This is a genomic window from Acidovorax sp. GW835-FHT14G06 (assembly GCF_058793595.1).
Genome location: NZ_JBXAGA010000007.1, coordinates 225340 through 340682 on the forward strand (window position 1 = coordinate 225340; position 115343 = coordinate 340682).

Genomic DNA, 115343 nt, shown 5'->3' on the forward strand with positions numbered 1-115343 from the left:
ATGAGCACCGGCTCCACATAGCGGCCCAGGTTCACGATGCTGCTGTAGGCCGAGATCATTTCCTTGAGCGTGACCGGGCTGGTGCCCAGCGCGAGGGACGGAACCTCCTCCAGCTTTGACTGCCGCACCCCCAGGGCGCGGGCCACTTCGGCCACTCGGGCCGGGCCCACCTGCTGCATCACCTGCGCGGTGATGGTGTTCTTGGACAGCGCCAGACCATCGGCCAGCGTCATGGGCTGATCGCTGGGTGGCCCACCATCGGTGGGGCGCCACACGCGCCCGCCGCCCAGCGGTATTTCCACTGCAGAGTCCATCAACGTGTCTTCTGGCGTGGCCCCATTGGCAAACGCGGCGCCGTACACGAACGGCTTGAAAGTGGAGCCCGGCTGGCGCCGCGCAGCCTGCACATGGTCAAACGGGTCTTGCGCAAAATCGCGGCTGCCCACCCAGGCCAGCACATGGCCGGTGACCGGGTCTTGCGCCAGAAAGCCGGCCTGCACACGTGTCTTTTCGGCGCGCAGCTTGGCCATGAAGGAGGCGTCATCCATCAGCGCTTTCAGCGCGTCGTCGGGGGTGTCGCCCTTGTCCACGGCTGCGCGGTATTCGGCGCTCTCACGCACCAGGGTCTGCACCAGCTCGTTCTTGGGGCCCCAGCCGTTGCGCTGCGTCCAGGCGGTGTCTGCCACGCCTTGCAATTGCCGGCCCTGCCGTGCCACCGCCTGGTTGGCATAGGCCTGCAAGCGCGAGTCGATGGTGGTGCGGATCACCAGGCCGTCCGAATACAGGCTGTAGCCCTTGCTGTCGGCCCAGTCGATGAGCTGCTTGCGCAGCTGGATCGCAAAGTGTGGCGCCGGGCCCATGACCTCGGTCTGGCGTTCGAAGTTGATGCGCAGCGGGCGCTTTTGCAGGGTCTCGAACTGCTTGGCATCGAGCTTGCCGCGCTTGACCATCTGCGACAGCACCGTGTTGCGGCGGGCCTGCGCGCGCTCGGGGTTGAGCACCGGGTTGTAGTAGGCCGTGCCCTTGAGCATGCCGATCAACGTGGCGCTTTCCAGCACATTGAGCTTGTCGGCCGACTTGTCGAAATAGGTGCGCGCGGCCATCTCGATGCCGTAGGCGTTGTACAGAAACGGCACGGTGTTGAGATAGGTCTCCAGGATCTCGTCCTTGGAATACGACGCCTCGATCTTGAGCGCGGTGATCGCCTCCTTGAGCTTGCGCGTCAAGGTGCGCGAGCGGCCGATTTCCTCCGGGAACAGGTTGCGTGCCAGCTGCTGGGTGATGGTGGAGCCGCCCTGCGGGTCGCCGCGCAGCGTCAGCACCACTGACGACGCCGTGCGCCGCCAGTCCAGCCCGAAGTGCTTGTAAAAGCGGTGGTCCTCGGTCGCAATCAGCGCGTCCACCACGTTGGGCGAAATCTGGTTCAGCTCCACCCATTCGCGGTTGGCCCAGCGGTATTCGGCCAGCAGCTTGCCGTCAGCCGACATGAGCTGCGCGGGCAGCTCGCTCTTGGCCTTGCGGATGTCGCTGATGCCGGGGGTAAAAGGCACCAGCGCCAGCGTGAACACCAGCAGCGCAGCGGGCACCACCACCGCCGTCCACAGCAGCAGGCGCCGCACGGGCCGGGGAACCCAGGCCAACAGGCCCGCCATGCGGGCCCGGAAAGAAAGCAGCCACTTGTGCATCAATGAATCGCCGGGAGATAAGAGGTCGCTTCAGACCCGCTCCGCCAGGGGCAGGTCATGAAGGAGTCGGAAAGAGAACACAAAAGGAGAATCGGGCATGGTGCACCGTGCCCCGTCAGACACCCTGACCTGACAACAGTTCCAGCATGCCGGCTTCGTCCAGCACGGGCACGCCCAGTTCTTGGGCCTTGGCGAGCTTGCTGCCGGCTTCTTCACCCGCCACCACGTAGCTGGTCTTTTTGCTGACGGAGCCCGCCACTTTGGCGCCAGCGGCCTCCAGCAGGTCTTTGGCGGCGTCTCGGCTCAGGGTCGGCAGGGTGCCGGTGAGCACCACGGTCTTGCCCGCCAGGATCTGCGGGGCACGCTCGGCCACCGGGCCTTCGGGCCAGGTCACGCCGCAGGCGCGCAGTTGCTCGACCACCTCGCGGTTGTGCGGCTGCTGGAAGAAGGTGTGCAGGCTCTGTGCCACCACGGGGCCCACATCATTCACCTCCAGCAACTGTTCCACGCTGGCGCCCATGATGGCGTCCAGCGTGCCAAAGTGCCGCGCCAGGTCTTTGGCCGTGGCCTCGCCCACATGGCGCAGCCCCAGGCCAAACAGAAAACGCGGCAAGGTGGTCTGCTTGGACTTTTCCAGCGCGGCCAGCACGTTCTGGGCTGACTTCTCTGCCATGCGCTCCAGGGCGATGAGCGATGTGAGGCCCAGTCGGTACAGGTCGGGCAGTGTCCGGATCACGTTGGCATCTACCAACTGGTCCACCAGCTTGTCGCCCAGGCCCTCGATGTCCATGGCGCGGCGCGCGGCAAAGTGCAGGATGGCCTCCTTGCGCTGCGCGGCACAGAACAGGCCGCCCGTGCAGCGGTGGTTGGCCTCGCCCTTCTCGCGCACCACCGCGCTGCCACACACGGGGCAGGCCTTGGGCATCTGAAAATTAGGTACATAGCCCGTGCGGTTGCCCGGCATCACGCCTACCACTTCGGGGATCACATCGCCCGCACGGCGCACGATGACGGTGTCGCCCACGCGCACGCCCTTCTTGCGGATCTCGAACAGGTTGTGCAGCGTGGCGTTGGTGACGGTGACGCCGCCCACAAACACCGGCGCCAGACGCGCCACAGGCGTGATCTTGCCGGTGCGGCCCACCTGGACGTCAATGCCTTCGATCTTGGTGGCCATCTCCTGCGCGGGGTACTTGTGCGCCACGGCCCAGCGCGGCTCGCGGGTCTTGAAGCCCAGGTCGCGCTGCAGCTGCAGGGAGTTGACCTTGTAGACCACCCCGTCAATGTCGTACGGCAGCGCATCGCGGCTGGCACCCACCTGCTGGTGAAATGCTACCAATTCAGTAGCGCCCACCGCAATTTGTACCTGCGCTGCCACCGGAAAACCCCAGGATTTCAACGTCTGCAGCATCTCGAAATGCGTGCGGAACACGGGCCCACCCTCGGCAGGCGGCGTGATGGCGCCCAGGCCGTAGGCAAAAAAGCTCAGCGGTCGCTGGGCGGTGATGTTGGAGTCGAGCTGGCGCACCGCCCCTGCGGCTGCGTTGCGCGGATTCACAAAGGTTTTGCCACCCTGCTCCCGCTGGCGCTCATTCAGCGCGTCAAAGTCGGCGCGGCGCATGTAGACCTCGCCGCGCACTTCGAGCAGCGCGGGCACGCCCTCGGGCAGAGTCAGCGGAATCTGCCGGATGGTGCGGATGTTGTGCGTCACGTCCTCGCCCACCTCGCCATCACCGCGCGTGGCGGCCTGCACCAGGCGGCCGTTTTCGTAGCGCAGGCTCATGGCCAGGCCGTCAAACTTGGGCTCGGCCACGTATTCGATCGCGGGGTCGGCGTCGGTCAGGCCCAGCTCGCGCCGCACGCGCGCATCAAACGCCTGGGCACCCGTGGCTTCGGTGTCGGTTTCGGTGTGGATGCTCAGCATGGGCACCGTGTGGCGCACGGAGGCCAGGCCCTCCATCACCGCACCAATCACACGCTGCGTGGGCGAGTCGGGGGTGACCAGGTCGGGGTGCGCGGCCTCCAGCGCCTGCAGCTCGCGGAACACGCGGTCGTATTCGGCGTCAGGCACGGTGGGCTCGTCGAGCACGTAGTACTGGTGCGCCCACTGGTTGAGCTGGTCGCGCAGTGCTTTGATTTTGATAGCTGGTTGCGCTTGATCCGCGGGCACAGCGGCCGAAAAAAGGTCCAAACTCTCGGTCATGACCGCACCAGCGCTCAGCTGAAAAGGCGCCGCGCCAGGACAGAGCCCGCCGACAGATCCCGCCCATCGAGCTGGTCATACAGCAGCTCCAGATCCGCAGCGATCGGGTCCATGGCCATCGCGGGCAGCGGCGTACCATTCTGGTCGCACAACACGCCGTCCATGGCCTGGCACAGGGCGGCGGCTACGTCGCGCAGGCGGGCAAAGGGCTGCTCGGTGCGGTGAACCTGGGCCACGTCCAGGCTCAGGGTGATGTCGCGAATCGCGGACTGGTCCGGGTCTTCGGCCAGCGCGGCCTGGGTGTCGTAGCCCAGGGTGAGCAAGGGCGGCAGGCCGGGGGTACTGGCGGGCAGCACCAGGCGACCAGGCATGGCACCGGGCACGAAACCCAGGCGCGCGGCGTTCTGCTGCACATAGCCAGGGCTCCAGGCGGCCTGGCGGGCGCGCAGCATGAACATGAGCTGGGCGTCGTGGTCGCTGGCGAACTGGTCGAGCTCGCGGGCGCGGGCCACCTCCTGCAGCATGTCCGGGAAGTCGGGCGCGGCGTTGATGGTGTCGGCAAAGGCCTGGGCCTTGACGACGAATTCGGAATACTCGATCTCGTTGAGCGCGCCCATGCGGTTGGCCAATTGCACACCGGCCTGGAACGACTGGTAGCGCTGACCGGGTGCGGGCGTTTCCCACTGCTGGGTGGCTTCGTTCAGGCCTTCGATGGCAAAGGGCTTGCTGCCCGCGCGGCGTGTGGGCGGCAGCGCAGCCAGGGCGGCGTCGCCAGACACCACATGCTCGGGCTGTAGCGATGCGATCACGTCGATGAGCGGGTCCAGCCCGGGCCGGCGCTCCGATGAGAACGGGGGTACAGGCATTTGCAGGGCATCGCCCGCGTCCACCGTGTGCTCAGACGGCTCCGGCCCCCGGTCCAGGCCATGGAACTCGCCAGGTGGCATTGCCCCTCCCGCGCCCGCATCAAACCCGGGCTCCAGGCGCTGCGCGGGCTCTGCAGCCGCGTCGTGCTCCGTGGGCAAAGCGCGCTTGGGCGCGTTGCGGCGCGAGGTCCAGGTGTTGTAGGCCACGATGAGGGCCAGCACCAGGCCACCGATGATGGCCAGACTCAGTTGCAATGTGCTCATAGAAAGAATTTTCGGCTATCCGTTGCATTGCGCACGCCCATGACGCATCGGACTGGCGCGGACCGCGCTAGAGACGCAAGCCAAGGTCCGCCCCGCAGCAAGGGCGTCGTCCCCATGAGGGGCTGAGGGCCGCGGCAACAAGCCTGCCTGCGCAGGCTTGGACGTGTCCGAAGAGCCGCCGACTCTGGCGGCGGTGCGTAGGCGCGAAGCGACTCAGGGGGCAAGCTCATACATCCACCATCGACAAAGCGGATTCCATGTCCACCGCCACGATGCGCGACACGCCCTGCTCTTGCATGGTCACGCCGATCAGTTGCTCGGCCATTTCCATCGCGATCTTGTTGTGGCTGATGAACAGGAACTGTGTGCCCTTGCTCATGCTGGACACCAGCTTGGCATAACGTTCGGTGTTGGCGTCGTCCAAGGGCGCGTCCACCTCGTCCAGCAGGCAGAACGGCGCGGGGTTGAGCTGGAAGATGGCAAACACCAGCGCGATGGCCGTGAGGGCCTTTTCGCCCCCCGACAGCAGGTGGATGGTCTGGTTCTTCTTGCCGGGTGGCTGGGCCATCACCTGTACGCCGGAATCGAGGATTTCGTCACCGGTGATGATGAGCTTGGCTTGGCCGCCGCCGAACAATTCGGGGAACATGCGGCCAAAGTGCGCGTTGACAGTGTCGAAGGTGCCGGACAGCAGCTGGCGCGTTTCGCCGTCGATCTTGCGGATCGCGTCTTCCAGCGTGTTCATGGCCTCGGTCAGGTCGGCCGTCTGCGCATCGAGGAACACCTTGCGCTCGCTGGCGAGCTTGAGTTCATCCAGAGCGGCCAGGTTGACGGCGCCCAGGGCTGCGATTTCGCGGTGCAGGCGATCAATCTCGCTCTGCAGGCCGCCCATGCGCACATTGCCCTCGGCGATGGACTGGGCCACGGCCTCCAGGTCGGCCTGGGCGTCGGCCAGCAAGGTGGTGTACTGCTCCAGGCCCAGGCGCGCGGCCTGTTCCTTGAGCTGGAACTCGGTGATGCGCTGGCGCAGCGGGTCGAGCGCGCGCTCCAGCTGCATGCGGCGCTCGTCGCTGGCGCGCAGCTTGGTGGTCAGGTCGTCGTATTCGCTGCGCTGGGCGGAGAGTGCCTTTTCGCGCTCCATCTTCACTTCCAGCGCGGCCTGCAGGCCGCCTTGGGCTGCGGCGTCAGAAAGACGGGCGAGTTCATCACGCGCACGCTGCTCTTCGTCGGCCAGGGCCTTGGCCTGTTGTGTGGCGGTTTCGATGGAGCGGTTGAGTTCGCCCCGGCGCGCCTCCAGGCTGCGCTGCGAGAACGTGGCCTCCTGCGCCTGGCGCTCCAGCGTGCGCTGCTGTTCGCGGCAGGCGGTGAGTTTGCGTTCGGCCTCGATGACCTTGTCGCCCAGCTGGGCCTCGCGCTCCTGGCTGTCGGCCAGCTGCATGTCCAGCTCTTCAAAGCGGGCCTCGGCGGCCACGCGGCGTTCCTGCAAGTCGGCCAGCTGGGCTTCGACCTCGGCCAGGTCGCCGTCGATCTGTGCGCTGCGGGCGCGGGTCTGCTCGGCCAGCTGCGTGAGGCGCAGGGTTTCGACCTGCAGCTCGTGGGCGCGGCTTTGTGTTTCGGTCGCTTCGCGGCGCGCGGCCACGAGGCGCTGGGAGGCATCGGCATAGGCCGCTTCCGCACGGACCAAAGCGGTGCGTGATTCTTCGGCGATCAGCGCCTGCGCGCGCAATTCCTTTTCGAGGTGCTCGATCTCCTGCGCGCGGGCCAGCATGCCGGACTGCTCGGAGTCCTGCGCATAAAAGCTCACGCTGTGCGCGCTGACGGCATGGCCCGTGGGCACAAACACCACTTCGCCGGGCTGCAGCGTGCTGCGGCGGGCCAAAGCGTCGTCCAGCGTGGGCGCGGTGTAGCAGCCTTGCAGCCAGTCCACCAACACGGCACGCAGGCCCGCATCGTTCAGGCGCAGCAGGTCCGACAGGCGGGCATGGGGTGACGATGTTTCGGGGTGGCCCGCAGCCGGGGCGCTGTAGAACGCGAGGCGGGCGGGCGGCGCATCGTTGCCGCCAGAGCCCAGGAAGCCGCGCACCATGTCCAGGCGCCCTACTTCCAACGCAGCCAGTCGCTCACGCAGGGCGGCTTCCAGCGCGTTTTCCCAGCCGGGTTCGATGTGGATGCGGCTCCACAGGCCTTGCAGGCCATCGAGGCCATGCTTGGCGAGCCAGGGACGCAGCTTGCCGTCGGTCTTGACCTTTTCCTGCAGCGCCTTGAGTGCCTCCATGCGGGCGGACAACTCGGCCTGGCGTGCGCTCTCGCTGTTGACGGCCTGCTGGCGAGCGCGGCGGTCGTCGTCCAGCTGGGGCACGGACTCCTGCAACTCGTGCAGACGGGCTGCGGTGGTTTCGGCGATCTCTTGCGCTTCTTCGAGCTGTTCGCCCAGGTTGGTCAGGCGGGCTTCGTCGGGCGCAGCCAGTGCGTTGCGGTCGGTGCGCAGGCGCTCGAAGCGGGCATCCAGCTGGCGGCTTTGCTCGTCAAAGCTGCGCTGCTCTGCAGCCAGCACGCCAATCTGCTGCTGCACCTGCACCACGGCAGTCCGTTGCTCGGCCGTGCGGCTTTGCGCCTGGCGCAGGGCCTCTTCGAGGTCGGGCAGCTGCATGGCCTGCTCTTCGACCTGGGCGGCCAGCAGCTCGGCGCGTTCTTCGGCGTCCACACCAGCACCGGCCAGGTTTTCCAGCTCGATGTCGGCCTCTTCCTTGCGGGTCTGCCACTGCGCGATCTGCTCGGCCAGCTGCACCAGGCGCTGCTCCACGCGCTGGCGGCCTTCCACCACGTAGCGGATCTCGGCTTCGAGCTTGCCGACCTCGGCAGTCGCTTCGTACAGCTTGCCCTGGGCCTGGTTCACCTGGTCGCCCGCAGCGTAGTGGGCCTGCCGGATGGTTTCAAGGTCCGATTCGACCGCGCGCAGGTCAGCCATGCGCGATTCGAGGTCGTTCACGGCCTGCAGACCGTCCAGCCGCACCTTGTTCTGCTGTTCTTTGGCCTCGGCCCGCTTCAAAAACCACAGCTGGTGCTGCTTGAGCGTGGCATCGGCGTGCAGCGTGTTGTATTTGGCGGCCACCTCGGCCTGCTTTTCAAGCTTTTCGAGGTTGGCGTTCAGCTCGCGCAGGATGTCTTCGACCCGCGTGAGGTTCTCACGCGTGTCAGAGAGGCGGTTTTCGGTCTCGCGGCGGCGCTCTTTGTATTTGGAAACGCCAGCGGCTTCTTCGAGGAACAGGCGCAGTTCCTCGGGGCGGCTTTCGATGATGCGGCTGATGGTGCCCTGGCCGATGATGGCGTAGGCGCGGGGCCCCAGGCCCGTGCCCAAAAACACGTCCTGCACGTCACGTCGGCGCACCGGCTGGTTGTTGAGGTAATAACTGCTGGTGCCGTCGCGCGTGAGCACACGGCGCACGGCCACCTCGCCATACTGGCCCCACTGGCCGCCTGCGCGGTGGTCGGAGTTGTCGAACACCAGCTCCACGCTGGCGCGGCTGGCCTGCTTGCGCGTGGTGGTGCCGCTGAAGATCACATCCTGCATGCTCTCGCCACGCAGCTCGCTGGCCTTGCTCTCGCCCAGCACCCAGCGCACCGCGTCCATGATGTTGGACTTGCCGCAGCCGTTCGGGCCCACCACGCCGACCAGTTGCCCGGGCAGCATGAAGTTGGTGGGTTCAGCGAACGACTTGAAGCCAGAGAGCTTGATCGAGGTAAGACGCACGGATCAGAAGGCGGATAAAAGCAGGAGGGACGCGGGGGTCAACCAGGGCGCCGGTGCGCAGTCCCGGCGTAAAACACACCGGCAGGGCCGGGTGTAGGTAAGGCCGGAATGATACCGCGCCGCCTGCCCGACCCCAGGGCCCAAGGTCCGTGGCCAGCGCCTGCGAGCGCTCCCCCATCAAAAATCCAGCCCAAACAGCCTGGAGCGCTAGTGCAAATTGGACTTTATGCTATCAAATTTGATAGCCAAAGACTGCTACTGTCAAGGCAGCACACACACCTGGTTACGCCCGTTGGATTTGGCCTGGAACAGGGCCTCGTCCGCGCGGGCCACGGCCTGCGGCAGGTGCTGCAGGGCGGAGATCTCGCACGCGCCAATCGACACGGTCAGCTGCTCAGGGTCGGTGATGCCCTCTACCGCGCGGCGCAGTTTTTCGGCCACCTTCAGCGCGTCAGGCAGCGCGGTCTGCGGCAGGCAGACCAGAAACTCCTCGCCGCCCCAGCGGATGATCTCGTCGCCGCGCCGCAGGGTATCGGTCAGCACCCGGGCCACCGCCTGCAGCGCCTTGTCACCCGCGTCGTGGCCAAAACGGTCATTGATGCTCTTGAACCTGTCCAGGTCCATCAACAGGATGGATGAGGCAGGCTCAAACAGCGAGGCGCGGTACACGCGCCGGTCGATCAGGTCCACCGCATGGCGGTTGAGCAGGCCGGTGAGCGCATCGTGGTAGGCGGCGCGCTGCAGCTCCTGGCGCTCGGCCGCCACCGTCATGAGCGAGCCGAACAACTCGGCCAGCCCCGCAAACAGGTTTACGCCGACTTCGTCAAAGTAGCCATCGCGGTCGGCATAAAGAACAAAGATGCCGCTGTAGCCGTTGAAGGTGGATGCAATGGGCAGGGCCAGCACATGGTGGATGCCGTGGTGGCGCGCTGCGTCGCGCCAGGGCCCAAACGGTGAGAACTGCGACACCGTGAAAGGGCCCGCAGACTTGCCGTCCAGCGTGGTAAAGGCAGGGCCAATGCGGGTGAGCAGGTTGCGCTCGATGTTCAACGATTCGGCATAGGCCGCCGCCGGGCCTGCATACACCTGTGGACGGATGGTGTGCGTATCGGTAGGGCCAAACCAGGTCCAGGCCAGTCGGATGTGGCTGGTGACGTCCACGATGGCTTGGCAAACCCCGCGAATGATCTCCAGTTCGCTGCGCCCCAGTATCAGCTTGGCCGAGCGCTTGAGCAGCATTTCGGCGATCACCGAGCGCTCGCGCTGCGCATCAAAGTCCTGCATCAATGGCATGGGTGCGGGCGGCGAAGGCTTTTTGAAGAACATGGCAATGGCAACAGGACAGCGCCCGCATCATAGGTGGCACTGCCAGCCTGCGGGTGCAAAGGGTCTACGGCGGCGCATTGCCAGCCCCATACCACCGGAATCCCCATGCGCCCGACGAAAGCCCCGCGTCATCAAAGGCTCCCATCCAGTGGGCCATTGGTACGGCGCACCAGTTCCTCAAACTCGGCCACCGCCACAGGGGGACTGAGCAGGTAGCCCTGCCAGGCGTGGCAGTGGTGGCGCTCCAGAAACTCGCGCTGCGCCTCGGTCTCCACGCCCTCCGCAATCACGCGCAGGCCCAGGCTGGTGCCCAGCGCCACCACCGTTCGTGCAATCGCGGCATCGTTGGGGTCGGTGAGCACGTCGCGTACAAAGCTCTGGTCGATCTTGAGCTGGTCCAGCGGCAGACGCTTGAGGTAGCTCAGCGACGAGTAGCCTGTACCAAAGTCGTCGAGCGAAAAGCCCACTCCATAACCCTTGAGCTGGCCCATCTTGTCGATGGTGTCTTCCACGTCCTGCAGCAGCAGGCCCTCGGTCATCTCCAGCTTGAGCTGGTGGCCGTCAGCCCCCGCACCCGCCAGCGCCGCGAGCACCTGGGAGACAAAGCCGCTCTGGTGGAACTGCCGTGGGCTCACGTTGACAGCCAGGCTCAGCGAGGCCAGGTCGGGCTGCTGGGCCCAGGCAGCCAGCCGCCGGCAAGCCGCCTGCAGCACCCACTCGCCCAGCGGGAGGATCAGGCCGGTTTCCTCGGCCAGCGGGATGAAATGTGCGGGCGAGATGAAACCATCGCGCGGGTGACGCCAGCGCAGCAGGGCCTCGGCCCCGGTGATGCGGCCATGGTCGATCTGCGGTTGGTAATACAACTCGAACTGGCCCTGTGCGAGGCCCACCCGCATGTCCAGCTCCAGCGTGGCGCGGGCGCTGACCACGGCCTGCATCTGGGGGTCGTAAAAGCGCAAGGTATCGCGCCCTGCGTTCTTGGCCTGGTACAGCGCCAGGTCGGCACGCTTGAGCAGTTCGTCCACGGTCTCGCGTGTACCGCTGTAGATGGTGACGCCCATGCTCAGCGAGCTGTGGTGCGCGTCGCCATCGATCTGGTAGGGCTCGCGCAGCACACCCAGGATGCGCTGGCCTACGTCTTCGGCACGCGCGGCGGCCTCTTCGGGGGTTTCGCCCAGGTCTTCCAGCACGACCACGAATTCGTCGCCGCCCTGGCGGGCCACGGTGTCATCCTCATGCACGCAGCCACGCAGGCGGTGCGCCACCTGCAGCAGCAACGCATCGCCCCGGTCGTGGCCCCGGGTTTCATTGACGGTCTTGAAGTTGTCAAGATCCAGCATCAGCAATGCGCCACTGCGCTGGTGGCGCGCACTGGTGGCCAGGGCCTGCTGCAGCCGGTCCATCAGCAGGCGGCGGTTGGGCAGGCGGGTGAGCGGATCGTAGTAGGCCAGCTGGTTGATCTCTTCCTCGGCGGCCTTGCGCTGGCTCAGGTCCTGCATGGTGATCAGGCGGCCGCCTTCGACAAAAATGCCGGAAATCTCCACCGGCTTGTACTTGCCGTCCGCACAGAGGATCGTGTACTCGGCCAGTGGAATGACTCCCTGGTGCGAGGTGTCCAGCAGCCTCTGGCGGATCGCGTCGCGCTCTGCAGCATCGGGGTAGGCACGCCTCCACCAAGTGTCGGTGTCGGGCACCTCCTCCTGGGTGTAGCCGCAGATCTGGACATAGCGCTCGTTGCGAAAACTGATGAGTCCGTCGTCCTGCACCAGGCACAGCCCCATGGGCAGGCGCTCCAAAATGCTGCGCAGGCGTTGTTCATTGGCGCGCAGGTTTTCTTCCATGTGCTTGCGCGCAGTGATGTCCTGCACCACGGCAATGTGATGGCCGGGCGCGGAGCCCGAGGCCCACATGGATGACACCGTCAGGTCGCCCCAGACCTCGTGTCCGTCCTTGTGGATGTAGCGTTTTTCCAGTCGGTATTCGGGCACATCACCGCTCTGCAACCGCCGGACATGGGCCAGGTCCGCTGCCAGGTCATCGGGGTGGGTGAGGCTCTGAAAAGTCATGCCCACCATTTCCTGCGGGCTGTAGCCCAGGATGTCGCCGTAGCGCTGGTTGACACGCACAAACTTGCCGGTGTCCGAATCTACCTGGGCTACACCCACAGTGGTCTGGTTGAAAAGCGCACGAAACCGCTCTTCGCTCTCGCGCCGCGCATCGTCGGACAACTGGGCGCGCATCAGCGCCAGGGTGCGCTGGCGCACCAGCAGGGCCACGGTGGACGCCAAAAGCAACGACACCAGCGCCGCAGCCAGCCCGGCCAGCCACGGCAAGCGCGTTTCGGATGCCGTCAGGAACGACCGGGTTGGATAGAAGGTGAGCTGCCAGCGCCGGTCATGCACTCCCAGCTCGCGCACCAGGGGCTGCGCGCCGGGCAGGCCCGGAGCCGTCTGTTCCAGCAAGGGGCGCACTGTGCTGTCGCCTGATTCGGTGCGCACCGGTCCCAGGTCGGCCATGGCGACTGCGATGCCGTTCAAAAACCCCTGGCTGCCCAACCCCTGCACCAGGTCATACACCCGCAGGGTGGAGGCCACCGCCCCCACAAAACGCTGCTCGGCCGTACCTGCGGTGGGGTCAAACACCGGCACGCGAATGACGATGCCTGCGCGGTGTCTATCCTCCTGAAGCAGATCGAACGGGGCAGACACCACGGTCTGCCCGCTGTCGCGGCTGTAGCGCATGGCCGCTAGGTTGGTGGGCTGGACACTGATATCGAGGCCCAGCACACCCTCGTTGCCGAACATGGGCCAGAGGTACTCGGCCACAAAATACTCGGGACGCTCGCCGGGCGGGTGGATCTTGAATCGCGGCAGACCTTCGGGAGACAGCGAGGTGTCGGCCCGCACGCTGGCCTCATAGGCCTCGCGATCCCGCCCCGGCACCCAGCGCGTAAAAGACAGGTTGCGCACGCCAGGGTAGCGCTGGCCCACCTCCATCTCGCTGGCGGCCCGTTCAAAATCCAGGCGCGACAAGCGCGGATTGGCGGTGAACAGCCCCCGCAGGCCATTGACGACCTCAGTGTGGCCGGCGATGCGCTGGCTCAGCGCCTCGGTGAATGCCCGCGTCTCCTGGGTAAATCGCGCTTCGTCTATCTGCGCCATCGACGCGGCCTGGTGCTGCGCCAGCCACAGGCTCACCACCAACCCCAGGGCGGCCACACCCAGGCCCGCCACCCAATGCCGATAGCGGCTTTGGGGTGCCAGTCCAGCCAACGGGGTTGGGTTGAAAGAAGTCAGATCTGCGCCTTTGCGTCGCCCAGCAGACATCCGGCCAGGCAGTGGGGTCATCACGCAGGATAGCGGCAATCCCGCCGCGGTGGAGCCAACAAATCGTTACGGTCAAAAATTTAAGAAAAAAGTGCTTCCAACGCCACAGCCACATGCCTTGCAAGCTATGAAATGATGAGCATATTTCATAACCCATACGGTCACGGGTTTACCCCAATGAGCGCTCCCGATGCGACGGGGTATGGCGCAAACTGGCTGCGGTTTTCGTTCACATCCAGCGCCCGCCCGATGGGCGGAAACGCCCGCTGCGGGCACGCATCCCGCTCGCACACCTTGCAGCCCATGCCAATCGGCACGGCCGCCTCGGGGTCGGCCAGGTCCAGCCCGCGCGCATACACCAGCTGCGCGGCATGCCGGATGTCGCAGCCCAGCGCCACCGAGAACTCCTTGCCCGGCACGCCCCACCCGCCCCCGCTGCGCGATACCGTGCGTGCCACCCACAGGTAGGCGCGCCCATCTGGCATGCGCGCCACCTGCGGCACGGTGCGGCCCGGCTGGGCAAAAGCCTCGTACACGTTCCACAGCGGGCAGGTGCCGCCGATCTTGCTGAAGTGAAAGTGTGTGGCCGACTGCCGCTTGCTGATGTTGCCCGCCCGGTCCACCCGAATAAAGAAAAAAGGCACGCCACGCGCGCTGGGCCGTTGCAGCGTGGACAGGCGGTGGCACACCGTCTCGAACCCCACACCAAACTGGTGGCCCAGCCGGTCGATATCGTAGTGCGCAGCCTCGGCCGCCCGCAAAAAGGCCGCGTAGGGCAGCACCAGCGCCCCAGCAAAGTAGTTGGCCAGGCCAATGCGCGCCAGGGCCCGGGCCTGGTCACTCGATAGCGCGGCGCCGTCGGCAATGCGCTGCAGCGCGTCACCCTGCTCCAGAAATGCCAGCTGCGTCGCCATCTGGAACGCGCGCTGCCCGCGCTCCAACCCCGCCGCCAGCTGCAGCAGCCCGGCCTCGGCCTGGAACACGCGCTGCGCCTGGCCAGGCAGGTCGGCCACATCCACCACGCGCACCCCGTGGGCCACGAGCAGGCGTTGGGCCAGCGCCTCATCGGCCCGGCCGGGCAGCAGGCCCCAGTCGGCGGCACATCGCTCGGCCGCGTCGTCCAGCTCGGCAATGTGGTTCTGGCGCGCAAAGAAGAAGTCGCGCACCTCTTCATAGGCCATGGGCGGGTGGCTGGGCAGTGGGGCCACCCCACTGCGGTCGTCACCCAGACTGCCCAGCGCCTCTAGCCGCTCCAGCGCTTGGCGGTGCCGCTGGTGCAACGCCAGCAGCGTGCGCGCCACGGCGGGCATACCTGCGGCCAGCTCGCGGATCTCGGCCAGGGACACGGCATCGCCAGCGCCGTCTCCGGCGAGGCCCGCAGGCAGGTCCGCCAGCACCTCGCGCAGGCCGGTGATGAGGCGCGCCTCATCGTCATCCGAAAAGCGCTGCACGTCCACGCCGAACACAGCATTGATCTTGAGCAGCACAGGCACCGTGAGCGGGCGCTGGTTCTGCTCCAGCTGGTTGAGGTAGCTGGCGGACAGGTCCAGCGCCCGCGCCAGCGCAATCTGGGTCATGCCGCGCTCTTCGCGCAGGCGGCGCAGGCGCACGCCCATGAAGGTTTTTTTCATTCGATCTTTCTCAGTGGTGCTTGGTAGCACCTTCACCATCATTCGCAATATTTGCAAATTGACGGTTTTGCATTCGCAATCATTCGCCAATTCAGGACTTACAGAGGGATTCCATTGTGCGTAAATTGCGAAGCATGACAACCCCTACTGGCACCGTCGAGCTGACGGAAATCGTGTTCCCTGCCGAAGCCAACCACTACGGCACGCTGTTTGGCGGCAACGCCCTGCAGCTCATGGCCAAGGCGGCGTTTCTGGCAGCGCGCGGCGCCGCGCAGCGCGACGTGGTGATGGCGGGCGTGACCGATGTGCGTTTTCTGGCCCCCGTGCCCGTGGGCCATGTGCTCACCCTGCGCGCCTGGGTCAGCCGCATCGGGCGCAGCTCGCTCACCGTGTGTGTGACGTGCCTGGCCGCCACGCTGGGCTCTCCCCCAGAAGAGGTGCTGAAGGGGATTTTTGAAATGGTGGCGGTGGATGCCAAAGGCCGTCCCGTTGCCATCACCAATTCGTATCTGAACCAGGAGACCGCATGACCACCACCGCAGACACCCCGGGCTTCAGGCCCAAGAAGTCCGTCGCGCTCTCGGGCGTGACGGCGGGCAACACCGCCCTGTGCACCGTAGGCCGCACGGGCAACGACCTGCACTACCGGGGCTACGACATCCTCGACATTGCCGAGGTCTGCGAATTCGAAGAAATCGCCCACCTGCTGGTACACGGCAAGCTGCCCACACGCGCCGAACTGCGTGCCTACAAGTCCAAGCTCAAGGCCCTGCGCGGCCTGCCGCTGTCGGTCAAGCAGGCGCTGGAGCAACTGCCTGCCGCCAGCCACCCCATGGACGTGATGCGCACGGGCGTCTCGGCCCTGGGCTGTGCGCTGCCTGAAAAGGACGACCACAACCTGCCGGGCGCGCGCGACATTGCCGACCGGTTGATGGCATCACTGGGCTCCATGCTGCTCTATTGGCACCACTGGGCCAGCTCGGGCCGCCGCATCGAGGTGGAGACGGATGACGACTCCATCGGCGCGCACTTTTTGCACCTGCTGCATGGTGCCAAACCCAGCGCTGCCTGGGAGCGTGCGATGCACACCTCGCTCAACTTGTATGCCGAGCACGAGTTCAACGCATCCACCTTCACCGCCCGGGTGGTGGCCGGCACGGGCAGCGACATGTATTCGGCCATCACCGGCGCCATCGGCGCGCTGCGCGGGCCCAAGCATGGTGGTGCAAATGAAGTGGCGTTTGAAATTCAGAAGCGCTATGACTCGCCCGACGAGGCCGAAGCCGACATCCGCCGCCGCGTGGAGGCCAAGGAGGTGGTCATCGGATTCGGCCACCCGGTCTACACGGTAAGCGACCCGCGCAACGTCGTCATCAAGGGCGTGGCACGCAGCCTGTCGCAAGACGCTGGCAGCACCAAGATGTTCGACATTGCGGAGCGGCTGGAGACCGTGATGTGGGAGGTGAAAAAAATGTTCCCCAACCTCGACTGGTTCAGCGCCGTGAGCTACCACATGATGGGCGTGCCCACCGCCATGTTCACGCCGCTGTTCGTCATCGCACGCACCAGTGGCTGGGCGGCGCACATCATCGAGCAGCGCATCGACAACAAGATCATCCGGCCGAGTGCGAACTACACCGGGCCGGAAGACCTGGCGTTTGTGCCGATCCAGGACCGCAAGTAGAACAAGGCACAAGACGCCCCCAGCCCCTTCCCCACGTTCATGAACACTCTGTACCGCAAGAAGCTGCCTGGCACGCAGCTCGACTACTTTGACGCCCGCGAGGCGGTCGAAGCCCTGCAACCCGGCGCCTGGGCCACCCTGCCCTACACCGCCCGCGTGTTTGCCGAAAACATCGTGCGCCGTACTGATCCGGCCACCATCGACGACTGCCTGCGCCAGCTCGTCGAGCGCCGCAATGACCGCGACTTTCCGTGGTACCCGGCGCGCGTGGTGTGCCACGACATCCTGGGCCAAACCGCCCTGGTGGACCTGGCGGGCCTGCGCGATGCGATTGCCAAGGAGGGTGGCGACCCGGCCCAGGTGAACCCTGTCGTGCCGGTGCAGCTCATCGTGGACCATTCGCTGGCCGTGGAATGTGGCGGGTTCGACCCCGATGCGTTTGCCAAGAACCGCGCCATCGAAGACCGCCGCAACGAAGACCGCTTTCACTTCATCGAGTGGACGAAAAAGGCCTTTGCCAATGTGGATGTGATCCCGGCGGGGAACGGGATCATGCACCAGATCAATCTGGAGAAGATGTCGCCGGTCGTGCAAGTACAAGGCGGCGTGGCCTACCCCGACACCTGCGTGGGCACGGACAGTCACACGCCGCATGTGGACGCGCTGGGCGTGATTGCCATCGGCGTGGGCGGCCTGGAGGCCGAGAACGTGATGCTGGGCCGCGCATCGATGATGCGGCTGCCCGAGATCGTGGGCGTACAGCTGACCGGCCAGCGCCAGGACGGCATCACCGCCACCGATGTGGTGCTGGCGCTCACCGAGTTTTTGCGCAAGGCCAAGGTGGTCGGCGCCTACCTGGAGTTCTTTGGCGAGGGCGCAGTCAAGCTCACCATTGGCGACCGCGCTACCATCTCGAACATGGCGCCTGAATATGGCGCCACGGCAGCCCTGTTCAGCATCGACGAGCAGACGCTGGAGTACTTGCGGCTGACCGGCCGCGAGGCCGGCCAGGTGAGGCTGGTCGAGACCTATGCCAAGGCGGCGGGTTTGTGGTCCTGCACGCTCCAGGGCGCGGTCTATGCGCGCAACCTGGTGTTCGATCTGTCGAGCGTGGTGCGCAATCTGGCCGGTCCCTCCAACCCGCACGCGCGCGTGGCCACATCCGAACTCGTCGCCAAAGGCATCGCGGGCCCCTGGGCCATGCCGTCGCGGGGTGAAGGCACGATGCCCGATGGCGCCGTGGTCATTGCCGCCATCACCAGCTGCACCAACACCTCCAACCCGCGCAACGTGATTGCTGCGGCCCTGCTGGCGCGCAACGCAAACCAGCTGGGCCTCACGCGCAAGCCCTGGGTCAAGACCTCGCTCGCGCCCGGCTCCAAGGCGGTAGAGCTGTATTTGAAAGAAGCCGGTTTGCTGGCCGACCTGGAAAAGCTCGGCTTTGGCATCGTGGCCTTTGCCTGCACCACCTGCAACGGGATGAGTGGCGCGCTGGACCCAGCGATCCAGCAGGAAATCATCGACCGCGACCTGTACGCCACCGCCGTGCTCTCGGGCAACCGCAATTTCGATGGGCGTATCCACCCCTATGCCAAGCAGGCGTTTCTGGCCTCGCCCCCTCTGGTGGTGGCCTATGCCGTTGCGGGCACGGTGCGTTTTGACATCGAGAAGGATGTGCTGGCGGTGGTGCACGGACGGGAAATCCGCCTCAAAGACCTGTGGCCCAGCGACGAGGAAATCGACGCGGTGGTCAAGGCAGCCGTCAAACCCGCGCAGTACCGCGCCGTGTACGAGCCCATGTTCGCCATCCGGCACGATGATGGCCAGCGCGTGTCGCCCCAATACGACTGGCGGCCACAGTCCACCTACATCCGCCGCCCGCCTTACTGGGACACCGAAGGCATCGGCGCGCTGGCCGCGACACCGCGCACCCTGCAGGGCATGCGCCCGCTGGCCATCCTGCCCGACAACATCACCACCGACCACCTGTCACCCTCGAACGCCATCCTGCGGAACAGCGCAGCGGGCGAATACCTGGCCCGCATGGGCGTGCCCGAGGAGGACTTCAACTCCTACGCCACGCACCGGGGCGACCACCTCACCGCCATGCGCGCCACGTTTGCCAACCCGCAGCTCGTCAATGAAATGGCCGTGGTGGATGGCCAGGTGAAGAAAGGATCGCTCGCCCGCGTGGAGCCCGATGGCCAGGTGATGCGCATGTGGGAGGCCATCGATACCTATCTGAACCGTCGCCAGCCGTTGATCATCATTGCCGGTGCCGACTACGGCCAGGGGTCGAGTCGCGACTGGGCCGCCAAGGGTGTGCGCCTGGCGGGCGTGGAGGTGGTGGTGGCTGAAGGGTTTGAGCGCATTCACCGGACCAACCTGATTGGCATGGGGGTGCTGCCGCTGGAGTTTGGGGCGGGGGTCAACCGCACCACGCTGGTGCTGGATGGGACGGAGATCTATGGCGTGGAGGGAGAGATGAAACCCCGCGCCGACCTCACCCTGGTCATCCGCCGCAAAAATGGCGAGGAAACAAAGGTGCCCATGACATGCCGCCTGGACACGGCCGAAGAGGTCTCCATCTACGAAGCGGGCGGCGTCCTGCAACGCTTTGCGCAAGACTTCCTCGCCAAGAATGCAGGCCAAAAACAGGCTCTGGCGCCCGCCTAAAAAGCGCCAAACGCTATCAATTTTGACAAATCTCCATGAGCATTTCATCGGCACCACAGATACGCACTCCCGCCACCTACATGCGGGGGGGCACGAGCAAAGGCGTGTTCTTTCGCCTCGACGACCTGCCCGCCTCCGCCCAACAACCCGGCACGGCGCGCGACGCCTTGCTGCTGCGTGTGCTGGGCAGTCCCGACCCCTATGGCAAGCAGATCGACGGCATGGGCAATGCCTCGTCCAGCACCAGCAAAGCCGTGATCCTGAGCCGCAGCACGCAGCCGGGGCATGAGGTGGACTACCTGTTTGGCCAGGTGTCCATCGACCAGCCGTTCGTGGACTGGAGCGGCAACTGCGGCAACCTTTCAGCCGCCGTGGGGCCCTGCGCCATCCACATGGGGCTGATCGATGCGGCGCGCATTCCCCAGAGCGGTACCTTTCCGGTCCGCATCTGGCAGGCCAACATCGGCAAGACCATCGTGGCGCATGTGCCGATGAACAATGGGCAGGTGCAGGAAACGGGTGACTTTGAACTGGACGGCGTGACGTTTGCGGCAGCCGAGGTGGCGCTGGAGTTCATCGACCCGGCTGACGATGACGATGAAGGGAGCGCCATGTTCCCGACTGGCAACGTGGTGGACACGCTGGAAGTCCCGGGCGTCGGCAGCTTCGCCGCCACGCTGATCAACGCAGGCATCCCAACCATCTTTCTCAACGCGCAAGAGCTGGGCTACACGGGCACCGAGCTGCAGGGCGCGATCAACGGCGATGCAGGGGCGCTGGCACGCTTCGAGACTATCCGTGCCTACGGTGCCCTCCGCATGGGCCTGATCCAGCACATGAGCGAGGCCGCAACCCGTCAGCACACCCCCAAGATCGCATTCGTCGCGCCACCGGCCAGCTACACGGCCTCCAGCGGCAAAGCCATCGACGCCAAAGACATCGACCTGCTGGTGCGCGCGCTCTCCATGGGCCAGTTGCACCACGCCATGATGGGCACCGCGGCGGTGGCCATTGGCACTGCCGCAGCAGTCCCCCGCACGCTGGTCAACCTGGCGGCTGGCGGCGGCGTGCGCAGCAGCGTGCGGTTTGGCCACCCCTCGGGCACCCTGCGTGTGGGGGCTGAAGTAGCACAGATCAACGGCCAGTGGAAGGTGACCAAGGCCCTGATGAGCCGCAGTGCCCGCATCCTCATGGAAGGCTGGGTCAGGGTGCCCAGCGACACTTTTTGAGCCAAAACCACGCCATGCGCTAGTGAAACATGCGCCATAAGCTATCAAAAATATAGCAACATCAATCCCCATCTGTTCCATGAATACCAAACAGCAACTCAAAGCCCTGGTCCAAGCCCGCCGTGGCGTCATCGTGCCGGGCGCGTTCAACGCCCTGTCCGCCCGCGTGGTGGCAGACCTGGGTTTTGAAGCCATTTACGTCACCGGTGCAGGTGTGACCAACATGTGGTTTGGCCTGCCGGACCAGGCCTTCATGGGCCTGACCGACATTGCCGACCATACAGCCCGCATGCGCGACGCTGTGGAGCACCTGCCGCTCATCGTCGATGCCGACACGGGCTTTGGCAACGCGCTCAACACTTACCACGCGGTGCGAACGCTGGAGCGCGCAGGCGCCGACTGCATCCAGCTCGAAGATCAGGTCAGCCCCAAGCGCTGCGGGCATTTCAACGGCAAGGAAGTAATCGCTACCTGCGAGATGCTGGACAAGATCAAGGCGGCCGTGGATGCACGCCGTGACGCGGACACCCTTGTCCTCGCTCGCACCGACGCCTGCGCCACGCAGGGCTTTGAGGCCGCCGTGGAGCGCGCCCAGCGCTTTCAGGAGGCAGGCGCCGACATCCTGTTTGTGGAGGCCGTCACCACGCTGGAAGAGATCCGTGCCCTGCCCCAGCGGCTGGCGGCGCCGCAGCTCATGAACATGGTGATCGGTGGCAAGACGCCCATCACCAGCGCCGAAGAGCTGGCCACCCTGGGCTACGGCCTGGTGCTGTATGCCAACGCGGCGCTGCAAGGTGCGGTGGCGGGCATGCAAAAGGCATTGACCGTGTTACGCGACACCCGGCGCATCGACGAGGACCCCACGCTGGTGGCGCCGTTTGCCGAGCGCCAGCGGCTGGTGCGCAAGGCCGACTGGGATGCGCTGGAGGCAAAGTACGCCAGGCCGTAGCGTAGCGAACGGGGCAAGCACATGTCGCATTTTTGCATTTGAGACAGCACAAGCCACCAGCGCAGCGCACAATGGTTCATTCCGCCACACAGTGCACGCTGCCTGATGCAAAGCATTTCTTCACTCAATTTGGCGAATTCGTTGCTGGACGCCGTCTGCATTGTTCAAGCGGACAGCACAATTGTGTTCGTCAGTTCTGCTTTCGAGCGCATCTTCGGATACGCGCCCGAGGAAGTCGTCGGCAAACGCATGCTGGATCTGGTGCACCCGGAAGACCTCGCCGCCACGCAGCGTCAAGCCCAGAGCGTGACGCAAGGCGAACTGCAGCTACAGTTTGAAAACCGCTATGTGCGCAAGGACGGATCCATTGCGCACATCCTCTGGACAGCACGCTGGCTGCCAGACAGGCAGGTACGGCTTGCTGTGGCCCATGACATCACCGAGCGCAAGGCCACTGAGTCGATGCAGGCGGTGATCTACGCCATCTCCGAAGCCGCGCACACCACACACAACCTGCAGGCGCTGTTTCAACACATCCACCAGATCATCGGCACTCTTTTGCCCGCCACCAATTTTGCGGTGGCCTTGTACAGCGCGCACGATGACCGGCTGAGCTTTACGTACCACGTCAACGAACATCTTCCCGCGCCCGAGCCCATGGCGCTGGCCGAGGATCCACGCTATGCGGAGGTGATCCGTGGCGGTGCCACCTTGCTGCTCACACCACAAGTCTCGGTATCGAAGTCCACACACTGGCGCGCTGCTGGGCCCGCCACACAGGGAGCGCTTTATTGGCTAGGGGCGCCTTTGCAAACGCCGCGCGGGCCACTGGGCGCGCTGGTTCTGCAAAGTTATACAGAACAAGGCCGCTACACCGACAAGGACAAGGATCTGCTGCAGTTTGTCTCCACCCAGGTGGCCGCAGCCATCGAACGCAAGCAGATTTATGAGCGCCTGGAACACATGGCGCAGTACGACCAGCTCACGCACCTGCCCAATCGCCCGCTGTTCCTGGACCGCCTCAAGACCGCCCTGGCCCGCGCGCGGCGCGACCAGACGCTGCTGTCGCTGCTGTTCATTGACCTGGACCGCTTCAAAGAGGTGAACGACACCCTGGGCCATGCCATGGGCGACCTGCTGCTGCAGCGCGTGGCGCAGCGGTTGCTCGAATGCGTGCGCGCATCCGACACCGTGGCACGGCTGGGCGGTGATGAATTTGTGGTGCTGCTCGAAGGGGGCCAGGCCCGCGAGCACGCCAGTGCAGCGGCCGACAAGATACTCGCAGCCTTTGGCCAGGACTTCGACCTAGAAGGCCAGCGCGTGTACATCCAGCCCAGCATTGGCGTGGCCATCTACCCCGAGCATGGCGGCGAAGAGCACCGCCTGTTGGGTCGCGCCGACGAGGCCATGTACCTGTCCAAGCGGAACGGGGGCAACCAGGTGCGGGTGGCACTGGTGCCCCAGCATTCCTGACGTCCGCATCCCCTGCCCGTGGCGCACACGCCCTGCCCTGACCCTGACGCCCCTGACGTGACTGCGGCGTGTGCACTCACCGCAGCCAAGGCGCCCATGCTGCAACTGGCCGTGCGATTGGGACTGGCTGTGGTGGCCGTGCCGGTGGCCCTGGCCATCACCCTCCTGCTTTTTCCCGTATGGTCATGGCTGGAGCACACGACTGGCATCGAGAGTGTGGGCCACAGCGGGCCAGCCAGTTGGTGTTACCTGGCCGTCTGGGTGCCAATCGCCACGGCCCTGCTCCTGCCCCCGCTGTGGCGACTGGCGCGTGCACTCTTGCGCGGTCCGCATGGCCACGCAGGCACATAGGGGTTCTCGGGCCGGGGCCGACCGCCGCAGGCGTATCACCGCACAATGCTGCCTTGCATCCGTTGCCACTCAGCCCGATGCGCCGGCCCATCCCCGGGTCGCTTCACAACACCTGGTGCCCAGCGCCCCACACCCATGCTCTACAACGCCTTGAAGCTTGTCCATGTCCTGTCCATCATCGTCTGGGTGGGGGGTATGGTGTTTGCCCACTTTTTCCTGCGGCCTGCCGCGCAGTCGCTGGAGCCACCGCAACGCGTACGGCTGATGCATGACGTGCTGCAACGCTTTTTTGTGGCGGTAACCGTCGCCGTGGTGGTGGTGCTGGCCAGTGGCCTGTGGATGATCGGCCGCGCGGCCAAGCAGGCCGTTCAGACGGGCGGTACGTTCTCCATGCCACTGGACTGGACCATCATGGCCACGCTCGGCCTGGTGATGATGGCCATCTTCGGCCACATCCGTTTTGCGCTGTTCCGGCGCCTGCAGCGCGCGGTAGCAGCGTCGGACTGGCCCAGCGGCGCCAAGGCCCTGGGCAGCATCCGCAGCTGGGTGGGCGTGAACCTGGCGCTGGGTGTGGTGATCGTCGTGGTCACGCTGCTGGCCTAGCCTGCAGTCCCGCTGCGCCGCCCCATGTTGATGGGCCCACGGGCCGCCGCACTGCGCGGCGGTGCCTGCCATGTGGCCCCAGGAGTTTTGACGTTGTTCCGATTCTTCGAAAGCCGGCTTCCCCCCTACCCCGCCGCAGAGCCGCACTTGCCTCCCAAGGCCTTTTTGGCCTTTGTGTGGGATGGCACCCGTGGCCTGCGAGGCTATGTGGCCGCCATGGCAGGCTTGTCCGCCGCCATCGCCATTTACGAAGCGCTGCTGTTTGCGGTGCTGGGCCATGTGGTGGACTGGATTGCCACGACTGCCCCCGGCGCACTGTGGGCCGAGCGCCAGGACGCGCTGATCGGTATCACGGCGCTGCTGCTGGTATCTGTAGTGCTGGTCGCCTTGCAGACCAGCATCAAGCACCAGGTGCTGGCCATCAACTTTCCGCTGCGCCTGCGCTGGAACTTTCACCGGCTGATGCTGGGCCAGAGCATGGCGTTCTACGCCGACGAGTTTGCGGGCCGCATCACCACCAAGATCATGCAGACCGCACTGGCCGTGCGCGACATGATCTTCACGACCACCGACGTGGTGATTGGCATGGGCATCTACCTGGTGACCATCCTTGTGCTGCTGGCCGGGTTTGACGCGCGGCTGCTGCTGCCGTTTGCCGCCTGGATGGTGGCCTATGGCCTGGCCTGCTGGTACTTTGTGCCGCGCCTGGGCCAGGTGGGCAAGGCGCAGGCCGATGCGCGTTCGGTCATGACCGGGCGCATCACCGATGCCTACACCAACATCGCCACCGTCAAGCTGTTTTCACACACGCGGCGCGAATCTGAGTTCGCGCGTGCCGCCATGGACGCGTTCAAGCTCACCGGCTATGCGCAGATGCGCCTGGTGAGCCTGTTCGAGATCGTCAACCAGCTGCTGGTGGTGGCCATGATTCTCGGCGCGTGTGGCACGGCCCTGTGGCTATGGTCTGCCGGTGAGGTGGGTGCGGGTGCCGTGGCCGCCGTCACCGCGATGACGCTGCGCGTGTCGGGCCACGCGCACTGGGTGATGTGGGAGATGACCACTCTGTTTGAGAGCGTGGGCACCATCCAGGACGGCATCAACACGCTGACCAGGCCGCGCGCCGTGGTCGATGCCCCCGACGCCAAGCCCCTGGCCGTGACCCAGGGCGAGGTGCGTTTTGAGGACATGAGCTTTGCCTACGGTAGCGGCCCCGATGCCCGCCCGGTGATCGACCGCCTCAACCTGACCATCCGCCCCGGCGAGAAGATCGGCCTGATTGGCCGCTCGGGCGCGGGCAAGTCCACCCTGGTCAACCTGCTGCTGCGCTTTCATGACGTGCAGTCTGGCCGTATCCTCATCGACGGGCAGGACATTTCCAATGTCACGCAGGACAGCCTGCGCCGTCACATCGGCATGGTCACGCAAGACACCTCGTTGCTGCACCGCTCCATGCGCGACAACATCCTGTATGGCCGCCCCGATGCCAGCGAGGCCGACCTGCACCAGGCGGCCGCGCGCGCAGAGGCCGCAGACTTCATCGCCACGCTCACCGACCTGCAGGGCCGCACCGGCTACGACGCCCATGTAGGTGAGCGCGGCGTCAAGCTCTCGGGCGGGCAGCGCCAGCGCGTGGCCATTGCACGCGTGATGCTGAAAGACGCGCCCATCCTGTTGCTGGACGAAGCCACCAGCGCGCTCGACTCCGAGGTCGAAGCCGCCATCCAGCAAAGCCTGGACGGCCTGATGCAAGGCAAGACGGTGATCGCCATTGCCCACCGCCTGTCCACCATCGCAGCCATGGACCGACTCATCGTGATGGATGCAGGTCGTATCGTCGAAGAAGGCACCCACTCGCAGCTGCTGGGCCAGGGCGGCATGTATGCCCGGCTGTGGGGGCACCAGAGCGGTGGCTTCCTAGGCGAATCGGAAGAAGACTGAGTCGGCGAGGACGGACATGAGCCGCATGGGCGACACGCTGTCGCGCACGCGGCTGTGCAGCGGGTGTGTTGTCCCTACGGTGGCGGGTTTCAACCACCGGATGGAATCGCACCGATGATCAAAGTCACCGCCGTTTACCGCTGGCGTGAGGCCGCCACCTTCAACCACGACTACTACCACTCCGAGCACATGCGCATCGCCCGCGCAGCATTGCAGCCGCTGGGCCTGGTGCGGCTGGAGAGCGACCGTGTTTTATACCCTGGCGAGCCGCGTCCGGGCCAGGTGGTGGCGCTGACCAACGCGTTCTTCAGCGACCTGAAGCAGGCCCAAACGGCCGCCAAGGCGACGATGGCTGAGCTGTCGGCAGACATTCCCAACTACACCAACATCCAGCCCGAGTCCTACTTTGCGCAGATGCTGGAGCACGAGGTAACAGCCGCTCAAGAACCCGCTTAACCGCGCTCGCGCACCGCTTTGAACAGCAGGCCCAGGCATACAGCCATGCCCAGCATCGGCACCGCGGCCAATACGGCCACCAGAGCGCGCGCCGGGATCGACCAGTCAAAATCGCGCGCCGTGCGCCAGGCACCAAAGGCTGCGACCAGCCCCAGGCCAAACATGCCCATGCGAAAGCTCGCACCAGGCTTGAAGAAGGCGATGAGCAGCACGGCATTGGCGACGCCAAAGGCCAGCGCCACATGGCCCAGGTGGATGGAAAACGAGGACCGTGCACCGTGGCTGCGCCCGTCGTCTTCCTCCTCATCATCGTCCGCCCGGCTGCGCGAGCGGCTGGGCGACGGTGTGTGGGAAGGCTGGGCACGCGCAGGCGCTGCGAGGGCTGCAGGGCCCCCGTCGGCCCTCCCCCACTCCGTGGCGGAAAGTCCTGCAGCAACTGCACCAGCCACCGCGGCAGATGACGACGCGCCAGGCACTGCGATGCTGGGCGACAGCCCACGCTCTTGCAGCACGGCGCGTAGCCGCCCCGGCTCGCGCAGGGCCGTCACCAGCGCGCGTACGGGCCCCTGATCCTGTGGCTTGATGCGCAGGTCGGCAATCTGCATGGTGGTGCCACGGGTATTGGCCAGCATGAACAGCGCCTTGGCCACCAGTGTGTCTTTGGCGCCACCCTTGCCGCTCTCGATGAAGGTGCCCAGGTTGTAGGTGGCATCGGCGTGGCCCGCCTCGGCGGCCTGGGCGTACCAGGCGCGGGCCTGGGCCAGGTTCACGGGGCCACCATAGCGGCCATGCTCGTCGCTGGTGCCCAGGTGAAAGGCCGCGTGCGGGTCACCCTCGCGGGCATACCAGCCCGGCAGGTCGCGCAGGATGTTGCCGGTCCACACCAGGGGCGGTGCAGCGCCTGGTGCAGACGAAGCCGCAGCCATAGGCGCCAGGCTCAGGCCACCGGGCGATTCGGACGCTTCCTGGGCCTGCTTCTTTTTCTGCGCGCGCTGCCTTTGCTCTTGCGCGGCGGTGTTCCACTTCGCGGCCTGCTGTGCGTCCACTGGCCCGCCCCAACCGCGCTCGTACATCACAGCCAAAAGGCGCTTGGCTGGCTCGTGGTCCCATTCGGCCGCACGCTGGCACCAGGTGCGGGCGTTTTCGTAGTTGGGCTGCTCCCAGCCGATCACCGTTTCCAGCGCGTCCAGGTAGGCCGCGACCTCATGCCCTTGGGCTGCGGCGGGCGCCAGAGCGTCGGCGGCTTCAATGCGCCTGCGCGAGTACAGCGCAAACTGTTCGCTGCGGGCCACAGCGTCGTCCACCGCCTTGCGCTCTTCGTCCACGATGCGCAGCAATTGCTCCCCAAGGGCAGCCTTTAGTCGCGCCATCAGAGCCTGTATACGCTCCTTCGCCTTGTCCGGAAAGCGCTCGTAGAAGGCTTGGGCATCCTTGCGGGTCTCCGCATCGTGCGCCCCCATGAGCTGCAGTGCAGCCGCCAGATCGAAATGCCTGCGCTGGCCCATGGTGCCAAAGCGCAGTGACCGGCCCAAGGCGTAGACCGCATGGGGGTTGCCCCGCGCAGCCCAACGCCGGTACTCAGCCCAGGCCGTGGCATCGTCGCCCGCCTGGCGGGCACGTGCAGCATGGCGTACTTGCAGGTCGGGCTCTTCAGGGGCATCGCCATTGGCCAGGTAGTGCACGCCACTTTGCGGGTCATACAGGTTCAGGCCCAGGCGGGCCGCCTGCTCCCAGCCATCGTCAAACGGCGGGCCCCAATCCGGGAAGCGGTTGTTGATGCCCACGCCAAAGGTCGGGTCGGTGATGTCAGGACCACCGAGGTAAATGTCCCAGAACCCGGCAAAGCGCAGTTCGACGGCCCGGGCCCAGGCAGTGAATTGGGGGTTTATCGGCACCTGGGGGCCGGCCTCCACGCGCTCGTACTGCGCGTCCGCCTCGGCCTTGGTGGCGGGCCAGGGCCAATCAGCGGGCTTCTCCCAGATCTGGATGGTGTAACTCACGGATCCCTCCTCGGATGCCGCTGGGGGCGCGGCTTGTTGTTGGCGTTGACGCTCGTCAAGTGCCAGCGAATTCTAGAAGCGGCCCCAGCTCGCCTGCATCGCGGCTCTTCTCTGTGTTGTCCAGTGATGTGCCAGCACCACACCCGGATACGGGCTCTCATTTTTGGATAAAAATAGGCTGTAGCGCCCATACTCTATGTGCCAATAGCTCTATTTTTTATAGCAAAACATGTCCCAGCCACCCCTTTCTGTCATGGCCCTTGCGATGCCTGTACCCACCGGCGAGCAGCTCAAGGCCGCGCGCGTTGCAGCCGGGCTCAGCCAGGCGCAAGCTGCCGAACTCATGGGCTACCCGCTGCAAACCGGCAGCCGGGGCGGCGTGCAGTCGCGCACCTGGCAGGCGCTGGAGAGCATGACCGACGAGCGCAACATGCAGGGGCCTGTGTTCGCGATGTTTCTGTTGCTCACCGGGCAGCATCCCGATCTCGTGCTCGCACATCGCTCGCCATCGACGGACGCTCCCGCCGGCGCGCCAGCGCCCAACCCGCAATAAAAAAGGCGGAACGGCCCAAAGGCAGTTCCGCCAAGTCTCTACGGAAGAAAACAGGATCGGCCGGGCGATCAGTCCACCTTGATGTTGGCAGCCTTGATGACCTGCGCCCATTTGTCCACCTCGGCCTTCTGGAAGGTGGCGATCTGGGCCACGTTCATGTCGGCAGGCTCCATGCCAAACCCCTTGAGGCGGGTCTGCATGTCGGGCTGGGCGAGGATCTTACGGATCTCGTCGTGCAGGCGGCTCACCACCGGGGTGGGCGTGCCCGCCGGCACAAAAATCGCCTGCCAGGACTGCACCTCAAAGTCCTTGAGTTCGGCCACGCCGGACTCCGCCACCGTGGGCACGTCGGGCATGGAGGCCAAGCGCTTGGGCGACGTGACGGCAATGGCGCGCAGCTTGCCGCTCTGGATGTGGGGGGCAGCGACCACGGTGGTATCGAACATCATGTCCACCTGGCCGCTGATCACGTCCTGGATGGCGGGGCCGCTGCCCTTGTAGGGGATGTGCGTGAACTTCACGCCCGACTTGTAGGCCAGCAGTTCCACCGCCAGATGCTGCGAGCTGCCCGTGCCGGCGGACGCAGACGACAGGCCGCCCTGCTTGCCCTTGGCGGCCGTCAGCACGTCCTTCAGGGTTTTATAAGGGCTGTTGGCCGACACCACCAGCACCACCGGGTTGGTGCCGATCAGCGTGACGGGGCTGAACGACTTGATGGGGTCGTAGCCCAACTTGGGGTACAGGCTGATGTTGATGGCATGCGAGCTGACCGTGCCACCCAGCAGCGTGAAGCCATCCGGGGCCGAGCGCGCGGCGGCCTCCGAGCCGATGCTGCCAGCCGCACCGCCCTTGTTCTCCACCACCACCGTCGTGCCCAGGGCTGTGGCGAGTTGCTGGCCGATCAGACGGGCCAGGGTGTCGGTGGTGCCACCGGCGGCAAAGGGCACCACGTAGCTGATGGCTTTGCCGGTGGGCCAGGTGGTCTGGGCCATGGCGGGCAGCGCCATCAGCGCGCCCGCAGCTGCCAGGGCTGCGGATTGGACCAGGGTTCTGCGTTGCATGTGTTTGTCTCCTAGGGGCAATGAAAAAAGGGGGCAACGAGCGAGGGCGCCTGCGGAGGCCGTGTTGTCGGTGCAGCCTGTGAACGCACGCCCTTACCCGCTCAGGGCATATCGACGATCTCGATCCAGTTGGGGTTCTTGCCCACCGGAACGCGGGTGGGCACACCGGGAAGGCCTGTCGCGGGGTCAATGGGGTGCAGTGCGACGTGGTGCGACTCCTGTCCCGCTGCGATCAGGAAGCGGCCAGACGCGTCCACTGCAAAACCGCGCGGCGTCTTTTCGGTGGGCACCTGGCCCAGGGGCGACAGCTGACCGGTGGCGGCATCGACGCGAAAGCTGCTCAGGGTGCTGGAGGTGCGCTCGGACGCATACAGCGTGCGGCCATCGGGCGATAGGTGAATGTCGGCGGCCCAGGGCTTGCCCGCAAAACCTGCGGGCAATGCCGTGGTGCGCTGCAGCGGGCGAACGGTGCCACGCTCCTTGTCGTAGGCCATCACGTGCACGGCGGCATCCAGCTCGTCCAGCAGATACAGGTGGCGCTGGTCGCGGCTCCAGACGAAATGGCGGGGGCCGGACTTTTCGGGCGCTACGGGGGTCAGCGCAGGCTCGTGTGCGGTGAGCTTGCCGGTCTCGGCATCGAACTTCCAGGCTGAGAGGTGGTCGCCACCCAGGCTGGTGGCAAAGACATGGTGGTTGGCCGCGTCCGCATGGATGGCGTGGGCGTTGGGGCCCGTAGGGATGAGTTGCTGCACCGCCCCCACCACGCCGTCCTTGCCGATACTGTTGACCGTGATCTTGTGTCCGGGGTAGGAGGCTGCGAACAGCCAGCGCCCGGTGGCGTCGGTGTCGATATTGGCCATGCTGTCGGCCAACGGCGCCTCGCCCAGCTTGCGCAGCTTGCCACTCGCCGGGTCAATGGCCAGGCTGACCACCCGAAACGGCTGCGAGCGCAATGCCACATAGAGCACGCGCTTGTCCGGGCTGACGGCCATGGGCATGGCAGCGCCACCCAGTGCCGTGGTGTCCACGGGCTTGAGCGTCCCGGCGGCGCGGTCCAGCTCCAGCACCGACACATCCTGGCTGTCTGCATTGGCCACGTACACCCAGGTGGCTGCCTGCACAGCCTGTACGCCCAGCGCGGTTGCGACTGCCAGCATCACCGGCGCGACGCGGTGACGGATACGAAATGGGATGGTCATGCTCGGTCCCCTGGTAGTGCCTTCGGCTGGACTGCGACTCTGAAGCGCGCCCGCCAGTGAGGTTGTGGTGGTTCTGCTGCGCCCGGAGACGCCATTCGCAGGGCGATTCATTGCTGCAGCATCGTGTGACTGTGATATGTCGTCATACAACAAGGAATGCATTCTGACCCATCTTCAGCGCTGACAGAGAAAGGGATTACCCGAGGTCACGTACAACCTCGAAACACCCGCCAGTCAACAATCTCTGGATTTTTTGGGCCAAAAATCTCAGTACAAACCCTGAAATCCCCCTGAAAATGCACTGAATGACACCGGCATGGATTGCATATTTTTTGATCTAGTTGTACGATGACTAACAACACAAACACACGGAGACATTCCATGAGACTGCAACGTCGCGCAATTCTTCTGGCCTGCACTGCCGCTCTGGCGGCAGCTTCTGCCACGGCCCAGACCGCTGAATGGCCTGCCAAGACACTGCGCATCGTGGTGCCCTACCCACCAGGCGGCAGCTCGGACATCATTGCGCGCTCGATCAGCCAGGCGCTGTCCGAATCGCTCAAGCAAAGCGTGATCGTCGAGAACAAGCCCGGCGCCAATGGCAACCTGGGTGCCGACTTTGTGGCCAAAGCCGAGCCCGATGGCTACACCATGCTGCTGTGTGACGTGGGCGCGCTGGCGATCAGCCCCTCGGTCTACACCAAGCTGTCGTTCGACCCCTCCAAAGACTTGCGCGGTGTGACCATGCTGGCCTACTCGCCCCACCTGCTGGTGGTGCACCCCTCGGTGCCGGTCAACAACCTCAAGGAGCTGATCGCCTACTCCAAGAAGAACGAGCTGAACTTTGCCGTGACGGCCACCGGCAGCGCTCCCCACCTTGCCGGCGTGGCGCTGGAGCGCGCCAGCGGCGCACGCTGGCAGTACATCCCCTACAAGGGCGGCGTCACCGCGATTCAGGACACCGTGGCGGGCCAGACCCAGGTGCTGATGAACGGCATGCTGGCCACCCTGCCCCAGGTACAAAACGGCAAGCTCAAGGTGCTGGGCGTTTCCAAGTCCACCCGCATGCCGCTGATCGGTGACGTGCCCACGATTGCCGAGCAAGGTGTGGCCGGCTACGAGTCCGGCACCTGGCAAGGCGTGCTGCTGCCACGCGGCACACCCGATGCGGTCGTGCAAAAGCTGAACAAGGCGCTCATCACAGCCATCCGGGCACCCGAGATCCGCTCGCGCCTGGCCGGCCAGGGCGCCGAAGTGGTGACCATGACCTCCACCGAACAGGACCAGTTCTTCGCCAAGGAACGCGCGCGCTGGGCCAGCGTGGTGAAGGCCGCCAACATCAAGCTCGACTGAGCGCCACAGACACCCGTTTCATTCACCATCCTCTCCCGCTGCAATGACCATGACCCCGCAAGAACTCAAAACCATCATGGGCTCCGGCCTGCTCTCGTTCCCCATCACCGACTTCGACGAGCAGGGCAACTTCCGCCCCAAGACCTACATCGAGCGCCTGGAGTGGCTCGCCCCCTATGGCGCCAGCGCCCTGTTTGCCGCCGGTGGCACGGGTGAGTACTTCTCGCTCTCGGGCCCGGAGTACAGCGAGGTCATCAAGACGGCCGTGGATACCTGCCGGGGCAAGGTGCCCATCATTGCCGGTGCCGGTGGCCCCACCCGCACGGCCATTGCCCATGCCCAGGAGGCCGAGCGCCTGGGCGCCCATGGCATCCTGCTGTTGCCGCATTACCTGACCGAAGCTGGCCAGGAAGGCCTGATCGCCCATGTGGAGCAGGTCTGCAAGAGCGTGAAGTTCGGTGTGATCGTCTACAACCGCGACCGCACCAAGCTCACGGCCGAGTCGCTGGCCATCCTGGCCGACCGCTGCCAGAACCTGGTGGGCTTCAAGGACGGCGTGGGCAACATCGAGACCATGTCCTCCATCTACATGAAGATGGGAGACCGCTTTTCATACCTGGGCGGACTGCCCACGGCAGAGGTGTATGCCGCTGCCTACAAGGCGCTGGGCACGCCGGTGTATTCGTCGGCGGTGTTCAACTTCATCCCCAAGACGGCGATGGAGTTCTACAAGGCGGTAGCCAACGATGACACGGCCACGCAGCACCGGCTGCTCAAGTCGTTCTTCATGCCGTACCTGTCCATCCGCAACCGGGTGGAGGGCTATGGCGTGTCGATCATCAAGGCGGGTGCGCGCATCGTGGGCCATGACGGCGGGCCGGTGCGGGCGCCGCTGACGGACCTCAAGCCCCACGAGATGGAAGAGCTCAAGGCGCTGATTGACAAGCTCGGGCCGCAGTAAGCGCGGCCTGGGTGCAGGGCCAGGTTCTCCAGGCCCTTTTTTGCCCGCAGTTCACCTCTTAACAACCCGGGCCTGGCCGTGCACGGACCCGTGGAGCAGTCGTGGCACGCACATCCCGAAACCCCAATACAACAACGGAGACAGACAAGATGTTCAAGCAAATCGTTCTCGCCATGGGAGCCGCCATCACCATTGCCACGCTCGCTGGCTGCGCCACTGGTGCAGCATCTACAGCCTCCTCGGCATCGGCCGAACAGGCGGTAGCTGCAGCCGCAGAAAAACTGCGTGTGGCCATGATTGACCCCACGCCCGCTGCACTGACCGCTCTCGTCGCTGACGACCTGAGCTACGGTCACTCGGGCGGCCGCGTGGACACCAAGGACAGCTTCATCGGCGACCTGATCGCCGGCAAGTCCGACTTCGTGACCATCGCCATCACCGACCAGACCATCAAGGTGGTGGGTAATACCGCCATCGTGCGCCACACCCTCACGGCCGACACCAACGACTCGGGCAAGCCCGGCAAGGTGCAGATCAAGATCCTGGGCGTGTGGCAACAGCAAGGTGGCCAGTGGAAGCTGCTGGCGCGCCAGGCCGTGCGTGTACCGGCTTGATGTAGCCGCTTTGGGGCGGCAGTGTGCCGCCCTTCGCATTTTTGGCACTGTTGCCCCACGACACCATGACCACAGCCACCCCACACCGCATCCTGCAAATCGGCCGCCTGCCCCTTCCCGCGCTGGAGTCCCAACTGGCGGCCCGATACGACGTCACCTGTCTGGCCGACCAGACCGATCCGGCGGCTTATCTGGCGTCGCACGGGGCGTATTTCACGGGGGTGGTGACTACCGCAGCCATCGGCCTCAAAGGCGAGGTCATTGCCTCCCTGCCCCACCTTCAGGTCATCAGCAGTTTTGGCGTGGGCTTTGACGCGCTGGACATCGAAGCGGCCAAGGCGCGCGGTGTGCAGGTGGGCTACACACCCGGCGTGCTCAACGACTGTGTGGCCGACATGGCGTTCGCGCTGATGCTGGATGTGTCACGCCACGTGGCCGCCAGCGACCGTTTTGTGCGCCGTGGTGAATGGCCGAAGGCCAGATACGCACTGGGCACCCGCGTGTCCGGCAAGCGGCTGGGCATCGTGGGCATGGGCCGCATCGGGCAGGCCGTGGCCGAGCGTGCGAGCGGGTTTCGCATGGAGGTGGGGTACCACAACCGCCGCCCGGCGCAGGATTGCACACTGCCCTACTTCGAGTCGGTGACCGCGCTGGCGCAATGGGCCGACTACCTGGTGCTGACGGTGGCAGGCGGCGCGGGCACGCGCCACCTGGTCAACCGCGATGTGCTCGATGCCCTGGGCCCCCAGGGCTACCTCATCAACGTGGCGCGTGGCAGCGTGGTGGACGAGGCGGCACTGATCGATGCGCTGACCGAGCGCCGCATTGCCGGCGCCGGGCTGGACGTTTTTGAGAACGAACCCAGCGTGCCCGCCGCGCTGATGGCGCTGGACAACGTGGTGCTCACCCCCCACACCGCCAGCGCCACGCACGAAACCCGCCGAGCGATGGCGGACCTTGTGCTGGAAAACTTGCAGTCGTTCTACGCCACCGGGGCAGTGCGTGTGCCCGTGCCAGGCACGGTGTTCGCCATGTTTTTGCTGCTGACGGGGCAGCACCCTACGCATGCGCATGCAGACAAGGCACAAACCAGCGCCTCGTAGAACCTGAAGGCTTGTGTGCGCAGGCGCAGCGCCTCAGCAAGCCCTTGTCATTAACGGCGTTCACGCATCGCTTTGAACAGCAGCAGCGTGCACACCGCCATGCCCAGAATGGGGATGGCCGCCAGTACCGCCACGGCAGCGCGGGCAAGCGGCGACCAGTCCAGATCGCCCGCAGTGCGCCAGGCCCCGATGGCCCCGACGAAGCCAAGTGCCATCAGCCCCATGCGAAAGCTGACCCCGGGTTTGAAGAAGGCAATCACCAGCACCACGTTGGCCATGCCCACCATCAGGGCCAGGTGGCCCCAGTGCAGTGACAGGACCGGGCGGTGGTGTTCATGGATGTCAGCATCGTCGTCTTCATCGCCGTCTTCGTGCTTCGCCGATGGGCGCGTGCGGGCGGCTGGTGCAGAAGCCCCATGGCTTGCCGCTGCAGGCCCTGCCAAGCCACCAGCCGCCCCGGCAGCACCGGCGGCTGCCGCACCACCCATGGCCTGACGCGCGGGCGGCGCAGCGCTGGCCACTGGCTCCAGCCCGCGCTGCTTCAACACGGCGCGCAGCTGGCCGGGCTGGCGCAGGGCATTGACCAAGGCCCGCACGGGCGCCTGCTCTTCGGGCTTCAGCCGCAGGTCGTCCACGCGCATGGTGGTTCCTGTGGCGTTTGCGATCATGAAAAGCGCCTTGGCCACCAGCACGTCCTTGGGGCCGCCGGTTCCGACCTCTATGAACGTGCCCAGGTTGTAGGTGGCATCGGCATGCCCGGCTTCAGCCGCCTGGGCATACCAGGCGCGGGCCTGGGTGGGGTTCGCTGGGCTGCCTTCCTCGCCGTTTTGGTCGATGATGCCCATGTACTGCGCGGCATGGGGATTGCCCTCACGCGCAAACCAGCCCACAAAATCGCGGGTGATGGAACCCGTCAAGACCCCAGCCGCCGCCGCGACCGGCCCAGGCTTCGTCTCCATCGGCGCCAAGCTCAATCCCCCGGGGGATTGAGCCTCTTCCTTGCGCTGCTGCTGTTTCTGCATCTTTTGCCGCTGCTCTTGTGCTGACGCGGTCCATTGGGCAGCGGCGGCCCTGTCCACCGGGCCGCCCCAGCCATGCTCGTACATCAGGGCCAGGATGCGTTTGGCGGGCTTATGGTCCCATTCCGCCGCACGCAGGCACCAGTAGCGGGCGTTTTCAAAGTGGGGGATCTCCCAGCCGATGACATCGTCCAGCGCCTTCTCCAGGGCAGCCACTTCGTGGCCCTGCAAAGCAGCAACCTCCAGCCCGCCCGAGGCTTCGATGCGCTTGCGGCTGTACAGCATCGTCTGCCGTGTGCGTTCAAAGGCATCGTCCAACGCTTTGCGCTCGGCGTCGATCCGTTGCAGCAGTGGCACCCCCGGGGCTGCTTGCAGCTGCGCCTGCAGCGCCTGGATGCGCAGCTTGGCCTCGGGTTGGAATTTGTTGAAAAACGCCTCGGCGTCCGCTCGGGTTTCAGCGTTGTGGGCCCCCATCCGCTGCAGCGCAGCGGCCAGGTCAAAGTGCAGGCGCTGGCCCAAGGTGCCAAATCGCAGGGCCCGGCCCAGCGCGTAGATGGCGTGTAGGTTGCCGCGTGCGGCACAGGCCCGGTACTCGGCCCAGGCGGTGGCGTCATCGCCCGCTTTGCGGGCCCGCAACGCGCGCTGCACCTGCAGGTCGGGCTCCTCGGGCACATCCCCATTGCCCAGGTAGTGCACGCCACTTTGCGGGTCGTACAGACTCAGGCCCAGCCGGGTGGCCTGCGCCCAGGCGTGGTCAAAGGCATCATCCCAGTGCGGGGTGCGGGTGTTGATGCCAAAGCCCAGCGTCGGGAAGTTGGTGATGCCCTCCTCACTGCCGTCCAGCCACACGTCCATGTCTGGCGGAAAGTGCGCATACAGCGCCTGGCCCCACAGCAAAAACTTCGGGTTTTGCGCCGTCTCTGGCCCGTCGGACACGCGCTCGAACTGTGCATCGGCCTCGGCCTTGGTAGTGGGCCACGGCCAATCGGCGGGCTTATCCCACAGCTGCAAGGTGTAACTCATGCTTCCTCCCGGGGCGGTGTTGTTTTTGTTGGGCGACGGGACGGATTCTAAGAATTGAAGCAAAAAATGACTGTAGCGCTTTAAATACGGGCGCAAGAAGCTACACAATTTATAGCTAAATCAACCTTTTTTTCAACTCAAGGGGAGCGTCATAGCAACTCAATGCCCTTGAGCGTCACAAAACTCGTCTCGCGCGTGACCTGCACAAAGTCCTGCAGATACGGCTTGGCCGACAGGCTGGGCAGGCAGGCGGCGTGCAACTCGCCGCGCAGGCCTTTTTGTCCGATGGGCCGCGCCGTCACATACCCCCGGTCCAGGTAGCTCTGCACCGCCCACAGCGGCAGCGCCGCCACGCCGCGCCCGCTGGCCACCAGCTGCAGCATGGCCACCGTCAGCTCGGTGGTGCGGCGCGGGGGGCGCACGCCGGCGGGCTCCAGCACCTGGCGGATCAAATCGAGCATTTCGTCGGGCACGGGGTAGGTGATGATGGTCTGGTCGGCAAAGTCCTGCGCCACCAGGTGCGGCTTGGCCACCAGCGGGTGCGTGTTGGCCAGCAGCGCGCGGATTTCAAAGCCAAAGAGCGCGTGGTAGTCCACGCCCGCCTCGTCCCCATCCACCTCCGACACGATGGCCACATCGGCCCGGCCCTGGTGCAGCAGGCCCACGGGGTCGGCGTGAAAGCCGCTCACGATGTCCAGCTCCACCTCGGGCCAGCGGGTGCGAAACGCGTCCATGGCGGGCATGAGCCAGTCAAAGCAGGTGTGGCATTCCACCGCAATGCGCATCTGCCCGCCCTGCCCCAGCACCAGGCGGGCAATGTCGCGCTCGGCCCCTTCCACCTGCGGCAGCATCGCATCGGCCAGCGCCAGCAGGCGTTCGCCCACGGCGGTGAACTGCGGCGGCACCGATTTGCGCTCAAACAGCGGCTGGCCGTAGCGGTCTTCCAGCAGCTTGATCTGGTGCGACAGCGCCGACTGCGTGAGGTTGAGCAGCTGCGCGGCCCGCACTAGGCTGCCGCTGTCGCGCAGGGCCACCAGCGTGCGCAAGTGGCGCACTTCCAGAATCGACTGGTTCATTATTAATTTTCAAGTTGATCGACTAAAACTTTCGTTTGAATAATAAACGAGCCCGCGCGACCATCAGTGCCTTCATTGCATTGCTCCATTCAGAAGAAGGAAATCACCATGTCGCTCGCCGCAGTTGTCGTAACAGCCGCCACCCGCCGCCCCGTGTTCACGCACACCCTGGGCTTTCCGCGCATGGGGGCGCAGCGTGCGCTGAAATTCGCGCTCGAATCCTTCTGGCGGGGCGACAGCACCGAGGCCGAGCTGCAAGCCACCGCCGCCCAGCTGCGCCAGTTGCACTGGCAGGCGCAGGCCGATGCAGGCCTGGGCTTTGTGACCGTGGGCGACTTTGCGCTGTACGACCATGTGGCCAACCACATCCAGTTGCTGGGCTGCGAGCCTGCGCGCTTTGGCTTTCATGCCCACACGCCCGAGCTGGCCCGCTACTTTGCAATGGCGCGGGGCGTATCGGCCAAGGCCGCCGACGACCACCAGGGTTGCAGCGCCGGTTGCCAGGCTACGCACCACACCGCAGGCCAGCCCGCACTGGAGATGACCAAGTGGTTCGACACCAACTACCACTACCTTGTGCCCGAGTTCAGCGCCCACACGCAGTTCCACCTGGCCAGCGAGCGCCTGTTTGCCGAGGTGGCCGAAGCCCAGGCGCTGGGCCACCGGGTCAAGGCCGTGCTGCTGGGGCCGCTGAGCTTTTTGTGGCTGGGCAAATCCAAAACGGCGGGCTTCGACCGATTCAGCCTGCTGGAGTCCCTGCTGCCCGTGTACGAAGCCGTGCTGGCACGCCTGAAGGCCCTGGGCGTGGAATGGGTGCAGATCGACGAGCCCATCCTGGGCCTGGACCTGCCCGACATGTGGCGCCACGCCTTTGAGCCCAGCTACTGGCAACTGGCGCGCAGCGCGCCCAAGCTGCTGCTGGCCACCTACTTCTCGCCCCTGGCCGAGAGCCTGCGCCTGGCTTGCCAGTTGCCCGTGGCCGGCTTGCATGTGGATGCCGTGCGCGCGCCCGACGAACTGGTGGGCGTGGCCGACTGGTTGCCCTCGCACAAAGTGCTGTCGGTGGGCATCGTGGACGGTCGCAACATCTGGCGCACCGATCTGGATGCGGCGCTGCAAAAGCTGCGCCCCGTGGCCGACAAGCACCAGGGCGAGCTGTGGCTGGCACCGTCGTGCTCGCTACTGCATGTGCCGTTCAGCTTAGAGGCTGAAACACAGCTGGACGCCGAGGTGAAGTCATGGCTGGCGTTTGCGGTAGAAAAACTCGATGAGCTGCGCGTGCTTGCCACCGCCTTGTCGCAAGGCGAAGCGGCGGTGGACGACGAACTGCACGCCGCCCGCACCGCCCTGGCCGCCCGCCGTGCCAGCCCGCGTGTGCACCGCGCCACCGTGGCGGCCCGCATTGCCGCGGCCGCGCCAGGGGCCGACCAGCGCGCCAGCGCCTTCCCTGCCCGGCAAAAGGCCCAGCGCGCACGGCTGAAGCTGCCGCTGCTGCCCACCACCACGATTGGCTCGTTCCCGCAGACGGCGGAGATCCGCGCCGCACGCGCCGCCTTCAAGCGCGGGGCACTGGATGCGGCCCACTACCAACAGAAGATGGAAGCTGAAATTGCCCTGGCCGTGCGCAAGCAGGAAGCCTTGGGGCTGGACGTGCTGGTGCACGGCGAAGCCGAGCGCAACGACATGGTCGAATACTTTGGCGAGCAGCTTGACGGCTTTGCCTTCACCGCCAACGGCTGGGTGCAAAGCTACGGCTCGCGCTGCGTGAAGCCGCCCATCATCTACGGCGACGTGGCCCGCCCTGCGCCCATGACCGTGGCCTGGACCCAGTACGCGCAAAGCCTCACCGCCAAACCCATGAAAGGCATGCTCACCGGCCCCATCACCATCCTGCAATGGAGCTTTGTGCGCGACGACCAGCCCCGCGCCACCACGGCCGACCAGATCGCCTGGGCGATCCGCGACGAGGTGTGCGACCTGGAAGCCGCAGGCATCGCCATCATCCAGATCGACGAGCCCGCAATCCGCGAAGGGCTGCCGCTGCGCCGCGCGGGATGGAAGAGCTACCTGGAGCGCGCCACGCGCGCCTTCCGCATCAGTGCCAGCGGCGTGCGCAACGACACGCAGATCCACACCCACATGTGCTACAGCGAGTTCAACGACATCCTGCCCGCCATCGCGGCCATGGATGCCGATGTGATCACGATTGAGACAAGCCGCTCGGACATGGAGCTGCTGCAGGGGTTCGGTGATTTCCGCTACCCCAACGAAATCGGCCCCGGCGTGTACGACATCCACTCGCCCCGCGTGCCCAGCGTGCAGGAAATGGCCGCACTGCTGGAAAAAGCCGCCGAGGTCGTGCCCGTGGAGCACCTGTGGGTGAACCCCGACTGCGGCCTCAAGACCCGGGGCTGGCCGGAGACCGAGGCTGCCCTGCGCCACATGGTGCAGGCGGCGCAGGAAGTGCGCGAGCGGTTGCTGGAAGAGGCGGCCCTGGCCTGACGGGTCCCCGGTTCAGCCAGCAGCGCGCTTCATCTCGGCCAGCTTGACCAGCACCTGCAGCGCGTGGTTCAGCGGCGTCGGCACGCCCAAGGCGGCGCCGCGCTTGACCACATAGCCATTCAGGTGGTCGATCTCGGTGGGTTTGCGACGCGCCAGGTCCTGCGCGGTGGACGAGTACTGGCCGGGCATGGTGCTGGCAATGCCGCGCACCGCCGCCTGCACATCGCCCGGAATCGTCACCCCATCGGCCGCCGCCACGGCCAGGCATTCGGCCACGATGTCGGCAATCACCTGCGTCACGCCGGGCACCTGCACCAGCGGGCCGTAGGGCTGCTGCGACAGGGCCGAGAGCGCGTTGTAGGCACTGTTGAGCACCAGCTTGGCCCAGAGCGCGCCACGCACGTTGTCTGACACCTGGGTGGGAATGCCCGCCGCCGTGAGCTGCCGGGCCACCTCGTCACTGCGCGGCGAAGGTGCAATCACCAGCTCGCCCCGGCCGTGGTGCACCACATGCCCGGGGCCACCCATGGCGGTGGCCACATAGACCACGGCAGCGGCCACGGGAGTGCTGGCGTCCAGCACGGCGCGCACGCGTTCGTCGTTGTCCACACCGTTCTGCAAGGTCAGCACCAGCGCGCCAGGGGCCAAATGTGGACGGATCTGCTGCGCGGCGTCTTCCGAGTCGGACGACTTCACGCAGAACAGCACCACGTCCGCGCCGTGCACGGCGCTGGCCTCGGTGCTGGCCGCCAGGGGCACCTGCACATCCATCGCCGCCGTCTGCAGCCGCAGACCGTTGTCACGCACGGCCAGCACGTGGGCGGGCCGCCCGATGAGCGTGACGGCATGGCCCGCCCGGGCGAGCAAGGCACCAAAGTAGCAGCCCACCGCACCCGCGCCCATCACGGCAAAGCGCAGGGGCGGTGCAATGTCCAAGGCAGTGGGCAGGGAGGCAGATGAATCAGCAGCAGCGGTCATGGCGGTGTCCCGGTGGGCAAGTCACAGAAGGGTCGGTCAACAGGCGCCCCACTATATCGGCGGCAGCCTGCGCACCAAAAATCAAGGGTTTTTGGGCTGATGCGCTAGTCGAACATGCCTTACCAGCTATCAAATACGTAGCAAATTGACTTTCTGCAAGGCTGCTTGCAGGGGCGCACTCCCTTCGCTCGCGCCATCTTCAGCACCGCGAAGCTCCGTCCGTTACCTCCCGTTCGTGGGATCTCACCCCGCTCAAAGGCCCCTTTCCAGTGTCAGGAATTTAATCAATGCAAAGACAATAATTGTCTAGTCAATTAAATTTCCCACCCATGTCAGCCCCTCCCGAACCCAGCCAAGCCCCCGCGTTCTACAACGCCGAGCACTACGACCCCAGCAAGCTGGTGCCCGAAAACAGCGTCGGCTACCTGATGCGCAAGGTGATGTCGTCCATCCGCACGCAGGCCGATGCCCAGCTGTCTTTGCACGAACTCACCTACGCCCAGTGGCTGCCACTGTTCAAGTTGTCCCTGTGCGAGACCGCCACCGTGGCCAGCCTGGCGCGTGACCTGGAGACCGACCCCGCCTCCATGACCCGGTCGCTCGACCGCATGGAAGCCAAGGGCCTGGTGGTGCGGGAGCGCTCCACCGTGGACCGCCGCGTCGTGCAGCTCAGGCTCACACCGGAAGGCCAGCGCATTGCAGCCCTGGTGCCGCCCGTGCTGGCCGACGTGCTCAACGGCCACCTCAGCGACTTCAGCCACGACGAGTGGCAGCTGCTGCTGTCCATGCTGCGCCGCATGCTGGCCAACGGCGAAGCGCTGCGCCAGCAGCCCCCCTCACCCACCGAACCCGCAGCTGGTTGACCCCGCCCTGTTGCCCTGCCCCCTGGAGATTTCCGTGACCGCCACTGCCCCAACCTCCCTGTCCACACGCTCTGCCCTCGCCGCCCATCTGGCGGTATCGGCCGTTGCCCTGGCCGCCGCGCTGCTGCTGGTGGGCTGCGCCAACCCCGACCCGGCCCACACCCCGCTCGCGCAAACCACCCCGGCTGCCGCCGGCCTGAACGCAGCCACCACAGACGTGGTGGCCACCAGCCAATGGTGGAAAGCACTGGGCGACGAGCAGCTCAACACCCTGATCGACACCGCCTTGCAAGGCAACCCCAGCCTGGCCGTGAGCCGTGCCCGCTTGGAGCAAGCCGTGGCCCTGAGCCAGGTGCGTGAGGCCGCCAACGGCCCCCAAGCCACCCTGGGCGTGGACGCCACCCGCCAGCGCTACACCGCCAACGGGCTGGTGCCTGCTCCCGTTGCTGGCAACACATACAACAGCGGTACCGTGCAGGCCACGCTGAGCTGGTCGCCCGACTTCTTTGGCCAGCACGCTGCCGAGCTGCAGGCCGCCCTGGGCCAGGCGCGTGCGGCCCAGGCTGACGCCGCAGCCGCCGCCAACACCCTGGCCGCCCAGGTGGGCCGCAGCTATGTGGCGCTGGCCCGGCTGGTGGCCCAGCGCGACGTGGCCACGCGCGCGCTGGAGCAGCGCGAAGAACAGCGCAAGCTCACCCAAGAGCGCACCTCTGCAGGCCTGGACAGCCAGGTCGAGCTGACCCAGGCCCAGGCCGCTGTGCCCGATGCCCGCACACAAATCGAAGCGCTCGAGGAGCAGATCACCCTGGGCCGCCGCCAACTGGCCGTGCTGACCGGCCAGGCACCCGACGCTCTGCCCCAGCTCACGCCCCGCCTTGCCGTCCTGCAGCCCACTACCGTGCCCGAGGTGCTGGGTGCCGACCTGCTGGGCCGCCGCCCCGATGTGGTGGCCGCGCGCTGGCGCGTGGAAGCGGCAACGCAAGGTGTGAACAGCGCGCGCAGCGAGTTCTATCCCAACATCAACATCGGCGCGTTCATTGGCCTGAACTCGCTGGGGCTGGACCGTTTGTTCAACGGCAGCTCGCGCCAGATGGGCGTGACGCCCGCGCTGCGCCTGCCAATCTTTGACGGGGACCGCCTGCGCGCCCAGCTGGGCGGCCGCGCCGCCGAGCTGGACGTGGCCATCGCCCAGTACAACGGAGCCGTGCTCGATGCGGTGAAGGAAGCCGGCGATGCCGTGGCCTCCATCCAGTCGCTCACCCGCCAGCAGGCCTTGCAGGACGAGGCCGTGGCCAGCGCCGAAAAAGCCTACCGCTTTGCGCAGGAGCGCTACCGCGCAGGGCTGGGCAACTACCTGGTGGTGCTCTCCACCGAAAGCCAGGTACTGGCCCAGCGCCGCCTGGCCGTGGACCTGCGCGCCCGCCAGCTGGACACGCGCCTGGTGCTGATGAAGGCGCTGGGTGGCGGCTGGACGGACGACACGGCCGTGCTGCACACCGCCGCCGCGCACTGACCGGCCCACCGCACCGGACCGCACTCATTCAAAAACACATAACAACACATTCCTGAAAGACCACAGCCATGACCGCCAACAGCGAACCCCTCACCGCCAACGAAGCCAACACCGCCCGCCGCCGCGGCCTCACCCTCATCGCCGCCGCCGTCGCGCTGGTGGCCATCGGCTGGGGCGGCTGGCACTGGGCCAATGGCCGCCATGTGGAGACCACCGACAACGCCTACGTGGCCGGCAATGTGGTGCAGATCACGCCACAGATCGGCGGCACGGTGGTGTCCATCGGCGCTGACGACACCGACTATGTGAAGGCCGGCCAGTTGCTGGTCAAGCTAGACCCCGCTGACGCCCGCGTGGCGCTGGAGCAGGCCGAGGCCCAGCTCGCACAGACGGTGCGCGAAGTGCGTACCCTGTACGCCAACAACTCCACCTTGAAGGCCCAGGTCAGCCTGCGCAGCGCCGACCTGGCCCGTGCCCAGGCCGATGCCGCCCGCGCCCAGGACGACGTGAACCGCCGCACCCCGCTGATGGCCAGCGGCGCCGTGGGCAAGGAAGAGTTCCAGCACGCCACCGCCCAGCTGGCAGCTGCCAAGAGCACCGTGGCCGCCGCTCAGTCGGCCGTGCTGGCCGCGCAAGAGCAACTGGCTGCCAGCCAGACACAGACCGAGGGCACCTCCGTCGAGCAGCACCCCAATGTGCAGCGCGCCTCGGCCCGCGTGCGTGAGGCCTACCTGGCCGTGCAGCGTGCGCAGCTGGTCGCCCCTCTGGACGGCCACGTGGCCAAGCGCGGCGTGCAGGTGGGCCAGCGTGTGCAGGCCGGTGCTCCGCTGATGACGCTGGTGCCGCTGAACGATCTGTGGGTGGACGCGAACTTCAAGGAAAGCCAGCTCAAGACCCTGCGCATCGGCCAGACCGCCGAGCTGGAAGCCGACGTGTACGGCACCAAAGTCGTCTACCACGGCACGGTGACGGGCCTGGGCGCTGGCACCGGCGCCGCCTTTGCGCTGCTGCCCGCACAGAACGCCACGGGCAACTGGATCAAGGTGGTGCAGCGCGTGCCCGTGCGCATTGCGCTCGACCCCAAGGAAGTGGCAGAGCACCCGCTGCGCGTGGGTCTGTCGATGGAAGTGAAGGTGGACACCGCCGACCAGAGCGGCAAGACGCTCGCTGACACGCAGCGCACCACGCCAGTGGCCGCCACCGCTGTGTTCGACGAGCAGTTCAAGGCCGCCGACGACGAGGTGGCGCACATCATTGCCGCCAACCTGGGCCGCAATGGCAAGGCCGCACTGGCCGTGGCGTCGCCCAAGGTGAGCAGCCAGCCCGCAGTGCAGGCGCAAAAGCATGCATCGGCCCCGGCGCAGCCCGCCGTGCAATCCCCGGTGGTGCAGTAAGCGGGGTTGACCGAGCATGACTGCCGCCAACCCCACTGCAGACACCGCAGGCCAGCCCCCCGCTCCGGCGGCGCCTGCTGCGGTGTCGCCACCAGCAGCCCCACCCGGGCCGCCTGCTGCCTATCCGCCGCTGCAGGGCACCGCCCTGTTGCTGGGCACCCTGTCGCTGTCGCTGGCCACGTTCATGAACGTGCTGGACTCGTCCATCGCCAACGTTTCCATCCCCGCCATTGCCGGCGACCTGGGCGTGAGCCCCGGCCAGGGCACCTGGGTCATCACCAGCTTTGGTGTGGCCAACGCGATCTCGGTGCCGCTCACCGGCTGGCTGACGCAGCGCTTTGGCGCGGTGCGACTGTTCACCATGAGCGTGCTGCTGTTCGTGCTGACCTCCTGGCTGTGCGGATTTGCGTCGTCGCTGGAAATGCTGGTCTTTTTCCGCGTGCTGCAGGGCCTGGTGGCTGGGCCGATGATTCCGCTGAGCCAGACGCTGCTGCTGGCCAGCTACCCGCGCGCCCTGGCGGGCACGGCGCTGGCCCTGTGGGGGGTGACCACGCTGGTGGCACCCGTGGTGGGGCCGCTCTTGGGCGGGTGGATCACCGACAACATCTCGTGGCCGTGGATCTTCTATATCAACGTGCCGGTCGGGCTGCTTGCCGGGGCGTTGACCTGGGGCATCTACCGAAAGCGCGAGACGCCCATCCGCAAGCTGCCAATTGACACCGTGGGCCTCAGCCTGCTGGTGCTGTGGGTCGGCGCGCTGCAGCTCATGCTCGACAAAGGCAAGGAACTGGACTGGTTTGCCTCAGGCGAGATCATCACCATGGCAGTGGTCGCGGTGGTGGCGTTTGCTGTCTTTCTGGTGTGGGAGCTGACCGAAAAGCACCCGGTGGTGGACCTGAAACTCTTCAAGGGCCGCAACTTCACCTTCGGTGCGCTGGCGCTGTCGGTGGCCTATGCGCTCTTTTTTGGCAACGTGGTGCTCCTGCCGCTGTGGCTGCAGCAGTGGATGGGCTACACCGCCACCTCGGCAGGCATGGCGCTGGCACCGGTGGGCGTGTTCGCCATCCTGCTCACGCCGCTGGTGGGCAAAAAGGTCGGCCAGTGGGACCCGCGCCGCATGGCCACGGGTGCGTTCATCGTGTTCAGCACGGTGCTGTGGATGCGTTCGCAGTTCACGGTGCAGACGGACTTCATCCACATCCTGATCCCCACGCTGTTGCAGGGCGCGGCCATGGCGTTCTTCTTCATCCCGCTGACCACGCTGACGCTGGCGGGTGTGTCGCCAGACCGCATCCCGGCGGCAGCAGGTTTGTCGAACTTTGTGCGCATCACCGCCGGTGCCATGGGTACGTCGATTGCCACCACGCTGTGGGAGAGCCGCGCCGCCATGCACCACGCGCACCTGACCGAAGGGCTGGTGCAAGGCCAGGGGGTGTTCGCGCAGACGCTGGATGGCCTGGTGGCCTCAGGCCTCACGCAGATGCAGGCGCTGGCGCAGATCAACCGGCTGATCGACCAGCAGGCGTTCACCCGCGCGGCCAACGACATCTTTTTGGGCTCGGCCGGGTTGTTCCTGCTGCTCATCGCGCTGATCTGGCTGACCAAGCGCCCCGCACGCACCGGCGGTGCGGGAGCGGCAGATGCGGCAGGGGCGCACTGAACGATATCGGCGCAGAGATTTCAAGAAAAAATGGCTGCAAGCGCTGGTCAAACAAGCGCGGGAAGCTATTATTTTTGACATGAATCTGCGAGGTGTCGTCCTCGCCATAGCCCATGTATCCCACAGCCGGTGTCGGAAATCCCTGACCCCGCTGCGGGCGCGGCACCTGCGGGCAGTTCGCGGGGTGCACCCAACAATGCACTCACCGCAAACCACTCCAACAAGGAACTGCCATGTCACTCTCGCTGATTCTTCTGATCGTTCTGATCCTCATCCTGGTCGGCGCCCTGCCCACCTGGGGCCACAGCCGCTCTTGGGGCTACGGACCCAGCGGCGGTATTGGCCTGGTGGTGCTGATCCTGGTCATCCTGCTGCTCATGGGCCGGATATGACGCACCTTTGACGTTTGCCAGCGGTGCTCGGCAAAAAGTTGCCGCCGCCCGCAACGTCTTTGAGCATCCACAGGGGGCCCTTTCAGGGCCCTTTTGTTGTGTACGACTGACGGTAGCCGGGCGCAGTGGCTGCTACTTTGGGGTATCGCCGCAACCCAAAGTGTCCTGATTCAGACCAGGACTCCAGCGGCATCCGTGCCCGCCCACAGCCAGTTCAGACCATTCAGGCAGTTCGTGTCATGGGCGTACGCCGCTCTGCCAGAGCAAACGCCGAGGTGAGCGCAGCAAACTCGTCTTTGGCCACGGTGCCGTCGGCGTTGCCCGCGCGGTCCATCACCTGCAGCACGGCTTGCGAAAACGGATCGCTGCCTGATTGCGGGCCCTTGGTGCGGGCAAGCCCCTTGAGGAATTCATCATGGGTGATGACACCATCCTTGTCAGCGTCAAAGCCCGCCGTGATCTGCTGCTTCTGGTCTTCGGTCGCGCCAAACCGCGTCAACAGCGCCTGGAAATCTTCCTTGGAGACCGCAGCTGCCGCACGGCCGCCCGGTGGTGCAGCAGTAGTCTGGCGAGATGACCGCCCCACGGCTGTCACCGAACCAGCAGATGCCCCCTGTGTAGCCAGCACGTCCTGCCCCGCCATGCCCACCAACGTTTGCGCCTCGGCGCTGAGCCTGACCACGGCCGAGGGCTCGGGCGCCGCCGCCTCGCCCCCACGCCGCGCGGACGCCTTGCCCGCGCCACTGGAGGCCGCATTGAAAATCATCGACGCTACCGATGCGAGGCCGGAAATGAGAGGGGACATCGCCATGAACTCCTGTGTGGCGACAGCCCGGTACCTTTGACCTGTCCGCAAGTCACCGCATCGCCCAGTGGACCAAGGGTAGCGGCGAGCAGCCAGTACGGTGGGCCAAAAAGCCAACGCTTTACGCCCCAGCTTCGCGGATGGACAGGGGGTACCCGGAGGCCACGCACATTAGGCTGCGCGCCGCGCCCTCCGCACCACCCTAGCACGGCATCACCACCCGGATGCAGGTTCCCCCACCGGGGCGCTGCAGCACCAGCAGGTCACCGCCCGCCATCTGCGCACGGTGGTTCATGCCTGCCACCCCATAGCCGCCCAGTAGTGCACCTTCGCTGGAGTGAAGCCGCATGCCGCGGCCGTTGTCGCTGACTTCGGCACACCAGGACTCGGTACCCGCACGGTAACGCACACCCACCGCGACCTCTGTGGCGCCCGAATGCTGCAACACGTTGCTCAAGGCCTCCTGAACAATGGCAACCAGGTGCATGGCACTGTCGGCATACGGAAAACTGGACAACGGCGGAATTTGCACATCCCACGCCATGCGAATCCCACGCCGATCGAGCACGGGCTGGATGCGGTGCCGGAGCCGGGCCAGGCGGTCAGCAAATGGCTCGTCCGCCGCATCCATGGAGTCCACGACAAGTCGCAGGTCCAGCATGCACTTGTCGAGCAGCGAACGGAGTTCACGCACTGCGGGCGGCTCGGCCTCCAGCAGCGCCATGGCAAAGACCAGTTGTGCGCCCAGGTTGTCATGCAAGTCCTGCGCAATGCGCCGCCGCTCTGCCGTCACCTCGGGGCTGGCGCGTGCGCGCAACCTGGGTCGCCATTGCAAGGCCCGGGGCAGTTGCACCAACAGCAGGGCCCCCAGGCCCACCGAGATCACCAGGGCGGCCAGCTCCCACCATTGCCGATCCGACGGCTTTTCCTCGTCATAGCCATAAAACGCCACGGCCAGCAGTACCAACTGCATCAGCCACATGCATATGCAAACGATGGCGAACAACGGGGGACGTGTGCGAAACACGGCTCAATCCTGGCTTTTCAGGTGGGACAGGCAATCGCAAGCCCAACAAGCTACAGCACAACCGGCACATGCAGCAGCCACCTGCATCACTCCGTTAAAAGAGCCCCCGCAGCGAAGCAAAGCGCACGGCCTGGGCACGGGTGCGCACCTGTAGCTTGCGGTAGATGTTGCGCAGGTGGGTGTTGACCGTCATGCTGCTGATGAGCAGGCGCGATCCCACCTCGACGCTGGTGTAGCCGCTGGCCACCAGGCGCAGGATTTCTTTCTCCCGTGTGGACAGCCGATCTGCCTCATCGGGCTGCCGTCGCTTGTTTTCGGCCGAGTGGGTGCGATCAAACCGCTGCAGCAACCGCCGCGCCAGGTTGGGCGTGATGGAGGCACCACCATTGGCCACCTGCAGCACCGCTTGCGAATAGTTGCCGAACCACGAGTTCTTGCCGACATACCCCGTGGCCCCCAATTCGAAGGCCCGCAGGACCTGCTCATCGTTTTCCATGACCGAGATCACGACCGCCTGGGCCGATGGACGCACGGGCTTCACATAGTGCAGCAGATCAAACGCGTCGCCGTCGCCCAGGTTCAGGTCCACCAGGAGCACATCGAACTCGTGATTCTTGATGGCCTTGCGCCCCTCGCGGACACTGCCCGCCTGCGCCACCAGCAACGTGCGGGCATCGGCCATGAGCTCCCGCGCAATCACCTGGCGGATGTGCGGATCGTCGTCCACCAGCAGGACACGCACCGGGTTGGCCTCCTGCCCGGTGAGAAAAGCCGGCCAGACCGATGGCGGATTGGAATACGTTTCGAACTGGCCCGACGGCAGCGATGCAAGGTCGCGCGCACTCTGCGGCGAAAGCAATGCTGAAGACACCAACGTTTGCAATGGTGCATCGACCTGCCAACTGCTGCTCATGCGTGAACTCCTGCGGATGTGATGGTGGGCTCCGACGGAGTGGGCCTGTCGGTTGATGCATCTGCATGCAACTCTTGCGTTCATATGCATGTTGTCCAACGCCCTCATGCCCCTCTGTACGGCAGCGCACACAGTGCGCCAAATAAGTTGCAGGGTCCAAATTAATTTGGCAATGTTGCACAAGTAGCAATTTGTTACTACCTGATTTTCTTCGCCCGGTCTCATGGGGTGCGGACTGCCAAGCCTCGCTGGCACAGGCTTTGCGCGGGTTAAAGGATTGAACCGCTGCGCTGTATGAGGTAGCCCGCTCGGCGTATTCGCACAAATCGCATCGGCTCGCACACTGAACTCCGACAGCGCCTAACGGCCACCGGTACTCAAAAAACCAGGCCCGAAAGCACCGTCCAACCCCCTCTGCATCGCAGGTTCGCTGCGATTGCAGCCAGTGTAGAAGTCATCCTTGAAGGATCTGTCATGAAAACCCTTGCTTTCATCACGCTCAGCGTCATCGCCTCCGCCGCCATGGCCACCGGTCCGGTCCCTTCCACTCCGGACATCACCATCACCGGCAACTCCACGCAGTCGGTATCCCTGACATCGGTGTCCGTCAACAACAACTCGACGGGCTCCAAGAGCGAAGCCTTCCAGAACCTCGCCTCCAACACCGGCAACGTCACCATCAGTGGCAACTCGACCCAGACGGTAACGGGCTTTGGCGGGAACGTGACCAACACCGCCAGCGGCAGCGAAGCCTACGCCAGCCAGAACCTGTCATCCAACGTGGGCGAAGTCACCATCATTGGCAACTCCAGCCAATTCACCTCGATGATCAACTCATCGGTCAACAACCTCTCCAGCGGCAGCAACAGCAAGGCGGTGCAAAACATTGCCTCCAACAACGCCTGCTTCACCTGCCAGCCCACCAAGCCCGCCGGCTGGCCCCACTGAGATCGGCACCAGCTCGGCTGGTGAATAGACCTGCGAGGGTCTGATTCCGGCAACACATCAGTGCCCGGATGAGTTCGTGCCAGGGGCACACCGGCAAGGCTGCCACCAGCAGCGCGGCGGGTGGGCCCCTCATTCTCACCATAGGAGGTGTTCCATGAACACAGGTTTTCTGGCGCCATGCGCAGCTTTGCTCACGGCCTGCGGCCTGATGCCAGGCCCCGCGTGGGCGCAAGCCCCCGGGGAAGACCCGGTCATCCTGACCAAGAAGCTCTCGGTCCAGATGCAGCCCACAGGGCAAGTGGCAGCCTCGACGGGACTGGACGGCAGCAACACCATGCCATCGTGGCTACGCGCCCGCATCGCCCGCTACGAGGCCAAGGCTTTCTCAGACGACACCACCGGCGTGCTGACCAATAACGACGTGGTCACCACGGCCAATGCACAGGGTATGCAAAAGACCTGCGTCCAGGAGGTGGGAAGCAACACCGTGTCTGCCAACACCACGGGATCGGCCAAGTACGGTCCCAACCAAGCGCCGCAGGTGGTGGTGCTGCGCGGCGATCTCGTCAATATCTGCAAGTAACAGGTCAGGCGCCATGCGCCCGGCCCCCAGGAGAGAGAACATGCCGCCCACCCCGCCGAGCCCCGCCATGCCCGCATGCTCTCGCCCACTACGCCCTCGCACCCCACGCCCCCTGGCGCGCGCGATCCGTGGGGTGCTTTGGCTTGCCATCGGGCTCGGACTGGCCGGCTGTGCCACGCCCAGGGACCCGCGCAAGGACCAGGAATTTCAGAGCCTCGCTTCCATCACCGACCGCCCCGTGGTGCGCCCTACCCGTTCCATCTCCAGCTTTTCCGACTCGTTGATGTGCATGGACCACATGCTGCGCGACGCACAGCTGCCCACCACACTGATCACCAGCAAACAGATTCCCGACTACTCCACCCGCGTCACCGTGGCCACCAAGGACATGGTGATCACGGCACTGTCCCAGATGTCGCGCCTGAGCAATGCGTTCCGCTTTGTGGACTACGAGGTGGACATCGCGCGCCAGGACACGGTGCAGAACCTCACCACCATCTTGCTCAACAACAACCAGATGCAGCTGCAGCGGCCCGCGCTGTACCTGTCGGGTGCCATCTCGTTCGTGGACCAGAACGTGATCAACAACCGGTTTGACACCGGGCTCTCCGGCCCCCGCATCGACATGGGCTACAGCCAAAGCCGCAACGCCACCATCATCGGTCTGGAGATGCACCTGGGCGACTTTCGCACCCGCACGCTGATACCCGGCCTGGATTCCGCCAACGAAGTCATCATTGGCAACGGCGGCCAGGGCATCGACCTGGCGGGGCGCATCGGTACCTATGGCGTGCAGTTCAACGTGGGGCGTGACTACACCCAGGGCTCCGGCAGTGCAGTGCGCACACTGGTGGACCTGGCCACCATCGAACTCATTGGCAAATGGGCCCGGGTGCCTTACTGGCAATGCCTGACGCTGGAGCAAAACCACCCGGACTTTCAGCGGCAGCTGCGCGACTGGTTTGACGAAGGCTCACCCGCCGTGCGCACCCAGCTCATTGCGCGCTCGCTGGTGAGCCGGGGCTACCTCGCACCCGTCGCGCAACCCGTGCCGGACAACGATCCTGCGCTGCGCAAGGCACTGGCGCGCTTTCAAGCGGACAACGGTATGGTGGTAACCGGTGTGGTGGACTTTGCGACCTACGAACGGGCGCTGCGCCACTTTGTCGGCCTCTCCGCAGACGGCACCTTGGCCCGCATTGGCTGGGCCAGCACGCATGCAGAACCCGTGCAGCACATCGCAGCCGGGCCCGCCACGCCCGATGCTGCAGTCAGTGTGCTGAGGAGCAATCCGGGGGCGGCAAAGTACGGAGACCCGCCGCCTGCGCGCAGCATCGATCTGCAGATCGAGAACGTGTTGCTGGAGCGCACCGCGTTCGAGGTGGGTGAACAGGTCTTCTTGTCGGCCACGGTGTCGCGCGCCTCCTACCTGCAGTGTTTTCTGGCCGATGCCACCGGCACGGTCATCCGCCTGCTGCCCAACCAGGCCAACACCACCGGCTGGGTGTCCGCCAACCAGGCAATACGCATCCCCGACTGGATGAGCCCCAACCCCGGCTTCATCATGGACGCAGCCAGCCCCGGCACCGAGGGTGTGGCCTGCTTTGCCACCGACGAGGACAGCACGCCCCGTTTGCCCGAAGCGCTGCGCGGCCCGCCGCTCAAGCCCATCCCTAATTACCGGGCGCTGGAGCGCTTGAACGAAGCCTTCGCCACCGCCTGGGGCACCGATGGCTACACCGGCAATGCCGTGTACTGGCAAGTCATTCCACGCCGGGCCCTGCCCGCTGCAGCCGCCGCGCCTGCGCAACCCGCCCCACGCAAGTGACACACCGTCGGTAAAGCAATGCGCAGGCGAACGCGATGACCACCACCCCGGCGACCACGGCGCGCACGCATTCCACCCTTGGTGGGGCACACGCACCGCATGGCATATGGCGCGCAATCCATGGCGCAGTGGCGCAGGCCTCGGGTGCAGCGTGCCTGGTAATGGCGGTGGTGACTGCAGCACCTGCGCTGGCATCGGTGCGAGCGCTTCCCACGCCCGCGGACTCCACCATCATTGATCGCGCCAACCTGAACGCGGCGTCCCCCCAGGTGCCCGGGTATGACGACCCCATGCAGGAGAAGATGTTGCAAAAACTTCGCAGCGCCGCGCAACGCGATGGGGTGCCGACGCGCAAGCCGCGCTCCCCCCCTGCCCCCACGACGCGGTCATCGGACGACCTGACGCCTGCCGATGCGGCGTGGCTGCTGGGGCTGCTGGCGCTGCATGGCCTGGCCATGCCCGCAGACCCGGCGCAGGCCCAGCACTGGTTTGAACGCGCGCAAATGCTCAGCCATCCTCTTGCTCCTGCGGGCCTCGCATGGTGCCAGCTCAGCGGCTGTGTGGCAGCCCCCAACCCATCAACCGCCATGCACTGGATAGCACTGGTGGGCCGTACCGATCCAGGGCTTGCCAAATACCTCGAATGGCATGCGGCCAAGGCACTGGCTCCATTGGCCGAGCCCCGTACGTCGTCACCAGACCGATACCCCGGCTCGGTGGCCCCAGTGACGACCAGCCCCCCGCTGCAAAAACTGTTGACGCAAGCCGTGCGTGCAGGCAATGCGCAGGCTGGCAACGAACTGGGGCTGGAGTTCATCGCCAGCGGCGATCTCGACCAGGCGTTGGTCCAGTTTCAATCAGCGTCTGCAAAGTCTGAGGCCGCCGCAGCCAACGCCAGCCTTCTGGCCCGCCGCATCCAGAGCGGCCCCAACGCCCGCACCCGATCAGCCCGCTACAGTGCCGCAGATTGGTACGCGGAGGCCCAGCGCTACCACCGTGGCGACGGCATACCCGCCAACTACACCGAGGCCGTGCGCCTGTACCAGGTGGCAGCAAGCAGCGGCGACCCACAGGCCCGCAAAATGCTGGAGCTGATCTTTTCCAGGCCTTTGCAAGGCGGGGCCATCGATGTCACATGGATGCAGCAACTCGCCAGTCTCCACATCGGAACCAACGGCTCGTCCCCCAGCGTGACCACCGCTGCAGCACCCAGCGGCTGGCAGCGAGAACCCAGTCCTCTTTATGACATGGTGCCATTGCAGTGGCGAACGCCTGGACAAGTATTGCGTCGTTAGGCCGGCCCGAAACTGGGGGCAGACACGCAGTACCAGCCCAGAAATCCGAGCACTCTCGAAGCGCGCCCGACAGGCATGGACTCCAGCCGAGCAGCGGCCTCAAAGACGGTAAATTGAGTTCAACGGACTTGTAGCGCTAGTCAAAACTGCCTCATTAGCTATCAATTAGATAGCAACAGACGCAGACAACAACAACCCCTGCTGCGCCGCCACCGCCTCGCGCAAAAACGCCCAGGTGGCCTGCATGCGGGCCACGTGCTTGTTGTCGCCCGGCATGGACATCCAGAAGGTGCGCTGAAACCGTGCCACGCCCGGCAGCACGGGCACCAGTGAGGGGTCTTGGGCTGCGACAAAGGCAGGCAGTACGGCCAGCCCCGCCCCCACGCGGGCGGCCTCGTATTGCGCCAGGATGCTGGTGCTGCGCAGCGCGAAATGCGCGGGGCGGTGCAGTTCGTCCAGGATCTGCAGCTCCTTGCTGAACAGCAGGTCGTCCACATAACTGATGAACGTGTGGCCCCGCAGGTCGTCTGGCGTGTGGATGGCCGCATGGCGCTGCAGGTAGCTGCGTGCTCCATACAGTTGCAGCACGTAGTCGGTGAGCTTCACGACCACCACCGCGCCGCGCGCCGGGCGCTCCAGCGAGATGACGATGTCCGCCTCGCGGCGCGACAGGTGCACCAGGCGCGGCAAGGCCAGCAGGTCCACCACCAGACCGGGGTGGTCCAGCGCAAACCGCGCCAGCTGCGGCGCCAGGATGAGGTTTCCAAAACCTTCGGTGGTGCCAATGCGTACCAGGCCGTGCAAGCCTTGGCGCACGCCGGGGGCGGCGTTTTCCACCGCCAGAAAGGCGGCCTCCATGGCTTCGACCTGGGGCAGCAGTGCGCGCCCGGCCTCGGTCAGCCGGTGGCCGCCCGCTTCGCGCGCAAACAGGGCGGAGCCCACCTGTTTTTCCAGCGCCTGCAGGCGGCGCGCCACCGTGGTGTGGTCCACCGCAAGGCGGCGCGCGGCCCCCACCAGCGTGCCGGCGCGGGCCAGCTCCAGAAAGTAGCGCAGGTTGTCCCAGTCCATGGGGTCACCGCGCACGCCGTGGGGCGCGCTCATCCAACGGCTCGCTGGGCGCGCGGCTGAGCGCGTTGTTTCCGCGGACCAGCGTGCGCAACATGTCCATGAACACCGCGCGCTGCTCAGGCGCCAGGGGTTCGAGCATGCGCTCCTGCGCGCGCAGCATGCCGGGCTCCACCTCCTCCAGCAGACGCTGCCCGTCTGCCGTGATGGTCAGCAGACGTACACGCCGGTCCTCGGGGTGGGCGTTGCGCTGCATCAGGCCCCGCGACTCCAGGCGGTCGATCACGCTACCAATGGTGGAGGTGTCAAAGCCGATGGTGCGTGCCAGCGTTCGCTGGTCAATGCCTGGCTCGCGTCCGACGGCATGTAGCGCGGCGTATTGCACCGGTGTGATGCCGCTGGCCTGTGTCTCCTCCAGAAACACAGCCACGGCGATCTGCTGCAGGCGGCGGATATGGAAACCAGGGAGGTTGTCGATCTCTACGGACATGGGGACTTAAGGGTTTTTACCGATCTTGATCGGGATCATTTTAGGCCCTACACTAATCATCAGTGTACTTTTTATGTGTACACGGCTTATTGATTCAAATCAGTGGCACAAACGATGGAGACAGCAGCAATGACAGTTTTGAACACTCCCACGGCCCCCGTCCTGGTCGCCGGTGGCGGCATCGGTGGCGTGGCGGCTGCATTGGCGCTGGCGCGCCAGGGGTACGCGGTCAAGGTGCTGGAGCAAGCCCCCCAGCTCGGCGAGATCGGCGCGGGCATCCAGCTGGGCCCCAACGCCTTTGCCGCGTTTGACGCCCTGGGCATTGGCGAGCTGGCGCGGGCCCGCGCGGTCTACACCGACGAAATGGTGATGCACGACGCGCTGGACGAGCGCCTTGTCGGCCGCATTCCCACCGGCGAGGCCTTTCGCCAACGTTTTGGCAACCCGTACGCCGTGATCCACCGCGCGGACATCCACACATCGCTGCTGGAGGGGGCCAAAGCGCACGGCAACATTGAGACACTGACCGGCACACGCATCGAGCGCGTGGAGCAAACAGGCGACACCGTCACGGTGTACGACCAGCACGGTGTGGCACACCAGGGCCAGGCCCTGATTGGTGCGGACGGTGTGAAGTCCGTCGTGCGCCAGCAATACGTGGGCGACGCAGCCCGCGTGTCGGGCCATGTGGTGTACCGCGCCGTGGTCGAAAAAAATGACTTCCCTGAAGACCTGCGCTGGAACGCTGCCAGCATCTGGGTCGGCCCCAACTACCACCTGGTGCACTACCCCCTGCGCGGCGGCGAGCAGTACAACGTGGTGGTGACCTTCCACAGCCGCGAGCAGGAGGAATGGGGCGTGCGCGAAGGCAGCCGCGAAGAGGTGCAGAGCTACTACCGCGATTGCTGCCCGCGCGCCCACCAGCTGATCGACATGCCCAAAAGCTGGAAGCGCTGGGCCACGGCTGACCGCGAGCCCATTGGCCAGTGGACCTTTGGCCGCGCCACCTTGCTGGGCGATGCCGCCCACCCCACGCTGCAATACCTGGCACAGGGCGCCTGCATGGCGCTGGAAGACGCCGTGACGCTGGGCGAAGCCCTCAAGCGTTGCAACCAGGACTTCCCCCAGGCGCTGGTGCTGTATGAGCGCTCGCGCATCGCCCGCACCGCACGCGTGGTGCTTTCGGCACGCGAAATGGGCCGCATCTTCCACGCCCAGGGCGTGGAGCGCCTGGTGCGCAACGACCTCTGGAAGGGCCGCAGCCCCGAGCGCTTTTACGACGCGATGGAATGGCTGTACGGCTGGAAGGTGGACAACTGCCTGGCCGACTGAGCAGGCCGGGCGCCCTGCCCACTCGCTCACACCCTCTCACTCCTCCCCTCCCATTCACCCAAGGACCTCCCATGAGCGCGATGGATACCGTACCGTCACCCGTTCGTCTGTCTGCCGTGGCTGCCCCAGGGCAACCCGAGCCCACGCCTGCGCTGGAGCAGCTGTACCGTGGCTTTGAGCAGGAGATGCTGGTGCCGCTGTGGACGCAGATCGGCGACCTGATGCCCCCCCATCCGCAGAGCAAGGCCAGTGCCCATCTGTGGCGCTGGGACCGCTTGGTGCCGCTGGCCGATGAGGCGGGCCGCATCGTACCCGTGGGGCGTGGTGGCGAGCGCCGGGCCATAGCACTGGCCAACCCGTCCCTGGGCGGCCGGCCGTTTGCCACACCCACGCTGTGGGCGGCCATCCAGTACCTGATGCCTGGCGAAGACGCCCCCGAGCACCGCCACACACAACACGCCTTCCGCTTCATCGTGGAGGGCGAAGGCGTGTGGACGGTGGTCAACGGCGACTCGGTGCGCATGTCGCGCGGCGACTTCCTGCCGCAGGGCGGGTGGAACTGGCACGCCCACCACAACGCCGCCGACAAGCCCATGGCCTGGATCGACGGGCTGGACATTCCGTTCGCGTACTACACCGAGTCCCAGTTCTTCGAGGTGGGGCGCGACGCCATCAGCGCGGCAGAGCGCATCACGCCAGTGCTCTCACGCTCCGAACGCCTGTGGGCGCATCCAGGCCTGCGCCCGGTGTCCCAGCTGCAGGACCAGCCCGTCACGCCGATGCTGGCCTACCGCTGGGTGGACACCGACAAAGCACTCAACGAACAACTGGCCCTGGAAGCCGAAGGCCACCCTGCCACGCTGAGCCCCGGCCACGCCGCCGTGCGCTACACCAACCCTACCAATGGCCGCGACGTGCTACCCACCATCCGCTGCGAAATGCACCGTGTGCGCAGCAGCGCCACCACCCGCACACGCCGCGAGGTGGGCTCGTCCGTGTTCCAGGTGTTTGACGGCCAGGGCACCGTGAAGGTGGGCGACCACCAATGGCAGGTGCGCCGTGGCGACATGTTTGTGGTGCCGTCCTGGCAACCCTTCACCGCCCAGTGCGATGCGGACCAGACCTCGCTGGACCTGTTCCGCTTCAGCGACACGCCCATTTTTGAAGCCGTGCATGCCTGGCGCGAACAGGTGGAGCCGGCCTGACACAACCCGTCCTATTCATTTCTTGCAGCGCCTGCCCGCCCACGCAGGTCGGCCTTGCACACCCTATCTCTGACCGGAAGCCCCGATGACTGCTACCTCTTATCTCTGGACCCCACCGCCCGTTCAATCATTGCCGGTACGCGGCGGCGCGCAGCGCCTGCCCATCCACCGCCTGTTTTTTGTGGGCCGCAACTACCACGCGCATGCCGTCGAAATGGGCCGACCCGTGGACAAAAGCGTGGAGCGCCCGTTCTACTTCACCAAGGCCCCCCAGACGCTGACCGAATCGGGCGCCACCGTGGCCTACCCGCCCGAGACGCAGAACTACCACTTCGAAATGGAACTGATCGTGGCCATTGGCAAGGCCGGGTTCCGCATCCCGGCCGAGCAGGCGCATGAGTACATCTATGGCTACGCCTGCGGCCTCGACATGACCCGCCGCGACCTGCAACTGGTAGCGCGCGACAAGGGCCGCCCCTGGGACCTGGGTAAGGACGTGGAGCAATCCTCCGTGGCCAGCGAGGTGGTACCCATGCCGGGCAAGGTGATCGAGTCCGGCGTGATCGAGCTGTCGGTCAACGGCACGGTCAAACAGCAGTCCAACGTGGACAAACTGATCTGGAACATCCGCGAGATCATCGCCGACCTCTCGCTGTTCTATCACCTGCAGCCCGGCGACCTGATCTACACCGGCACACCCGAAGGCGTGGGTGCCGTGGTGCCCGGCGACCACATCACCGGCCGCGTGGAAGGTGTGGGCGAGATCGCGCTGACCGTGGGCCAGCCCGCATAAACCGAGGACCACACCATGAAGCTTTACAGCTTTTTCCGCAGCGGCACCTCCCACCGCCTGCGCATCGCTCTCAACCTCAAGGGCCTCACTCCCGACTACGTGCCCGTGGACCTGCGTGTGGACGAACAGGCCCAGGCACCGTTCAAGGCCATCAACCCGCAGGGCCTGGTGCCAGCGCTGGAGCTTGACAACGACCAGGTGCTCATCCAGTCCCCCGCGATCATCGAATGGCTGGAGGAGCGCTATCCCACGCCCACGCTGCTGCCCGCCGATCCGCTGGCCCGCGCCCAGGTGCGTGCGCTGGCCGCCATCGTGGGCTGCGACGTGCACCCCATCAACAACCGCCGCATCCTGCAAACCCTGCGCAAGCAGTTCGGCGCGGACGAAGCCGCCATCAACGCCTGGTGCGCCACCTGGATCACCGCCGGGTTTGACGCCATCGAAGCCCTGCTGGCCAAGGACACCACACGCGGCAGCTACTGCTATGGCGGTGCGCCTGGCCTGGCCGACGTGTACCTGATTCCGCAGGTTGAAAGCGCCCGCCGCTTCGGCGTAGACATGGCCGCCTGGCCCCTCATTCGTGCAGTGGATGCCGCTTGCGCCGAACTGCCCGCCTTTGCCCGTGCGACCCCTGGGGCCCAGCCAGACGCCTGAGGCTGCCAAGACACCGCAGCCTTTCTACCGGCACACCCGCATTCATCACTACAACCCGGAGACAAACCATGCCAGCCTTCCCGTCCGCCACTTCGGCGCCCCACCACCACGCCACCCTGGTCCCGCAGCGCGGCCTGCGCCGCCGCACCCTCGCGGTCGCAGCGCTACTGCTGGGCAGTGCCAGCGCCACCGGCCTGGCCTGGGCACAGGGCAACGCGCCCGCCTTTCCCAGCAAGCCAGTCACCGTGGTCACTGCCTTCGCCGTCGGCAGCGGCCCTGATGCTGTGCTGCGCCTGGTGGCCAACAAGCTGTCGGTGGCCTGGAAGCAAAGCGTGACGGTGGACAACCGCCCCGGCGGCGGTGGCTTCATCGCCATCGAGGCCGCGCGCCGCGGCGCCCCCGACGGCCACACCCTGCTGCAGCTCGACAGCGAACACCTGTCTGCCCTGCCCCACCTGTACAAGCAGCGCAACTTCCAGACGCTGCAGGTCTTTGACCCGGTGGCGCCGCTGTTCCGCACGCCGTTCCTGGTTGCCGTGCCCACACAGTCCCCCTGGAAGAGTGTGGGCGACCTGATTGCGGCCGCCAAGAAGGGCCAGGGCGCGGTGAGCTACGGCTCGTGGGGCGTAGGCAGCCCAGGCCATCTGGGTGGCGAGTGGCTGGACCTGGTGGCGGGCACGCAGATGACCCATGTTCCATTCCGCGAGGTCAGCCAGCTGTTCACCTCCGTCGCCAATGGCGACCCAGCCTGGAGCCTGGCCAGCATTCCGTCCAGCCAGGGCATCTACAAGGCCGGCAAGATCCGCTACATGGCTGTGGCCGGCCCCCGCCGTATTGCGCAGCTGCCCGATGTGCCTACCCTCGCCGAGGCTGGTGGCCCCGCGCAGGTGGATGTGAACTCGTTTGTATCGCTGCTGGCCGTCAAAGGCGTGCCCGCACCGGTGCGCGCCCAGATCCACGCCGATGTGCTCAAGGTGCTGCAAGAGCCCGAGGTGCGCGAGAAATTCAACACCTTTGCGTTCGAGCCGCTGTCATGGTCGGTCGAGGAGATCCAGCGCCAGGCAGGGGTGAAGTCCGAGCAGTACAAGCTGCTGATCCAGAAAGCCAACATCAGCCTGGAGTAACGGGCACGGGGCGCTGCCCCCCTCAACCCGGCCAGGGACTCTCGCACCCATCACGCCCGCCCCGTCCTTGCACCGGTCACATGGTCAAGGCTGCAGGTGGGCGCTTTGCCATGGGGCGGTGCACACATGGCATCGATGTGCAAATATGCAAAAACAAAGTGCAATTTTCTCTATTGCACGAGCAATTTCGCACAGCTACCATGGCGAAGCTTTGGGCGCCTTGCCCGCACTTTCCCCAGGAGACAAAACCCATGAACGCACCCACCAACGTGGCCGCACTGGCCCCCACCGTCAAGCTGCTGATCGGCGGCCAGTTCGTCGAATCCAAGACCACCGAGTGGCGCGACGTGGTGAACCCCGCCACGCAAGAGGTGCTGGCCCGCGTGCCGTTTGCCACGGCCGAAGAAATCGATGCCGCTGTCGCCTCGGCCAAGGAAGCGTTCAAGACCTGGAAGAAGACCCCCATCGGCACCCGCGCCCGCATCTTCCTCAAATACCAGCAGCTGATCCGCGAAAACATGGCCGAGCTGGCCGCGATCCTGACTGCCGAACAAGGCAAGACCCTGCCGGACGCCGAAGGTGACGTGTTCCGCGGCCTCGAAGTGGTTGAACACGCCGCCAGCATCGGCAACCTGCAACTGGGCGAGCTGGCCAACAACGTGGCTGGTGGCGTGGACACCTACACCCTGCTGCAGCCGCTGGGCGTGTGCGCGGGCATCACCCCGTTCAACTTCCCGGCCATGATCCCGCTGTGGATGTTCCCCATGGCCATCGCCACGGGCAACACCTTCGTGCTCAAGCCCTCCGAGCAAGACCCCATGGTGACCATGCGCCTGTGCGAACTGGCCCTGGAAGCCGGTATCCCCCCTGGCGTGCTGAACGTGATCCACGGCGGCGAAATGGCCGTGAACGCCATCTGCGACCACAAGGACATCAAGGCCGTGTCGTTCGTGGGCTCCACCAAGGTGGGCACCCATGTGTACAACCGCGCCACCCTGGCCGGCAAGCGTGCGCAATGCATGATGGGCGCCAAGAACCACGCCATCATCCTGCCCGACGCGAACAAGGAGCAAACGCTCAACGCGATTGCCGGTGCATCGTTTGGCGCCGCTGGCCAGCGCTGCATGGCCCTGCCGGTGGTGGTGCTGGTGGGCGAGGCACAAAAGTGGATTCCCGAGCTGGTGGCCAAGGCCAAGACGCTCAAGGTCAACGGCGGCACCGAAAAGGGCACCGATGTGGGCCCGCTGGTGTCCTGCGCCGCCCTCGCCCGCGTTGAGGGTCTGATCGAACGAGGCATTGCCGACGGCGCCACGCTGGAGCTCGATGGCCGCAAGCCCACGGTGCCCGGCTATGAAAAGGGCAACTTCGTCGGCCCAACGATCTTCTCGAACGTCAAGCCCGGCATGGCCATCTACGACCAGGAAATCTTTGGCCCCGTGCTGGCCCTGGTGCCCGCCGCCGATATTGATGAAGCCATCGAATTCATCAACGCCAACCCCAACGGCAACGGCACCGCCATCTTCACCCAGTCGGGTGCAGCAGCCCGCAAGTTCCAGGAAGAGATCGACGTGGGCCAGGTCGGCATCAACGTGCCAATCCCTGTGCCCGTGCCACTGTTCTCGTTCTCGGGTTCGCGTGCGTCCAAGCTGGGCGACCTGGGCCCTTACGGCAAGCAGGTCATCATGTTCTACACGCAGACCAAGACCGTGACGGCACGCTGGTTTGATGACAGCACCATTTCGCATGGTGTGAACACCACAATCAGCTTGAAGTAACCCCCTGAGCGGCTGCGCCGCTTCCCCCCTTTTCTCTGCATCGCTGTGCGATGCGGGAAAGGGGGACACAGCCAGCGCCTGAAACGAGGACTGGCGGCCCTTGGGCGGCTGCCGCGCTTTTGGCCGCGCCAGTTTTTTTCGCTGTGGTCGGTGGTAAAAGCGGGGCATGCAAACCTTCAAGACAACGATGCGGGGATGGCCCATGGTATTCAGTGCTGCTTGCGTGATGCTGATGGGTATCGACGCCCACGCACAGGCCGGGGCCGCTTGCACGCCCGGCGGCACCGTGGGTGAGACCAACGCCTGCGCCGTGCAAGCCTTCCAGGCGGCCGATACCGAGATCGCCATCCTCTACGGCGACGTGATGCGCGCGCTGTCGGCCCACGAGCGGCCCCAGCTGCGGCAGGAACACACCGCCTGGCAGCGCGAGCGCACCACCCGCTGCAAGCAGGCGCAGCGCAGCAGCGAATCGCAGCCCCAGTGGCCGCGCCTGTACCACGAGTGCCTGACGACCGAGACCCAGGCTCGCCGCAAGGGCCTGATGCGCTGGCTGACGCTGGACCACCCGTCCGCCAAGCCCTGAGCGCCCAAGACACGCAAGCACCAACAACGACAAGCGACACCAGAGACACCGACCATGGACTTTGAGCTCACCGAAGAACAACGCGCCTTTGCCCAGACGGCCCGCGACTTTGCGCAGGCCGAGTTCGCGCCCCATGCCGCCCAATGGGACGCCGAAGGCATCTTCCCCAAGGAAGCCATCGCCAAAGCAGGCGAGCTGGGCTTTTGTGGCCTGTACGCGCCCGAAGCGGCAGGTGGCCTCGCCCTGCCCCGCCTGGACGCCACGCTGGTCTTCGAGGAAATGGCTGCCATCGACCCCAGCACCACTGCCTTCATCACCATCCACAACATGGCCACCTGGATGCTGGGCACCTGGGCCACGCCCGCCGTGCGCGACCACTGGGGCCCGTTGCTGACAACCGGCGAAAAACTCGCCAGCTACTGCCTGACGGAGCCCGGCGCAGGCTCCGACGCCGCCTCGCTCAAGACCCGTGCCGAGCTGGTGGGCAACGAATACGTCATCAACGGCAGCAAGGCCTTCATCAGCGGCGCAGGCAGCACCGACGTGCTGGTGCTCATGGCCCGCACAGGCGATGCTGCCTCGGGCGCCAGCGGCATCAGCGCCTTTGTGGTGCCTGCAGACACAGCAGGCATCACCTATGGCAAAAAGGAACACAAGATGGGCTGGAACAGCCAGCCCACGCGCACCATCAGCTTTGACAACGTGCGCATCCCCGCCGACCACCTGTTGGGCCAGGAGGGCGAGGGCTTCAAGATCGCCATGAAGGGCCTGGACGGAGGCCGCATCAACATCGCCACCTGCTCCGTGGGCGCCGCGCAAGGCGCGCTCAACGCCGCCCAGCAGTACATGCAAGACCGCAAGCAGTTTGGCAAACCGATTGCCAGCTTCCAGGCGCTGCAGTTCAAGCTGGCCGACATGGCGACAGAGCTGGTCGCCGCCCGCCAGATGGTGCGCCTGGCCGCCAGCCAGCTCGACGCCGGTGCCCGCGATGCATCGACCTATTGCGCCATGGCCAAGCGTTTTGCCACCGACGCAGGCTTCACCGTCATCAATGACGCCCTGCAGTTGCACGGCGGCTACGGCTACATCCGCGAATACCCGCTGGAACGCCTGCTGCGCGACGCGCGCGTGCACCAGATCCTGGAAGGCACCAACGAAATCATGCGGGTCATCATTGCGCGGCGCATGCTGGATGGGGATGCAACAGAGGCCATCCGATAGCTACTATATTGATAGCTGACGAGGCATATTCCACTAGCGCTACCGGCATATTTCCCCCTGACCATGCCTGCACGCCCGCTGTCTGACGAAACCCTGCACCTGATCGACGCCGTGCGCACGGCCCTCGCTCACCGCAGCGACGTGGACGAGCGGACCATGTTTGGCTGCTACTGCTTCTTTGTGGACGGCAAGCTGTGCATTGGCATCAAGCGCGAAGACCTGCTGGTGCGCCTGCCGCCCGAGCGCCATGGCGCGCTACAGGAGATGCAGAACACCCGCGAGCTCTCACCCGGCGGCGGCATGAAGGGCTACTTCTGGGTGGAGCCCAACGGCTACGCCACGCGGGCGCAGTGGACGTATTGGGTGGACGAAGCGCTGGCCTACAACCCCTTTGCCAAGGCCACGCCGCCCCGCAAGGCCAAAGCCAACGCCCCGGCGGCTACCAAGAAGGCGCCCGCCACAAAGAAAGGCACCGGCAAAGTCCCAGCATCCACCACAGCCAAGAAGAAACACAGCATCTTCGAAGCCGATGACTGATGTGCCCAAGCGAACCAGCAGACCCAACCAGCGCCACCCACCAAACTTCAAGCCTTTTGGGCTTCTAGCGCTTATTGGATAAGCGCAAGAAGCTATCAAATTCATAGTTTTTCATTCACCACCATCACAACGACAGCAAGGAGCAACACACCATGAAAATCGCATTCATCGGCCTGGGCAACATGGGCGGCCCCATGGCACACAACCTGCACAAGGCAGGCCACGAAGTGCGCGCGTTTGACCTCTCACAGCCCGCGCGCGACAAGCTGGCCGCAGACGGCGTGCCCATCGCCACCGACGCCAAGGCGGCAGTCGCAGGCGCCGAAGTCGTCATCAGCATGCTGCCCGCCAGCCAGCATGTGGAAGGCCTGTTCCTCGGCGCGGGCGAGCTGCTGGCCCAGCTGCCTGCGGGCACGCTGATCATCGACTGCTCCACCATCGCTGCCGCCACCTCCCGCAAGGTGGCCGAGGCTGCCAAGGCCAAGGGCGTGGCCTTTATCGACGCGCCTGTGTCGGGCGGCACCGGCGGCGCCATTGCGGGCACGCTCACCTTCATGGTGGGTGGCGACACTGCCGACCTGGAACGCGCCCGCCCCGTGCTCGAAAAAATGGGCGCCAACATCTTCCACGCAGGCGCCGTGGGCGCAGGCCAGACGGCCAAGATCTGCAACAACATGCTGCTGGGCATCCTGATGGCAGGCACCAGCGAAGCCATTGCCCTGGGCGTGGCCAACGGTTTGGACCCCAAGGTGCTGAGCGAAATCATGCGCCGCAGCTCGGGCGGCAACTGGGCGCTGGAAAAGTACAACCCCTTCCCCGGCGTGATGGAAACCGCGCCTGCCAGCAAAGGCTATGCGGGAGGGTTTGGAACGGACCTGATGCTCAAGGATTTAGGCCTGGCGCAGGAGAACGCGATGGCGGTGAAGGCGGCCACGCCGCTGGGGGGCATGGCGCGCAATCTGTATGCGGCGCACAGCCTGGCGGGCCACGGCGCGCTGGACTTCTCCAGCATTATCAAGATGGTGCAAAAAGGCTGAAGGCTGAAGGCTGAAGGCTGAAGTTTTAGGGCGCTGCCGATCTTTGCGACGGCCCTTCATCAGCCGAAGGCCCCACGCCGCACCCACCATGCCGACCTGCTGGTCGGCATTTTTTTGCCCGCTATTTCGCCAGCAGGGTCTGGAGGAACTGCGCCTCAAACACCTCGGCAGGTACCGGCTTGCTCAGCAAGTATCCCTGGATCTCATCGCAGCCCAGCAGCGCCAGGTGTCGGGACTGGTCCTCGGTCTCCACTCCTTCTGCCACCACCTCCAGCCCCAGCGAGTGCCCCAGGTTGACGATGGTGGAGACCAGCGCCAATCCCTGCGGGCCCGAGGTCATGTTCAGGATGAAGGACCGGTCGATCTTGAGCGTGTCCACAGGAAGTTTCGCCAGGTAGCTCAGGGACGAAAACCCCGTGCCAAAGTCGTCGATGGCGATGGTGATGCCCATCTCGCGCAGCGCATGCAGGCTGGCGGTGCTGTGCTGCACATCGTCCATGACCATGCTTTCGGTGATCTCCAGCTCCAGCCCCGCAGCCGCCCCGGCATCGTGGGCCACGGCGTCTCGCACCTCGGCAATGAAGCCCCGGTGCAGCAGCTGCAAGAACGACACATTGACGGCGACCCGCAGGGGCGCCAGCCCCGCCTGGCGCCAGCGCAGGTTGTCAGCCAGGGCCTGGCGCAGCGCCCAGCGGCCCACGTCGTAGATCAGGCCGGTTTCTTCCAGAATGGGGATGAACTGCGCGGGTGGCACCAACCCTCGGCGCGGGTCGTTCCAGCGGATCAAGGCCTCGGCCCCGGCGATGGCGCCCGTAGCCAGGTGCTGCTTGGGCTGATAGTGCAGCACAAATTGGCCCTGCTCCAGTGCGTCGCGCAGGCGGCCCTCCAGGCTCAGGGCTTCCGCCACGCGGGTGTTCATCTCCGAGGTGTAGAACAGCAAGCTGTCGGCCGATGCCTTGGCCTTGTTGAGCGCTGCCTCGGCATTGCGCAGCAGGGTTTCTGCATCGGCACCATCCATGGGGTACAGCGCGACACCGGCCTTGGCGGCCATGCGCAGCTCGGTGCCACCCAGCACAAAGGGGGCCTCAAAACAGGCCCGCATCAGTCCGTCCAGCGCCTGCGCCACCGCGCCCGCGTCGCGCGCGTCGGTCACGGCGATGCCAAAGCTGTTGACGCCAATGCGCGCCACGTCGTACGCATCGCCCGCCGCTTGCTGCAGCCGCTGCGCCACCTGCTTGAGCAGTTCGTCCCCCTCCTGGCGCCCCAGGGTGTCGTTGACGAACCGAAATCGACTGATGTCCATGAGACCTATACCCAGCAGCACCTTGGCCCCCTCGCGCGGCCGCAGGTGCTGGCCGCTGCGCTCCAGGAACAGGGTGCGGTTCGGCAGACCGGTGATGTCGTCGTAGTACGCCAGGTAGTTCAGCCGCTCTTCCTTGTCGAGGTGGTCCATGGCAAAGCCAATGTCGCCCGCCAGCTCGGTCAGCAGATGCATCTCGTCATCGTCAAAGAACCCGGCTTCGTCGGCAAAGAGAGCGATCACGCCCACCACCTCGTGTGCCACCAGCAATGGCAACACCGCCATCGACGCCACGCCGCGCGCGGCCAGCTCCCGGGGAACCAGGATGCGCGGATCGCTCTGAATGTCTTCACACACCACGGCCTGCTGGGTGCGTACCACGCTGGCACTCAGGCTTTCACCCTCTCGGGGGGTTTCGCTGAGCCACAACCGGCGCCGCACATGCATGAGGAACTCCGCCCCGGCCCCGGCGAGCGCCACTGGCACCACCTCTTGCAGGGAGTGATCCACACGGCCGATCCAGGCGATCTTGAACTGGCCGTGCTCCACTGCGATGCGGCAGGCCTCGCGGAACAACTCGTCACGCCGACGCACGCGCACGATCAGGGTGTTGATGCCGCTGAGCACGGCGTACACGCGGTTAAGGCGCTTGATGCGGCGCTCGGCGTCACGGCGTGCAGTGATGTCTTCACCCAAGGCCGCCACCCCTGTCACCTGTCCACCCACCGAGCGCAGCACGGTGTTGTTCCAGTGCACCAGGCGCCGCTCGCCCGAGCGGGTCCGTATCTCGTTGTCGTAGTGCCAGGCCGACGGCCGGTCGGCCAGCACGTCGGCAAAAACGCTGCGCACATCGCCCATCTCGGGTGGCACGAACAGATCGAACCAGTTGCGGCCAAACACTTCGTCACGCTGCCAGCCCGTCAGCCGCAGCAGGTAGTCGTTGCAGTAGGTGATGCGTCCTTCGCAGTCCAGCATCAGCGAGATCATCTCGACGTTGTCGAGCATGTCGTTGAAGCGGCGGTCGCTTTCGTGCAGTTCTTCTTCGGCCCGCTTTTCCTTGGTGATGTCCTGGATGGTGTTGAACCAGCGGCCCAGATCGCCCCGGCCCGCATCGTCCTCCAGGGGCTCCATCACCTGGCGCAGGTACAGCGGCTGCCCGTCGCCACGTACGACGCGGTAGGTAAAGTCCATGCGCGCGCCCAGGTGCGCTGCCTGCAGCGCATGGCGGCGGAACATGTCGCGGTCGTCGGGGTGTACCAGCGCCAGCCAGTCGCGGGCCGAGCGGGGCATGGCGCTTTCATCCAGCCCCAGCATGTCGGGCAAGGTGTCCAGCCAGCTCTCAAAGGCTCCGTCTGGCCCGCTGATGACGTGGGATATCTTGGCCAGCACCTGGGCCCGGCGCAGGCTGGCCTTGTTGGCATGCAGCGCATCCACGGCCCGCTGGCGCTCTTGCACCTGCACCTGCAGTTGGTCGGCGTGCTGCTGGACCTCCTGGTACAGGCTGCCGTTTTCGTAGATGCGCCCCACCTGCGCGCCCAGAATGGCAAGAATTTTTTCGTCGTCGGCGCTGAAGGCGTCTGCCCCCTGCTTGTTGGCCAGACACAGCCAGCCGTAGGAGAACGACAGAGACACGATGGGCGCGATCACCGCCGTGTGCACCGGGGGATAGTCTGCGGGCAACCCAATCGCCCCTGGGTCGCCCCCTGCATTGGCCAGGCGCTGCGGGCGGCGTTGGGCCCGCAGCTGGCCCAGCAGCCCATGCGACACCACAGGCAGATCGAGCGGTCTGTTCTGAAGGGCCGAGTCCATGCCGCTGGTGCAGGTGATGGCACCGCCGCTGTGCTTGCGCACCACGCACAACACGGCGTACTGCGCGCCCACCAGCTCGCGCGCACCCCGGCACACGTTGGCCAGCAGCACCTGCGGGTCGCGCTCGGAGGCCAGCTGCAGGTTCAGATCGGTCAGCGCGGACAGGCGCCGGTTCATGGCCTCCAGCTCGGCCATGTTGCCGGTGAGCTTGTCGGTCATCAGCTGCAGGTGGCGGGTCTGAAAACTGTGCTCCAGCGCCACCGAGGGCTGGTGGTGGATCTGCGTCAGCGCATGTTCGATGGCATTCAGGATGTCTTGCGGCTCGCAGGGCTTGAACAGCACCTGGGTGACGCCACAGGCCTCGGCAAGGCGCAGGGCCTGTTCTTCCTGGTAATGCGCGCTGCAAAAGATCACCTGCGTGGCCGCCAGGCCATGCTCGGAGCGCAGTTGCCGCACGAACTCAAAGCCGTCCATGGTCGGCATCAGGATGTCGGAGATCACCAGGTCCGGCCGCTCGGCACGGACCACGGCCAGCGCCTCGGCGCCATCGGCCGCCTCCAGCGCCTGGTGGCCGCTGTGCCCGATGAGCGTGACCACCAGCGCGCGGTTGGCGGGGAGGTCATCGACGACGAGGATCTTTGCCATGCTGTACGTGCTGGGGTTCAACCTGATTGAGGTGGTGGGGTCTGCCGGGCACTGGCCAAAAACGCCTCGATCTGCTGCACAAAGGTCTCGGGCGTGATGGGCTTGGGCAGGTGTTCATTAAAACCGACTTCGAGAGCCTTCTCACGATCACCCGGCATCGAGAAAGCCGTCACCGCCACCAGTGGCGCTACCCGCCAGTGCGGACTGGCGCGCAGGCCGCGCGCCACTTCGTAGCCATTCATCACAGGCATCTGCAGGTCGCACAGAATGAGGTCCGGGCCTTCGGACAGCGCCAGGTCCAGCCCCAAGGCGCCGTTGTCGGCGGCCAGCACCCGGTGGCCGGAGGCCTCCAGCAGGTAGGTCACCAGCATGCGGCTGGCATCGTCGTCCTCGATGACCAGAATGGTGGCGGAATGCGTGGTGGTTGTCATGTCAGGCGCTCCGGCAATTGCAGGGTGAAGGTGCTGCCCACGCCCTCGGTACTGTCAAAACCCAGCGTGCCGCCCAATGCCTCTGCCAGCTTGCGACTCAGGTGCAAGCCCAAGCCCGTGCCCTCATGGTGGCGGCGGTCCGCGCTCTCCACCCGCGAAAACGCCTCGAACAGGCGCGGCTGCTCATACAGCGGTATGCCTGGGCCGGTGTCCTGCACGCGCAGCTGCACGACGCGGCCCGAAGACAGCAGCAGCTCTTGCAGCACCACATCTACCCGCCCCTGCAGCGTGAATTTGATGGCATTGCCCACCATGTTGATGAGTATCTGGCTGACAGCACGTCGGTCGGTCTGCAGCAACAACGCGTCCTGCGGCGTATGCACGGCAAAGGCCAATCCTTTGCGCCGAGCCTCCAGCTCCAGCGTGGCGGACACCTCCTCGATCAAGGTTTTGCAGTCCACCAGTTCCAGATTCAATGTCACTTTATTGGCATTCAACTTAGCAACATCCAGCAGATCGTTGATGAGCGAGAGCAGGTGTTTGGCACCGGTCTGCACAATGCGCAGCTGCTTTTCCTGCTCTGCATTGAGCGGGCCGGGCAGCTTCATCAGCAGCGTGCCAGTAAAGCCGATGATGGCATTGAGCGGCGTGCGCAACTCGTGGGACATGCTGGCCAGAAAGCGGTCCTTGACCAAGGCCGCGTTCTCCAGCTCCAGGTTCTTGTCACGCAGCACCTGCTCAATGCGCTTGCGCTCGGTCACGTCACGGATGGCACTGGACACATACAGCCCCTCCTCCGTCTCCAGCGGACTCAGGCTGATTTCCACCGGAAACTCGCTGCCGTCCTTGCGCAGTCCGTGCAGCTCCAGGCCCGCCCCCATGGAACGGGTGCGCGGCTCGGCAAAAAACTGACGCCGGTGGTCTGGGTGGCGGGCACTGAAGCGCTTTGGCACCAGAAGTTCGATGGGCTTGCCCAGAAGTTCGTCGCGGCTCCAGCCAAAGAGTTTTACCGCCTGGGAGTTGACCAGCACGATGCTCCCCTCACGGTTGACGATGACCATCGCATCGGGCGCGGCCTCGAGCAGGTCCTTGAACTTCTGGTCAGCCCGCTTGCGGTCGGTGATGTCGCGAATGGCGCTCATCACCATGGTGCCCTCTTCGGTATCGATGGGGCTCAGGCTGATCTCCACCGGAAACTCACCGCCATCCTTGCGCAGGCCATGCAGCTCCAGCCCAGCGCCCATGGTGCGGGTGCGCGGCTGGCCAAAAAACCCACTGCGGTGGCCCAGGTGGGCGCCCCGGTAGCGGTGGGGCAACAACACCTCCACCGCCTGGCCCAGTAACTCGGCACGTGGGTAGCCAAACACGCGCTCGGCCTGCGAGTTGACCAGTACGATGCGCCCGGTCACGTTGACCATCACGATCGCGTCGGGGGTGGATTCCAGCAAATCCCGAAACCGGGCCTCCAGCAGCTTGGCATCCCGCTGCACCTTGAGCTGGGTGACATCCTTCTTGCTCGACAGGAAGTACAGCACCTGCCCATTGGCATCAAACACCGCTTTGGTCGATACATTGACATGCACCAGCGAGCCGTCCTTGCGGCGGCGCACGGCCTCCTGCACGGAGGTCCCCCATTGCATGGCCTCGGCACGAAACTGATTCTCGTCTTGTGCCCTGTCCGTGGGCACGATCAGATCGAGGATGGAGCGTCCCTGTACTTCGGCTTGCGTGTAGCCAAAGATCAGCTCGGCCGCCGGGTTCCACTCCAGCACCACGCCCTCAGGCGACAGCACCAACAATGCATCCGGGTTTTGCTCCCAATACGCGGCAGAAAAATCAGTCGCCATGCAGCCCTCTCGCTTCCTGCTTCCTGGAGAGTCAGCCGCTCCAGGGTCCTTCAACGCTCGCCACATTCGACAGAGCGCAAATCAGGCTCATGCCACGCCATGTCATGTCAGGCCGAAGTGGCAGGCCATCTTAGGAGGGAAAGTTTCAAAAAGCCAACTCTGAAGTGCCAGCAAGATCATGCCGGCTGCGAGATGAACAGGGAAGCACGGAAAACGGGCCGATCAATAGCCCTGCCGCACGAGGGGCCTCACCGTCTGTGGCGTTGCATACCCTTCCCTCCGCTAGCCACGGGGTGTGCCTGTCATCGATGCCTGATCCATCCAATGATCTATGGTCGCAACCAACACGTGCGCTTTGGCAAACCCATCTACTCGGCGGACCAGATGCTCGCCATACCTTCCCAGAAGTGGGGGAAAGCTGGTGATGCCCCAGCGACGCGCTTGCGCAAAATTCTTCTGAGTCATCTGAACGGTTGCATCGGCCATGAACCACTCCTGCAGCCCTTGGGCATCCAACGCCTGTACCGACAGAGCCTGAGTCACCACGGCAACCAGCACTTCTGGATCGGCCGTGTCCAAGCCGTCGGCATAGAAAGCCTTTCATATAAAGCCTTTTGCAGCGCACGAAAAATGCCCAGCAAGTTTGCACCAGGCTCAGTGACATGCTGACGCTGTTCTGGCCACGCGACGATCGGGTCGCTGGGATCGTCGGCGCCTTCAGCCAGCTTCGGGGATGTCCATGTACGTGCCAGTGCGCACTCCAATGGTCGCAATCGCGGGCATCCCATGGTGTGGCTCCGAAGCAGCACACCCTCAGGCCGAGCGCTCTTGATGAGCCGATGCGCTGGCAGAAAAACCCAGCATCAATGCGATGACGCAATACAGCGCCAGCCCGCCCACTGATGAGAGAAACGGCTTGGAGAAAGGTCGAAGAATGTTCATGTCAATCTCTGATGTCGTAATGAAAGACCTTGGAAACAATCTGCCAGCGTCCGTCCAGCCAGAGCAGCGCCAGCAGGTCGATGAAATGCTTGGGCGCAATGGAGCACTGGAGTTTGGCCAGTGCCGTCACGGGGCCTACCAGGTCGATGGAGAGCACGCGGTCGGTGCGCGCTTGGCCGCTCGCGGCCGGTGCCGGGCGGGCATCCACCACAGGGAAGTACTCGTCCATGCGCCAGAAGATGGGTTGCTCCCCCACCGCCGTGGCATACAGGGCCTGCGGATGAAACACCTTGGCCAGGCGCGTTGTATCGCTGTGGTACAGGCCGTCGAGGTACAGCTCCAGCACCGCATGGATGGCGGCGAAGTCAGCGGCGCTACTCATTGCGCACCGCCTTTCTTCGCCCGCTCACGCAGCACGGTCACGGTTTCGCCCGCGATGCCCCAGTGGTCAGTGTCAACTTCTTCGATCACAACAAAAGTAGTGGCAGGGTTCTTGTCGAGCACCTGTACTACCAGGTCGGTAGCGCCCCGAATCAGCTGGGCCTTTTGCTCGCGCGATGCACCCTCGCGGGTGATCTGGATCTTGATGTAAGGCATAGGAGTATTCGTCAGGCTACGAGGCCTTCGGTCTGCATCGCGGCACGGACCTCGGGGCGTGCTGCCACACGCGCCATGAAGCTGCCGATGTGCTGCAGTTCCCCCAGGTCGATCTGCACAAACTTGGCCCAGCCGAGCACCACGAACAGATAGGCATCGGCGGCAGTGAAATCGCTGCCCGTGAGGTAGCTCTTGCCCGCCAGTTGTCCGTCAAGCCAGACCAGCTTCTCATAGAGCACAGCAGCCAGCGCCTTTTTGGCATTGGCATCCACATCGCTGTGGAACAGCGGGGTGAAGGACTTGTGCAGTTCCGCCGTCACGTAGTTCTGCCACTCCATGACCCGGTAGCGCTCCAGACTGCCTGCGGGGGGCATCAGGGTGTGTGCGCCCGCTCGGTCCGCCACGTATTGAGCAACCACCGGCCCTTCGGTGATCCGCGTCCCATCGGCAAGTTCGATCACAGGCACCTGGCCTTTGGGGCTGATGGCATAGAAGTCGCCGCCAGTGCTGGTGGTGTGTTTGTGGGTATCCACCTTCTCCAGCGTGAATGGCGTGCCGGTTTCGCGCAGAAGAATGTGCGTCGCCAGCGAGCATGCGCCGGGGGAGTAGTAAAGCTTGATCGAGTTCTGCATCTTGGGACTCCTTACGTCCGTGGTTGGTGATGCAGTGACTGTATTTGCGATGAAATTGACAATAAACTAGATTAATTTCAAATCACTAATTACATAAGAATCAACAATGAACCGGCAATTCGACAACCTTCGCCTGGGCAGCATTGAGTTGTTCTGCCTGACGGCGCAGCACCAGGGGTTCACTGCGGCAGCCAAGGCCACAGGACTCACGGCGGCTGCCGTGAGCCGTTCAGTGGCACGGCTGGAGGAGCGTCTGGGCGTGCGCCTTCTCATGCGCACCACGCGCCAAGTGCGCCTGACAGAGGTTGGGCAGCGCTATTACGACCAATGCCGCCAGGCGCTGACGCAACTCAGCGAGGCAGAGCGTGAGGCGTCGGGCCAGCAACTCAAGCCAGCAGGCCTTGTGCGGATGAGCCTGCCGACCTCCTACGGTCACCATCGCGTACTGCCTCTGTTGCCCGCGTTCAGCAAGAAGTACCCCGACATAGAGATCGAACTGCAGTTGTCCAACCGCAACGTGGACTTCACCGAGGAAGGTTTTGACCTCGCCATCCGCGGCCGAACACCGCCAGATTCGAGCCTGGTGGCTCGCAAGTTGGAGGATGCGGCCTTGACCGTTGTCGCAGCCCCGGCCTACCTGAAACGCCACCGCGCACCCGCTACGCCAGAAGAGCTGGAACGGCATGAATGCGTGCAGTTCGTGCTGCCGAGCAGCGGGCAGGTCGTTCCCTGGTTGCTGGTGCACGAGGGCCAGACCATGGAATGGCCGACCCGGGGTAAGTTGCGCTGTGCTGATGACATCCTGGGTCAGGTCACGCTGGCCCGCGCAGGAGCAGGCCTGGTACAAACGTACCGTTTTCTGGTGGAGGACGATCTGCGCAGCGGCCAGTTGGTCGAAGTGCTGGCGGGGCATGCGGGCGCGTCGCGCCCGTTCTCGCTGATCTACCCAGGCAACCGGCACATGCCCCTGCGGGTGCGGGTGCTCATCGACTATCTGGTACGCGCGCTGGGACGCTGAGGCGGAAACAAAAAACCCTGGTCCGAATGACGCACCAGGGTTATTTTTTATGGAGACGTTTTGAACCGCCCCGAAGCCAAGGCGGGTGCGACTACATGTTGTCGATCATGACCTGACCAAAGCCCGAGCAACTGACCTGTGTGGCGCCTTCCATCAGGCGGGCAAAGTCGTAGGTCACCTTTTTGGATGCGATCGACTTCTCCAGCGAGCTGATGATCAGGTCGGCAGCCGCTGTCCAGCCCATGTGGCGCAGCATCATTTCGGCCGACAGGATCTCGGAGCCGGGATTCACGTAGTCCTTGCCGGCGTACTTGGGCGCCGTGCCGTGGGTGGCTTCAAAACAGGCCACCGAATCGGACATGTTGGCGCCGGGGGCAATGCCAATGCCACCCACCTGCGCGGCCAGCGCGTCGGAAATGTAGTCGCCGTTCAGATTCAGCGTAGCCACCACCGAATACTCTGCGGGGCGCAGCAAAATCTGCTGCAGGAAGGCATCGGCGATGCTGTCCTTGATGGTGATTTCCTTGCCCGTCTTGGGGTTCTTGAGGCGGCACCAGGGGCCGCCATCGATGAGCTGGGCACCGAACTCCTTTTGCGCCAACGCATAGGCCCAGTCGCGAAAGCCCCCTTCGGTGTACTTCATGATGTTGCCCTTGTGCACGATGGTCACGCTGGGCTTGTCGTTGTCGATGGCGTACTGGATGGCCTTGCGCACCAGGCGCTCCGTGCCCTCGATGGACACGGGCTTGACGCCCAGGCCGGACGTGTTGGGAAAGCGGATCTTCTTGACGCCCATCTCGTCCTGCAGGAACTTGATAAGCTTCTTGGCCTTGTCGGACTCGGCTTCGAACTCGATGCCGGCGTAGATGTCTTCCGAGTTCTCGCGGAAGATGACCATATTGGTCTTTTCAGGCTCCTTCAACGGCGAGGGCACGCCCTTGAAATACTGCACGGGGCGCAGGCAGACGTACAGGTCCAGCTCCTGGCGCAGCGCCACATTCAGCGAGCGGATGCCTCCCCCTACGGGTGTGGTCAGCGGGCCCTTGATGGACACCACATACTCGCGCAGCACCTGCAAGGTTTCTTCGGGCAACCACACGTCGGGGCCATATACCTTGGTGGACTTTTCGCCGGCGTACACCTCCATCCAGTGGATCTTCTTTTTGCCGCCGTAGGCCTTGGATACGGCTGCGTCCACCACCTTGATCATGACGGGCGTGATGTCGAGGCCAGTGCCGTCACCTTCGATGAACGGAATGATGGGCTCGTCCGGCACATTCAGGGACATGTCGGCATTGACGGTGATTTTCTGGCCTTCGGCAGGCACCACGATGTGCTGGTAGGTGGTCATGGGTGGGGAGTCTCCGGTATGCGCCGAGTGTGATTCGGTCGATGAGGGGGCAAAGCGAGGAAAAGAAGCACCGCCACAGGCGTGGCAGTGTGGTTTCAAACCATTCTAATGACAAAAATTTTCGTCCAAGACCCTGTCAACGCACTGGGCGCTGCTATCGTTGCGAGTGGAGCCGTACGGATTTCGTCCGGCCCTTCAACCTTCGTTCACACTGGAAACGGCATATATGAAAAAACTCCTCGCTGTCCTCGTGGCCGGTCTGTTCACTGCTGGTGCTTTTGCACAGGCACCCGCAGCCGCCCCTGCCACCACCGCTCCCGCAGCAGCTCCCATGACGGCCCAGGTAGCAGCACCGGCCACCAAGAAGGTCGCCAAGAAAAAGACCAGCAAAAAGGTCGCCAAGAAGAAAACCGCCCACAAGGCAGCCTGAAATCATCGCAAGGCCTGACCTACCCACCACAGGGGCCTCGGGCCTTCGCTGATTCAAAACCGCCCGCTTCTGCGGGCGTTTTCTTTGGTGCTGCGGATACCCTGCGCGCTGCCTGAACTTTTTGTGCACGCCGCAGTCCGTCCCTGGCGCAGCCCGTTGTTCTTTGCCTTGTTTTTGTTACCCAGAAAGCCCCGCCCATGACCGCCTCACGCGCCATCCCAGCCCTCCCGCTCGCCGCCCTGCGCGGTGCGACAGGCATTCCTCGCCTTGCCCGCCGCGCAGTCGCAGCAGTGGGTGCCTGGCTGGTGGCATGTGCACTGGCCGCGCCCGCTGGAGTCGCCCAGGCTCAGGAAGGCCCGCAGATGAACCTGCGGCGCGTGGAGCTGACCGCCGGCATGCACCGCATCGACGCCCAGGTCGCACTCACACCCCAGGAGCGCCAGACTGGCCTGATGTACCGCAAGGAAATGCCCGTGCACGAGGGCATGCTGTTTGTTTTTGAGCAGCCCTCCCAGCAATGCTTCTGGATGAAGAACACCCTGTTGCCACTCACGGCCGCCTTCATTGCCGATGACGGCACCATCGTGAACCTGGAGGACATGAAACCCCAGACGCTGGACTCGCACTGCTCAGCCAAGCCCGTGCGTTATGTGCTGGAAATGAACCAGGGCTGGTTTGCCAAGAAAGGCATCAAGGCCGGAGCCAAACTCGGCGGGACTCCGTTTGCCCGGCAGTAACGCTAAGGGCCAAGGGCTGTTGATGCTGCAAATCTAATAGCAACAGAGCCATATTTCACTAGCGCATCCAGCCGTAAAGACTTCAACTTCTCTGCCGTGCAACAAAAAAACGGCCCTCGGGCCGTTTTTTTGTTGTCAGCGCGGTGCGAGGGCACACCGCGACTGTCTCGAGCGATCAGGCGAAGTTGGCTTCAGCAAACTTCCAGTTCACCAGCTTGTCGAGGAAAGTCTCGACGAACTTGGGACGCATGTTGCGGTAGTCGATGTAGTAAGCGTGTTCCCACACGTCCACGGTCAGCAGTGCCTTGTCGGCGGTGGTCAGTGGCGTGCCTGCGGCGCCGGTGTTGACGATGTCCACGCTGCCGTCGGCCTTCTTCACCAGCCAGGTCCAGCCAGAACCGAAGTTGCCCACAGCGGACTTCACGAAGGCTTCCTTGAAGGCCGCGTAGCTGCCCCACTTGGCGTTGATGGCAGCAGCCAGTGCACCCGAAGGCTCACCGCCACCTTGGGGGGCCATGCAGTTCCAGAAGAACGTGTGGTTCCAGATTTGCGCGGCGTTGTTGTAGATGCCGCCGCTGGCCTTCTTGATGATCTCTTCCAGCGTCAGGGACTCAAACTCAGTGCCCTTTTGCAGGTTGTTGAGGTTCACCACGTAGGCGTTGTGGTGCTTGCCGTGGTGATACTCCAGGGTTTCCTGGCTGTAGTGCGGAGCCAGGGCGTCGATGGCGTAGGGCAGCGGGGGAAGGGTGTGTTCCATGGTGGTGTTTCCTCGTGGTTTGAAATTCTGGGATGCCGTCTGCAACGCGGGCTTTCCTGAGCAATGCAGTCAGACACAGCGCGAAAGGGGCATTGTAGGAACATCAGGTGACCTGTGCAGCATGTGGGCTCCCGGATTCAGCCCACGTCGTCACAAACCGCCTCTGTCCTACAGACGGGTTGCCGCCCGCCCACCGCCAGGTATGAACCGGTTACAAAAGACGTGGCTGCGATACCGTCACATCCACCGCACCGTCGGCCAGCGTGGCGCGCAGCGCGTCGCCCGGCTGGGTCTGCCGCACGCTGGTTACCGCCTGACCGCTGGTGTCAGTCAGCAGCGCATAACCACGCTGCAGCACGAGGCGCGGGTCCAGCAGTTCCAGCCGCAAGGCAGCGCGGTCCAGCCGGTCGGTATGCTGCGCCACACTGCGTTGCAGCGCTTGGGGTAAATTGACCTCCAGCGCTTGATGTGATTGCGTCAAGCGCTGCATTTTCAGGAGCACCCCGTGACGCATGCGCTGTGCGAGGCGTGCCAGTTGCAACTGTTGGCGCGCTACCAGGCCCGAAGGGCGACCCAGGCGCGCAGCGGCCTGGTCCAGCCGCTGGTGACGGACATCGAGCTGGCGCTGCACGCCGTCGCTCAGGCGCCCTGCCAGCAACCCCAGCGCGCCCAGCCAGACCTCACGCGGTTGTGCCACCAGTTCGGCCGCCGCCGTGGGCGTGGGTGCGCGCAGGTCGGCGCAAAAGTCAGCGATGGTGAAATCCGTCTCGTGCCCCACGCCGCTCACCAGTGGCACCGGGCTCTGTACGATGGTGCGTGCCAGTTGCTCGTCGTTAAACGCCCACAGGTCCTCTATCGAGCCGCCCCCACGCACCAGCAAAATCACGTCAATGGACGGGTGCTGGTTCGAATCAGCCCCATGTGCCCGTCCAGCTTGCGCGAGCAGATACAGTTTTGATAGCGCAGCAATGATGGACGGCGGTGCTGCCACACCCTGCACCTGCGCTGGCACCAGCACCACCGGAATGTGCGGGACACGCCTGCGCAAAGCCGTGACCACATCGTGCAGCGCCGCCGCGCCAGCTGACGTGACCAGGCCAATGCCGCGCGGCTGCAGCGGCAGCGGGCGCTTGCGGGCAGTGTCAAACAGGCCTTCGGCGTCGAGCTGCGCCTTGAGCCGCAAGAACTGCTCGAACAACGCGCCCTGCCCCGCGCGCTGCATGTTTTCCACGATGAACTGCAGATCGCCCCGCGCCTCATACACACCGAGGCGCCCGCGCACTTCCACCAATTCGCCATCGCGCGGCGAAAAGTCAAGCAGGGTGGCCGCGCGGCGGAACATGGCGCAGCGCAACTGCCCGTTGGCGTCCTTGATCGAAAAATAACAATGCCCGCTGGAGGCGCGCGAGAAGCCCGTGATCTCGCCGCGCACCGCGACAGGATTGAAGCGCGCCTCCAGGGCATCAGCAATGGCGCGGCACAGCGCGCCAACTTCCCAGATACGGGGCGCCGCTGCTGGGCCCGGGCGCTCAAACATGAGAAACGGCGGGCGTTGGAGCCGCGCACACCATGCAAGTACTCCACAGTTTCAGGCCAGCGGGAGCGCCTCCCCGCATGGAGACCCCAACCGCCTGCAAAACACGAGCGCACGTGCAAGTCGTTGATCTATATACGTTTTTCATTGCACAATTTTTCATCAATCTGTTGTAAGCACGGCGCGAAGCCACTTTGCGGGGCTCTGGATGCGGGTTGCCCACAAAGTTATCCACAGTTTTTGTGGGTGAGCGCGGCGATGGGCAGTGCGTGCGATAACGTAACGGTTTGTGACGCAGTAGCCGCCGCAAGCTAGGCCATAATCGCCGATTGCTTTCATCTGCGCGGAGAGAGATTTGCTGTCCATCATACAAGCCGCAGGCTGGCCCATCTGGCCCCTGATCGCGTGTTCCGTCCTGGGACTGGCACTGATTTTTGAACGTTTTCTGGCCCTGAAAACGGCCCGCGTTGCCCCCCCAAAACTGCTGGACGAAGCCATCACGGTGTCGTCCAAGGGCTTGCCAACCCCCGATGTGGTGAACCAGCTGGCCCAGAACTCGGCCTTGGGCGAGGTGCTGGCGAGCGGCCTGCGCACCCTCAACAGCAACCCCCAGTGCAGCGAGACCGACCTGCGCGCCGCCATGGAAGGCACCGGCCGCGCGGTGGCGCACCGGCTGGAAAAATACCTCTCCGCCCTGGCCACCATTGCCTCGGCAGCGCCGCTGCTGGGCCTTTTGGGCACCGTCATCGGCATGATCGAGATCTTTGGCTCGCAAGCGGGCGGCGGTGGTGTGGGCCAGGCGATGGGCGGTGGTAACCCTGCGCAGCTGGCCCACGGCATCTCCATCGCGCTCTATAACACGGCGTTTGGCCTGATTGTGGCCATCCCCTCGCTGATTTTCTGGCGGTACTTCCGGGCGCGTGTGGACGCCTATCTGCTCACGCTGGAGCTGGCATCGGAGCAATTTGTTCGCCATATCCTGCGTTTGCGCAAAGCCAAATAAGCGCCATGAACTTTCGCCCCCGCGCCAAGGATGAGCCAGAGATCAACCTGATCCCGTTCATCGACGTGCTGCTGGTGATCCTCATCTTTCTGATGCTGACCACCACCTACAGCAAGTTCACGGAGCTGCAACTCACTCTGCCCGTGGCCGATGCCGAGCAGCAGCGCGACCACCCCAAGGAAGTGATCGTCTCGGTGGCTGCCGACGGCCGATACGCCGTCAACAAGACCGGCGTGGATGGCAAGAGCGTGGACGCGATCGCGCAGGCGCTGCGCAGCGCCGCTACGGCGGGGCGTGACAGCGTGGTGATCATCAGCGCCGACGCCATGTCGCCGCACCAGTCTGTGGTCACCGTGATGGAAGCCGCGCGCCGCGTGGGCCTCACGCAGATCACGTTTGCCACGCAGTCGTCCGCGTCGGCACGCGCGGCCAGCCGCTGACAGGCATGTCTGCGTCCGGGCCGCAGCCGCCTCGGGCTCCGGCCCCGCCGGCTCCTACTCCCTCCTCACCCACGGCCGAACAACGGCTGCAAAAAATCTGGCAGTTCCGGGGCCCCGTCGCATGGGCACTGTGGCCTGCCTCACTGGTGTACCGCACCTTGGTGGCCCTGCGCCGCTGGCTGTACCACAAGGGCTGGCTCCGGGCCGAACACCCAGGCCGCCCCGTCATCGTGGTGGGCAACGTGATTGCCGGGGGCGCCGGCAAAACCCCTGTGGTCATCGCACTCGTCAAACACCTGCAGGCACGCGGCTTGCGCACAGGCGTGATTTCGCGCGGCTATGGCCGCAGCACGCAGGACTGCCGTGCGGTGCGGCCCGACAGCCCGGCCAGTGAGGTGGGCGACGAGCCTGCCCTGATTGCACGCAGCGTGGCGGGCGGCGGCACAGTGCCCGTGTTTGTGGCCCCACGCCGCATCACCGCCGCTCGCGCACTGCTTGCCGCACACCCCGATACCGACGTTCTCATTTGCGATGACGGCTTGCAGCACCTGTCGCTGCAGCGAGACCTGGAAATCTGCATCTTCAACGACCAAGGCATTGGTAACGGTTTTCTGCTGCCTGCCGGCCCGCTGCGGGAGCCCTGGCCCCGCGCCGTGGATATCGTGCTGCACGCAGGCAGTGCGCCGCCGCGTGGGACCACGGCGCCTGCATTTGCGCTGCAGCGCAGCCTGGCGCCCTATGCCCTTCAGTCGGATGGTCACCAAGTGCCGCTGGCCCATCTGCGCGGCCATCCGCTGTACGCGGTGGCGGCGGTGGCCAGGCCTGGTGATTTTTTTGCCATGCTGCGCGCCCAAGGCCTGACGCTGGAGCGCACCGAGGCCCTGCCAGATCACTATGATTTCGATAGCTGGCAGCGCATATCCAACAAGCACATACCGCTGATTTGCACCGAAAAGGACGCGGTGAAGCTCTGGGCCCGCCACCCGGACGCACTGGCTGTGCCGCTGGCCGTGCAGATGGCTCCGCCTTTTTTCGACGCACTGGATGGCTGGCTGAACCAAGTCGCCCCAGGGTATGGGGCTGCAAGGCCGCCGCTATCATCTGCCCCTGCCTGAACGAACCCTCCCGGAAAGCTCCTCCCCCATGGACCCCAAACTGCTCGAACTGCTGGTCTGCCCTGTCACCAAAGGCCCACTGACCTATGACCGCGAGGCGCAGGAACTCGTCTCGCGCAGCGCGCGACTGGCCTACCCGGTGCGCGACGGAATTCCGGTGCTGCTCGAAAACGAAGCCCGCACCTTGACCGACGAGGAACTGGAGCAGTGAGCGCACCCGTGCCCGCCGCAGCCCACATCCCCTTCACCGTGCTGATACCGGCACGCATGGCTTCAAGCCGCTTGCCAGACAAGCCCCTGGCTGACATTGCCGGCCTGCCCATGGTGGTGCGCGTGGCCCAGCGTGCTGCGCAGAGCGCGGCAACCCGCGTCGTGGTGGCGGCGGACGACGCACGCATCCTGCAAGCCTGCGCAGCCCATGGTGTGCAAGCCGTCATGACGCGCGCCGACCATGCCAGTGGCAGCGACCGGCTGGCCGAAGCCTGCACGCAACTGGGGCTGGACGGCGACGACATCGTGGTCAATGTGCAGGGTGACGAGCCGCTGATAGCCCCCGGCCTCATCAATGCCGTGGCGAGCCTGCTGCAAGACCGTGACGGAAAACGTCCTGACGCCAGCATGGGCACCGCTGCCCATGCCATCGCATCGCTGGCCGACTACACCAACCCCAATGTGGTGAAGGTGGTACTGGACGCACGGGGCCTGGCCCACTACTTCAGCCGTGCACCGATTCCATTTGGTCGGGACCATGCAGGCAACGCGTGGTGGGAAGGCGCAGCACAGGCGGCACACCCTGGTGTGGCAGCGGTGCAAGGCTTTGCACCGCTGCGCCATGTGGGCATCTACAGCTATCGCGCGGGGTTCTTGCGGGAATTTCCGCAGCTGGCGCCTGCACCGACCGAGGCGGTCGAGGCATTGGAGCAGCTGCGCGCGCTCTGGCATGGCTATCGCATTGCCGTGCACCTCTCAGACGCAGCACCCGGCCCTGGCGTGGATACGCCGGAGGACTTGGAGCGGGTGCGCGCGTTGTTTCGCTGAAAGTTCTATGGCGCCCGGCGCTGCGGCGCGTTTTGGTCGCACGTTGAATGCATGGGGTCCGTATAGCGGGGCCACATGGAAGCCAGGCGGGGCCAGGTGGAGGTGCTGGCCGGGAAACGGTCACCCCTGTAAGTCAGCGTGAGGTGGTCACATGCTATCCTCAACTGTAACGAGAGCACCGCATCCCGGGCGAACAGAACGGCTTCAGGCGCCCTTCGAACGTCCCCGCCAGCGGCGCCACCCGATTTCTAACCTTCGAGGACATCCATGAGACTGATTCTGTTGGGCGCGCCTGGCGCCGGAAAGGGCACGCAAGCCACGTTCATCTGCCAGAAGTACGGCATCCCCCAGATCTCCACCGGCGACATGCTGCGCGCAGCGGTCAAGGCCGGCACCCCCCTGGGCCTGCAGGCCAAGGCAGTGATGGATTCAGGCGCCCTGGTCAGTGACGACATCATCATCGGTCTCGTCAAGGAGCGCATCACGCAGGCAGACTGTGCCAACGGCTTCCTGTTCGACGGTTTCCCCCGCACCATTCCCCAGGCCGACGCCATGAAGGCCGCAGGCGTCAAGCTGGACTATGTGCTCGAAATCGATGTGCCCTTTGACGCCATCATTGAGCGCATGAGCGGCCGCCGCTCGCACCCCGCCAGCGGCCGCACTTACCACGTCAAGTTCAACCCCCCCAAGGTGGAAGGCAAGGACGACCTGACCGGCGAAGAACTGATCCAGCGCGAAGACGACAAGGAAGAAACCGTCAAGAAGCGCCTGCAGGTCTACAGCGACCAGACGCGCCCTTTGGTGGATTACTACAGCAACTGGGCCAAGGATGAACCCGCTGTAGCGCCCAAGTACCGCGCCATCAGCGGCACCGGCAGTGTGGACGAGATCACCGCACGCGCGCTGCAGGCGCTGGCCAGCTGATACATTGAATCAGGAGCAAAAACCACCTGACACACATTGGGCGGTCAAGCCCCATCAAAGCGACGCACCGCACCAGGGCGTCGCTTTTTTCATGGGCCGCCTTGAAGCAAGGCAGCCGCGACAGCCGCCTGTCGCGGGCGTGTGCTTTGACTCAGGCAGGACTGGACCGCAGGCCGTAGGCTTTGCCGTCCACAAACAGGTACTCGGCACGCAGTACCGCCTCGCCCTTTTCGTCCCGCAGGCCAAAACCCACGACTGATACGGCGGTGCCTGGCTTGATCTCTGGCACCTGCCACGCCTGCATGCGGGTCAGCGGCGCCAGCTCAATTTCCCAGACGCGGTCCTTGCGGGTCGGCAGCACCGTTTTGGCCAGCAGCGCGCGGCCATCCACGGGCGCTGTCTGCGCGGGGATGGCGCGTTGCGCAAGGTCCGCTGGCAACCGGAGCGCTGCGGGCAGTTCCAGCTCCAGCTCTGCGTGCGGGTTTTGCCAGCGCACTTTGCGCACTGCGCCCTCCAGATACAGCGGTCGGTCTGCATCGAAACTGCTCCAGCCATGGTGGGCGTGCACCCCCAAAGGCAAGGCACTGGCGGCGATCAGCACATGGCGACGTTGCAGGCTCATACAGACTCCTGATGAAAAGGGGGCGATCTCAAAGATACGCAATCCAGCGGCCACAAGCCACCACCGCCAGCCACACCATGGTGGATGCCAGCATCTGAAGGCGGGCCAGCCCGTCCAGGCGCGTGAGGGAATCACGTGCATGGAACCACGCCGCATTACAGCCCGCAAGCATTAACAACAGCATTTTCAAGGTGAAGGCGCGGTTGCTGAGCAACTCCGATGGCTGGGTGGCAAACATCAACAGACCCGATGCTGCCGCCAATCCAAAGCCACACACGGCCAGAGTCAGACTCAGCCGAGCGAGGTCTTTCACCGGCAAGGCCGCACCGCGCCCAAACACCCGCAACTCCAGCAACACCAGATTGCCCAGCAACAGCGCAATGCCCACGATGTGGACGACTTCGAGCGCGGGATAAGCCCAGGCGTGTGTCTTGAGTGCTGCGAACACGGCTGGCAGTCCTTTTCGATCAATCCGCCCGCAGCAAATCAAGCATCAGTGCAACCCGCGCCTTGACTGGCGACAGGCCTTGCGAGGCAGGCAGCGCATCACCCGGCTTGGGTAGTACCTGTCCCTCGGCGCAGCGGGTGGAGCGCACCACCCGCACCCCGGCTTTCTGCGCTCGCACCAGAGCAGCCTCCAGATCGTGGTGGATCGTGCCATTGCCGGTGCACGCCACCACCAAGCCCTGCACCCCCTCTCGCACCAGAGCATCAACCGCCCTGCCCGACGCGCCTGCATGGTTCATGACGATTTCCACCCAGGGCCAAGCAGCAGCGCTCACTATATTATTGATAGCGTTATCGGCATGATTGACATGCGCTACCGGGCTATTGAATGCCCAACGGACCACGCCCTCTTCCACCCAGCCCAAAGGACCGGCCTCGCCCGAGCTGAAAGCATTGACGCGATAGGGATGCACTTTTTGCACATGCCGGGCGCCATGCACTTCACCCGCAGCAGCGGCCAGCACACCCGTTGCGCCCGGTGCCAACACCGTAGCCACAGCGTCCAGCAGGTTCTGGGGTCCATCGGGTGTCAGGGCTGTGGCGGGCCGCATGGCGCAGGTCAGCACCACGGGTTTGCGTGCATCCAGCACCTCATGCAAAAACCACGCAGTCTCTTCCAGGGTGTCTGTGCCATGGGTAATGACCACACCTCTCACCTCCGGGTCGCTCAAATGGTGCGCGCACCGCAGAGCGAGCGTGCGCCACACCTCGCAATCCATGTCCTTGCTGTCGATCTGCGCCACCTGCTCAGCAGCCAAGGCGCCCCCTGCCAGTGCCTGCAGGCCTGGCACGGCCGTCAGAAGTTGCTCCACCCCCACCTGGGCCGCGGTGTAGCCGATGTTGTCCCCCGCCTGTGCAGAGGTGCCCGCGATCGTGCCACCGGTGCCCAAAACCACAATTTTTTGCCCACTCACTTGCATACTCCGAAAAACTGATGAAAAATACAGGTACTGGATTAAAAAACAGTTGTTCGCCACTGTAACCGCCTGCACCGGAAACCACCATGCTCGACAACCCCAAACTCACCGCCCGCCAGCAGCAGATTCTGGATCTCATCCAGACCGCCATCGCACGCACCGGCGCGCCTCCCACCCGCGCAGAAATAGCGGCCGAGCTGGGTTTCAAGTCAGCCAACGCGGCAGAAGAGCACCTGCAGGCCCTGGCCCGTAAAGGGGTGATCGAGCTGGTCAGCGGCACCTCGCGCGGCATCCGCTTGCGCGGAGACACAGTGCGCTCTATCAACGCAGCCCGTGGCAACCAATTCAGTCTGCCCATCCCGGGTCTGTCGCAGCTGGTCTTGCCCCTGGTAGGTCGGGTGGCTGCGGGGTCGCCCATTCTCGCGCAGGAACATGTGGACCAGACCTACAGCGTGGAAAGCAGCCTCTTTCAACACAAGCCCGACTACTTGCTCAAGGTGCGGGGCATGTCCATGCGCGACGCCGGCATCATGGATGGCGATTTGCTGGCCGTTCAGTCCACCCGCGAAGCCCGCAACGGCCAGATCATCGTAGCCCGGCTGGGTGACGACGTCACCGTCAAGCGGCTTCGCCGCACGGCTACTGCCATCGAGTTGCTGCCCGAGAACCCCGACTATCCCGTGATCGTGGTGCAGCCCGGCGAGCCTTTCGAAATCGAAGGACTGGCAGTGGGACTTATCCGCAACACCATGCTGATGTAGCGTGTGCCCCTGGGGCCGCACCGTGGGTGGCGGGCGTTTGGTGAACGGGTACAACCGATTCACCAGCCCTGCGGTGCAGGTCCCGTTGAATGCCAAGGCCTCTCAGGCAATGCTTGATAGATCGGCGGAGCAGCTGGCTGCACTGTCGAGGGATCAACTCGCACTGCGTCTGTCTGCGATGGTGTTCGACCACTTTGCAATCCTGCCTATGTTCAACCCCCGACTTTCGGAGTTTTCACATGGGAATTGCTTTGTTCACCCTGTCTGCTGTGCAGAACCCTCTTCGCAGTCTTAAAAAGCTGCTTGCCAACCCAGCCGGTACCCCCAAAGACCGACTGGACCTGCTGGCACAGCCAGTCGGCATGAGACGTACCAGGCCAGGCAACTCCCCAGCATCGGCTTCCCGCAGTGATGAAGCCCAAGCCCTGGTTCCCAGCAACTCCACAGAGCCACAGGCACAACGTCCATTGCGCGGAAATTGGCCCTTTACCGCCAAACCTCCAGTACGAACGCCGGAAAGCCCGACCAGACCCTCTGCCCCCCACCGCTCCTTCCTGCCAACACACATGGCCGGCAGCAAACGACAGGCCTTTTTGGCGTCAGTGGGTGCAGACAACTGCCCAACGCAATCCACCAGGGTGCTGCGCCGGGCCTCTGACACAGGCACCTGCCGCTTGGTAATTGCCGGCCGCATGGCCGATGTGTGCGCAGAGCTGGACCGCCTGGCAGCATCCGAGGCGCTCCGGGCCTGATTCTCAGAGCGCAGCAGGCGGCACGAGCGCCAAGCCCTCTTCTACGCCCCGCGCACCAAGACTGCGGCACTGTCAGGCAGTGCTCGATCCGCAAACGTCTAACACCGGGGCACCGGCAGGTCCAAAAATCAGCACCGAGCTGCAGCAGTCGTGGTGCATGGCACTCTCTGAGTCCGGACTTCCGTGCACGCGCAGTGCAAGAAGTACGTCCACGGGGCCCATGCAGCACTCAGTCACCAAAAAACCTCAGGCTTTGGTATGCCCAGCACGGCCCCTGTGGCATTCCCCAGCGCTCGCCAAGGCACAATGTCGGCATGAATATTGTGATCCTCGACGATTACCAGGATGCAGTGCGCAAGCTGCATTGCGCCTCTCGGCTCGACGCATACACCGCCAAGGTGTACACCAACACGGTCAAAGGGCTGGGGCAGCTTTCGGTGCGACTCAAAGACGCCGACATCATTGTGCTGATCCGCGAACGGACCCAGATCACACGCCAACTGGTTGAAAAACTCCCGCGGCTCAAGCTCATCGCCCAAACTGGCAAGATTGGGAGCCATATTGATGTAGCGGCATGTACTGAGCGGGGGATCGCCGTGGCAGAAGGGGTCGGCTCCCCTGTGGCTCCCGCCGAGCTGACCTGGGCCCTGGTGATGGCCTCCATGCGCCGCCTGCCCCAGTACATCTCCAACCTCAAGCATGGCGCTTGGCAGCAGTCCGGTCTCAAGACCGCATCCATGCCCCCCAACTTCGGAGTCGGCAGCGTACTGCGGGGTAAAACACTGGGTATCTGGGGTTATGGTCGCATCGGACAACTGGTGGCAGGCTATGGACGGGCGTTTGGCATGAACGTGCGCGTATGGGGGCGTGAAGCCTCGCGCGCGCAAGCGCTGACGGATGGATACCAGGCCGCCGCCACGCGCGAAGAGTTTTTTTCGCAGTGCGACGTGATCTCGTTGCACCTGCGCCTGAACGACGAAACGCGCGGCATCATCTCGCTTGAAGACCTCTCGTGCATGAAGCCCACCTCGCTGCTGGTCAATACATCACGTGCAGAACTGATTGAGCCCGACGCGCTGATCGCAGCCCTCAATCGCGGCCGCCCTGGCTTGGCGGCAGTGGACGTATTCGAGAGCGAACCCATCCTGCAAGGCCACGCCCTGCTCCGTCTGGAAAACTGCATCTGCACGCCACACATTGGATACGTGGAGCAGGACAGCTACGAGCTCTACTTTGGTGCGGCCTTCGACAATGTGGTGAATTTCATCAAAGGCACGCCCACCAACATCGTGAACCCAGGTTCCCTGCAGGTCCGGCGCTAGCTGCTCAGACCGTTGCAGCGTTGACCACTTTGGCTGTACTGCACAACAAAAAGGCTTCCCGAGGGAAGCCTTTTTTGATGGCTGCAAGGCACTGAAATGCCCTCCAGCGGGAAGCCACACTCCAATTACAGAGGTGTCTTCTTGCCGTCCTTGTAGACGTACAGCGTGATTGCTGGGTTCTTCATTTCGCCGTTGGGTTCGAAGGCGATGGTGGAGGTCACGCCCTTGAAGTTGGCCTTGGCGAGTTCGTTCACGTACACCTTGGGGTCCACGGAGTTGGCGCGCTTCATAGCATCCACCAGCAGGAAAGTGGCGTCGTAGGTGTAGGGGCTGTAAACCTGGAACTGGTTAGGGTACTTGGCGTCGTACTTGGCCTTCCAGGCCGTACCGCCGGGCATCTTGGCCAGCGAGGAGCCGCCTTCCGCACAGATCACGTTAGCCAGGGTCTTGGCACCAGCAGCCAGCTTGGCGATTTCAGACGTGCAGACGCCGTCACCACCGAAGTACTTGACGTTAGCCATACCCAGTTGTTCCATCTGACGCAGCATGGGGCCAGCCTGAGGATCCATACCGCCGTAGAACACGGCATCAGGATTCTTGGCCTTGATGGCGGTCAGGATAGCCATGAAGTCCGTGGCCTTGTCGGTCGTGAACTGCTCGTCCACCACCTTCATGCCCTTGGCCGTAGCGGTCTTCTTGAACACGTCGGCAACACCTTGGCCGTAAGCGGTACGGTCATCGATGATAGCGACGGTCTTGAGCTTCAGGGTGTCCACAGCGTAGAACGCCAGACCAGCGCCCAGGGCGTTGTCGTTGGCGATGATACGGAACGTGGTCTTGTAGCCGGGCTTGGTCAGGTTGGGGTTGGTCGCAGCGCCCGTCACCATGGGGATGCCGCAATCGTTGTACACCTTGGATGCGGGGATCGTGGTACCGGAGTTGAGGTGGCCGACAACGCCAGCGACCTTGGAGTCGCACAGCTTTTGTGCGGCAGCAGTGCCCTGCTTTGGATCGGCAGCGTCATCTTCAGCCTGCAGCTCGAACTTGATCTTCTTGCCGCCGATGGTGACGCCTTGAGCGTTCAGCTCTTCAATGGCCATGCGGGCGCCATTTTCGTTGTCCTTGCCGTAGTGGGCTTGGGCGCCGGAAACCGGAGCCACGTGGCCGATCTTGACCACCTGCTCTTGTGCAGAGGCCATACCAGCAACAGCCGCGATAGCAGCAACCACGGTCAGTTTCAACTTCAATTGCATATCAAATCTCCAGTAAAGATAAACGCTGAGAATCTTCTTGTGTCTCAACGCAGGCGAACATATCGCAATTTACGGGCCAGATCATTAGGGAACACGATTAAACGCGAGAGAAACCACAGGGGAATACCCTGTCATCCCTTTGGTGCAGGTGAAGCACCACTGGCCAGCTCGTCCGCTACCGCCTCGTACACAGCATGCCGCACCACCGATTCGATCTCTTCGCGCAGACGTGGGAGCACTGAGCGTGTCTGCTCCTGCACCACTGTGGCGATTGCCTCACGCAAGCGCTGGTCCAGCACTACATCCACGCGCTGCATGACGCGGTGCACCATGTACTCCTCCATCCCATCGGGCAGGGCACGGGCAGCAACTGGTACAGCCGCCTGTGTCGGTCTTGTAGAGGTTGCAGCGGGGATTGCCGGAAGCTGCGGGACAGGTGAAGCCAGAGCGCGCGATACCTGAGGAGAAACCACTGGCAGTGGTGCAGCCAGAAGAGGCGCCACAGGACGCGCAGGTGTAGCAGGCGCGGTGACCTGCGCCGCCGCACCTGGCCGCACAGCGGGCGCTGCTGCCTTCGCCAGGGTTGCAGACTGCGACGACGACAAAACCGTGGTGCGGGCAGCCGGATTCGAAGTACCAGGCGCGAGGGGCGCGACATCGGGTACCTGCACCACTTCGGTGAGCGTGGGTACAAAACGCGGAGGGGTCTTGGGTGGGAGCGCCATCAGCCCGCTTTCAACACCAGATCATGGCGGGTAATGGCGTAACCCCGGGACGCGTAATGGCGCCAGCGCGCACGCGCCTGGGCGCGGTCGGTTTCGTCCTGTGCGCTCACCACTTCGACCATACGGTCAAACTGGCCAAAACCTTCCGGGACCTCCACATTGAGGTTCAACAGCACTTCGTGATGCGGTGCCAGGCGTGCATCCTGCGCCAGCAGCACCGGAGAGGCCTGAACCAGCTCCTCGTCCGAGTCGGCATGGCAATGGGCCACAAAGTCCTGGGGGGCCAACAACCAGAGCATGCGGTCCAGCGCCTGAAGCGCATCCGCAGGCGCGGCAATGACCAAACGAGCCCCGCTGCGCTGCACCTTGCGCGCAAAACGGCAGGCATAGGCCAGCTTGTCGGGCGCGTTGAAGTGAAAAGCCACCTCGGTCATGGCAAAGTCACGCAGCCTTGGGGCTGGGGGACCGTTTGGCTGCGGGCTTGCCAGCAGCCCCTGCAGCGGCCGTCTTGGTCACGGGGCGCAACGCGGACTTGGATGCCTTGGCCTGGCGGGCCTCGGACTTGGACTGTTCCAGCACATAGTGCACCAGCAGACCGACCGGGCGCCCTGTGGATCCCTTGGCCGCGCCACCCTTCCACGCAGTGCCCGCAATGTCCAGGTGAGCCCAGGGCATGTCACCAACAAACTTTTGCAAGAACTTGGCCGCAGTGATGGAGCCGCCTGCGCGGCCCGCCACATTACCCATATCGGCAAAGTTGCTCTTCAAGCCGTCTGCATAGTCATCATCCAGCGGCATGCGCCAGCAGAGGTCTTGTGCGGCCTCACCAGCCGCCAGCAAGGACGCCGCCAGCCCGTCGTTATTGGCAAACAGCCCGCTGCGCACGCCCCCCAAAGCAATCACGCAGGCGCCGGTCAGCGTAGCAATATCCACCACGGCGGCGGGCTTGAACCGCGCGGCGTAGGTCAATGCATCGCACAACACCAAACGACCCTCTGCATCGGTGTTCAAAATCTCGATGGTCTGACCGCTCATGCTGGTGACCACGTCGCCCGGCTTGACGGCGCGCCCGTCCGGCATGTTTTCGCATGCGGGGATCAAACCCACCACATTGACGGCGGGCTGCAGTTCGCCAAGCGCGCGGAAGGTCCCCAGCACGCTGGCGGCCCCGCACATGTCAAACTTCATCTCGTCCATCTCGGGCGCAGGCTTGATCGAGATGCCGCCGGTGTCAAAGGTGATGCCCTTGCCGACCAACACAATAGGCGCCTGGTTCTTGGTAGCGCCGTTGTAACGCAGCTCGATAAAACGCAACGGCTCTTCAGAGCCCTTTGCCACCGCCATGAATGCCCCCATACCGAGACGCGCCACCTCTGCCGGGCCATGGACCTTGCACTGGATGCGTGGCAGCTTGGCCAGGGCTTTGGCCGCATCGGCCAGCAAGCTGGGGGTGGCGTGGTTGGCTGGGCGATTGCCCCACTCCCGCGCAAACTCCACACCAGCTACCAGCGCGACTCCGCTGTCAAACCCCTCACGCGCACTGGCAGCATCCGGCACACCCACCACACAGCGGCTCAGGCTGCGCGCCTCCACCTTGGTCTTGGTGGTGGTGTAGACATAGCTCACATCTGCCACCGCCTGAACGGCAGCGCTGACGGCTGCTGCCAGGGCCGTGCCAGCAAAACACAGCACCACCCGCTTGGTCTGCGGCGCCTTGATGGCACCACCCAGTGCCTGCAGCGCCTGCCGCGTTGCGCGCGCCGACCCATCACCAACTCCCACCAGCACCACACGGCGGGCTGCAACGGCAGGCACCTGGTACAGCTGAAGGTGTTTGCCCGCCTTAGTGGTCAGATCTCCATTCTTGAGCGCCAAGGCCGCCAGGGCGGACAGCGCATCCTTGCCGGGCTTGAAGCCCTCCGGAAGCAGGACGATCAGCAGGTCGCATTTCTCCGAGGCTGCCGCAGCAAGTTCAAGGGTCTTGAGATCAAAGTTCATAATTGGTGTTTTCCTTCCAGCCAATGTTATTCGATTCATCCATCCGCAAGGAGCTGGCGCGCAGCTTCGGCGCGACCCTTGTGGTGCTGGTGACCGTGGTCATGACCATGATGCTCATCCGCACGCTGGGCCAGGCGTCCAAGGGCAGCGTCAACCCGTCCGACGTGATGCTTGTTATGGGCTTCACCGTATTGGGGCAGTTGCCGACCATCCTGAGCCTCAGTCTGTTCATTGCGGTGGTCGGCACGCTGTCGCGCATGTACCGCGACAGCGAAATGGTGATCTGGTTCGCCAGCGGGCGCGGCCTGATCAGTTTGGTACGGCCGCTGCTACGCTTTGCCTGGCCGGTGATGGTGGTGATTGCGGTGCTGTCGCTGCTGGTGTGGCCCTGGGCCAACTCCCAGATCCAGGAACTCAAGACCCGCTACGAGCAGCGCAGCGACATCGACCGCATTGCACCGGGCGAGTTCCAGGAATCGTCCAACGGCAGCCGGGTGTTCTTCATCGACAAGGACACGCCAGACACGCAGGCCGCCAATAACGTCTTCATCGCTGCCAACGACGGCAAACGCGAATCCGTCACCTCTGCCCGCAGCGCCCGGCTGGAGACCCAGGGAGGTGAACGCATGGCCCTGCTCAGCGACGGACAGCGCCTGGAAACCTCGCGGGACAAGCCTGGCGTCAAGATCAGCGAGTTCAGCCTGTACGGCACCCGCATCGGCAGTGCAGCACCGGGTGCGGCGGAAGAACTGGCGGTGAAGACACGTACGACCTACGACCTCGTGATGCGGCCGCTCCCGGCCTACCGCGCCGAGCTGGGCTGGCGGCTGGGCCTTGCAATGGCCGCGCTCAACTTTGTGCTGCTGGGCCTGGCAGTGGCCAGCGTCAACCCACGCGCAGCGCGCAGCACCAGCATGGTGTTTGCGCTGTTTGCCTTCATCGTCTACTACAACCTTATGACCCTGGGCCAAAGCTGGGTGGGCGCGGACCGGCTGGGCCTGACCAGTTTCATGGTGATGCTGCACGGCGGCATGCTGGCGGCCTCGCTGCTGGTGCTTGCCGTACGGCACAACCAATGGACAGTGGGCCGCCTGTGGCAGTCCCTGCGCACCGGAGGGCAGTCCGCATGAAAACCATTCGCCGCCTGATCCACCGCGAGGCACTGGGCGCCGTCACCTTTGTCACCGTGGGCTTTCTGGCCCTGTTCTTCTTTTTTGACCTGGTGGATGAACTGCGCTGGGTCGGCCGTGCGGGCGACGACGGCTACCAGCTCTCGCATGCACTGCTGTTTGTGGTGCTCAGCATCCCCAGCCATCTCTACGAACTGCTGCCCATCACTGTGCTGATCGGCACCATCTTTGTCATGGCACGCCTGGCCCAAAGCTCGGAGTTCACCATCATGCGCACCAGCGGCATGGGACCCTGGCGCGCACTGCGCACCCTGCTCACACTGGGCGGGGTCTTTGTGCTGCTGACCTTTGCCGTGGGGGACTACCTGGCCCCACTGACCGACCGCACTGCCCAGCTCATCAAGGTGCGCTACCTGGGACGGCTGACGGCTGGCGCCACAGGCGCGTGGCTCAAAGAGCGGCAGGAAGACCACTCGTATGCCGTCAACGTGCGCGCGCTCACCCCCAATGGAGGCATGCTGGACGTGCGTATTTTCGAGTTCGATGACAAGGGCCGCCTGGCTTCGCAGACGCGGGCTGCGTCAGGGCTGTTCAGCTCGGACGGATCGTGGACCCTGGAGAAGGTGCAGCGCAGCCACTTTGAACAGCGGAGCGACAAGAACGAAGCCCGCGTGGAGCACCTGGAGAGTCCCTCTCTGCAGTGGCCGACCAAGATCAGCGCCGACATGGTGGCCGCGTCCCTGCTCAAGCCCGACCGCATGGCCACGCTGGACCTCTTCCAGTTCATCCGACACCTGAACGCCAATGGGCAGTCCGCCCAGAAGTACGAGATCGAGTTCTGGCGCAAGGTGTTCTACCCCTTGAGCTGCCTGGTGATGGTGGTGCTGGCGCTGCCCTTCGCCTACCTGCATTTCCGCTCGGGCGGCATCGCGGGCTACGTGTTTGGCGGCGTGATGGCAGGGATCAGCTTCTTTCTGCTGAACAACGTCTTTGGCTATGCAGGCAACCTGCAAAACTGGTCGCCATGGCTGACGGCGGCGGCCCCTGGCCTAATCTATTCCTTGCTGTCGCTAGCGGCCTTTGGCTGGTTGGTTCTCAGACGCTGATATTTTTAAACTGCCTCGCCCCATGAATAAAGCCATCGTCCTGTTTGCGCACGGGTCTCGCGACCCCCTGTGGCGCGCCCCCATGGAGGCTGTAGCAACGCGCATCGCAGCGCAGAACCCGGGCCGCAGAGTTAGCTGCGCCTACCTGGAACTGTGCGAACCATCCTTGCCGGACGCCGTTCACCTATTGGTGGCCGATGGGGCCACCGCCGTGACGGTGGTGCCCATGTTCCTGGGCACGGGCAAACATGCCCGGGAAGACCTGCCCCTGCTGGTGCAGGAACTGCGCACCGCCCACCCCGCCGTGCAGTTCCACGTGCAGACCGCTATCGGGGAGGACCCACGGATGACAGCGTTGATGGCAGAGATCGCCTGCGAGAGCCCAGCAGCCTGAGAATTCTCTGGTGCCGAACGTTCTGCTTAGACGATTGCAGCATAATGATGCAATCCTTTAGGCGATATTCGATATGAATCTGCACCAATTCCGCTTCGTTCAAGAGGCTGCGCGCCGCAACCTCAACCTGACCGAGGCCGCCAAGGCCCTGCATACCTCTCAACCCGGCGTCTCCAAAGCCATCATTGAGCTGGAAGAAGAACTGGGCGTGGACATCTTTGCCCGCCACGGAAAACGCCTCAAGCGCATTACCGAACCCGGCCAGCATGTGCTCAAAAGCATCGAGGTCATCATGCGCGAGGTGGGCAACCTCAAGCGCATCGGCGAACAGTTCAGTGCCCAGGACAGCGGCACCCTCAGCATCGCCACCACCCACACCCAGGCGCGCTATGTGCTGCCGGTGCCGGTGGCGCGCCTGCGCGAGGCCTACCCCAAGGTCAACATCAGCCTGCACCAGGCCACGCCCCACGAAGTGGCCCGCATGATCATCGACGAGGTGGCTGAGATCGGCATGGCCACCGAGTCGCTGGCCGACTACCCAGAACTTGTCACCCTGCCCTGCTACGAATGGCAACACGTGCTGGTTGTACCCAACGACCACCCGCTGGCACAAAAGGAGCGCATCGGCCTCGACGACCTGGCCCACGAAGCGCTCATCACCTACCACCCCTCCTTCACCGGCCGGGGCAAGATCGACCACGCCTTTGCGGCGCGCAAGCTGCAGCCACGCATCGTGCTGGAGGCCATCGACTCCGACGTGATCAAGACCTATGTGCGCCTGGGCCTGGGCATCGGCATCGTGGCCGAGATGGCCATGCGTGACGACCCCGTGGGCGACTTGGCCGTGCGCCCCGTGGGCCACCTGTTCGGCCAGAGCGTGGCACGCGTGGCCTTCAAGCGCGGCGCCTACCTGCGCAACTTTGTCTACAAGTTTGCCGAGCTGCTCAGCGACCGCCTGAGCCGCGAGCTGATTGCCCGCGCGATGACGGGCCATGTCAACGACTACGAGCTGTGACCTCCGCTCAGCCCGAGAAGCACCCTGAACCCTTCCAGAATTTCCTCGTTTTCCACGCTGCTGCGCCATGACCTCCACCACCGCCCGCACACCCGCCTTCCCCAGCAAGCTGCCCAACGTCGGCACCACCATCTTCACCGTGATGTCGGCGCTGGCCACCGAACACAAGGCGGTGAACCTGGGCCAGGGTTTCCCGGACTTTGAATGCGCGCCCGCGCTGGTGAACGCCGTCACCGCCGCCATGCAAGCCGGCCACAACCAGTACCCGCCCATGACCGGTGTGCCCGCCCTGCGCGAAGCCGTGGCCCGCAAGATCGAGGCGCTGCACGGGCGCACCTACAACCCCAACACCGAAATCACCATCACGGCAGGCGCCACGCAGGCCATCATCACCGCCATCCTGGCCATCGTGCACCCGGGTGATGAGGTGATCGTGCTCGACCCCTGCTACGACAGCTACGTGCCCAACATCGAGTTGGCGGGAGGCAAGGCGGTGCGCGTGCCGCTCACGCCGGGTACCTTCCGCCCCGACTTCGCCAAGATCAGCGCCGCCATCACGCCGCGCACCCGCGCCATCCTCATCAACAGCCCGCACAACCCCAGCGCCACCATCTGGACGGCCGAGGAGATGCGCCAGCTCGAAGACCTGCTCGCCCCCACCGACATCCTGCTCATCAGCGACGAGGTGTACGAGCACATGGTGTTCGACTGCGCCGAGCACCAGAGCGCAGCGCGCTTTGCGGGCCTGGCGGCACGCGCCTTCATCGTGTCGAGCTTTGGCAAGACCTTCCACGTCACCGGCTGGAAGGTCGGCACCGTGGCAGCCCCCGCAGCGCTGACGGCCGAATTCCGCAAGGTGCACCAGTTCAACGTGTTCACCGTGAACACGCCCATGCAGCACGGGCTGGCCGCCTACCTGCAGGACCCCACACCCTACCTGCAGCTGCCCGCGTTCTACCAGGCCAAGCGCGACCTGTTCCGCGAGGGCTTGGCAGGCTCGCGCTTCAAGCTGCTGCCCAGCACTGGCAGCTACTTCCAGTGCGTGGATATTTCGGCCATCAGCGATTTGAACGAGGCCGATTTCTGCCAGTGGCTCACCCGCGAGGTGGGCGTGGCGGCGATTCCGCTGTCAGCGTTTTATGGCGATGGGTTCGACCAGCGTGTGGTCCGGTTCTGCTTTGCCAAGAAGGACGAGACGCTGCGCGCTGCGCTGGAAAGACTGCGCAAGCTCTGATCTGCAGGGCCCTCCAGGGCTCTTACTTCGTCTGCCGCGCCAGCCACACACCCGCAGCCGCCAGCGCCATCCCGGCCAGCGCCCAGCCGCTGAGCGTTTCACCAAACATCGCCCAGGCGATCAGCGCCGTGGTAGGTGGGGTCAGGTAGAACAGGCTGGCCACGTTCACTGCGCCGCCGCTGCGGATGAGCAGGTTCAAGAGGCTCACGGCCCCCAGGGAGAGCACCAGCACCAGCCAGCCCAGCGCAAACACAAACTCGCCGGTCCACGATATGGCCATGGATTCGGTGGCGTAGGCGACGGCGGCCATTGCCACGGCACAGGGGAGGTACTGAATCACCGAGCCCGTGCGCAAGTCGAACGAGGGGCAAAACCGTTTCTGGTACAGCGTGCCGGCCGTGATGCCCAGCAGCGCGACCACAGCGGGCAGCAGCATGCCCATCAGTGCATTGGCTGGCACGGTGGCCACCTTGCCAGCCACCACCAGCGCCACGCCGGTAAAGCCCAGCGCCAGGCCCGCCCACTGGGCAGGCCGTACCTTCTCGCCCAGCAAAGCCCCGGCCACCAGGGCTGTCAGCAGAGGCTGCAACCCCACCACCAGCGCTGTAATGCCCGACGGCAGCCCGTGCCCGATGGCCATGAACACCCCGCCCAGGTACACGCCGTGCACCAGCAGGCCCGACACACCGATGTGCAGCCAGGCCTTGCCCGACGGCGGCCAGGGTGCACGCGCTACCGCCACGACGGCCAGCATGAGCACGATAACGATGGCAAACCGCAGCGCCAGAAAGGTCAGTGGCTCCACATACGGCAGCCCCAGCTTGGCGCCGATAAAGCCCGTGCTCCAGAGCGCCACAAACAGCAGAGGGACCAGCGAATCGATCGGACTGAAAGCGCTGGGACGGAGCGGAGTGGACTGGGTCATGGAGGAAAGAAGCGTGATGCAGGGTGGGGATGATCGCAGCTTGCAAGCGCCTTTGCTTCAGGCGGATGTGCGCATCCTCCGGTGACCCGCTGTGAGAACAGCTAGGCCGCGAGGCGCGCCACACCCCGACGAGCGTGCAGACGTTCGAAACCATTTCGAAAACCAGCAAGCCCGCGCTTCAAGGCAACACTTTGAATAGAAATGGCCTGTAGCGCCTGAACATCATGCGCATGGGGCTATAAATTCAATAGCAAATTGCCACACATCTTTCTGTCAGCCCGGCCTAGCACCCACGCATCTTGATGCGATCTTGATACCCCACCCTGCACTCTTGCGCCCATCTTGATGCGGCCATTCCTAGCATCGGTCCATGTCTCAAGGAGGACGCTATGGACTGGATATTTTTAGCGACGGCGGGCCTGCTCTGGCTGGCTGTCTACGGGCTTGCCCAGGGTTGCGCGCTGCTGCAACAGCAAGCACAAGGGGGGCGGTCATGACCAGCGGCTGGATGATTCTGGCGGCCGTGCTGGCTGCTGCGCTTTTGGTGTACCTGGTCGCCGTGTTGCTGCGGCCGGAGGACTTTTCATGAGCACCGGTGCATGGCTGCAATTGGCAGTGTTCATGGCACTGCTGCTGGCGCTGGCCTGGCCGCTGGCGCGTTGGATTGATGCCGTCATGGCGGGCCGCTTTGCGCTGGGGCGGCGGCTGGAAGGGCCGCTGTTCAAGCTGGCTGGCGTGCGCCCCGATGAAGAGACTGGCTGGTTGCGCTACGCGTTGGGCCTGCTGGTGTTCAACGGCCTGGGCGTGCTGGCCGTGTATGCACTGCAACGCTGGCAAGCCGTGTTGCCGCTCAATCCGCAGGGCATGGCTGCCGTGTCGCCCGACTCGGCCTTCAACACGGCCATCAGCTTTGTCACCAACACCAACTGGCAAGGCTATGGCGGCGAGAGCACCATGAGCTACCTCACTCAGATGCTGGCGCTGACGGTGCAGAACTTCCTGTCTGCCGCCACCGGTCTTGTCGTCGTGGTGGCGCTGGTGCGTGGCTTTTCAAGGCATTCTGCGCAGAGCATCGGCAACGTCTGGGCCGACCTGACACGCGCCACCCTCTGGGTGCTGCTGCCCCTGTCGCTGGTGCTGGCCGTGGTGTTTGCAGGCCAGGGCGTGATCCAGAACCTGTCGCCTTACACCGAAGTGCAGACGCTGGAGCCTGTGCACTACGACGCCCCCAAGCTCGATAGCGCAGGCCAGCCGGTGCTGGACGCCCAGGGTGCCCCTGTGACGGAACCGGCCACGCAAGCCACGCAGACACTGGCCATGGGCCCCGTGGCCTCGCAGCTGGCCATCAAGATGCTGGGCACCAACGGCGGCGGCTTCTTCAACGCCAACTCGGCCCACCCGTTCGAGAACCCCACGGCGGCCAGCAACCTGCTGCAGATGCTGGCGATCTTTCTGATCCCCACGGCGCTGTGCCTGGTGTTTGGCCGCATGGTGGGCGATGAGCGCCAGGGCTGGACGATTCTGGCCACGATGAGCCTGCTCTTTGTAGTGGCCGTGGTGGCGGCTACGGCCTTCGAGCAGCAGGGCAACCCGCTGCTGGCCTCACTGGGCGTGGACCAGGCTGCCAGCGCCCTGCAGGCGGGCGGCAATATGGAAGGCAAGGAAACGCGCTTCGGCATCGCCACCTCGGCCCTGTTCGCGGTCATCACAACGGCGGCCAGCTGCGGTGCGGTAATTGCCATGCACGACAGCTTTACCCCTCTGGGCGGCATGGTGCCGATGGTGCTGATGCAGATGGGTGAGGTGGTGTTCGGCGGCGTGGGCTCAGGCCTGTACGGCATGCTGGTGTTCGCCATCATGGCCGTGTTCATTGCCGGGCTGATGATTGGCCGCACGCCCGAGTACCTGGGCAAGAAGATCGAGACGCACGAGATGAAACTCGTCTCCATCGCCATCCTCGTCACCCCGCTGCTGGTGCTGCTGGGCACCGCCGTGGCGGTGATGAGCGAGGCGGGCCGCGCTGGCCTGGCCAACCCAGGCGCACACGGCTTCAGCGAGGTGCTGTATGCGCTGTCTTCTGCCGCCAACAACAACGGCAGCGCCTTTGCAGGCCTGTCTGCCAACACCCCCTTCTACAACACGCTGCTCGCAGTGGCCATGTGGCTGGGGCGCTTTGGCGTGATCGTGCCCGTGCTGGCCATGGCCGGGTCCCTCGCCGCCAAGAAGCGCGCCACCGCCACCGATGGCACCTTGCCCACGCACGGCCCGCTGTTTGTGGCGCTGCTGGCGGGTTTGGTGCTGCTGGTGGGCTTGCTGAACTATGTGCCCGCCCTCGCGCTGGGCCCGGTGGTAGAGCATCTCGTGCTCACACCCCGTTGATAAATGGCACGGAGATTGTGATGACTCGCAAAACATTGACCCTGTTCGACCCTGCCCTGGTGCGCCCCGCGCTGCTGGAGGCTTTCAAGAAGCTGGACCCGCGCGTGCAATGGCGCAATCCGGTGATGTTTGTGGTGTACGTAGGCAGCGCCTTCACCACCGCACTGGCCGCCAGCAAGCCCGAGGGCTTTACCGCAGCCGTGGCGCTGTGGCTGTGGTTCACGGTGCTGTTCGCCAACTTTGCCGAAGCCATGGCCGAAGGCCGCAGCAAGGCCCAGGCAGCCTCGCTGCGCGGCCTGAAGAAGCAGACCTGGGCGAAAAAGCTGGACGGCCAGTTTGACCGCAACACGCCACGCACCGCCATGACCTGGCTGCCACTAGAAGCTGGCAACCTGCGCAAGGGCGATGTAGTGCTCATCGAAGCAGGCGACACCATTCCTGCCGACGGCGAGGTGATTGACGGCGTGGCCTCGGTGGACGAAAGCGCCATCACCGGCGAATCCGCCCCGGTGATCCGCGAATCAGGCGGCGACTTCTCGGCCGTGACGGGCGGCACCCGCGTGCTGTCCGACTGGATCGTGGTGCGGGTGGCCGTGAACCCCGGCGAGACCTTTGTGGACCGCATGATCGCCATGGTCGAGAACGCCAAGCGCCACAAGACGCCCAATGAGATCGCGCTGACCATTTTGCTAGTGGCACTCACCATCGTGTTCCTGGGCGTGGTGGTCACGCTGCTGCCCTTCTCGATGTTCAGCGTGCAGGCCAGCGGCGCGGGCGAACCCGTGAGCCTGGTGGTGTTAGTGGCGCTGCTGGTGTGCCTGATCCCCACGACCATCGCAGGCTTGCTCAGCGCCATTGGCGTGGCGGGCATGAGCCGCATGATGCAGGCCAATGTGATCGCCACCTCAGGCCGCGCCGTAGAGGCTGCAGGCGATGTGGACGTGCTGCTGCTGGACAAGACCGGCACGATCACCCTGGGCAACCGGCAGGCCAGCCAGTTCGTGTCTGCCCCCGGCGTGACCGATGCGGCCCTGGCCGACGCGGCGCAGCTCGCCTCGCTGGCCGACGAAACCCCCGAAGGCCGCAGCATCGTGGTGCTGGCCAAGCAGAAGTTCAACCTGCGTGAGCGCGACCTCTCCAGCCTGAATGCCCAGTTTGTGCCCTTCACTGCACAAACGCGCATGAGTGGGGTGGACTTGCCCGGCCCGCGCCTGCTGCGCAAGGGCGCAGCCGATGCCATCCGCAAACATGTGGAGGCACTGGGCGGTCGCTTTCCCACCGCGGTGCAGACCGCAGTGGACGATGTATCGCGCCGTGGCAGCACCCCTCTGGTGGTGGCCGATGGTGCCCATGTGCTGGGCGTGGTGGAGCTCAAAGACGTGGTCAAGGGCGGCATCAAGGAGCGCTTTGCCGAGCTGCGCCGCATGGGCATCAAGACCGTGATGGTGACGGGCGACAACCGCCTGACGGCCGCCGCGATTGCAGCCGAGGCGGGTGTGGACGACTTTCTGGCCGAGGCCACGCCCGAGGCCAAGTTGGCGCTGATTCGGGAGTACCAGGCCAAAGGCCAATTGGTGGCCATGACGGGCGACGGCACCAACGATGCCCCCGCCCTGGCCCAGGCCGACGTGGCCGTGGCCATGAACACCGGCACCCAGGCCGCCAAGGAGGCGGGCAACATGGTGGACTTGGACAGCAACCCCACCAAGCTCATCGAGATCGTGGAGACCGGCAAGCAGATGCTGATGACGCGCGGCTCGCTCACCACCTTCAGCATCGCCAACGACATCGCCAAGTACTTCGCCATCATCCCGGCGGCGTTTGTCACCACCTACCCGCAGCTGTCGGCGCTGAACTTCATGCACCTGGCCAGCCCCTCGTCGGCCATCCTGTCGGCCGTGGTGTTCAACGCGCTGATCATCATCTTTTTGATCCCGCTGGCCTTGAAGGGCGTGGCCTACCGCGCCGTGGGTGCCGCCGCGCTGCTGCGCCGCAACCTGGCCATTTATGGGCTGGGGGGCATGGTGGTGCCATTCATTGGCATCAAGCTGATTGACATGGTGCTGGCCGCCGCCGGATTGACTTGAGCCCTGTCCCATCCAAAGACACAGCCCCCGAATCACTGACAAGGAAAATCGTATGCCTATCCGTATCCCCCGCGACGACGTGCCCGCCAGCCCAGGCGGCCTGATGCGCCCCGCCCTCACGCTGTTTGTCGTGCTGTCCATCGTCACCGGCCTGCTGTACCCACTGGCCGTGACAGGCGTGGCGCAAACGGCCTTCCCGCACCAGGCCAACGGCAGCCTCATCACCCAGGGTGCCAAAGCCGTGGGCTCCGAGCTGATCGGCCAGTCATTCACCGAGCCCGGCCATTTCTGGGGCCGCCCTTCGGCCACGGCGCCCATGCCGTACAACGCATCGGCATCGGGCGGCTCCAACCTGGGCCCCACGAACCCGGCGCTGACAGATGCCGTCAAGGCCCGCATCGAGGCCCTGCGCGCTGCCGACCCCGGCAACACCCAACCCGTGCCTGTGGACTTGGTCACCGCGTCGGCCAGCGGGCTGGACCCACACATCAGCCCGGCAGCCGCCGCCTACCAGAGCGAACGCGTGGCCCGTGCCAGAGGCCTGCCCGTGGGACAAGTGCAAGCCTTGGTGCAGCAGCACACCGACACCCCCTGGCTGGGCCTGCTGGGTGAGCCGCGTGTGAACGTTTTGGCCTTGAATCTGGCACTCGATTCGCTATCAAATAAATAGCTATCAGCGCAATTGATACTAGCGCTTGAGCCCTATTCGACATCAAATTGGTGGATACACTGTGCCCATGCAGGATCGCCCCGACCCCGACGCGCTGCTGCAGCGCATCCAGCAAGAGCAGGCCCAGCAGCAGCGTGGGCGGCTCAAGGTGTTCTTTGGCGCCTGCGCGGGCGTGGGCAAGACATTCGCCATGCTGTCGGCGGCAAGGGCCGCACAAGCGCAGGGCCTGCCCGTCACCATCGGCGTGGTCGAGACGCATGGCCGCGCCGACACCGACGCGCAGACCGCCCACCTGCCCCGCCTGCCACTGCGCGCCCTGCCCTACAAAGACCGCACCCTGCCCGAGTTCGACCTGGACGCCGCCCTGACCTGGGGGGCCGCGAACCCCGAGGGCCTGGTGCTGCTCGATGAGCTGGCCCACAGCAACGCACCGGGCTCGCGCCACCCCAAGCGCTGGCAAGACGCCGAAGAGCTGCTGGCCGCAGGCATCGACGTGTGGTCCACCATGAACGTGCAGCACCTGGAGAGCCTGAACGACATCGTCAGCGGCATCACCGGCATCCGCGTGTGGGAGACGGTGCCCGACCAGTTCTTTGACGCCGCCGACGAAGTGGTGGTGGTAGACCTACCGCCCGACGAGCTGCTGGCGCGCCTCAAAGCCGGCAAGGTCTACCTGCCCCAGCAGGCCGAGCGCGCCGCCGCCAATTTCTTTCGCAAAGGCAACCTGCTGGCCCTGCGCGAGCTGGCCCTGCGCCGCACCGCCGACCGGGTGGACGACGAAATGCGCGCCTACCGCCGCGCCAGCACCACCACCGCCGAGGCCGTGTGGCCCAACCGCGAGGCCCTACTGGCCTGCGTGGGCACGGGCGACAACGCCGAAAAAGTGGTGCGCAGCTGCGCCCGCCTGGCCGCCCAGCTCGACCTGCCATGGCACGCCGTGCATGTGGAAACGCCCGAGCAGCAAGGCCAGTCGGCCACCCTGCACCCGCAGGTGGAGCGCACGCTGAAGATCGCCCAGCAACTGGGCGCCGCCGCCTGCGCCGTGCTGCCCGCCGCGCAGACCGCCCAGGCCCTGGTGCGCTATGCGCGCGAACACAACCTGGTGCGCGTGGTGATGGGCCGCAGCGCCCGCCGCTGGCCGTGGCAAGCCACATTGGCCGAGCAGATCGGGCAAAGTGCCAGCGACCTAGACCTGCTGCAGGTGGGCACCCTGCCCAGCCGCAGCACTGCCCCCACAGAGCGCAAAACCGCCCGCGCCAGCTCCGCCCCCCCTCGCGCGCCCTTCTGGCCCGGCTACATCGCCGCCGCGCTGGCCTGCTGCATTGCCGCCGTCATTGCCACGCCACTGGCCAATGTGCTGGAGCTGACCAACATCGTCATGCTGTTTCTGTTGGTGGTGGTGGGCGTGGCGCTGCGCTTTGGGCGCGGCCCGGCCATCATGGCCGCGTTTTTGGGTGTGGGGTTCTTTGACTTCTTCTTTGTGCCGCCCCGCTTCAACTTTGCAGTGAGCGACGCGCAATACGTCGTCACCTTCGCCGTCATGCTGGTGGTGGCCCTGGTGGTAGGCCAGCTCACCGCCGGGCTCAAGGTGCAGGCCGAGGCCGCCACCGAACGCGAGCACCGTGTGCGCAGCCTGTACGACATGGCGCGTGATCTGTCTGCCGCCCTGCTGCCCGAACAGGTGGCCGAGATCGGGGCACGCTTTATCACGGGCGAGTTCAGCGCAGGCAGCACCCTAGTGGTGGCCGACGACAACAACCGCCTGCAGGTGTTGCCCGGTGGCACCGCCCCCGTGGACATGGCCGTGGCGCAATGGGCGTTTGAGCGCGGCGAGCCCGCAGGCCGGGGCACGGACACCTTGCACTCCAGCCCCACGCTGGTGCTGCCGCTCAAGGCGCCCATGCGCATCCGTGGTGTGCTGGTGGTGGCGATGCCGCAGGGCCAAGTACCGGGCGTAGAACCGCGCCGCCTGCTGCAGACCTGTGCCTCGCTGCTGGCCATTTCGCTCGAACGCATCCACTACATCGACGTGGCGCAGAAAAGCACGGTGCAGATCGAGTCCGAGCGGCTGCGCAACTCGCTGCTCTCGGCCATCTCGCACGACCTGCGCACGCCGCTGGCCTCACTGGTCGGCCTGGCCGAATCACTGGCCATGGTGCAGCCGCCCCTGCCCGCCCATCAACAAGAGCTGACCGGCGCCATCCAGCAATCAGCCCAGCGCATGAGCGCGCTGGTCAACAACCTGCTGGACATGGCCCGCCTAGAGGCCGGGGCCGTGCAGCTCAACAAGGCCTGGCAGCCGCTGGAAGAAGTGGTGGGCAGCGCCCTGGCCGCCAGCGCCCCCGCCATCGCTGCGCACCGTGTGGAAGTGACCCTGCCCGAAGACCTGCCGCTGCTGCAGATCGACGCCGTGCTGATGGAGCGCGTGCTGGTCAACCTGCTGGAAAACGCCGCAAAGTACACGCCCACAGGCACTGCCCTCCGTATCAGCGCCCAGGCGCAAAGCGATGCGGTGGCCTTGAGCATCACAGACGAAGGCCCGGGCCTGCCCAAAGGCCGCGAAGAGCTGCTGTTTGAAAAGTTCGAGCGCGGCGCCCGCGAAAGCGCCACGCCCGGTGTGGGCCTGGGGCTGGCCATCTGCCGCGCCATCGTGCAGGCGCATGGTGGCAGCATCCGGGGCGATACCATCCTCAACGCCCAGGGCCAGCCAGCCGGAGCGCGCTTTACGCTGCTGATGCCACGCGGCACACCGCCCACCGACCTGGGCGATGATGCCGACGCCTGATTCCGTTTCCAAATCATTCGTGTCTAGGCGTGAAGCCGCAGACAGTGCCTTAGCACGGCAAGGCGAAGCAACAACGACACGGATGATTTGGAAACGGAATGACACCCTAGCATTCATGCCATGACCGATCTGCCCACCCACATCCTCATCGTCGAAGACGAAGCCGATATCCGCCGCTTTGTGCGCCTGACGCTGGAGAGCGAGGGCCACACCGTGCACGAAGCCGCCACCCTGCAGCGCGGCCTGATCGAGGCGGGCACGCGCCGCCCCGACCTGGTGGTGCTGGACCTGGGCCTGCCCGATGGCGACGGCGTCGATTTGATCCGCGACCTGCGCACCTGGTCGGCCATGCCCATCATCGTGCTCTCGGCCCGCAGCGCCGAGGCCAGCAAGATCGCGGCGCTGGATGCAGGGGCCGACGACTATCTGGTCAAACCCTTTGGCTCCGGCGAGCTGATGGCCCGCGTGCGTGCCCAGCTGCGCCGCAGCCAGCGCGCATCCGGCGCCGAAGCCACACCCGTCATCCAGTTCGGCCCCATCACCGTGGATCTGGCCCGCCGCACGGTAGAGCGCCGCACGGCAGACGATGGCAGCGAGGCCCTGCACCTCACGCCCATCGAATACAAGCTGCTCACCCATCTTGCATCCCAACCCGATCGGGTCATCACCCACGCCCAGCTGCTCAAGGCCGTGTGGGGCCCAGGCCACGCCGAAAACACGCACTACGTGCGCGTGCACATGGCCAATCTGCGCAAGAAAGTGGAGAACAACGCATCGATGCCCCGACATTTGCGGACCGAGGCGGGGGTAGGTTATCGGTTTGTACCTTGAGTCCCGGGGATAAGTACCTGTTTATAGAAGCACGATGTCGTACTGCTCCTGCCCCATCGCGCTTTCCGATTGCAGCGAGATCGGCTTCTTGATGAAGTCCGAGAGACCGGCCAGGTGCTGGCTTTCTTCATCCAGGAACAACTCCACTACCCGCGCGGACGCCACTACGCGGAACTCGCGCGGGTTGAACTGGCGGGCTTCGCGAAGGATCTCGCGCAGGATGTCGTAGCACACGCTGCGCGCGGTCTTCACGCTGCCCTTGCCCTGGCACACCTCGCAGGGCTCGCAAAGCATGTGCGCCAGTGATTCGCGGGTGCGCTTGCGCGTCATCTCCACCAGGCCCAGTTGCGAGAACGTGCCGGACGACATGGTCTTGACCCGGTCGCGCGCGAGCTGCTTCTTGAACTCCGACAGCACGGCCTGCTGGTGGTCGTCCCGCACCATGTCGATGAAGTCCACGATGATGATGCCGCCCAGGTTGCGCAGACGCAGCTGGCGGGCAATGGCCTGGGCAGCCTCCAGGTTGGTCTTGAAGATGGTGTCGTCAAAATTGCGCGCGCCCACATAGCCACCGGTGTTCACGTCGATGGTGGTCAGCGCCTCGGTCTGGTCCACGATGAGGTAGCCGCCCGATTTCAAATCGACCCGGCGGCCCAGGGCCTTGGCCACCTCTTCGTCAATGGAGTACAGGTCAAAAATGGGCCGCTCGCCCTTGTAGTGCTGCAGCTTGCCAGCGGCTGCGGGCATGAACTCTTGCCCGAACGCGCGCAGGCGCTGGAACTGCTCCATCGAATCCAGGCGGATAGTCTGCGTGTGGTCGCCCACCAGATCGCGCAGCACGCGCTGCAGCAGGTCCAGGTCCTGGTGCAACAGCGACATGGCGGGCAGCTTGAGCGACGCCTCCTTGATGCGCGCCCAGGTCTTGCGCAGGTAAGCGATGTCTTCGGCCAGCTCGGCATCGGTGGAATCTTCGCCGTTGGTGCGCAGGATGAAGCCGCCGCCACCGCCCGTGGACTTGTCACCCACCAGCGCCTGCAGCCGCGCGCGCAGCGCATCGCGCTCGGCGGGCGGGATCTTCTGCGACACGCCCACATGGTCGTCCTGCGGCAAAAACACCAGCAGGCGGCCGGCAATGCTGATCTGCGTGGACAACCGCGCACCCTTGGTACCGATCGGGTCCTTGATGACCTGCACCATGAGCGCCTGGCCCTCGAACACCTGTTTTTCAATCGGTACCTGCGGCTCGTTCTTGCGGGCAAATGCGGGCGGCTCGCCATCGGGCTGGCGCTGCCACACATCAGCCACGTGCAAGAAGGCGGCACGCTCCAGCCCGATGTCGATAAAGGCCGACTGCATGCCTGGCAGCACGCGCGAGACCTTGCCCAGATAGACATTGCCGACCAGACCGCGCTCCAGCGTGCGCTCGATGTGCAGCTCCTGCACGGCGCCGTGCTCCACCACGGCCACCCGGGTTTCCTGGGGGGACCAATTGATCAGGATGTCTTGTTGCATGGCGTTGTTGTTGTCTTTGGTTGGCGTCGCTCAGATCGCAAAGCCCGCTGCGCGCAGCAGCTGCGCGGTCTCGTACATCGGCAGCCCCATGATGCCCGAATAGCTGCCCGCCAGGTGCTCCACATACGCCGCTGCCCGGCCCTGGATGCCGTAGGCGCCTGCCTTGCCCAGCGGCTCGCCCGTAGCCACATACGCCTCAATCTGCACAGGTGTCATGGGCGCGAAAGTGACGCGCGATACCGACAGGGCCGTCAGCCGTTTGGTGCCAACCTGCAGCGCCACGGCGGTCAGCACGCGGTGCTCGTGCCCTGCCAGTTCAGCCAGCATGCGTGCGGCATGGGCGGCATCGTCGGGCTTGCCGTAGATGGTGCGGCCCAGCGCCACGGTGGTGTCGGAACACAGGATGGGCGCCTCTGGCAACTGGCGCCGCGCACGCCGGGCCACGGCCGCGTCAAGCTTGAGCGCCGTCACGCGCTCCACGTACGCTGTGGGCGCTTCGCCGGGCAGCACCACCTCGATGGCTTCAGCGTCTTCGGGCTCGTCGCCATCCACGTTGGGCAGCAGCAGTTCGTGGCGCACGCCCAACTGTTCCAGCAACTGGCGGCGGCGCGGGCTCTGGGAGGCGAGGTAGATGAAGTCGGGCATGAACGGATTTTGAACAAAAATCGGCTCTAGCGCTTATTCATCAAGCGCTAGCAGCTATGAAAACAGGAGTATCACAGACCATCATCGCAAAGGGTCTGCTTCATTCACGATGGTAAGGATGCCCGGCGTTCACCGACCAGGCGCGGTACAGCTGCTCGATCAGCAACACCCGCACCATGGCGTGGGGAAGGGTCAGGTCGGACAGGCGAATGCGTTCGTGCGCGGCCTGGCGAAAGGCAGGGTCCAGCCCGTCGGGGCCACCGATGACCAATGCCACATCGTCACCGCCCAGTTGCCAGCCCTTGAGCCGTTCGGCCAGGGCCTTGGTGGTGAGGTTGGTACCGCGCTCGTCCAGTGCCACCACGCGCGTGCCACGCGGAATAGCGGCTTCGATGCGCTCGCGCTCGGCGGCGTAGAGCGTCTCCAGCGTCTTGGAGCCGCGCGGCTCGGTCTTGACGGCCTTGAGCTCGACCTTGAGTTCAGGTGGAAAACGTTTGGCGTAATCGTCGTACGCGGTCTGCGCCCAGTCGGGCACCCGCTGACCGACCGCCACTATCAGCAGCTTCATGGATCAACCTGGATGCGTGAGGGAGTCACCGCTGCCGCGCGCAAGCGATGGAGCGCGCAGCAGCTGAAACGGATCAGCCCTTGCTGCGAGCAGGTGCCTTCTTGGCCGCGGGCTTGGAGCCCGATGCGGAGGCTGGCTTGGCAGCTGCGCGTGCAGGGGACTTGGCAGCTGGCGACTTCTTGGCTGCAGGCTTCTTGGCGCCACCGGGCTTGACCACCACCGTCTTGACAGGGGTCTTGGTGGCTGCGGGCTTCTTGGTGGCAACTGCGCCAGTGGTCTTGCTGGCTGGCTTGGCGGTGCTTGTCTTGGTAGCCGATTTGGCAGGTGCTGCCTTGGCGGCGGTTTTTGCAGCGGGCTTGGGGGCTGTTTTGGCAGCAGTCTTCGCAGCGGTCTTGGCGACCGCCTTGACGGTGGCCTTGCCCGAACGGGCGGCTACGGTGGAGGTCGCAGCCTTTTTGGCGGGCGCCTTGCCTGCGGCCTTGGCGTCCGACTTGGCAGCCTTCTGGGCCGACTTCTTCTCGGCCAATTCGGTGGCAGCGCTGGAAACCGGCTTGGCCGCGCCGAGCTTCAGGCGCACTGGGGTGTCGCCCCACAGCTCTTCCAGACGGTAGTACTGGCGGATGGCCGGTTGCATGATGTGCGCCACAGCCGCGCCGCAGTCCACGATGATCCATTCGCCGTTGTCTTCGCCTTCGATGCGGGGCTTGGAAAACCCGGCTTCCTTGACCGCGTCGCGCACGCTGGCGGCCAGGGCCTTGGTCTGGCGGTTGGAGGTACCCGATGCCACGATCACCCGTTCAAACAGCGGCGAGAGATGCTCGGTGTTGAAGACCTGGATGTCTTGCGCCTTGACGTCCTCCAGGCCATCGACGATGGCGCGCTGGAGTTTGGTGACGTCTTTTTTGGCGGCGGTTTCCGATTTGGTGGAGGTGGTCATCAGGCGGTGATTTGAAAGGGAATGGAATCAATATAGCGTGCAACGCAGCGCACAGCCAGCGGGCTGAGCCTTGGGTGTTGCGCGGGTGTTGTGCTGAGGCGCTGCAGCAATATGAGGTGTTTTTGGCCTCTTGCGCTCATGTGAAAAGCGCGGGCAGCTATTGAAATTATAGCTTTTGCGCTTTTCAACACTTTCAACCCATTGCAGCAGCCTCGCCAGCCAGCCAGTCGCGTCGCACCAGAAAGCGCTGCAACAGCGCTGCCTCGGCCGAATCGGCAGCGTCCGAGCGCTGGTAAGACCAGGCCACCATCGGCGGCATGGACAGCAAAATGGACTCGGTGCGCCCACCCGACTGCAGGCCAAAGTGAGTACCCCGGTCCCACACCAGGTTGAACTCGACATAGCGGCCGCGGCGGTAGAGCTGGAAGTCGCGCTCGCGCTCGCCGTAGGGCGTGCCCTGGCGTTTCTCGACAATGGGCAGGTAGGCGCTGAGGAAAGCATCGCCCACCGACTGCGTCATCGCCAGGCTCTGCTCAAAGCCCAGCTCCGAGAAGTCGTCATAGAACACGCCACCTACGCCACGCTGTTCATTGCGGTGCTTGAGGAAGAAATACTCGTCGCACCATTGCTTGAAGCGCGGGTACTTGTCGTCACCAAAGGGGCTGAGCGCATCGTGGCAGGTGCGGTGAAAGTGCACCACGTCTTCCTCAAAACCGTAGTACGGCGTGAGGTCCATGCCACCGCCAAACCAGCAGGTCGGCGCCTGCCCAGGGTGGCCGGCCGCAATCATGCGCACGTTCATGTGCACGGTGGGCACGTAGGGATTGCGCGGGTGGAACACCAGCGAAACGCCCATGGCCTCGAACGGCGCACCCGCCAGCTCGGGCCGGTGCTGCGTGGCCGAAGGCGGCAGTTGCGGGCCACGCACATGGCTAAAGCCGCAGCCTGCGCGTTCAAACACCCGGCCGCCTTCCATGATCTTGGTGATGCCATCGCCCTGCAACGGCTCACCGGGCGGCTTGCTCCAGGCATCGGCCAGAAAACGTGCACCGCCCTCGCCTTCCACGGCTTCCAGTGCATCGGTGATGCGCGCCTGCAGTCCCACCAGGTAGCCACGCACACGGGTCACCGTGTCGGCCGGGTTCAAGGTTTGAGCGTCTGCCATCAGCTTTTCAGGGCTCGGAAGCCAATGTCGCGGCGGTACTGCGCGCCATCAAATTGGATGCCACGTGCCACGTCATACGCACGCTGCTGAGCCTGCTTGACGCTGTCGGCCAGCACCGTCACGCACAACACGCGGCCACCGGTCACGCTGACCACGCCATCTTTGAGCTGCGTGCCCGCGTGGAACACCACGGCATCGTCTGCCTCCGTGGGCAGTCCGGTGATGGGGTCACCCTTGCGCGGGCTCTCCGGGTAGCCATGGGCGGCCATGACCACACCCAGCGCGGTGCGGCGGTCCCACTGCAGCTCTACTTGATCGAGCTTGCCGTCGGCGGCAGCGGCCATCACGTCGCTGAAGTCGCTTTTCAGGCGCATCAGGATGGGCTGCGTCTCGGGGTCGCCCATGCGGCAGTTGAATTCGAGCGTCTTGGGCTGGCCCTTGGCGTCGATCATCAGGCCCGCATAGAGGAAGCCGGTGTAGGGAATGCCGTCCTTTTCCATGCCACGGATGGTGGGCAGGATGATCTCGCGCATGGCGCGGGCATGCACATCGGCCGTGACCACAGGCGCGGGCGAATACGCGCCCATGCCACCGGTGTTGGGGCCTTCATCGCCGTCTTTGAGGCGCTTGTGGTCCTGGCTGGTGGCCAGGGCCAGCACGTTCTTGCCGTCGCACAACACGATGAAGGAGGCTTCTTCGCCTTCGAGGAACTCCTCGATCACCACGCGCGCGCCGCCTTCGTTGTGGGTCACGCCGTATTTGTTGTCCACCAGCATGAAGTCCACCGCATCGTGGGCTTCCTGCAGCGTCATGGCCACCACCACGCCCTTGCCAGCCGCCAGACCGTCGGCCTTGATGACGATGGGGGCACCCAGCCGGTCCACAAAGGCGTGGGCCGCAGCCGGTTCGGTGAAGGTGTCGTAGTCGGCCGTGGGGATGCCATGGCGGCGCATGAAGGCCTTGGAAAACGCCTTGGAGCTTTCGAGCTGGGCGGCGGCCTTGGTGGGGCCGAAGATGCGCAGGCCATTGGCGCGGAACTCATCGACCACACCGGCCGCCAGAGGCGCCTCGGGGCCCACCACCGTCAGCGCGATCTTCTCGGCCTGGGCCCAGGTGCGCAGCTCGCGCACGTCGGAAATGGCCACGTTTTCGAGCTTGGGGTTCAAGGCCGTGCCACCGTTACCTGGCGCCACAAACACCTTGGTCACCTTGGGGGACTGGCTCAGTTTCCACGCCATTGCGTGTTCACGGCCGCCGCCACCAATCACAAGTACTTTCATAGGAACCTTTGGTGAACCCGGCCCGCAGCGCTGCACTGCTGGGCGGGATTCGGGGAAATATCAGTCGGAAAACAAGTCAGGGCAAGAAAAAAGCGGCGATCTACAGTTGCAGGGTCACAGCGCCGCGTTGTGGTAGACCTCTTGGGTGTCGTCCAGGTCTTCCAGCACATCCAGCAGTTTTTGCATCTTGGCGGCGTCTTCGCCGGTCAGCTCGATGGTGTTTTCGGGCCGCATGGTCACGCCCGCCACCTCGGCCGTCAGGCCAGCAGCTTCCAGCGCGTTCTTCACGGCCTCAAAGTCGGCTGGAGCGGTCAACACCTCCACCGCGCCATCGTCGTCGGTCACCACGTCTTCGGCGCCTGCCTCCAGCGCGACTTCCATCA

101 protein-coding genes (2 of these 101 only partly in view) are annotated in these 115343 nt (G+C 64.9%); 57 read left to right on the plus strand and 44 right to left on the minus strand.

All coding sequences use genetic code 11. The features are described 5' to 3' along the window. The 7 genes from AC1Q64_RS14450 to AC1Q64_RS14480 all read right to left on the minus strand — a co-directional run. Positions 1-1685: the 5' portion of a penicillin-binding protein 1A gene (locus tag AC1Q64_RS14450; protein ID WP_492251802.1), read on the minus strand. 610 nt of this gene lie to the left of the window's left edge; the window shows 1685 of its 2295 coding nt (coding positions 1-1685); it begins with the start codon at positions 1683-1685; its stop codon lies off the left edge, out of view. Positions 1686-1800: 115 nt separating this feature from the next. Next, positions 1801-3888, minus strand: a complete 2088-nt coding sequence (ligA, locus tag AC1Q64_RS14455) for an NAD-dependent DNA ligase LigA (protein WP_492251803.1) — start codon at positions 3886-3888, stop codon at positions 1801-1803. Positions 3889-3902: 14 nt separating this feature from the next. Continuing rightward, positions 3903-5018, minus strand: coding sequence for a cell division protein FtsZ (locus AC1Q64_RS14460; RefSeq protein WP_492251804.1), 1116 nt, complete (start codon positions 5016-5018; stop codon positions 3903-3905). Between the two features lie 226 nt (positions 5019-5244). Continuing rightward, positions 5245-8769, minus strand: a complete 3525-nt coding sequence (gene smc, locus AC1Q64_RS14465; RefSeq protein ID WP_492251805.1) for a chromosome segregation protein SMC — start codon at positions 8767-8769, stop codon at positions 5245-5247. A 261-nt stretch (positions 8770-9030) separates the two neighbouring features. After that, positions 9031-10062, minus strand: a complete 1032-nt coding sequence (locus AC1Q64_RS14470) for a GGDEF domain-containing protein (protein WP_492251806.1) — start codon at positions 10060-10062, stop codon at positions 9031-9033. A 164-nt stretch (positions 10063-10226) separates the two neighbouring features. Continuing rightward, complete coding sequence (locus AC1Q64_RS14475; RefSeq protein ID WP_492251807.1) at positions 10227-13421, minus strand: bifunctional diguanylate cyclase/phosphodiesterase; 3195 nt, start codon at positions 13419-13421, stop codon at positions 10227-10229. Positions 13422-13582: 161 nt separating this feature from the next. Beyond that, positions 13583-15052 (minus strand): short-chain fatty acyl-CoA regulator family protein, encoded by a 1470-nt coding sequence (locus AC1Q64_RS14480; protein ID WP_291437803.1) that lies wholly within the window; start codon positions 15050-15052, stop codon positions 13583-13585. Positions 15053-15186: 134 nt separating this feature from the next. Here AC1Q64_RS14480 and AC1Q64_RS14485 point away from each other — a divergent pair, with 134 nt between their 5' ends. The 10 genes from AC1Q64_RS14485 to AC1Q64_RS14530 all read left to right on the plus strand — a co-directional run bounded on the left by AC1Q64_RS14485 (position 15187) and on the right by AC1Q64_RS14530 (position 26411). Further along, entirely contained in the window at positions 15187-15582 is a 396-nt protein-coding gene (locus AC1Q64_RS14485) for an acyl-CoA thioesterase (protein ID WP_492251808.1), read from the plus strand. Next, positions 15579-16736: a bifunctional 2-methylcitrate synthase/citrate synthase gene (gene prpC / locus AC1Q64_RS14490; protein WP_492251809.1), complete on the plus strand. Its 1158-nt coding sequence runs from the start codon at positions 15579-15581 to the stop codon at positions 16734-16736. The genes AC1Q64_RS14485 and prpC overlap by 4 nt, the downstream gene beginning before the upstream one ends. 39 nt (positions 16737-16775) lie before the next feature. Further along, a complete protein-coding gene (gene acnD, locus AC1Q64_RS14495) occupies positions 16776-19412 on the plus strand; it encodes a Fe/S-dependent 2-methylisocitrate dehydratase AcnD (protein ID WP_492251810.1) in 2637 nt (878 codons plus the stop codon). A 41-nt stretch (positions 19413-19453) separates the two neighbouring features. Continuing rightward, a complete protein-coding gene (gene prpF / locus AC1Q64_RS14500) occupies positions 19454-20641 on the plus strand; it encodes a 2-methylaconitate cis-trans isomerase PrpF (protein WP_492251906.1) in 1188 nt (395 codons plus the stop codon). Between the two features lie 79 nt (positions 20642-20720). Continuing rightward, complete coding sequence (locus AC1Q64_RS14505) at positions 20721-21590, plus strand: isocitrate lyase/PEP mutase family protein (protein ID WP_492251811.1); 870 nt, start codon at positions 20721-20723, stop codon at positions 21588-21590. Positions 21591-21695: 105 nt separating this feature from the next. Beyond that, positions 21696-23063, plus strand: a complete 1368-nt coding sequence (locus AC1Q64_RS14510; protein ID WP_492251812.1) for a sensor domain-containing protein — start codon at positions 21696-21698, stop codon at positions 23061-23063. An 18-nt stretch (positions 23064-23081) separates the two neighbouring features. After that, complete coding sequence (locus AC1Q64_RS14515; RefSeq protein ID WP_492251813.1) at positions 23082-23414, plus strand: hypothetical protein; 333 nt, start codon at positions 23082-23084, stop codon at positions 23412-23414. Between the two features lie 135 nt (positions 23415-23549). Next, the gene (locus tag AC1Q64_RS14520; protein ID WP_492251814.1) at positions 23550-24017 is read left to right on the plus strand and encodes a CopD family protein; all 468 of its coding nucleotides are present in this window, start codon (positions 23550-23552) and stop codon (positions 24015-24017) included. Positions 24018-24110: 93 nt separating this feature from the next. Beyond that, complete coding sequence (locus AC1Q64_RS14525) at positions 24111-25955, plus strand: ABC transporter ATP-binding protein (RefSeq protein ID WP_492251815.1); 1845 nt, start codon at positions 24111-24113, stop codon at positions 25953-25955. Between the two features lie 114 nt (positions 25956-26069). After that, positions 26070-26411, plus strand: coding sequence for an EthD family reductase (locus AC1Q64_RS14530; RefSeq protein ID WP_291437812.1), 342 nt, complete (start codon positions 26070-26072; stop codon positions 26409-26411). On the opposite strand, the gene AC1Q64_RS14535 is transcribed toward AC1Q64_RS14530, so the two are convergent. After that, positions 26408-28411, minus strand: coding sequence for a tetratricopeptide repeat protein (locus AC1Q64_RS14535; protein ID WP_492251816.1), 2004 nt, complete (start codon positions 28409-28411; stop codon positions 26408-26410). The two genes, AC1Q64_RS14530 and AC1Q64_RS14535, sit on opposite strands and share 4 nt — an antisense overlap. 253 nt (positions 28412-28664) lie before the next feature. Between AC1Q64_RS14535 and AC1Q64_RS14540 the strand changes: the two genes are divergently transcribed. Further along, positions 28665-28964 carry a helix-turn-helix domain-containing protein gene (locus AC1Q64_RS14540; RefSeq protein WP_492251817.1) on the plus strand — a complete coding sequence of 100 codons (300 nt, stop codon included), beginning with the start codon at positions 28665-28667 and terminating at the stop codon, positions 28962-28964. Between the two features lie 68 nt (positions 28965-29032). Here the strand turns inward: AC1Q64_RS14540 and AC1Q64_RS14545 are convergent, their stop codons facing one another. Both AC1Q64_RS14545 and AC1Q64_RS14550 read right to left on the minus strand, forming a co-directional pair. Continuing rightward, entirely contained in the window at positions 29033-30025 is a 993-nt protein-coding gene (locus AC1Q64_RS14545; RefSeq protein WP_492251818.1) for a Bug family tripartite tricarboxylate transporter substrate binding protein, read from the minus strand. Between the two features lie 101 nt (positions 30026-30126). After that, positions 30127-31224, minus strand: a complete 1098-nt coding sequence (locus AC1Q64_RS14550; protein WP_492251819.1) for a lactonase family protein — start codon at positions 31222-31224, stop codon at positions 30127-30129. A 381-nt stretch (positions 31225-31605) separates the two neighbouring features. Between AC1Q64_RS14550 and AC1Q64_RS14555 the strand changes: the two genes are divergently transcribed. The 4 genes from AC1Q64_RS14555 (at position 31606) to AC1Q64_RS14570 (ending at position 35255) form a co-directional block, all read left to right on the plus strand. Beyond that, the gene (locus AC1Q64_RS14555) at positions 31606-32577 is read left to right on the plus strand and encodes a Bug family tripartite tricarboxylate transporter substrate binding protein (protein WP_492251820.1); all 972 of its coding nucleotides are present in this window, start codon (positions 31606-31608) and stop codon (positions 32575-32577) included. Between the two features lie 49 nt (positions 32578-32626). Beyond that, a complete protein-coding gene (kdgD, locus tag AC1Q64_RS14560; RefSeq protein WP_492251821.1) occupies positions 32627-33538 on the plus strand; it encodes a 5-dehydro-4-deoxyglucarate dehydratase in 912 nt (303 codons plus the stop codon). Between the two features lie 149 nt (positions 33539-33687). Further along, complete coding sequence (locus AC1Q64_RS14565; RefSeq protein ID WP_492251822.1) at positions 33688-34152, plus strand: nuclear transport factor 2 family protein; 465 nt, start codon at positions 33688-33690, stop codon at positions 34150-34152. Positions 34153-34217: 65 nt separating this feature from the next. Next, positions 34218-35255, plus strand: a complete 1038-nt coding sequence (locus tag AC1Q64_RS14570; protein WP_492251823.1) for a 2-hydroxyacid dehydrogenase — start codon at positions 34218-34220, stop codon at positions 35253-35255. Positions 35256-35305: 50 nt separating this feature from the next. On the opposite strand, the gene AC1Q64_RS14575 is transcribed toward AC1Q64_RS14570, so the two are convergent. Next, on the minus strand, positions 35306-37297 hold the full coding sequence (locus AC1Q64_RS14575) for a tetratricopeptide repeat protein (RefSeq protein ID WP_492251824.1): 1992 nt from the start codon (positions 37295-37297) through the stop codon (positions 35306-35308). A 149-nt stretch (positions 37298-37446) separates the two neighbouring features. Next, a complete protein-coding gene (locus AC1Q64_RS14580) occupies positions 37447-38373 on the minus strand; it encodes a LysR family transcriptional regulator (RefSeq protein WP_492251825.1) in 927 nt (308 codons plus the stop codon). 108 nt (positions 38374-38481) lie between these two features. On the opposite strand from AC1Q64_RS14580, the gene metE reads away from it, so the two are divergent. Beyond that, positions 38482-40875 carry a 5-methyltetrahydropteroyltriglutamate--homocysteine S-methyltransferase gene (gene metE, locus AC1Q64_RS14585; RefSeq protein WP_492251826.1) on the plus strand — a complete coding sequence of 798 codons (2394 nt, stop codon included), beginning with the start codon at positions 38482-38484 and terminating at the stop codon, positions 40873-40875. A 12-nt stretch (positions 40876-40887) separates the two neighbouring features. Here the strand turns inward: metE and AC1Q64_RS14590 are convergent, their stop codons facing one another. Continuing rightward, positions 40888-41853, minus strand: coding sequence for a ketopantoate reductase family protein (locus AC1Q64_RS14590; protein WP_492251827.1), 966 nt, complete (start codon positions 41851-41853; stop codon positions 40888-40890). A 329-nt stretch (positions 41854-42182) separates the two neighbouring features. Between AC1Q64_RS14590 and AC1Q64_RS14595 the strand changes: the two genes are divergently transcribed. The 5 genes from AC1Q64_RS14595 to AC1Q64_RS14615 all read left to right on the plus strand — a co-directional run bounded on the left by AC1Q64_RS14595 (position 42183) and on the right by AC1Q64_RS14615 (position 47675). Beyond that, entirely contained in the window at positions 42183-42716 is a 534-nt protein-coding gene (locus AC1Q64_RS14595) for a MarR family winged helix-turn-helix transcriptional regulator (RefSeq protein WP_056062509.1), read from the plus strand. Between the two features lie 34 nt (positions 42717-42750). Further along, complete coding sequence (locus AC1Q64_RS14600) at positions 42751-44229, plus strand: efflux transporter outer membrane subunit (protein WP_492251828.1); 1479 nt, start codon at positions 42751-42753, stop codon at positions 44227-44229. Positions 44230-44297: 68 nt separating this feature from the next. Next, positions 44298-45623, plus strand: coding sequence for an HlyD family secretion protein (locus tag AC1Q64_RS14605; RefSeq protein WP_492251829.1), 1326 nt, complete (start codon positions 44298-44300; stop codon positions 45621-45623). A 16-nt stretch (positions 45624-45639) separates the two neighbouring features. Next, positions 45640-47283, plus strand: coding sequence for a DHA2 family efflux MFS transporter permease subunit (locus AC1Q64_RS14610; RefSeq protein WP_291437778.1), 1644 nt, complete (start codon positions 45640-45642; stop codon positions 47281-47283). A gap of 233 nt (positions 47284-47516) precedes the next feature. Then, positions 47517-47675: a DUF3309 family protein gene (locus AC1Q64_RS14615; RefSeq protein WP_007856361.1), complete on the plus strand. Its 159-nt coding sequence runs from the start codon at positions 47517-47519 to the stop codon at positions 47673-47675. Positions 47676-47898: 223 nt separating this feature from the next. On the opposite strand, the gene AC1Q64_RS14620 is transcribed toward AC1Q64_RS14615, so the two are convergent. The 3 genes from AC1Q64_RS14620 to AC1Q64_RS14630 all read right to left on the minus strand — a co-directional run bounded on the left by AC1Q64_RS14620 (position 47899) and on the right by AC1Q64_RS14630 (position 50420). Next, complete coding sequence (locus AC1Q64_RS14620; RefSeq protein ID WP_492251830.1) at positions 47899-48480, minus strand: EF-hand domain-containing protein; 582 nt, start codon at positions 48478-48480, stop codon at positions 47899-47901. 202 nt (positions 48481-48682) lie between these two features. Beyond that, entirely contained in the window at positions 48683-49453 is a 771-nt protein-coding gene (locus AC1Q64_RS14625) for a sensor histidine kinase (RefSeq protein WP_291437787.1), read from the minus strand. A 148-nt stretch (positions 49454-49601) separates the two neighbouring features. Beyond that, complete coding sequence (locus AC1Q64_RS14630) at positions 49602-50420, minus strand: LuxR C-terminal-related transcriptional regulator (protein ID WP_492251831.1); 819 nt, start codon at positions 50418-50420, stop codon at positions 49602-49604. A gap of 474 nt (positions 50421-50894) precedes the next feature. Here AC1Q64_RS14630 and AC1Q64_RS14635 point away from each other — a divergent pair, with 474 nt between their 5' ends. The 4 genes from AC1Q64_RS14635 (at position 50895) to AC1Q64_RS14650 (ending at position 55074) form a co-directional block, all read left to right on the plus strand. Continuing rightward, positions 50895-51368, plus strand: coding sequence for a hypothetical protein (locus AC1Q64_RS14635; RefSeq protein ID WP_492251832.1), 474 nt, complete (start codon positions 50895-50897; stop codon positions 51366-51368). Between the two features lie 154 nt (positions 51369-51522). Continuing rightward, entirely contained in the window at positions 51523-51951 is a 429-nt protein-coding gene (locus tag AC1Q64_RS14640) for a hypothetical protein (protein WP_492251833.1), read from the plus strand. A gap of 40 nt (positions 51952-51991) precedes the next feature. Further along, the gene (locus tag AC1Q64_RS14645) at positions 51992-53779 is read left to right on the plus strand and encodes a DUF4384 domain-containing protein (RefSeq protein ID WP_492251834.1); all 1788 of its coding nucleotides are present in this window, start codon (positions 51992-51994) and stop codon (positions 53777-53779) included. A 35-nt stretch (positions 53780-53814) separates the two neighbouring features. Continuing rightward, positions 53815-55074, plus strand: coding sequence for a hypothetical protein (locus AC1Q64_RS14650; protein WP_492251835.1), 1260 nt, complete (start codon positions 53815-53817; stop codon positions 55072-55074). A 165-nt stretch (positions 55075-55239) separates the two neighbouring features. On the opposite strand, the gene AC1Q64_RS14655 is transcribed toward AC1Q64_RS14650, so the two are convergent. Then, on the minus strand, positions 55240-56142 hold the full coding sequence (locus AC1Q64_RS14655; protein ID WP_492251907.1) for a LysR family transcriptional regulator: 903 nt from the start codon (positions 56140-56142) through the stop codon (positions 55240-55242). A gap of 4 nt (positions 56143-56146) precedes the next feature. Then, positions 56147-56629, minus strand: a complete 483-nt coding sequence (locus AC1Q64_RS14660) for a MarR family winged helix-turn-helix transcriptional regulator (RefSeq protein ID WP_492251836.1) — start codon at positions 56627-56629, stop codon at positions 56147-56149. Between the two features lie 129 nt (positions 56630-56758). On the opposite strand from AC1Q64_RS14660, the gene AC1Q64_RS14665 reads away from it, so the two are divergent. The 10 genes from AC1Q64_RS14665 to mmsB all read left to right on the plus strand — a co-directional run bounded on the left by AC1Q64_RS14665 (position 56759) and on the right by mmsB (position 66890). Next, positions 56759-57961, plus strand: a complete 1203-nt coding sequence (locus tag AC1Q64_RS14665) for a 3-hydroxybenzoate 6-monooxygenase (protein WP_492251837.1) — start codon at positions 56759-56761, stop codon at positions 57959-57961. Between the two features lie 71 nt (positions 57962-58032). After that, a complete protein-coding gene (locus AC1Q64_RS14670) occupies positions 58033-59166 on the plus strand; it encodes a cupin domain-containing protein (protein WP_291437795.1) in 1134 nt (377 codons plus the stop codon). Between the two features lie 85 nt (positions 59167-59251). Continuing rightward, a complete protein-coding gene (locus AC1Q64_RS14675) occupies positions 59252-59959 on the plus strand; it encodes a fumarylacetoacetate hydrolase family protein (RefSeq protein ID WP_492251838.1) in 708 nt (235 codons plus the stop codon). Positions 59960-59974: 15 nt separating this feature from the next. After that, positions 59975-60613: a maleylacetoacetate isomerase gene (maiA, locus tag AC1Q64_RS14680; protein WP_291437797.1), complete on the plus strand. Its 639-nt coding sequence runs from the start codon at positions 59975-59977 to the stop codon at positions 60611-60613. 68 nt (positions 60614-60681) lie between these two features. Then, positions 60682-61737 carry a Bug family tripartite tricarboxylate transporter substrate binding protein gene (locus AC1Q64_RS14685; protein WP_492251839.1) on the plus strand — a complete coding sequence of 352 codons (1056 nt, stop codon included), beginning with the start codon at positions 60682-60684 and terminating at the stop codon, positions 61735-61737. Positions 61738-61988: 251 nt separating this feature from the next. Continuing rightward, a complete protein-coding gene (locus tag AC1Q64_RS14690; RefSeq protein WP_492251840.1) occupies positions 61989-63512 on the plus strand; it encodes a CoA-acylating methylmalonate-semialdehyde dehydrogenase in 1524 nt (507 codons plus the stop codon). A gap of 202 nt (positions 63513-63714) precedes the next feature. After that, a complete protein-coding gene (locus tag AC1Q64_RS14695) occupies positions 63715-64095 on the plus strand; it encodes a lysozyme inhibitor LprI family protein (protein ID WP_291437800.1) in 381 nt (126 codons plus the stop codon). A gap of 54 nt (positions 64096-64149) precedes the next feature. Next, positions 64150-65316, plus strand: coding sequence for an acyl-CoA dehydrogenase family protein (locus AC1Q64_RS14700; protein ID WP_492251841.1), 1167 nt, complete (start codon positions 64150-64152; stop codon positions 65314-65316). A 63-nt stretch (positions 65317-65379) separates the two neighbouring features. Further along, complete coding sequence (locus AC1Q64_RS14705) at positions 65380-65853, plus strand: TfoX/Sxy family protein (RefSeq protein WP_291439351.1); 474 nt, start codon at positions 65380-65382, stop codon at positions 65851-65853. Positions 65854-65966: 113 nt separating this feature from the next. Continuing rightward, positions 65967-66890 (plus strand): 3-hydroxyisobutyrate dehydrogenase, encoded by a 924-nt coding sequence (mmsB, locus tag AC1Q64_RS14710; protein WP_492251908.1) that lies wholly within the window; start codon positions 65967-65969, stop codon positions 66888-66890. A gap of 121 nt (positions 66891-67011) precedes the next feature. Here the strand turns inward: mmsB and AC1Q64_RS14715 are convergent, their stop codons facing one another. The 8 genes from AC1Q64_RS14715 to gstA form a co-directional block, all read right to left on the minus strand. Further along, a complete protein-coding gene (locus tag AC1Q64_RS14715; RefSeq protein WP_492251842.1) occupies positions 67012-70644 on the minus strand; it encodes an EAL domain-containing protein in 3633 nt (1210 codons plus the stop codon). Positions 70645-70661: 17 nt separating this feature from the next. Further along, positions 70662-71075, minus strand: a complete 414-nt coding sequence (locus AC1Q64_RS14720; RefSeq protein WP_492251843.1) for a response regulator — start codon at positions 71073-71075, stop codon at positions 70662-70664. Beyond that, complete coding sequence (locus AC1Q64_RS14725) at positions 71072-72922, minus strand: PAS domain S-box protein (RefSeq protein WP_492251844.1); 1851 nt, start codon at positions 72920-72922, stop codon at positions 71072-71074. Before AC1Q64_RS14725 ends, AC1Q64_RS14720 begins: the two co-directional genes overlap by 4 nt. A 282-nt stretch (positions 72923-73204) precedes the next feature. Further along, positions 73205-73501, minus strand: coding sequence for a hypothetical protein (locus AC1Q64_RS14730; protein WP_492251845.1), 297 nt, complete (start codon positions 73499-73501; stop codon positions 73205-73207). 234 nt (positions 73502-73735) lie between these two features. Then, positions 73736-73864: a hypothetical protein gene (locus AC1Q64_RS14735; protein ID WP_492251846.1), complete on the minus strand. Its 129-nt coding sequence runs from the start codon at positions 73862-73864 to the stop codon at positions 73736-73738. 1 nt (position 73865) lies between these two features. Next, positions 73866-74246 carry a nuclear transport factor 2 family protein gene (locus tag AC1Q64_RS14740; RefSeq protein WP_492251847.1) on the minus strand — a complete coding sequence of 127 codons (381 nt, stop codon included), beginning with the start codon at positions 74244-74246 and terminating at the stop codon, positions 73866-73868. Next, positions 74243-74461 (minus strand): tautomerase family protein, encoded by a 219-nt coding sequence (locus tag AC1Q64_RS14745; protein WP_056062421.1) that lies wholly within the window; start codon positions 74459-74461, stop codon positions 74243-74245. The genes AC1Q64_RS14740 and AC1Q64_RS14745 overlap by 4 nt, the downstream gene beginning before the upstream one ends. 11 nt (positions 74462-74472) lie before the next feature. Then, positions 74473-75093: a glutathione transferase GstA gene (gene gstA / locus AC1Q64_RS14750; RefSeq protein WP_492251848.1), complete on the minus strand. Its 621-nt coding sequence runs from the start codon at positions 75091-75093 to the stop codon at positions 74473-74475. 106 nt (positions 75094-75199) lie between these two features. Between gstA and AC1Q64_RS14755 the strand changes: the two genes are divergently transcribed. After that, on the plus strand, positions 75200-76111 hold the full coding sequence (locus AC1Q64_RS14755; RefSeq protein WP_492251849.1) for a LysR family transcriptional regulator: 912 nt from the start codon (positions 75200-75202) through the stop codon (positions 76109-76111). Positions 76112-76202: 91 nt separating this feature from the next. On the opposite strand, the gene icd is transcribed toward AC1Q64_RS14755, so the two are convergent. After that, entirely contained in the window at positions 76203-77462 is a 1260-nt protein-coding gene (gene icd, locus AC1Q64_RS14760) for an NADP-dependent isocitrate dehydrogenase (protein ID WP_492251850.1), read from the minus strand. Positions 77463-77688: 226 nt separating this feature from the next. On the opposite strand from icd, the gene AC1Q64_RS14765 reads away from it, so the two are divergent. Both AC1Q64_RS14765 and AC1Q64_RS14770 read left to right on the plus strand, forming a co-directional pair. Then, positions 77689-77892, plus strand: a complete 204-nt coding sequence (locus AC1Q64_RS14765; RefSeq protein ID WP_492251851.1) for a hypothetical protein — start codon at positions 77689-77691, stop codon at positions 77890-77892. A 197-nt stretch (positions 77893-78089) separates the two neighbouring features. Further along, complete coding sequence (locus AC1Q64_RS14770; RefSeq protein ID WP_492251852.1) at positions 78090-78629, plus strand: DUF192 domain-containing protein; 540 nt, start codon at positions 78090-78092, stop codon at positions 78627-78629. A 175-nt stretch (positions 78630-78804) separates the two neighbouring features. On the opposite strand, the gene AC1Q64_RS14775 is transcribed toward AC1Q64_RS14770, so the two are convergent. Together AC1Q64_RS14775 and xseA are read right to left on the minus strand one after the other, a co-directional pair. Continuing rightward, the gene (locus AC1Q64_RS14775) at positions 78805-79386 is read right to left on the minus strand and encodes a superoxide dismutase (RefSeq protein WP_056062412.1); all 582 of its coding nucleotides are present in this window, start codon (positions 79384-79386) and stop codon (positions 78805-78807) included. 211 nt (positions 79387-79597) lie between these two features. Then, positions 79598-80923 (minus strand): exodeoxyribonuclease VII large subunit, encoded by a 1326-nt coding sequence (gene xseA / locus AC1Q64_RS14780; protein ID WP_492251853.1) that lies wholly within the window; start codon positions 80921-80923, stop codon positions 79598-79600. A gap of 352 nt (positions 80924-81275) precedes the next feature. Between xseA and AC1Q64_RS14785 the strand changes: the two genes are divergently transcribed. The 6 genes from AC1Q64_RS14785 to adk all read left to right on the plus strand — a co-directional run bounded on the left by AC1Q64_RS14785 (position 81276) and on the right by adk (position 85440). Beyond that, positions 81276-81923, plus strand: coding sequence for a MotA/TolQ/ExbB proton channel family protein (locus AC1Q64_RS14785; RefSeq protein ID WP_492251854.1), 648 nt, complete (start codon positions 81276-81278; stop codon positions 81921-81923). 5 nt (positions 81924-81928) lie between these two features. After that, the gene (locus tag AC1Q64_RS14790) at positions 81929-82363 is read left to right on the plus strand and encodes an ExbD/TolR family protein (RefSeq protein ID WP_492251855.1); all 435 of its coding nucleotides are present in this window, start codon (positions 81929-81931) and stop codon (positions 82361-82363) included. A gap of 5 nt (positions 82364-82368) precedes the next feature. Next, complete coding sequence (lpxK, locus tag AC1Q64_RS14795) at positions 82369-83478, plus strand: tetraacyldisaccharide 4'-kinase (protein ID WP_492251856.1); 1110 nt, start codon at positions 82369-82371, stop codon at positions 83476-83478. A gap of 28 nt (positions 83479-83506) precedes the next feature. Beyond that, positions 83507-83689 (plus strand): Trm112 family protein, encoded by a 183-nt coding sequence (locus AC1Q64_RS14800; RefSeq protein ID WP_056062396.1) that lies wholly within the window; start codon positions 83507-83509, stop codon positions 83687-83689. Continuing rightward, on the plus strand, positions 83686-84516 hold the full coding sequence (kdsB, locus tag AC1Q64_RS14805; RefSeq protein WP_492251857.1) for a 3-deoxy-manno-octulosonate cytidylyltransferase: 831 nt from the start codon (positions 83686-83688) through the stop codon (positions 84514-84516). The genes AC1Q64_RS14800 and kdsB overlap by 4 nt, the downstream gene beginning before the upstream one ends. A 267-nt stretch (positions 84517-84783) precedes the next feature. After that, positions 84784-85440, plus strand: a complete 657-nt coding sequence (gene adk, locus AC1Q64_RS14810) for an adenylate kinase (protein WP_492251858.1) — start codon at positions 84784-84786, stop codon at positions 85438-85440. 151 nt (positions 85441-85591) lie between these two features. Here the strand turns inward: adk and AC1Q64_RS14815 are convergent, their stop codons facing one another. Genes AC1Q64_RS14815 through AC1Q64_RS14825 form a run of 3 tightly spaced genes read right to left on the minus strand, consistent with a single transcriptional unit; the run spans position 85592 to position 87489 of the window. Then, positions 85592-86062, minus strand: a complete 471-nt coding sequence (locus AC1Q64_RS14815; RefSeq protein ID WP_492251859.1) for a DUF6152 family protein — start codon at positions 86060-86062, stop codon at positions 85592-85594. A 28-nt stretch (positions 86063-86090) separates the two neighbouring features. Next, on the minus strand, positions 86091-86510 hold the full coding sequence (locus tag AC1Q64_RS14820) for a hypothetical protein (RefSeq protein WP_492251860.1): 420 nt from the start codon (positions 86508-86510) through the stop codon (positions 86091-86093). 19 nt (positions 86511-86529) lie between these two features. After that, positions 86530-87489 (minus strand): asparaginase, encoded by a 960-nt coding sequence (locus AC1Q64_RS14825; RefSeq protein WP_492251861.1) that lies wholly within the window; start codon positions 87487-87489, stop codon positions 86530-86532. 83 nt (positions 87490-87572) lie between these two features. Here AC1Q64_RS14825 and lexA point away from each other — a divergent pair, with 83 nt between their 5' ends. Both lexA and AC1Q64_RS14835 read left to right on the plus strand, forming a co-directional pair. After that, positions 87573-88247 (plus strand): transcriptional repressor LexA, encoded by a 675-nt coding sequence (gene lexA, locus AC1Q64_RS14830; protein ID WP_492251862.1) that lies wholly within the window; start codon positions 87573-87575, stop codon positions 88245-88247. 1066 nt (positions 88248-89313) lie between these two features. After that, complete coding sequence (locus AC1Q64_RS14835; RefSeq protein ID WP_056746014.1) at positions 89314-90321, plus strand: D-2-hydroxyacid dehydrogenase family protein; 1008 nt, start codon at positions 89314-89316, stop codon at positions 90319-90321. Between the two features lie 125 nt (positions 90322-90446). On the opposite strand, the gene AC1Q64_RS14840 is transcribed toward AC1Q64_RS14835, so the two are convergent. The 4 genes from AC1Q64_RS14840 to AC1Q64_RS14855 all read right to left on the minus strand — a co-directional run bounded on the left by AC1Q64_RS14840 (position 90447) and on the right by AC1Q64_RS14855 (position 94297). Beyond that, positions 90447-91574, minus strand: coding sequence for a branched-chain amino acid ABC transporter substrate-binding protein (locus tag AC1Q64_RS14840; RefSeq protein WP_492251863.1), 1128 nt, complete (start codon positions 91572-91574; stop codon positions 90447-90449). Positions 91575-91705: 131 nt separating this feature from the next. Beyond that, positions 91706-91906 carry a hypothetical protein gene (locus AC1Q64_RS14845; RefSeq protein WP_492251864.1) on the minus strand — a complete coding sequence of 67 codons (201 nt, stop codon included), beginning with the start codon at positions 91904-91906 and terminating at the stop codon, positions 91706-91708. 392 nt (positions 91907-92298) lie between these two features. After that, complete coding sequence (locus AC1Q64_RS14850; RefSeq protein WP_492251865.1) at positions 92299-92733, minus strand: DNA polymerase III subunit chi; 435 nt, start codon at positions 92731-92733, stop codon at positions 92299-92301. A gap of 7 nt (positions 92734-92740) precedes the next feature. Beyond that, on the minus strand, positions 92741-94297 hold the full coding sequence (locus AC1Q64_RS14855) for a leucyl aminopeptidase (RefSeq protein WP_492251866.1): 1557 nt from the start codon (positions 94295-94297) through the stop codon (positions 92741-92743). Positions 94298-94320: 23 nt separating this feature from the next. On the opposite strand from AC1Q64_RS14855, the gene lptF reads away from it, so the two are divergent. The 5 genes from lptF (at position 94321) to AC1Q64_RS14880 (ending at position 99176) form a co-directional block, all read left to right on the plus strand. Next, positions 94321-95427: an LPS export ABC transporter permease LptF gene (gene lptF / locus AC1Q64_RS14860; RefSeq protein ID WP_492251867.1), complete on the plus strand. Its 1107-nt coding sequence runs from the start codon at positions 94321-94323 to the stop codon at positions 95425-95427. Next, positions 95424-96533, plus strand: coding sequence for an LPS export ABC transporter permease LptG (gene lptG, locus AC1Q64_RS14865; protein ID WP_492251868.1), 1110 nt, complete (start codon positions 95424-95426; stop codon positions 96531-96533). The genes lptF and lptG overlap by 4 nt, the downstream gene beginning before the upstream one ends. Before the next feature lie 22 nt (positions 96534-96555). After that, positions 96556-96927 (plus strand): sirohydrochlorin chelatase, encoded by a 372-nt coding sequence (locus tag AC1Q64_RS14870; protein WP_492251869.1) that lies wholly within the window; start codon positions 96556-96558, stop codon positions 96925-96927. Positions 96928-97000: 73 nt separating this feature from the next. Continuing rightward, a complete protein-coding gene (locus tag AC1Q64_RS14875; protein ID WP_492251870.1) occupies positions 97001-97942 on the plus strand; it encodes a CysB family HTH-type transcriptional regulator in 942 nt (313 codons plus the stop codon). A 67-nt stretch (positions 97943-98009) separates the two neighbouring features. Continuing rightward, positions 98010-99176: a pyridoxal phosphate-dependent aminotransferase gene (locus AC1Q64_RS14880; RefSeq protein ID WP_492251871.1), complete on the plus strand. Its 1167-nt coding sequence runs from the start codon at positions 98010-98012 to the stop codon at positions 99174-99176. A 22-nt stretch (positions 99177-99198) separates the two neighbouring features. Here the strand turns inward: AC1Q64_RS14880 and AC1Q64_RS14885 are convergent, their stop codons facing one another. Next, positions 99199-100101 carry a DMT family transporter gene (locus AC1Q64_RS14885; RefSeq protein WP_492251872.1) on the minus strand — a complete coding sequence of 301 codons (903 nt, stop codon included), beginning with the start codon at positions 100099-100101 and terminating at the stop codon, positions 99199-99201. Between the two features lie 493 nt (positions 100102-100594). On the opposite strand from AC1Q64_RS14885, the gene kdpF reads away from it, so the two are divergent. The 6 genes from kdpF to AC1Q64_RS14915 all read left to right on the plus strand — a co-directional run bounded on the left by kdpF (position 100595) and on the right by AC1Q64_RS14915 (position 108853). Continuing rightward, a complete protein-coding gene (gene kdpF, locus AC1Q64_RS14890; protein ID WP_010458774.1) occupies positions 100595-100690 on the plus strand; it encodes a K(+)-transporting ATPase subunit F in 96 nt (31 codons plus the stop codon). Beyond that, a complete protein-coding gene (gene kdpA / locus AC1Q64_RS14895; protein ID WP_492251873.1) occupies positions 100687-102480 on the plus strand; it encodes a potassium-transporting ATPase subunit KdpA in 1794 nt (597 codons plus the stop codon). The genes kdpF and kdpA overlap by 4 nt, the downstream gene beginning before the upstream one ends. A 20-nt stretch (positions 102481-102500) precedes the next feature. After that, on the plus strand, positions 102501-104567 hold the full coding sequence (gene kdpB / locus AC1Q64_RS14900) for a potassium-transporting ATPase subunit KdpB (protein ID WP_492251874.1): 2067 nt from the start codon (positions 102501-102503) through the stop codon (positions 104565-104567). A 52-nt stretch (positions 104568-104619) separates the two neighbouring features. After that, entirely contained in the window at positions 104620-105237 is a 618-nt protein-coding gene (gene kdpC, locus AC1Q64_RS14905; RefSeq protein ID WP_492251875.1) for a potassium-transporting ATPase subunit KdpC, read from the plus strand. A 67-nt stretch (positions 105238-105304) separates the two neighbouring features. After that, positions 105305-108022 (plus strand): DUF4118 domain-containing protein, encoded by a 2718-nt coding sequence (locus AC1Q64_RS14910; protein WP_492251876.1) that lies wholly within the window; start codon positions 105305-105307, stop codon positions 108020-108022. A 120-nt stretch (positions 108023-108142) separates the two neighbouring features. Continuing rightward, a complete protein-coding gene (locus tag AC1Q64_RS14915) occupies positions 108143-108853 on the plus strand; it encodes a response regulator (RefSeq protein WP_492251877.1) in 711 nt (236 codons plus the stop codon). Positions 108854-108874: 21 nt separating this feature from the next. Here the strand turns inward: AC1Q64_RS14915 and rng are convergent, their stop codons facing one another. From rng to AC1Q64_RS14950, 7 genes are all read right to left on the minus strand, one after another. Beyond that, on the minus strand, positions 108875-110365 hold the full coding sequence (gene rng / locus AC1Q64_RS14920) for a ribonuclease G (protein ID WP_291435652.1): 1491 nt from the start codon (positions 110363-110365) through the stop codon (positions 108875-108877). Between the two features lie 30 nt (positions 110366-110395). Next, positions 110396-111010 (minus strand): Maf family protein, encoded by a 615-nt coding sequence (locus AC1Q64_RS14925; protein ID WP_492251878.1) that lies wholly within the window; start codon positions 111008-111010, stop codon positions 110396-110398. Between the two features lie 100 nt (positions 111011-111110). Continuing rightward, on the minus strand, positions 111111-111578 hold the full coding sequence (gene rlmH, locus AC1Q64_RS14930) for a 23S rRNA (pseudouridine(1915)-N(3))-methyltransferase RlmH (RefSeq protein ID WP_007858784.1): 468 nt from the start codon (positions 111576-111578) through the stop codon (positions 111111-111113). A 73-nt stretch (positions 111579-111651) separates the two neighbouring features. Beyond that, a complete protein-coding gene (gene rsfS / locus AC1Q64_RS14935) occupies positions 111652-112515 on the minus strand; it encodes a ribosome silencing factor (RefSeq protein WP_492251879.1) in 864 nt (287 codons plus the stop codon). A 193-nt stretch (positions 112516-112708) separates the two neighbouring features. Continuing rightward, complete coding sequence (gene hemF, locus AC1Q64_RS14940; protein ID WP_492251880.1) at positions 112709-113680, minus strand: oxygen-dependent coproporphyrinogen oxidase; 972 nt, start codon at positions 113678-113680, stop codon at positions 112709-112711. Beyond that, a complete protein-coding gene (gene purD, locus AC1Q64_RS14945) occupies positions 113680-114960 on the minus strand; it encodes a phosphoribosylamine--glycine ligase (protein WP_291435670.1) in 1281 nt (426 codons plus the stop codon). The genes hemF and purD overlap by 1 nt, the downstream gene beginning before the upstream one ends. Positions 114961-115074: 114 nt before the next feature. Further along, positions 115075-115343, minus strand: the 3' portion of a protein-coding gene (locus AC1Q64_RS14950) for a YebC/PmpR family DNA-binding transcriptional regulator (protein WP_492251881.1). Its footprint extends 451 nt past the window's final position; the window shows 269 of its 720 coding nt (coding positions 452-720); the start codon falls outside the window, past its right edge; its stop codon occupies positions 115075-115077.

Excerpts from the sequence above, each read along its gene's own strand:
- ligA (WP_492251803.1), bottom strand. The coding sequence starts at position 3,888 with ATGACCGAGAGTTTGGACCTTTTTTCGGCCGCTGTGCCCGCGGATCAA.
- AC1Q64_RS14460 (WP_492251804.1), bottom strand. The coding sequence starts at position 5,018 with ATGAGCACATTGCAACTGAGTCTGGCCATCATCGGTGGCCTGGTGCTG.
- AC1Q64_RS14470 (WP_492251806.1), bottom strand. The coding sequence starts at position 10,062 with ATGCCATTGATGCAGGACTTTGATGCGCAGCGCGAGCGCTCGGTGATC.
- AC1Q64_RS14475 (WP_492251807.1), bottom strand. The coding sequence starts at position 13,421 with ATGTCTGCTGGGCGACGCAAAGGCGCAGATCTGACTTCTTTCAACCCA.
- AC1Q64_RS14480 (WP_291437803.1), bottom strand. The coding sequence starts at position 15,052 with ATGAAAAAAACCTTCATGGGCGTGCGCCTGCGCCGCCTGCGCGAAGAG.
- AC1Q64_RS14485 (WP_492251808.1), top strand. The coding sequence starts at position 15,187 with ATGACAACCCCTACTGGCACCGTCGAGCTGACGGAAATCGTGTTCCCT.
- prpC (WP_492251809.1), top strand. The coding sequence starts at position 15,579 with ATGACCACCACCGCAGACACCCCGGGCTTCAGGCCCAAGAAGTCCGTC.
- acnD (WP_492251810.1), top strand. The coding sequence starts at position 16,776 with ATGAACACTCTGTACCGCAAGAAGCTGCCTGGCACGCAGCTCGACTAC.
- AC1Q64_RS14505 (WP_492251811.1), top strand. The coding sequence starts at position 20,721 with ATGAATACCAAACAGCAACTCAAAGCCCTGGTCCAAGCCCGCCGTGGC.
- AC1Q64_RS14510 (WP_492251812.1), top strand. The coding sequence starts at position 21,696 with ATGCAAAGCATTTCTTCACTCAATTTGGCGAATTCGTTGCTGGACGCC.
- AC1Q64_RS14520 (WP_492251814.1), top strand. The coding sequence starts at position 23,550 with ATGCTCTACAACGCCTTGAAGCTTGTCCATGTCCTGTCCATCATCGTC.
- AC1Q64_RS14530 (WP_291437812.1), top strand. The coding sequence starts at position 26,070 with ATGATCAAAGTCACCGCCGTTTACCGCTGGCGTGAGGCCGCCACCTTC.
- AC1Q64_RS14540 (WP_492251817.1), top strand. The coding sequence starts at position 28,665 with ATGGCCCTTGCGATGCCTGTACCCACCGGCGAGCAGCTCAAGGCCGCG.
- AC1Q64_RS14545 (WP_492251818.1), bottom strand. The coding sequence starts at position 30,025 with ATGCAACGCAGAACCCTGGTCCAATCCGCAGCCCTGGCAGCTGCGGGC.
- AC1Q64_RS14550 (WP_492251819.1), bottom strand. The coding sequence starts at position 31,224 with ATGACCATCCCATTTCGTATCCGTCACCGCGTCGCGCCGGTGATGCTG.
- AC1Q64_RS14555 (WP_492251820.1), top strand. The coding sequence starts at position 31,606 with ATGAGACTGCAACGTCGCGCAATTCTTCTGGCCTGCACTGCCGCTCTG.
- kdgD (WP_492251821.1), top strand. The coding sequence starts at position 32,627 with ATGACCCCGCAAGAACTCAAAACCATCATGGGCTCCGGCCTGCTCTCG.
- AC1Q64_RS14565 (WP_492251822.1), top strand. The coding sequence starts at position 33,688 with ATGTTCAAGCAAATCGTTCTCGCCATGGGAGCCGCCATCACCATTGCC.
- AC1Q64_RS14570 (WP_492251823.1), top strand. The coding sequence starts at position 34,218 with ATGACCACAGCCACCCCACACCGCATCCTGCAAATCGGCCGCCTGCCC.
- AC1Q64_RS14575 (WP_492251824.1), bottom strand. The coding sequence starts at position 37,297 with ATGAGTTACACCTTGCAGCTGTGGGATAAGCCCGCCGATTGGCCGTGG.
- AC1Q64_RS14580 (WP_492251825.1), bottom strand. The coding sequence starts at position 38,373 with ATGAACCAGTCGATTCTGGAAGTGCGCCACTTGCGCACGCTGGTGGCC.
- metE (WP_492251826.1), top strand. The coding sequence starts at position 38,482 with ATGTCGCTCGCCGCAGTTGTCGTAACAGCCGCCACCCGCCGCCCCGTG.
- AC1Q64_RS14590 (WP_492251827.1), bottom strand. The coding sequence starts at position 41,853 with ATGACCGCTGCTGCTGATTCATCTGCCTCCCTGCCCACTGCCTTGGAC.
- AC1Q64_RS14595 (WP_056062509.1), top strand. The coding sequence starts at position 42,183 with ATGTCAGCCCCTCCCGAACCCAGCCAAGCCCCCGCGTTCTACAACGCC.
- AC1Q64_RS14605 (WP_492251829.1), top strand. The coding sequence starts at position 44,298 with ATGACCGCCAACAGCGAACCCCTCACCGCCAACGAAGCCAACACCGCC.
- AC1Q64_RS14610 (WP_291437778.1), top strand. The coding sequence starts at position 45,640 with ATGACTGCCGCCAACCCCACTGCAGACACCGCAGGCCAGCCCCCCGCT.
- AC1Q64_RS14615 (WP_007856361.1), top strand. The coding sequence starts at position 47,517 with ATGTCACTCTCGCTGATTCTTCTGATCGTTCTGATCCTCATCCTGGTC.
- AC1Q64_RS14620 (WP_492251830.1), bottom strand. The coding sequence starts at position 48,480 with ATGTCCCCTCTCATTTCCGGCCTCGCATCGGTAGCGTCGATGATTTTC.
- AC1Q64_RS14625 (WP_291437787.1), bottom strand. The coding sequence starts at position 49,453 with ATGCAGTTGGTACTGCTGGCCGTGGCGTTTTATGGCTATGACGAGGAA.
- AC1Q64_RS14630 (WP_492251831.1), bottom strand. The coding sequence starts at position 50,420 with ATGAGCAGCAGTTGGCAGGTCGATGCACCATTGCAAACGTTGGTGTCT.
- AC1Q64_RS14635 (WP_492251832.1), top strand. The coding sequence starts at position 50,895 with ATGAAAACCCTTGCTTTCATCACGCTCAGCGTCATCGCCTCCGCCGCC.
- AC1Q64_RS14640 (WP_492251833.1), top strand. The coding sequence starts at position 51,523 with ATGAACACAGGTTTTCTGGCGCCATGCGCAGCTTTGCTCACGGCCTGC.
- AC1Q64_RS14645 (WP_492251834.1), top strand. The coding sequence starts at position 51,992 with ATGCCGCCCACCCCGCCGAGCCCCGCCATGCCCGCATGCTCTCGCCCA.
- AC1Q64_RS14650 (WP_492251835.1), top strand. The coding sequence starts at position 53,815 with ATGACCACCACCCCGGCGACCACGGCGCGCACGCATTCCACCCTTGGT.
- AC1Q64_RS14655 (WP_492251907.1), bottom strand. The coding sequence starts at position 56,142 with ATGGACTGGGACAACCTGCGCTACTTTCTGGAGCTGGCCCGCGCCGGC.
- AC1Q64_RS14660 (WP_492251836.1), bottom strand. The coding sequence starts at position 56,629 with ATGTCCGTAGAGATCGACAACCTCCCTGGTTTCCATATCCGCCGCCTG.
- AC1Q64_RS14665 (WP_492251837.1), top strand. The coding sequence starts at position 56,759 with ATGACAGTTTTGAACACTCCCACGGCCCCCGTCCTGGTCGCCGGTGGC.
- AC1Q64_RS14670 (WP_291437795.1), top strand. The coding sequence starts at position 58,033 with ATGAGCGCGATGGATACCGTACCGTCACCCGTTCGTCTGTCTGCCGTG.
- AC1Q64_RS14675 (WP_492251838.1), top strand. The coding sequence starts at position 59,252 with ATGACTGCTACCTCTTATCTCTGGACCCCACCGCCCGTTCAATCATTG.
- maiA (WP_291437797.1), top strand. The coding sequence starts at position 59,975 with ATGAAGCTTTACAGCTTTTTCCGCAGCGGCACCTCCCACCGCCTGCGC.
- AC1Q64_RS14685 (WP_492251839.1), top strand. The coding sequence starts at position 60,682 with ATGCCAGCCTTCCCGTCCGCCACTTCGGCGCCCCACCACCACGCCACC.
- AC1Q64_RS14690 (WP_492251840.1), top strand. The coding sequence starts at position 61,989 with ATGAACGCACCCACCAACGTGGCCGCACTGGCCCCCACCGTCAAGCTG.
- AC1Q64_RS14695 (WP_291437800.1), top strand. The coding sequence starts at position 63,715 with ATGGTATTCAGTGCTGCTTGCGTGATGCTGATGGGTATCGACGCCCAC.
- AC1Q64_RS14700 (WP_492251841.1), top strand. The coding sequence starts at position 64,150 with ATGGACTTTGAGCTCACCGAAGAACAACGCGCCTTTGCCCAGACGGCC.
- AC1Q64_RS14705 (WP_291439351.1), top strand. The coding sequence starts at position 65,380 with ATGCCTGCACGCCCGCTGTCTGACGAAACCCTGCACCTGATCGACGCC.
- AC1Q64_RS14715 (WP_492251842.1), bottom strand. The coding sequence starts at position 70,644 with ATGGCAAAGATCCTCGTCGTCGATGACCTCCCCGCCAACCGCGCGCTG.
- AC1Q64_RS14720 (WP_492251843.1), bottom strand. The coding sequence starts at position 71,075 with ATGACAACCACCACGCATTCCGCCACCATTCTGGTCATCGAGGACGAC.
- AC1Q64_RS14725 (WP_492251844.1), bottom strand. The coding sequence starts at position 72,922 with ATGGCGACTGATTTTTCTGCCGCGTATTGGGAGCAAAACCCGGATGCA.
- AC1Q64_RS14735 (WP_492251846.1), bottom strand. The coding sequence starts at position 73,864 with ATGAACATTCTTCGACCTTTCTCCAAGCCGTTTCTCTCATCAGTGGGC.
- AC1Q64_RS14740 (WP_492251847.1), bottom strand. The coding sequence starts at position 74,246 with ATGAGTAGCGCCGCTGACTTCGCCGCCATCCATGCGGTGCTGGAGCTG.
- AC1Q64_RS14745 (WP_056062421.1), bottom strand. The coding sequence starts at position 74,461 with ATGCCTTACATCAAGATCCAGATCACCCGCGAGGGTGCATCGCGCGAG.
- gstA (WP_492251848.1), bottom strand. The coding sequence starts at position 75,093 with ATGCAGAACTCGATCAAGCTTTACTACTCCCCCGGCGCATGCTCGCTG.
- AC1Q64_RS14755 (WP_492251849.1), top strand. The coding sequence starts at position 75,200 with ATGAACCGGCAATTCGACAACCTTCGCCTGGGCAGCATTGAGTTGTTC.
- icd (WP_492251850.1), bottom strand. The coding sequence starts at position 77,462 with ATGACCACCTACCAGCACATCGTGGTGCCTGCCGAAGGCCAGAAAATC.
- AC1Q64_RS14765 (WP_492251851.1), top strand. The coding sequence starts at position 77,689 with ATGAAAAAACTCCTCGCTGTCCTCGTGGCCGGTCTGTTCACTGCTGGT.
- AC1Q64_RS14770 (WP_492251852.1), top strand. The coding sequence starts at position 78,090 with ATGACCGCCTCACGCGCCATCCCAGCCCTCCCGCTCGCCGCCCTGCGC.
- AC1Q64_RS14775 (WP_056062412.1), bottom strand. The coding sequence starts at position 79,386 with ATGGAACACACCCTTCCCCCGCTGCCCTACGCCATCGACGCCCTGGCT.
- xseA (WP_492251853.1), bottom strand. The coding sequence starts at position 80,923 with ATGTTTGAGCGCCCGGGCCCAGCAGCGGCGCCCCGTATCTGGGAAGTT.
- AC1Q64_RS14790 (WP_492251855.1), top strand. The coding sequence starts at position 81,929 with ATGAACTTTCGCCCCCGCGCCAAGGATGAGCCAGAGATCAACCTGATC.
- lpxK (WP_492251856.1), top strand. The coding sequence starts at position 82,369 with ATGTCTGCGTCCGGGCCGCAGCCGCCTCGGGCTCCGGCCCCGCCGGCT.
- AC1Q64_RS14800 (WP_056062396.1), top strand. The coding sequence starts at position 83,507 with ATGGACCCCAAACTGCTCGAACTGCTGGTCTGCCCTGTCACCAAAGGC.
- adk (WP_492251858.1), top strand. The coding sequence starts at position 84,784 with ATGAGACTGATTCTGTTGGGCGCGCCTGGCGCCGGAAAGGGCACGCAA.
- AC1Q64_RS14815 (WP_492251859.1), bottom strand. The coding sequence starts at position 86,062 with ATGAGCCTGCAACGTCGCCATGTGCTGATCGCCGCCAGTGCCTTGCCT.
- AC1Q64_RS14825 (WP_492251861.1), bottom strand. The coding sequence starts at position 87,489 with ATGCAAGTGAGTGGGCAAAAAATTGTGGTTTTGGGCACCGGTGGCACG.
- lexA (WP_492251862.1), top strand. The coding sequence starts at position 87,573 with ATGCTCGACAACCCCAAACTCACCGCCCGCCAGCAGCAGATTCTGGAT.
- AC1Q64_RS14835 (WP_056746014.1), top strand. The coding sequence starts at position 89,314 with ATGAATATTGTGATCCTCGACGATTACCAGGATGCAGTGCGCAAGCTG.
- AC1Q64_RS14840 (WP_492251863.1), bottom strand. The coding sequence starts at position 91,574 with ATGCAATTGAAGTTGAAACTGACCGTGGTTGCTGCTATCGCGGCTGTT.
- AC1Q64_RS14845 (WP_492251864.1), bottom strand. The coding sequence starts at position 91,906 with ATGGTGCACCGCGTCATGCAGCGCGTGGATGTAGTGCTGGACCAGCGC.
- AC1Q64_RS14850 (WP_492251865.1), bottom strand. The coding sequence starts at position 92,733 with ATGACCGAGGTGGCTTTTCACTTCAACGCGCCCGACAAGCTGGCCTAT.
- AC1Q64_RS14855 (WP_492251866.1), bottom strand. The coding sequence starts at position 94,297 with ATGAACTTTGATCTCAAGACCCTTGAACTTGCTGCGGCAGCCTCGGAG.
- lptF (WP_492251867.1), top strand. The coding sequence starts at position 94,321 with ATGTTATTCGATTCATCCATCCGCAAGGAGCTGGCGCGCAGCTTCGGC.
- lptG (WP_492251868.1), top strand. The coding sequence starts at position 95,424 with ATGAAAACCATTCGCCGCCTGATCCACCGCGAGGCACTGGGCGCCGTC.
- AC1Q64_RS14870 (WP_492251869.1), top strand. The coding sequence starts at position 96,556 with ATGAATAAAGCCATCGTCCTGTTTGCGCACGGGTCTCGCGACCCCCTG.
- AC1Q64_RS14875 (WP_492251870.1), top strand. The coding sequence starts at position 97,001 with ATGAATCTGCACCAATTCCGCTTCGTTCAAGAGGCTGCGCGCCGCAAC.
- AC1Q64_RS14880 (WP_492251871.1), top strand. The coding sequence starts at position 98,010 with ATGACCTCCACCACCGCCCGCACACCCGCCTTCCCCAGCAAGCTGCCC.
- AC1Q64_RS14885 (WP_492251872.1), bottom strand. The coding sequence starts at position 100,101 with ATGACCCAGTCCACTCCGCTCCGTCCCAGCGCTTTCAGTCCGATCGAT.
- kdpF (WP_010458774.1), top strand. The coding sequence starts at position 100,595 with ATGACCAGCGGCTGGATGATTCTGGCGGCCGTGCTGGCTGCTGCGCTT.
- kdpA (WP_492251873.1), top strand. The coding sequence starts at position 100,687 with ATGAGCACCGGTGCATGGCTGCAATTGGCAGTGTTCATGGCACTGCTG.
- kdpB (WP_492251874.1), top strand. The coding sequence starts at position 102,501 with ATGACTCGCAAAACATTGACCCTGTTCGACCCTGCCCTGGTGCGCCCC.
- kdpC (WP_492251875.1), top strand. The coding sequence starts at position 104,620 with ATGCCTATCCGTATCCCCCGCGACGACGTGCCCGCCAGCCCAGGCGGC.
- AC1Q64_RS14910 (WP_492251876.1), top strand. The coding sequence starts at position 105,305 with ATGCAGGATCGCCCCGACCCCGACGCGCTGCTGCAGCGCATCCAGCAA.
- AC1Q64_RS14915 (WP_492251877.1), top strand. The coding sequence starts at position 108,143 with ATGACCGATCTGCCCACCCACATCCTCATCGTCGAAGACGAAGCCGAT.
- rng (WP_291435652.1), bottom strand. The coding sequence starts at position 110,365 with ATGCAACAAGACATCCTGATCAATTGGTCCCCCCAGGAAACCCGGGTG.
- AC1Q64_RS14925 (WP_492251878.1), bottom strand. The coding sequence starts at position 111,010 with ATGCCCGACTTCATCTACCTCGCCTCCCAGAGCCCGCGCCGCCGCCAG.
- rlmH (WP_007858784.1), bottom strand. The coding sequence starts at position 111,578 with ATGAAGCTGCTGATAGTGGCGGTCGGTCAGCGGGTGCCCGACTGGGCG.
- rsfS (WP_492251879.1), bottom strand. The coding sequence starts at position 112,515 with ATGACCACCTCCACCAAATCGGAAACCGCCGCCAAAAAAGACGTCACC.
- hemF (WP_492251880.1), bottom strand. The coding sequence starts at position 113,680 with ATGGCAGACGCTCAAACCTTGAACCCGGCCGACACGGTGACCCGTGTG.
- purD (WP_291435670.1), bottom strand. The coding sequence starts at position 114,960 with ATGAAAGTACTTGTGATTGGTGGCGGCGGCCGTGAACACGCAATGGCG.